At 64.9% G+C, this 89,724-nt stretch carries 94 protein-coding genes and 3 tRNA genes; 57 read left to right on the forward strand and 40 right to left on the reverse strand.

What is annotated here, in order from left to right:
* Both A3M7_RS50960 and A3M7_RS0140690 read left to right on the forward strand, forming a co-directional pair.
* Window positions 1-262: transposase (locus tag A3M7_RS50960; RefSeq protein ID WP_371090256.1), on the forward strand; the 262-nt coding region annotated here is incomplete at its 5' end.
* Between the two features lie 183 nt (window positions 263-445).
* Complete coding sequence (locus tag A3M7_RS0140690; protein WP_027549048.1) at window positions 446-2,908, forward strand: bifunctional diguanylate cyclase/phosphodiesterase; 2,463 nt, start codon at window positions 446-448, stop codon at window positions 2,906-2,908.
* Here A3M7_RS0140690 and A3M7_RS0140695 read toward each other — a convergent pair.
* From A3M7_RS0140695 to thrS, 3 genes are all read right to left on the reverse strand, one after another.
* Window positions 2,894-4,162 carry a serine hydrolase gene (locus A3M7_RS0140695; protein WP_027549049.1) on the reverse strand — a complete coding sequence of 423 codons (1,269 nt, stop codon included), beginning with the start codon at window positions 4,160-4,162 and terminating at the stop codon, window positions 2,894-2,896. The genes A3M7_RS0140690 and A3M7_RS0140695 overlap by 15 nt on opposite strands.
* Before the next feature lie 63 nt (window positions 4,163-4,225).
* Window positions 4,226-4,789 (reverse strand): nitroreductase, encoded by a 564-nt coding sequence (locus A3M7_RS0140700; protein WP_027549050.1) that lies wholly within the window; start codon window positions 4,787-4,789, stop codon window positions 4,226-4,228.
* Between the two features lie 93 nt (window positions 4,790-4,882).
* Window positions 4,883-6,925 (reverse strand): threonine--tRNA ligase, encoded by a 2,043-nt coding sequence (gene thrS / locus A3M7_RS0140705; protein WP_049824011.1) that lies wholly within the window; start codon window positions 6,923-6,925, stop codon window positions 4,883-4,885.
* A gap of 186 nt (window positions 6,926-7,111) precedes the next feature.
* On the opposite strand from thrS, the gene A3M7_RS0140710 reads away from it, so the two are divergent.
* On the forward strand, window positions 7,112-8,287 hold the full coding sequence (locus A3M7_RS0140710; protein WP_027549052.1) for an MFS transporter: 1,176 nt from the start codon (window positions 7,112-7,114) through the stop codon (window positions 8,285-8,287).
* A 90-nt stretch (window positions 8,288-8,377) separates the two neighbouring features.
* Window positions 8,378-8,767: a hypothetical protein gene (locus A3M7_RS0140715; protein ID WP_027549053.1), complete on the forward strand. Its 390-nt coding sequence runs from the start codon at window positions 8,378-8,380 to the stop codon at window positions 8,765-8,767.
* Between the two features lie 39 nt (window positions 8,768-8,806).
* Here the strand turns inward: A3M7_RS0140715 and A3M7_RS0140720 are convergent, their stop codons facing one another.
* Window positions 8,807-9,133, reverse strand: a complete 327-nt coding sequence (locus A3M7_RS0140720; protein WP_027549054.1) for a GrlR family regulatory protein — start codon at window positions 9,131-9,133, stop codon at window positions 8,807-8,809.
* 170 nt (window positions 9,134-9,303) lie between these two features.
* A complete protein-coding gene (locus A3M7_RS0140725; protein ID WP_027549055.1) occupies window positions 9,304-10,629 on the reverse strand; it encodes an alpha/beta hydrolase in 1,326 nt (441 codons plus the stop codon).
* A 304-nt stretch (window positions 10,630-10,933) separates the two neighbouring features.
* Between A3M7_RS0140725 and A3M7_RS0140730 the strand changes: the two genes are divergently transcribed.
* Both A3M7_RS0140730 and A3M7_RS0140735 read left to right on the forward strand, forming a co-directional pair.
* On the forward strand, window positions 10,934-12,301 hold the full coding sequence (locus A3M7_RS0140730; RefSeq protein WP_027549056.1) for an APC family permease: 1,368 nt from the start codon (window positions 10,934-10,936) through the stop codon (window positions 12,299-12,301).
* A gap of 2 nt (window positions 12,302-12,303) precedes the next feature.
* Window positions 12,304-13,512 (forward strand): hypothetical protein, encoded by a 1,209-nt coding sequence (locus A3M7_RS0140735; protein WP_027549057.1) that lies wholly within the window; start codon window positions 12,304-12,306, stop codon window positions 13,510-13,512.
* 21 nt (window positions 13,513-13,533) lie between these two features.
* Here A3M7_RS0140735 and A3M7_RS0140740 read toward each other — a convergent pair whose 3' ends face one another.
* A complete protein-coding gene (locus A3M7_RS0140740) occupies window positions 13,534-14,097 on the reverse strand; it encodes a helix-turn-helix domain-containing protein (RefSeq protein WP_027549058.1) in 564 nt (187 codons plus the stop codon).
* 356 nt (window positions 14,098-14,453) lie between these two features.
* On the opposite strand from A3M7_RS0140740, the gene A3M7_RS0140745 reads away from it, so the two are divergent.
* Genes A3M7_RS0140745 through A3M7_RS0140755 form a run of 3 tightly spaced genes read left to right on the forward strand, consistent with a single transcriptional unit; the run spans window position 14,454 to window position 17,296 of the window.
* Window positions 14,454-15,767 (forward strand): MFS transporter, encoded by a 1,314-nt coding sequence (locus A3M7_RS0140745; protein WP_027549059.1) that lies wholly within the window; start codon window positions 14,454-14,456, stop codon window positions 15,765-15,767.
* Window positions 15,768-15,821: 54 nt separating this feature from the next.
* Window positions 15,822-16,343 (forward strand): MOSC domain-containing protein, encoded by a 522-nt coding sequence (locus A3M7_RS0140750; protein ID WP_027549060.1) that lies wholly within the window; start codon window positions 15,822-15,824, stop codon window positions 16,341-16,343.
* Window positions 16,340-17,296, forward strand: coding sequence for a PDR/VanB family oxidoreductase (locus A3M7_RS0140755; RefSeq protein WP_027549061.1), 957 nt, complete (start codon window positions 16,340-16,342; stop codon window positions 17,294-17,296). Before A3M7_RS0140750 ends, A3M7_RS0140755 begins: the two co-directional genes overlap by 4 nt.
* Here the strand turns inward: A3M7_RS0140755 and A3M7_RS0140760 are convergent, their stop codons facing one another.
* Both A3M7_RS0140760 and yidD read right to left on the reverse strand, forming a co-directional pair.
* On the reverse strand, window positions 17,297-17,512 hold the full coding sequence (locus tag A3M7_RS0140760) for a hypothetical protein (protein ID WP_027549062.1): 216 nt from the start codon (window positions 17,510-17,512) through the stop codon (window positions 17,297-17,299).
* 91 nt (window positions 17,513-17,603) lie between these two features.
* Window positions 17,604-17,942, reverse strand: coding sequence for a membrane protein insertion efficiency factor YidD (gene yidD / locus A3M7_RS0140765; RefSeq protein WP_027549063.1), 339 nt, complete (start codon window positions 17,940-17,942; stop codon window positions 17,604-17,606).
* A 248-nt stretch (window positions 17,943-18,190) separates the two neighbouring features.
* Here yidD and A3M7_RS0140770 point away from each other — a divergent pair, with 248 nt between their 5' ends.
* On the forward strand, window positions 18,191-19,084 hold the full coding sequence (locus A3M7_RS0140770; RefSeq protein ID WP_027549064.1) for a hypothetical protein: 894 nt from the start codon (window positions 18,191-18,193) through the stop codon (window positions 19,082-19,084).
* A 116-nt stretch (window positions 19,085-19,200) separates the two neighbouring features.
* On the opposite strand, the gene A3M7_RS0140775 is transcribed toward A3M7_RS0140770, so the two are convergent.
* Window positions 19,201-19,656: an iron-sulfur cluster assembly scaffold protein gene (locus A3M7_RS0140775; protein WP_027549065.1), complete on the reverse strand. Its 456-nt coding sequence runs from the start codon at window positions 19,654-19,656 to the stop codon at window positions 19,201-19,203.
* A 242-nt stretch (window positions 19,657-19,898) separates the two neighbouring features.
* Between A3M7_RS0140775 and folE the strand changes: the two genes are divergently transcribed.
* The 4 genes from folE (at window position 19,899) to A3M7_RS0140795 (ending at window position 23,677) form a co-directional block, all read left to right on the forward strand.
* Window positions 19,899-20,588 (forward strand): GTP cyclohydrolase I FolE, encoded by a 690-nt coding sequence (folE, locus tag A3M7_RS0140780; protein ID WP_027549066.1) that lies wholly within the window; start codon window positions 19,899-19,901, stop codon window positions 20,586-20,588.
* Window positions 20,589-20,615: 27 nt separating this feature from the next.
* Window positions 20,616-21,038: a phosphoribosyl-AMP cyclohydrolase gene (gene hisI / locus A3M7_RS0140785; protein WP_027549067.1), complete on the forward strand. Its 423-nt coding sequence runs from the start codon at window positions 20,616-20,618 to the stop codon at window positions 21,036-21,038.
* A 185-nt stretch (window positions 21,039-21,223) separates the two neighbouring features.
* Entirely contained in the window at window positions 21,224-22,303 is a 1,080-nt protein-coding gene (locus A3M7_RS0140790) for a transglycosylase (RefSeq protein ID WP_027549068.1), read from the forward strand.
* Window positions 22,304-22,501: 198 nt separating this feature from the next.
* Window positions 22,502-23,677: a DUF2336 domain-containing protein gene (locus tag A3M7_RS0140795; RefSeq protein ID WP_027549069.1), complete on the forward strand. Its 1,176-nt coding sequence runs from the start codon at window positions 22,502-22,504 to the stop codon at window positions 23,675-23,677.
* Between the two features lie 208 nt (window positions 23,678-23,885).
* Here A3M7_RS0140795 and A3M7_RS0140800 read toward each other — a convergent pair whose 3' ends face one another.
* From A3M7_RS0140800 to A3M7_RS0140810, 3 genes are all read right to left on the reverse strand, one after another.
* Entirely contained in the window at window positions 23,886-24,464 is a 579-nt protein-coding gene (locus A3M7_RS0140800; protein WP_027549070.1) for an Hpt domain-containing protein, read from the reverse strand.
* A gap of 27 nt (window positions 24,465-24,491) precedes the next feature.
* On the reverse strand, window positions 24,492-25,037 hold the full coding sequence (locus tag A3M7_RS0140805; RefSeq protein ID WP_008549760.1) for a response regulator: 546 nt from the start codon (window positions 25,035-25,037) through the stop codon (window positions 24,492-24,494).
* A gap of 109 nt (window positions 25,038-25,146) precedes the next feature.
* A complete protein-coding gene (locus A3M7_RS0140810) occupies window positions 25,147-25,926 on the reverse strand; it encodes an NAD kinase (protein WP_027549071.1) in 780 nt (259 codons plus the stop codon).
* Window positions 25,927-26,173: 247 nt separating this feature from the next.
* Here A3M7_RS0140810 and A3M7_RS0140815 point away from each other — a divergent pair, with 247 nt between their 5' ends.
* Window positions 26,174-27,742 carry a S10 family peptidase gene (locus A3M7_RS0140815; RefSeq protein ID WP_027549072.1) on the forward strand — a complete coding sequence of 523 codons (1,569 nt, stop codon included), beginning with the start codon at window positions 26,174-26,176 and terminating at the stop codon, window positions 27,740-27,742.
* On the opposite strand, the gene A3M7_RS0140820 is transcribed toward A3M7_RS0140815, so the two are convergent.
* Both A3M7_RS0140820 and A3M7_RS0140825 read right to left on the reverse strand, forming a co-directional pair.
* On the reverse strand, window positions 27,732-29,117 hold the full coding sequence (locus tag A3M7_RS0140820; protein ID WP_027549073.1) for a serine hydrolase: 1,386 nt from the start codon (window positions 29,115-29,117) through the stop codon (window positions 27,732-27,734). The two genes, A3M7_RS0140815 and A3M7_RS0140820, sit on opposite strands and share 11 nt — an antisense overlap.
* A 108-nt stretch (window positions 29,118-29,225) precedes the next feature.
* The gene (locus A3M7_RS0140825) at window positions 29,226-29,768 is read right to left on the reverse strand and encodes a lipopolysaccharide assembly protein LapB (RefSeq protein WP_027549074.1); all 543 of its coding nucleotides are present in this window, start codon (window positions 29,766-29,768) and stop codon (window positions 29,226-29,228) included.
* Window positions 29,769-30,020: 252 nt separating this feature from the next.
* On the opposite strand from A3M7_RS0140825, the gene A3M7_RS50160 reads away from it, so the two are divergent.
* The 4 genes from A3M7_RS50160 (at window position 30,021) to A3M7_RS51465 (ending at window position 32,519) form a co-directional block, all read left to right on the forward strand.
* Entirely contained in the window at window positions 30,021-30,389 is a 369-nt protein-coding gene (locus A3M7_RS50160) for a His-rich protein BRANT (protein WP_027549075.1), read from the forward strand.
* A 197-nt stretch (window positions 30,390-30,586) separates the two neighbouring features.
* Window positions 30,587-31,021: a hypothetical protein gene (locus A3M7_RS0140835; protein WP_245284441.1), complete on the forward strand. Its 435-nt coding sequence runs from the start codon at window positions 30,587-30,589 to the stop codon at window positions 31,019-31,021.
* A gap of 278 nt (window positions 31,022-31,299) precedes the next feature.
* Window positions 31,300-32,007 (forward strand): outer membrane protein, encoded by a 708-nt coding sequence (locus A3M7_RS0140840; RefSeq protein ID WP_027549077.1) that lies wholly within the window; start codon window positions 31,300-31,302, stop codon window positions 32,005-32,007.
* 269 nt (window positions 32,008-32,276) lie between these two features.
* The gene (locus A3M7_RS51465) at window positions 32,277-32,519 is read left to right on the forward strand and encodes a DUF6719 family protein (protein ID WP_027549078.1); all 243 of its coding nucleotides are present in this window, start codon (window positions 32,277-32,279) and stop codon (window positions 32,517-32,519) included.
* A 22-nt stretch (window positions 32,520-32,541) separates the two neighbouring features.
* Here A3M7_RS51465 and A3M7_RS0140850 read toward each other — a convergent pair whose 3' ends face one another.
* The 3 genes from A3M7_RS0140850 to A3M7_RS50165 form a co-directional block, all read right to left on the reverse strand.
* Entirely contained in the window at window positions 32,542-32,796 is a 255-nt protein-coding gene (locus A3M7_RS0140850; protein ID WP_027549079.1) for a hypothetical protein, read from the reverse strand.
* Between the two features lie 302 nt (window positions 32,797-33,098).
* Window positions 33,099-33,491, reverse strand: a complete 393-nt coding sequence (locus tag A3M7_RS0140860; protein ID WP_027549080.1) for a hypothetical protein — start codon at window positions 33,489-33,491, stop codon at window positions 33,099-33,101.
* Window positions 33,492-33,777: 286 nt separating this feature from the next.
* Window positions 33,778-33,972 carry a hypothetical protein gene (locus tag A3M7_RS50165; protein WP_027549082.1) on the reverse strand — a complete coding sequence of 65 codons (195 nt, stop codon included), beginning with the start codon at window positions 33,970-33,972 and terminating at the stop codon, window positions 33,778-33,780.
* 250 nt (window positions 33,973-34,222) lie between these two features.
* On the opposite strand from A3M7_RS50165, the gene A3M7_RS0140875 reads away from it, so the two are divergent.
* The 4 genes from A3M7_RS0140875 to A3M7_RS0140895 all read left to right on the forward strand — a co-directional run bounded on the left by A3M7_RS0140875 (window position 34,223) and on the right by A3M7_RS0140895 (window position 39,416).
* Window positions 34,223-35,920 carry a methyl-accepting chemotaxis protein gene (locus tag A3M7_RS0140875; RefSeq protein ID WP_027549083.1) on the forward strand — a complete coding sequence of 566 codons (1,698 nt, stop codon included), beginning with the start codon at window positions 34,223-34,225 and terminating at the stop codon, window positions 35,918-35,920.
* 264 nt (window positions 35,921-36,184) lie between these two features.
* Window positions 36,185-36,898, forward strand: coding sequence for a class I SAM-dependent methyltransferase (locus A3M7_RS0140885; protein WP_027549084.1), 714 nt, complete (start codon window positions 36,185-36,187; stop codon window positions 36,896-36,898).
* Window positions 36,899-37,000: 102 nt separating this feature from the next.
* A complete protein-coding gene (locus A3M7_RS0140890) occupies window positions 37,001-38,839 on the forward strand; it encodes a PQQ-binding-like beta-propeller repeat protein (protein ID WP_027549085.1) in 1,839 nt (612 codons plus the stop codon).
* Window positions 38,840-39,002: 163 nt separating this feature from the next.
* Complete coding sequence (locus A3M7_RS0140895; protein WP_027549086.1) at window positions 39,003-39,416, forward strand: GFA family protein; 414 nt, start codon at window positions 39,003-39,005, stop codon at window positions 39,414-39,416.
* Window positions 39,417-39,435: 19 nt separating this feature from the next.
* On the opposite strand, the gene A3M7_RS0140900 is transcribed toward A3M7_RS0140895, so the two are convergent.
* Both A3M7_RS0140900 and A3M7_RS0140905 read right to left on the reverse strand, forming a co-directional pair.
* A tRNA-Thr gene (locus A3M7_RS0140900) sits at window positions 39,436-39,510 on the reverse strand.
* A gap of 169 nt (window positions 39,511-39,679) precedes the next feature.
* Window positions 39,680-40,132 carry a hypothetical protein gene (locus A3M7_RS0140905; RefSeq protein ID WP_027549087.1) on the reverse strand — a complete coding sequence of 151 codons (453 nt, stop codon included), beginning with the start codon at window positions 40,130-40,132 and terminating at the stop codon, window positions 39,680-39,682.
* A 306-nt stretch (window positions 40,133-40,438) separates the two neighbouring features.
* Between A3M7_RS0140905 and A3M7_RS0140910 the strand changes: the two genes are divergently transcribed.
* Window positions 40,439-40,924: a hypothetical protein gene (locus A3M7_RS0140910; RefSeq protein WP_027549088.1), complete on the forward strand. Its 486-nt coding sequence runs from the start codon at window positions 40,439-40,441 to the stop codon at window positions 40,922-40,924.
* A gap of 44 nt (window positions 40,925-40,968) precedes the next feature.
* A complete protein-coding gene (locus A3M7_RS0140915) occupies window positions 40,969-41,481 on the forward strand; it encodes a hypothetical protein (protein ID WP_027549089.1) in 513 nt (170 codons plus the stop codon).
* 126 nt (window positions 41,482-41,607) lie between these two features.
* Here A3M7_RS0140915 and rlmB read toward each other — a convergent pair whose 3' ends face one another.
* Window positions 41,608-42,438 carry a 23S rRNA (guanosine(2251)-2'-O)-methyltransferase RlmB gene (rlmB, locus tag A3M7_RS0140920; protein ID WP_027549090.1) on the reverse strand — a complete coding sequence of 277 codons (831 nt, stop codon included), beginning with the start codon at window positions 42,436-42,438 and terminating at the stop codon, window positions 41,608-41,610.
* Window positions 42,439-42,645: 207 nt separating this feature from the next.
* On the opposite strand from rlmB, the gene A3M7_RS0140925 reads away from it, so the two are divergent.
* Window positions 42,646-42,731, forward strand: a tRNA-Tyr gene (locus A3M7_RS0140925).
* A 132-nt stretch (window positions 42,732-42,863) separates the two neighbouring features.
* On the opposite strand, the gene A3M7_RS0140930 is transcribed toward A3M7_RS0140925, so the two are convergent.
* Together A3M7_RS0140930 and A3M7_RS0140935 are read right to left on the reverse strand one after the other, a co-directional pair.
* Window positions 42,864-43,895 carry an LLM class flavin-dependent oxidoreductase gene (locus A3M7_RS0140930; RefSeq protein WP_027549091.1) on the reverse strand — a complete coding sequence of 344 codons (1,032 nt, stop codon included), beginning with the start codon at window positions 43,893-43,895 and terminating at the stop codon, window positions 42,864-42,866.
* 135 nt (window positions 43,896-44,030) lie between these two features.
* The gene (locus A3M7_RS0140935; RefSeq protein ID WP_027549092.1) at window positions 44,031-44,954 is read right to left on the reverse strand and encodes a LysR family transcriptional regulator; all 924 of its coding nucleotides are present in this window, start codon (window positions 44,952-44,954) and stop codon (window positions 44,031-44,033) included.
* 114 nt (window positions 44,955-45,068) lie between these two features.
* Here A3M7_RS0140935 and A3M7_RS0140940 point away from each other — a divergent pair, with 114 nt between their 5' ends.
* From A3M7_RS0140940 to A3M7_RS0140950, 3 genes are read left to right on the forward strand one after another with little or no spacing between them, the layout of a single operon-like run.
* A complete protein-coding gene (locus A3M7_RS0140940) occupies window positions 45,069-46,427 on the forward strand; it encodes an MFS transporter (RefSeq protein ID WP_027549093.1) in 1,359 nt (452 codons plus the stop codon).
* A complete protein-coding gene (locus A3M7_RS0140945) occupies window positions 46,424-46,927 on the forward strand; it encodes a GAF domain-containing protein (protein WP_027549094.1) in 504 nt (167 codons plus the stop codon). The genes A3M7_RS0140940 and A3M7_RS0140945 overlap by 4 nt, the downstream gene beginning before the upstream one ends.
* Before the next feature lie 12 nt (window positions 46,928-46,939).
* Window positions 46,940-48,187: an amidohydrolase family protein gene (locus A3M7_RS0140950; RefSeq protein WP_027549095.1), complete on the forward strand. Its 1,248-nt coding sequence runs from the start codon at window positions 46,940-46,942 to the stop codon at window positions 48,185-48,187.
* Window positions 48,188-48,249: 62 nt separating this feature from the next.
* Here the strand turns inward: A3M7_RS0140950 and A3M7_RS0140955 are convergent, their stop codons facing one another.
* Window positions 48,250-50,307, reverse strand: a complete 2,058-nt coding sequence (locus tag A3M7_RS0140955) for an ATP-dependent helicase (protein WP_027549096.1) — start codon at window positions 50,305-50,307, stop codon at window positions 48,250-48,252.
* Between the two features lie 128 nt (window positions 50,308-50,435).
* Here A3M7_RS0140955 and A3M7_RS0140960 point away from each other — a divergent pair, with 128 nt between their 5' ends.
* The gene (locus A3M7_RS0140960) at window positions 50,436-51,026 is read left to right on the forward strand and encodes a TMEM175 family protein (RefSeq protein WP_027549097.1); all 591 of its coding nucleotides are present in this window, start codon (window positions 50,436-50,438) and stop codon (window positions 51,024-51,026) included.
* A 15-nt stretch (window positions 51,027-51,041) separates the two neighbouring features.
* Here A3M7_RS0140960 and A3M7_RS0140965 read toward each other — a convergent pair whose 3' ends face one another.
* Window positions 51,042-51,416, reverse strand: coding sequence for a YciI family protein (locus A3M7_RS0140965; RefSeq protein ID WP_027549098.1), 375 nt, complete (start codon window positions 51,414-51,416; stop codon window positions 51,042-51,044).
* A 200-nt stretch (window positions 51,417-51,616) separates the two neighbouring features.
* Here A3M7_RS0140965 and A3M7_RS0140970 point away from each other — a divergent pair, with 200 nt between their 5' ends.
* On the forward strand, window positions 51,617-51,802 hold the full coding sequence (locus A3M7_RS0140970; RefSeq protein ID WP_027549099.1) for a hypothetical protein: 186 nt from the start codon (window positions 51,617-51,619) through the stop codon (window positions 51,800-51,802).
* 39 nt (window positions 51,803-51,841) lie between these two features.
* Window positions 51,842-52,045, forward strand: a complete 204-nt coding sequence (locus tag A3M7_RS0140975) for a hypothetical protein (RefSeq protein ID WP_027549100.1) — start codon at window positions 51,842-51,844, stop codon at window positions 52,043-52,045.
* Window positions 52,046-52,054: 9 nt separating this feature from the next.
* Here A3M7_RS0140975 and A3M7_RS0140980 read toward each other — a convergent pair whose 3' ends face one another.
* On the reverse strand, window positions 52,055-52,768 hold the full coding sequence (locus A3M7_RS0140980; RefSeq protein ID WP_027549101.1) for an ABC transporter substrate-binding protein: 714 nt from the start codon (window positions 52,766-52,768) through the stop codon (window positions 52,055-52,057).
* Window positions 52,769-53,094: 326 nt separating this feature from the next.
* On the opposite strand from A3M7_RS0140980, the gene A3M7_RS0140985 reads away from it, so the two are divergent.
* Entirely contained in the window at window positions 53,095-55,503 is a 2,409-nt protein-coding gene (locus A3M7_RS0140985) for an ATP-binding protein (protein WP_027549102.1), read from the forward strand.
* A gap of 318 nt (window positions 55,504-55,821) precedes the next feature.
* A tRNA-Gly gene (locus tag A3M7_RS0140990) sits at window positions 55,822-55,895 on the forward strand.
* Window positions 55,896-56,041: 146 nt separating this feature from the next.
* Here A3M7_RS0140990 and A3M7_RS45720 read toward each other — a convergent pair.
* On the reverse strand, window positions 56,042-56,545 hold the full coding sequence (locus A3M7_RS45720; RefSeq protein ID WP_049824012.1) for a MarR family winged helix-turn-helix transcriptional regulator: 504 nt from the start codon (window positions 56,543-56,545) through the stop codon (window positions 56,042-56,044).
* Between the two features lie 161 nt (window positions 56,546-56,706).
* Here A3M7_RS45720 and A3M7_RS0141000 point away from each other — a divergent pair, with 161 nt between their 5' ends.
* The 6 genes from A3M7_RS0141000 to A3M7_RS0141025 are packed head-to-tail and all read left to right on the forward strand — an operon-like array spanning window position 56,707 to window position 63,296.
* Window positions 56,707-57,834, forward strand: a complete 1,128-nt coding sequence (locus A3M7_RS0141000) for an amidohydrolase family protein (protein ID WP_245284442.1) — start codon at window positions 56,707-56,709, stop codon at window positions 57,832-57,834.
* Window positions 57,831-58,934 (forward strand): amidohydrolase family protein, encoded by a 1,104-nt coding sequence (locus tag A3M7_RS0141005; RefSeq protein WP_027549104.1) that lies wholly within the window; start codon window positions 57,831-57,833, stop codon window positions 58,932-58,934. The genes A3M7_RS0141000 and A3M7_RS0141005 overlap by 4 nt, the downstream gene beginning before the upstream one ends.
* Window positions 58,934-59,347, forward strand: a complete 414-nt coding sequence (locus A3M7_RS0141010; RefSeq protein WP_027549105.1) for a Rieske (2Fe-2S) protein — start codon at window positions 58,934-58,936, stop codon at window positions 59,345-59,347. Before A3M7_RS0141005 ends, A3M7_RS0141010 begins: the two co-directional genes overlap by 1 nt.
* 58 nt (window positions 59,348-59,405) lie before the next feature.
* The gene (locus A3M7_RS0141015; protein ID WP_027549106.1) at window positions 59,406-60,416 is read left to right on the forward strand and encodes an extracellular solute-binding protein; all 1,011 of its coding nucleotides are present in this window, start codon (window positions 59,406-59,408) and stop codon (window positions 60,414-60,416) included.
* Between the two features lie 11 nt (window positions 60,417-60,427).
* The gene (locus tag A3M7_RS0141020) at window positions 60,428-62,188 is read left to right on the forward strand and encodes an iron ABC transporter permease (protein ID WP_027549107.1); all 1,761 of its coding nucleotides are present in this window, start codon (window positions 60,428-60,430) and stop codon (window positions 62,186-62,188) included.
* A 16-nt stretch (window positions 62,189-62,204) separates the two neighbouring features.
* Entirely contained in the window at window positions 62,205-63,296 is a 1,092-nt protein-coding gene (locus A3M7_RS0141025) for an ABC transporter ATP-binding protein (RefSeq protein ID WP_027549108.1), read from the forward strand.
* A gap of 6 nt (window positions 63,297-63,302) precedes the next feature.
* Here A3M7_RS0141025 and A3M7_RS0141030 read toward each other — a convergent pair whose 3' ends face one another.
* From A3M7_RS0141030 to mdcA, 7 genes are read right to left on the reverse strand one after another with little or no spacing between them, the layout of a single operon-like run.
* Entirely contained in the window at window positions 63,303-64,229 is a 927-nt protein-coding gene (locus tag A3M7_RS0141030; protein WP_049824013.1) for an acyltransferase domain-containing protein, read from the reverse strand.
* Window positions 64,229-65,077, reverse strand: a complete 849-nt coding sequence (gene mdcB, locus A3M7_RS0141035; protein WP_027549110.1) for a triphosphoribosyl-dephospho-CoA synthase MdcB — start codon at window positions 65,075-65,077, stop codon at window positions 64,229-64,231. Before mdcB ends, A3M7_RS0141030 begins: the two co-directional genes overlap by 1 nt.
* Entirely contained in the window at window positions 65,074-65,721 is a 648-nt protein-coding gene (mdcG, locus tag A3M7_RS0141040; RefSeq protein ID WP_027549111.1) for a malonate decarboxylase holo-[acyl-carrier-protein] synthase, read from the reverse strand. The genes mdcB and mdcG overlap by 4 nt, the downstream gene beginning before the upstream one ends.
* Window positions 65,714-66,454, reverse strand: coding sequence for a biotin-independent malonate decarboxylase subunit gamma (gene mdcE, locus A3M7_RS0141045; protein WP_027549112.1), 741 nt, complete (start codon window positions 66,452-66,454; stop codon window positions 65,714-65,716). Before mdcE ends, mdcG begins: the two co-directional genes overlap by 8 nt.
* Window positions 66,441-67,355: a biotin-independent malonate decarboxylase subunit beta gene (locus A3M7_RS0141050; RefSeq protein WP_027549113.1), complete on the reverse strand. Its 915-nt coding sequence runs from the start codon at window positions 67,353-67,355 to the stop codon at window positions 66,441-66,443. Before A3M7_RS0141050 ends, mdcE begins: the two co-directional genes overlap by 14 nt.
* Window positions 67,352-67,669, reverse strand: a complete 318-nt coding sequence (gene mdcC, locus A3M7_RS0141055; protein ID WP_027549114.1) for a malonate decarboxylase acyl carrier protein — start codon at window positions 67,667-67,669, stop codon at window positions 67,352-67,354. Before mdcC ends, A3M7_RS0141050 begins: the two co-directional genes overlap by 4 nt.
* Window positions 67,670-67,679: 10 nt before the next feature.
* Entirely contained in the window at window positions 67,680-69,326 is a 1,647-nt protein-coding gene (gene mdcA / locus A3M7_RS0141060; RefSeq protein WP_027549115.1) for a malonate decarboxylase subunit alpha, read from the reverse strand.
* 193 nt (window positions 69,327-69,519) lie between these two features.
* On the opposite strand from mdcA, the gene madL reads away from it, so the two are divergent.
* From madL to A3M7_RS48070, 4 genes are all read left to right on the forward strand, one after another.
* Window positions 69,520-69,954 (forward strand): malonate transporter subunit MadL, encoded by a 435-nt coding sequence (gene madL, locus A3M7_RS0141065; RefSeq protein ID WP_027549116.1) that lies wholly within the window; start codon window positions 69,520-69,522, stop codon window positions 69,952-69,954.
* Window positions 69,951-70,715: a malonate transporter subunit MadM gene (gene madM / locus A3M7_RS0141070; protein WP_027549117.1), complete on the forward strand. Its 765-nt coding sequence runs from the start codon at window positions 69,951-69,953 to the stop codon at window positions 70,713-70,715. The genes madL and madM overlap by 4 nt, the downstream gene beginning before the upstream one ends.
* A complete protein-coding gene (locus A3M7_RS0141075; RefSeq protein WP_049824014.1) occupies window positions 70,716-71,402 on the forward strand; it encodes a GntR family transcriptional regulator in 687 nt (228 codons plus the stop codon).
* A 261-nt stretch (window positions 71,403-71,663) separates the two neighbouring features.
* Window positions 71,664-71,876: a hypothetical protein gene (locus tag A3M7_RS48070; protein WP_084303011.1), complete on the forward strand. Its 213-nt coding sequence runs from the start codon at window positions 71,664-71,666 to the stop codon at window positions 71,874-71,876.
* Window positions 71,877-71,993: 117 nt separating this feature from the next.
* Here A3M7_RS48070 and A3M7_RS0141080 read toward each other — a convergent pair whose 3' ends face one another.
* On the reverse strand, window positions 71,994-72,227 hold the full coding sequence (locus tag A3M7_RS0141080) for a hypothetical protein (RefSeq protein WP_027549119.1): 234 nt from the start codon (window positions 72,225-72,227) through the stop codon (window positions 71,994-71,996).
* A 282-nt stretch (window positions 72,228-72,509) separates the two neighbouring features.
* On the opposite strand from A3M7_RS0141080, the gene A3M7_RS0141085 reads away from it, so the two are divergent.
* On the forward strand, window positions 72,510-73,802 hold the full coding sequence (locus A3M7_RS0141085) for a c-type cytochrome (protein ID WP_027549120.1): 1,293 nt from the start codon (window positions 72,510-72,512) through the stop codon (window positions 73,800-73,802).
* Window positions 73,803-73,861: 59 nt separating this feature from the next.
* Here A3M7_RS0141085 and A3M7_RS50975 read toward each other — a convergent pair whose 3' ends face one another.
* Window positions 73,862-74,263 carry a hypothetical protein gene (locus A3M7_RS50975; protein ID WP_245284444.1) on the reverse strand — a complete coding sequence of 134 codons (402 nt, stop codon included), beginning with the start codon at window positions 74,261-74,263 and terminating at the stop codon, window positions 73,862-73,864.
* A 4-nt stretch (window positions 74,264-74,267) separates the two neighbouring features.
* Entirely contained in the window at window positions 74,268-76,238 is a 1,971-nt protein-coding gene (locus A3M7_RS0141095; protein ID WP_027549122.1) for a 4Fe-4S binding protein, read from the reverse strand.
* 151 nt (window positions 76,239-76,389) lie between these two features.
* Here A3M7_RS0141095 and A3M7_RS0141100 point away from each other — a divergent pair, with 151 nt between their 5' ends.
* The 10 genes from A3M7_RS0141100 to A3M7_RS0141145 all read left to right on the forward strand — a co-directional run bounded on the left by A3M7_RS0141100 (window position 76,390) and on the right by A3M7_RS0141145 (window position 85,610).
* Window positions 76,390-77,145 carry a biotin/lipoate--protein ligase family protein gene (locus A3M7_RS0141100; RefSeq protein ID WP_245284445.1) on the forward strand — a complete coding sequence of 252 codons (756 nt, stop codon included), beginning with the start codon at window positions 76,390-76,392 and terminating at the stop codon, window positions 77,143-77,145.
* Complete coding sequence (locus A3M7_RS0141105) at window positions 77,142-77,681, forward strand: DUF6505 family protein (protein WP_027549124.1); 540 nt, start codon at window positions 77,142-77,144, stop codon at window positions 77,679-77,681. The genes A3M7_RS0141100 and A3M7_RS0141105 overlap by 4 nt, the downstream gene beginning before the upstream one ends.
* Window positions 77,678-78,685 carry a DUF6352 family protein gene (locus tag A3M7_RS0141110; RefSeq protein WP_027549125.1) on the forward strand — a complete coding sequence of 336 codons (1,008 nt, stop codon included), beginning with the start codon at window positions 77,678-77,680 and terminating at the stop codon, window positions 78,683-78,685. Before A3M7_RS0141105 ends, A3M7_RS0141110 begins: the two co-directional genes overlap by 4 nt.
* Window positions 78,682-79,200 (forward strand): DUF3305 domain-containing protein, encoded by a 519-nt coding sequence (locus A3M7_RS0141115; protein ID WP_027549126.1) that lies wholly within the window; start codon window positions 78,682-78,684, stop codon window positions 79,198-79,200. Before A3M7_RS0141110 ends, A3M7_RS0141115 begins: the two co-directional genes overlap by 4 nt.
* Window positions 79,197-79,838 (forward strand): DUF3306 domain-containing protein, encoded by a 642-nt coding sequence (locus A3M7_RS0141120; protein ID WP_027549127.1) that lies wholly within the window; start codon window positions 79,197-79,199, stop codon window positions 79,836-79,838. Before A3M7_RS0141115 ends, A3M7_RS0141120 begins: the two co-directional genes overlap by 4 nt.
* 133 nt (window positions 79,839-79,971) lie before the next feature.
* Window positions 79,972-80,751, forward strand: a complete 780-nt coding sequence (locus A3M7_RS0141125) for a molecular chaperone TorD family protein (protein ID WP_027549128.1) — start codon at window positions 79,972-79,974, stop codon at window positions 80,749-80,751.
* A gap of 29 nt (window positions 80,752-80,780) precedes the next feature.
* Window positions 80,781-80,999, forward strand: coding sequence for a twin-arginine translocation signal domain-containing protein (locus A3M7_RS0141130; protein ID WP_027549129.1), 219 nt, complete (start codon window positions 80,781-80,783; stop codon window positions 80,997-80,999).
* 2 nt (window positions 81,000-81,001) lie between these two features.
* On the forward strand, window positions 81,002-83,944 hold the full coding sequence (locus A3M7_RS49350; RefSeq protein ID WP_027549130.1) for a formate dehydrogenase subunit alpha: 2,943 nt from the start codon (window positions 81,002-81,004) through the stop codon (window positions 83,942-83,944).
* 12 nt (window positions 83,945-83,956) lie between these two features.
* Window positions 83,957-84,553 carry a formate dehydrogenase FDH3 subunit beta gene (gene fdh3B / locus A3M7_RS0141140; RefSeq protein ID WP_026192595.1) on the forward strand — a complete coding sequence of 199 codons (597 nt, stop codon included), beginning with the start codon at window positions 83,957-83,959 and terminating at the stop codon, window positions 84,551-84,553.
* Between the two features lie 43 nt (window positions 84,554-84,596).
* The gene (locus A3M7_RS0141145; protein ID WP_027549131.1) at window positions 84,597-85,610 is read left to right on the forward strand and encodes a formate dehydrogenase subunit gamma; all 1,014 of its coding nucleotides are present in this window, start codon (window positions 84,597-84,599) and stop codon (window positions 85,608-85,610) included.
* A 16-nt stretch (window positions 85,611-85,626) separates the two neighbouring features.
* On the opposite strand, the gene A3M7_RS51150 is transcribed toward A3M7_RS0141145, so the two are convergent.
* The 4 genes from A3M7_RS51150 to A3M7_RS51470 form a co-directional block, all read right to left on the reverse strand.
* The gene (locus tag A3M7_RS51150; protein WP_256374928.1) at window positions 85,627-85,749 is read right to left on the reverse strand and encodes a hypothetical protein; all 123 of its coding nucleotides are present in this window, start codon (window positions 85,747-85,749) and stop codon (window positions 85,627-85,629) included.
* An 82-nt stretch (window positions 85,750-85,831) separates the two neighbouring features.
* Window positions 85,832-86,152, reverse strand: coding sequence for a hypothetical protein (locus A3M7_RS0141155; RefSeq protein ID WP_198033912.1), 321 nt, complete (start codon window positions 86,150-86,152; stop codon window positions 85,832-85,834).
* Between the two features lie 527 nt (window positions 86,153-86,679).
* On the reverse strand, window positions 86,680-87,060 hold the full coding sequence (locus A3M7_RS50170) for a hypothetical protein (RefSeq protein WP_027549133.1): 381 nt from the start codon (window positions 87,058-87,060) through the stop codon (window positions 86,680-86,682).
* Between the two features lie 249 nt (window positions 87,061-87,309).
* A complete protein-coding gene (locus tag A3M7_RS51470) occupies window positions 87,310-87,498 on the reverse strand; it encodes a hypothetical protein (protein ID WP_084302980.1) in 189 nt (62 codons plus the stop codon).
* On the opposite strand from A3M7_RS51470, the gene A3M7_RS51475 reads away from it, so the two are divergent.
* Window positions 87,488-87,859, forward strand: a complete 372-nt coding sequence (locus tag A3M7_RS51475; protein ID WP_084302981.1) for a hypothetical protein — start codon at window positions 87,488-87,490, stop codon at window positions 87,857-87,859. The two genes, A3M7_RS51470 and A3M7_RS51475, sit on opposite strands and share 11 nt — an antisense overlap.
* 216 nt (window positions 87,860-88,075) lie before the next feature.
* On the forward strand, window positions 88,076-89,724 hold a 1,649-nt coding region (locus A3M7_RS45725), incomplete at its 3' end, for a DUF5801 repeats-in-toxin domain-containing protein (protein WP_245284446.1).

The raw sequence follows: 89,724 nt of genomic DNA on the forward strand, positions 1-89,724 counted from the left end.
GACCTTCTTCTGCGACCCCCACGCGCCGTGGCAAAAGGGCGGCATCGAGAACGCCATCGGCCGCTTGCGCCGCTTCATCCCCCGAAAGACCGACCTCGAAAAGCTCCCAACCAAGCGCTTCCGCCAGTCCGTTGCCACCTACAACAACACCCCGCGCAAATGCCTTGACTTCAGAACCCCGGCAGAGNCCTTCTCCTCTCAACTGTTGCACTTCGAGTGTGAATCCACCTCCTGGCTTTCGCCAGGACGACACCGAGAGTAGGCAACCGCGCGATGGCTTCGCGCAGCCCGCAAGAACAGAACCGTCATAGTCTCTAACGGCTACTAACCAACGCCTGACTTAAAACTGTCATAATCGCCGAATGCAACCCGCGCCCGCGCGCTCTTTACACGCCATTAAGTGCACCTGCATTGGATGCCCTCGGAAAGTGCGTTGGGGACTGCAATGAGTGCCGCGAAGAAGATGCCGGGAAAACCGGCCGCCGAAATGTTTGACGACATCCCGGTGCTTCAGCGCAAATGGCGCGCCGCGTTGAAGCCGGGCGAACGGCTGCCGCGTTACGAGGACGTGATGCTTGGCAGCCTCGGCCGGCTCGCCGACCATATCGCGCTGCTCAAGAACGACGGCACCCTCGAACTGTCGCGCAGCGGGCGCTACGTGCAGAAATGGCTCGGCGAGGAGCGCTGGGACATCCCCATCTCCGAGCTCTCGCCCGATTGCGCCACGGCACTGTCGGAAGCGGCGGCGAGCGCGCTTGCGAACGGACGGCCGCACCAGGCGAGCGCGCATTGCGTGCGTGACGGCATGGTCAGGACCTACGATGTGCTGGCGCTGCCGACCGCCTCGCGCTGGGGCGCGACGCTGGTCGGCGCCTATGTCAACGAGCGCGGCGCGCAATACAATCTGCTGGATGCGATTTTCGCCTCGACCGACGACGCGGTGATCTCGCTGGCGACGCTGCGCGATGCCGGCGGCAAGCCGTTCGATCTCCAGATCGTGCATCACAACCAGAGCGCCGCCACGCTGCTGAAGGTCGCAAGTGCCGGCCTGCTGTGGCGCCGGATCGGCGAGGGCAACACGTTGCTGGCTGCGCCCGACATCATGGAATTCCTGCTCAAGGCCGTCCGCGGCGGCCGCGGCGAACAGCTCGAGATCGAGCACGATGGCCGGCATCTCCGGCTCAGCGCCACCGCCTTCGCCGACGTGCTCTCGCTGACGATCTCCGACGTCACCGCGTTGAAACGGCGCGACGCCTCGTTCCGCCTGCTGTTCGACAACAACCCGATGCCGATGTGGGTGTTCGACGCCGAGACCAAGCAGTTCCTCGGCGTCAACGATGCCGCGGTCCAGCATTACGGCTACAGCCGCGCCGTCTTCCTGCGCATGAAGCTGCACGAGATCTGGCCGGAGGACGAGTGGGACAGCCACGCCGAAGCGCTCGATCGCGTCGGCGAGACCTACCACTCCTCGCGCAACTGGCGGCACCTGCGTGCCGACGGCAGCGAGATCGAGGTGCTCACCTTCGGCCGCCGCGTCGCCTTCGACGACCGCGACGGCTATCTGGTCGCGGTGGTCGACATCACCGAGCGGCGCAAGGCCGAGGCACGCATCGCCCACATGGCGCACCATGACGGGCTCACCGACCTGCCGAACCGCGAATATTTCCAGGAGCGTCTCAGGCAGGCGCTCGACCAGGCCGCAGGCAAGAGGGTCGGCGTGCTCTACATCGATCTCGACCTGTTCAAGAACATCAACGATTCCTTCGGTCATCCGGCGGGCGACTGCCTGTTGAAGGAGGTCGCCGAGCGCCTGACCACCGCGGTCCGCGGCGCCAATCTCGCAGCACGTCTCGGCGGCGACGAGTTCGCCGTGATCCTGGCGGCCGACGTCTCGCCGAACGAGGCCAGCGCCTGCGCGACCCTGCTGATCGACATGCTGAAGGCGCCCTACGAGATCGACGGCCAGGAGATGGTGATCGGCGCCAGCATCGGCATCGCGTTGTCGCCCGGCGACGGCGTGACGTCGGAGGAGTTGATGCGCAACGCCGACATGGCACTGTACCGCGCCAAATCCGACGGCGGCGGCGTGCACCATTTCTTCGAGCGCGAGATGGATCTCCAGGCGCAGAAGCGCCGCGACATGGAGCTCGATCTGCGCCGCGCCTTTGCCAATGGCGAGTTCGAGCTGCATTATCAGCCGCTGGTGTCGATCGCCTCCGATCGCATCTCCGGCTTCGAGTCGCTGCTGCGCTGGCGTCATCCCGACAAGGGCATGACCTCGCCGGCGGAGTTCATTCCGGTCGCCGAGGACATCGGCCTGATCACCCAGCTCGGCGAATGGGTGCTGCGCGAGGCCTGTGCCGAGGCGGTGAAATGGCCCGTCGACGTCAAGGTCGCGGTCAATCTGTCGCCGGCGCAATTCCGCAGCCGCAACCTGGTCCAGGTCGTGATCTCGGCGCTGGCCCAGTCTGGCCTGTCGCCGAAGCGGCTCGAACTGGAGATCACCGAGTCGATCTTCCTGGCCGAGACCGATGCCAATCTCGCGATCCTGCATCAGCTGCGCGAGCTCGGCGTCGGCATCTCCATGGACGATTTCGGCACCGGCTATTCCAGCCTCAGCTATCTCCGCAGCTTCCCCTTCGACAAGATCAAGATCGACCGCTCCTTCGTCAAGGACCTGGCGCAGCGGCCCGATTGCGTCGCGATCGTGCGCGCGATCTCCGGCCTCGGCCGCAGCCTCAACATCACCACGACCGCGGAAGGCGTCGAGACCGAGGACCAGCTCGACTGGCTGCGCGCCGAGGGCTGCAACGAGGTGCAGGGGTTTCTGTTTAGCGCGGCGCGGCCCGCCGCCGAGATCGCAAAGCTGCTGGCCGATTTCGGCCAGCGCGCCTCACGGGCGGCGTAGCTCCGGCGGAAAGGTGTCGTAGACCAGTTCCCTGAAGGCAGGCGTGATGCGGCTGCGCTCGTTCTGGGTCTGCTGCATCATCAGGTAGACCATGTCGAGCTTGGGATCGACGCCGAAATAGGTGCCGCTGCCACTGTCCCATTTCAACTCGCCGATCGAGCCCGGCGGCGGCGGCTTCGCATTGCCGGGATCGGTACGCACCGCAAGGCCGTAGCCATAACCGAAGCCGTCGCCCGGGAAATAGAAATAGTCGCGACCGACGCCGGAGCCGGGCCCGATGTGATCGGTCGTCATGGCCTTGAACGCGGCGGGGCTGAGGTAGCGCTTGCCCTCGAACTCGCCGCCGTTGAGCAGCATCTGCGAGAAGCGCTGATAGTCGGTGATGGTCGAGAGCAGGCCGCCGCCGCCGGACTGCCATTCGGGATGATCGAGGCGGTCACGCTCGGCGGCGAGCAGGATGACATCGTTCGGCAGCGGCCGCGCCATCCGCGCGAGCTCGTCCTCCGTCGCCAGCGCAAACTTGGTGCTGCTCATTCCGAGTGGGTCGAGGATGCGCTGCTTCAGGAACTCGTACAGGGTCTGGCCCGAGATGACCTCGATGATGGCGCCGAGCACGTCGGTGGAATGGCCATAGCGCCACAGCGTTCCCGGCTGCCGCGCCAGCGGCAGCTTCGCGATCCGGTCGGCAAATTCCCTGTTGTTGAATTGGCCGTCGAAGATGTTGGCGGCCTTGTAGGCCTGCTCGACCCATTTGCCGCCGATATAATCGTAGCTGATGCCCGAGGTGTGCCGCAGCAGATCCTCGATGTTGACAGGGCGGACCGGCGGCACGAGGTCGAGCTCCAGCTTGCCGTCCGGCTTGGTGACCTCGAGGCCCACCTTGGTGTCGGCAAAGAGCGGGATGTATTTCGACGCGGGGTCGGCGAGCGCAAGCTTGCCCTCGTCGATCAGCATCATCGCGCCAAGGCAGGTGATCGGCTTGGTCATCGAGTGGATGGCGAAGATCGTGTCCGGCGTCATGGCGAGGCCGGTCCGGACATCGCGCACGCCGAACGTCTTGAGGTAGACCGGCTTGCCGTGCTGCTGGACCAGGATGACCGCGCCCGGCAACCGGCCGCTTCCCACCTCGTTGTCAAAATACGCCGTGATGCGATCGAGTCCGTCGGGGGACGGGGCGGGGATGTCGGCAGCGCGGCCTCGCGCCATGGTGCCGGCCAGCAGCGCGGCCCCGACCAGAAATTCGCGACGCTTCATCCGGGCTTCCTCCCTCACCGGGATCAAAGCCGCAAGACATCGGAGGCGTCAACACGACATCGATTAAAATCGTGTCACGATTTCCGAAAGGAACGGTCGCGGACGGTCCTCGCTCGGCCTGGTCGGCGTGCCGATATGGATGAAGCCGGCGAGCTTTTCGTCCGGCTTGAGGCCGAGGCCGTCGAGCACGTCGCGGTCGAACGAGAACCAGCCGGTCAGCCAGCAGGCGCCGTAGCCGAGCGCGGTCGCAGCCGTGACGATGTTCATGGCGCTGGCGCCCGCCGACAATTCCTGCTCGAAGGCCGGTACCTTCGGATGCGGCCTGGTGAAGCTGACGATGCCGATCACGAGCGGGGCATCGGTGAGCCGTTTCCGCTCGATCTCGACATCGGCCGCCGGCGCGCCGGGATTCTTCCGCGCAAAGACCTTTGCGATCACCTCGCCGGCGCGCTGGCGCGCGTCGCCTTCGAAAATGATGAAGCGCCAGGGCGTGAGCTTGCCGTGGTCGGGCACGCGCGCGCCGATGGTGAGGATCGTCTCGAGCTCGGCCGCCGAAGGGCCGGGCCCGGTCATCTCGCGCGGCTTGACCGAGCGGCGGGTCTTCAGGAGTTCGATGGCGTCGGGCACTGCGATATCCTCTTCAGCTGGTCGTCGGGCGTGCCATGCGGAGATAAGCATGCACGCCCGCAACCGGAAGCGAATTTAGATCGATTTCAGGGATCAGGCCGCGCCCCGTGCCCGGACGACGTCCGGCGGGGTCGCTTCCTCGACCAGCGCGGCGATCGCCTCCGCCGTCGGCATCACCTTCTGGCCGTCGCTGCCGAGGCGGCGGACGGAGACCGAATGCGTCTCGGCCTCCTTCTTGCCGACCACGAGCAGTGCCGGGATCTTGGCCAGCGAGTGCTCGCGGACCTTGTAGTTGATCTTTTCGTTGCGCAGGTCGATCTCGACCCGAAGCCCCGCGCGCCGCGCCTGCTCCAGGACCTGCTTGGCGTACTCGTCGCCTTCCGAGGTGATGGTCGTCACCACGGCCTGCACCGGCGAGAGCCAGAGCGGGAAGTTGCCGGCATAGTGCTCGATCAGGATGCCGATATAGCGCTCCATCGAGCCGCAGATCGCGCGATGCACCATCACCGGCGGCTTCTTGCCGCCATCGTGGTCGATGTAGAACGCACCGAACCGCTCCGGCAGGTTGAAGTCCACCTGCGTGGTGCCGCATTGCCAGTCGCGGCCGATGGCATCGCGCAGCACATATTCGAACTTCGGCCCGTAGAAGGCACCTTCGCCCGGATTGATCTCGGTCTTGATGTGGTTGTTCTGCGTCTGGATCTCGCGCAGCACCGTCGCCATCACGCGCTCGGCGTGATCCCACATCGCGTCCGTGCCGACGCGCTTGTCGGGCCGGGTCGACAGTTTCACGGTGAGATCGCCGGTGAAGCCGAAGTCCGCGTAGGTCGACAGGATGAGATCGTTGATCTTCAGGCATTCGTCGGCGAGCTGGTCCTCGGTGCAGAAGATGTGCGCATCGTCCTGGGTGAAGCCGCGCACGCGCATCAGGCCGTGCATGGCGCCGGACGGCTCATAGCGATGCACCACGCCGAACTCGGCGAGCCGCAAGGGCAGGTCGCGGTAGCTCTTCAGGCCGTGCTTGAAGATCTGGACATGGCCCGGGCAGTTCATCGGCTTCAGCGCGAACCAGCGCTTGTCCTCGGCCTCGTCGCCGGCCGACTGTGCCGCGAACATGTTTTCGCGGTACCAGCCCCAATGGCCCGAGGTCTCCCACAAGGCCTTGTCGAGGATCTGCGGCGCGTTGACCTCGCTGTAGTCGCCGGTCAGGCGGCGGCGCATATAGGCGATCAGTTGCTGGAAGATGGTCCAGCCCTTCGGATGCCAGAACACGACGCCCGGACCTTCCTCCTGGAAGTGGAAGAGGTCGAGCTCGCGCCCGAGCTTGCGATGGTCGCGCTTTTCGGCCTCCTCGATCTGCTTGAGGTAGGCGTCGAGATCCTCCTGCTTGGCGAAGGCCGTGCCGTAGATGCGGGTCAGCATCGGATTGTTGGAATCGCCGCGCCAATAGGCGCCGGCCACCTTCATCAGCTTGAAGGCATTGCCGACCTTGCCGGTCGAGGTCATGTGCGGACCGCGGCACAGATCGAACCAGTCGCCCTGGTAGTAGATCTTGATCGGCTCGTTGCCGGGAATGGCGTCGACCAGCTCGACCTTGAAGGCCTCGCCCTTGTCGCGGAACACCTGCTTGGTCTTTTCGCGATCCCAAACCTCTTTCGTAAAGGGTTTGTCGCGCGCGATGATCTCGCGCATCTTCTTCTCGATCGCGGCAAAGTCTTCCGGCGTGAACGGCTCGTTGCGGAAGAAGTCGTAATAGAAGCCGTTCTCGATCACCGGGCCGATGGTGACCTGGGTGCCCGGCCACAGCGTCTGCACGGCTTCGGCGAGCACGTGCGCGCAGTCGTGGCGGATCAGCTCGAGCGCGCGCGGATCGTCGCGGTTGATCAGCTCGATCTTGGCATCGGCTTCGATGGGATCGTCGAGGTCGGCGACGACGCCGTCGAGCGCCATCGCGACCGTGCGCTTGGCCAGCGACGGCGAGATGCCCTTGGCGATCTCGAGCCCGGTGATGCTCTTGTCGTATTCGCGCCGGGCGCCGTCAGGGAAGGTGAGGGTGACTTTGGGCGCGGGGTTCACGGGCTTCAGATTGCTGAGGCTGTATTGGAAGCCGGATTCGGATTTGGGCTGGTCGGTCATTGCTTTTCTCCTGAGGCTCACTCCTGCGAACGAGCGCAGGTAAGCGGGAACGAGCGATATATCAGGCGATTCGGCCTGCGCAATCCGGCATTTCCAAGAAAGTGGCACGCAAAAGTTGCGACCCCGCACCAACTATTTCGAGCAACGGCCTTTAACGGGCGGCAATCCCGCTATACATGCACTTGCATGCAAAAATCCGCCGCCGCCGGCCGTTTCGCGCCAACCGCCCTGATGCTTGGCAATCTCGTCACCGGCTGTTCGGTGCTGGCGCCGGCGGGAATGCTGCCGGAATTGTCGGCCGGGCTCGGCATCAGCATCCACGCGGCCGGGCTCCTGATCACCTTCGGCGCGATCACGCTGTGCATCGGCTCGCCGCTGACGGCCTGGCTCACGAGCCGCATCGAACGGCGGAAGCTGCTTGCGACGACGCTGGCGGTGCTCGCCTTCGGCAATCTCGCCTCGGCGTTTGCGCCCGACTATGCGAGCCTCCTCGCCATCCGCCTGGTGATGCTCGCGGTCGGCGCGCTGTATACGCCGCAGGCGGCCGGCACGGCGGCGCTGATCGTACCGGTGGAGCGGCGCGGCAGCACCATTGCCTATATCTTTCTCGGCTGGTCGCTCGCCGCCGCCGTTGGCCTGCCGCTGATCACCTTCATTGCCAGCCGCTACGGCTGGCGCGCGGCCTATGGCGAGATCGGCGCGCTCGGCTGCATCAGCTTCCTGCTGTTGCTGCTGCGCCTGCCTGCCGGACTGAAGGGCACGCCGGTGGACCTGAAGACCTGGAGCGCGGTCGGCCGCAGCAGGACGGTTCTGCTGCTGCTCGCGATCACCATGCTGCAAATGTCCGGGCAGTTCGTGGTGTTCACCTTCATGGGCCCGCTGCTCAAGAAGCTGACCGGGGCGGGGCCGGACGCAATCGGTATGGTGTTCGGCATCTACGGCCTCTGCGGTTTCCTCGGCGTCGTGATCGCGACCCGCATCGTCGATACCTGGGGGCCCTATCGCACCTCGCTGCTGTTCACCTGCCTGCTGCTTGCGGGCGTCACGGGCTGGGCGCTCGGCGCCGGCACGCTCGTCCTGATGGCGGGTGCCGTCGCGATCTGGGGCCTCGGCTTTGCCTCGACCAATTCGATGCAGCAGGTGCGGCTGGTCGCGGCCGCGCCGCCACTTGCGTCCGCCACCGTCGCGCTCAACACCTCCGTCCTCTATATCGGCCAGGCGGTCGGCTCCGCCATCGGCGGATTGCTGTTCGCCCGCGAGCTCCTGCATCCGCTCGGCTTCGTTGCGGTCGGCTTCGTCGTGCTGGCGCTGGTCCTGGTGACCCTGACCCGGCCCCGGCCGGTTGCGGCCGCCGCGGCCTGATCCCGTGTCTTCGTGCGTGCAAGGTCCTTGGCAAACCGCGCGCGGGAGCGCTAGAACGCCGGTCATGGGGACCAAAGAGAGTTGACTGAGATGAGGATGATTCTGGCGGTTGCCGCGGTGCTCTATTCAGCCTCCGCGTTTGCGCAAGCCGACAAGCCACCGATGGTCGGGGACAAGCCGTTAGTGCAGGTCAAGCCGAAGGGGACCAAAGCGGGGACCAAGGAGGCCGCAGCGAAGCCGGCCGCGGCGCCGAAGGGCAAGCCGCAATCGATCGCCGCGCGGCTGCAGGCCTGCCTCGACCTCGACGACGGCACCAAGGACCGCCTCAATTGCTACGACGCCGTGATTCCGCCGGCGCCGAAGCCGAAGCCGGCGAAGGCCAAGGGCTACGCCGATTGCCGTTTCTTCAAGGAAGAGGACGAGCGGCTGGCCTGCTTCAACGGTTTTGCCGAGAGCATTCCGAAGCTGCCCAAAAGCTGAAGGTCAAGACCTGAAGCTCGCGACCTTGGAGCCGGGCGGCTAGTCGCTGATCCGGTTCAGCACGGCCCTGAAGGCAACGCCCGGCACTTGCAGCGCGCTGCCTTCGAATTCCGCTGCGTCGCCGTCCTCGCGGCCGGTGAGCGTCAGCGTGACGCGGTCGATGCCGAACAGCCCCTTGAAGGACGGGTCGTCGTTGTAGCGCTGGGTCGAGATCTTGACCTTGATCGTGTCGCCTTCGCCCGTATAGGTGCCCATGAAGGCGAAGGCGGAATTGCCGCCGCGCATTTTGCCATCCATCACATAGACGACGCCGCACCCGGTCCCGTGAACCGTGTGGAAGTCGACCCTGTACAGTCCCTGACGCACGACCTGTCCTCGCAGAAATTCCAATCCAACTTGGCGGCCAAACTATGATCGTTGCCAGCGGAAACAATCCGGTGGCGCCCGGGGATGCCGGCCATCAACATCAGATTTTGATCACGGCTTGAGAGAATTGCTGGCAGCGCACCGAAATACCGGCTGGCGCAATGTCGGGACTATCGGTTCGATGCCGATGGAGTGGTCGCCGCCACGCGCGTCAGCGCCAGCGCCGGCGTCGCCGACATCTTCACCAGCACGTCCTTGAGCGGATATTGCGTCCACGCGCGGTTCACGTAGTCGCGATGGGTGATGCCGTCGCCGGTCTCCACGAACACCACGCTGCCGGGACGCAAGGGGCCGTCCATGTCCTCGGAGACGCCGATGCCCTTCTGCCTGAGCATGCTCATCAGCTCGCGGTCACGCCGCGCGGTGTAGCGGGTGTAGGAGCTGACGAAGAAGCCGGAGCGGTGACTCTCGATCCAGGAGGCGAACTTGTCCATTTCGCCATAGACGGCGTCGAGCAGCACGACGCCGCGGACACGGTCGCTGATGCCGCCGACCTCGAGGCTCCAGGCCGTCGGCAGGAAGCCGCCGCTATAGCCGACGATGACGATCGGCATGTTGGCGAAGGCGCGCGCGCTGTTGGGATCGCCGGTGAGGCGGGCGAGGTGGCTCGCCGATTCATCCATGAAGCGCTTGAGGCCGCCCGCCTGCCAGAATTTTCCGGCGCTGGAATCGGCGGCATCGACGGCCATCTGCGGCGCAAGCAGGATGGCATTGGCGCCGGAATCGGTGATCTGCTGGGGCACCAGCTGCCGGTCGCGTACATCGCGCTCCAGCGTCGCGCCATTGCCGTGGAAGAACACCACGATCACGCCCGGCTTGCGGACGTCGAAATGCTCGGGCACGTGCACCAGCACGCGGCTGTCGCTGTAGGTCTCGTCCTGCCAGTAGACGCGCCCCGAATAGCTGCGGTGGCCGCGGCGGTCGCCCTTGGAGATGTTGAGGAACGGCGCGTCGGAGGCAGGGTTGTTGCCGAAATAGGGGAAGGCCGACGACTTCATGCTGACGAGCATCGTCAGGTCTTCGCGGGGCGGACGCTGGTAGGGCACCTGCGGTGCGAGCGAAGCGACCTTGTAGGGTGCCTGCTCCGGCCGCGGCTGCTGCTCAACGGCGCGCTTGGGCGAGAAGTCCGACATCTGCCGTTGCAGGAAGCTCTCACCGGCTGAAGGGAAGCGCTCCTTGAACTGCGGGGCGGGGAAGCGATCCTCGAACGTGTCGGCGCTCGCAACCTGCGAATTGGTTTTGGCGACGACCTGGACATTGGCCTGCGAGTTCGCCGCGAGCGCCGCCGGATTCGGCGCGTTGCCGCATTGAACCAGCGTGAGCGAGAGCGGCACCAAGGCTGAGATCAGGCCGATCCGGAGCGCACGACCGTGCCGATCGGACGGCGTCCGATCGGCACGAATGTCAGCTCTCGTTTTCGGAACGGCCCCGACCATCCACCCATGACCCCAAGTCATGACCACAAGCCCAGCGGCAATCTTGAGATAATTGAGCCGACTGGTGTTTAGGCGACGTTAAGTGTCCGGAGAAACTTCCCCACATCCGGAACGCTCAAAGGGACCATGCAATCGTGTCGTGATTGTGGGGATCGGAAACGGGATTCTCCGGTGTTTATCGTCCGGGACCATGCTTAAAAGGTGCGGGAATACCTATTTCACTTGCCTCATTTAACCCTTGTTAACCCTGCTTGAATTGACTGATGCTTCCCACGAGGCGTGAGGCCTGAGGTTAAGGACCCCGATGACGGCATCAGATGCGGGTACTGCGCCCTGGACTGGCCGGCTGACCGGAAGAGGGGCGGGCGTCTCCGTTCTGGTCGCAACCGCCATCGTCGTTGCCGACATGATCGGGGTCGGCGTCTTCACCAGTCTCGGCTTCCAGGTCAAGGACATCCCGTCCGGCTTCTCCATCCTGCTGCTGTGGAGCGTCGGCGGCGTCGTCGCGCTGTGCGGGGTGTTCTCCTACAGCGAGCTCGGGGCGATGTTCCCGCGCTCGAGCGGCGAATACAATTTCCTCGGCCGCGCCTACCATCCCGCCTTCGGCTTTCTGGCCGGATGGGTCTCGGCGACGGTCGGCTTTGCCGCGCCGGTCGCGCTCGCCGCGATGGCCTTCGGCGAATACGCCAAATCGGTCGTCCCAGACCTGCCGCCGATCCCGCTCGCCATCGGCGTGGTGTGGCTGGTCTCGCTCGTGCAACTGACCGGCGTCAGGCACTCCTCGACCTTCCAGTTGATCTCGACCGTCCTGAAGGTCGTGCTGATCGTCGCCTTCCTGGTCGCCGGCTTCATCATCGGCGTGCCGCAGCCGATCGCCTTCACGCCGCAGCCGGGCGACCTCGCGCACATCGTCAGCGCGCCCTTCGCGATCGGCCTCGTCTTCGTGATGTACTCGTTCTCGGGCTGGAATGCGGCGACCTATATCATCGGCGAGATGAACATGCCGCAGCAGAACCTGCCGCGCGCGCTGCTCGCGGGCACGCTGATCGTGCTCGTGCTTTATGTCGCACTGAACGCGGTGTTTCTCTACTCCACGCCGGTCGGCGCGCTCGCCGGCCAGCTCGATGTCGCCAGCGTCGCCGGCACCGCCATCTTCGGCAGCCTCGGCGGCCGGATCGTCGGTGCCATGATCTGCGTCGGCCTGATCTCCTCGATCAGCGCGATGATGTGGATCGGCCCGCGCGTGATGATGACGATGGGGGAGGACATTCCGGCGCTGCGCGTGTTCTCGAAACGATCGGTGAGCGGCGCGCCGGCCTATGCCATCCTGTTTCAGCTCGCGGTCGCGACCCTGCTGCTGTTCACGCGCAGCTTCGAGGCGGTGCTCGACTTCATCCAGTTCGCGCTTCTGTTCTGCTCGTTCTTCACGGTCGCGGGCGTCATCAAGCTGCGCATCACCGATCCTGACCTGCCACGGCCCTATCGCGCCTGGGGATACCCGTTCACCTCGCTCGTTTTCCTGCTCGTGACCGCGTTCATGATGTACTACCTCTTGACCGAGCGGCCGGTGCAGTCGCTGTCGGGGATGCTCCTCATGCTCTCGGGCCTGTTGATTTATGCTGTTTTCCGCAGGCGGCCGGTCGCCGCTGGCACGTCACACAATCGCGAATAGACATGTTTCGACCCTTGAGAATTGCGGCCGTCGCTCTTGCCCTCCTGGCTGCGGCCGTCTCGTCCGTACGTGCCGCTGAAGTCACCTTCGACGACACCGCGCGCTTCCTTGCGGGCATGCAGCCATCGGCGGACTCGCCGCTGGTGGCGCTCACCAAAGACCCATCCTGGCAGCATCACGCAAAATTCTTCGACGGTGCCTTTGCCCAGCTCGAGCAGCGGCAGCTCTCGAAGATCCGCACCTGGTCCGACGTCAACCTCGCCGCGCCACGGCCGACCATGTTCTACATGTTCAGCGGCCCGGACTTCCTCTACGCCAACGCCTTCTACTCCAAGGCTAGCACCTACGTGCTCGGTGCCCTGGAGCCGGTCGGCGCCGTTTCCGACCTGACGCGGCTGCCGCGCGGTTCGGTCGGCGCTACGCTCTACAATGTCGAGCGCTCGCTCGCCTCGATCCTGAGCTTCTCCTTCTTCATCACCAAGCAGATGAAGGTCGACCTGCACGCCAACCAGGTCAACGGCACCTTGCCGATCCTCTATGTCTTCCTCGCGCGCTCCGGCAAGACCATCCGCAACGTCGAGATGATCGCGCTCGACAACAAGGGCGGGATGCATACGGGCAACGACAATCCGGGGCCGAATGCGACGCGCGGCGTCCGCATCACCTTCGCAGGCCCCGATGGCGAAGCGCGCACGCTGTATTATTTCTCGACCGATCTCTCCAATCCCGGCGCACGTGCGACCGGCTTCCTGAAGTTCTGCGAGACGCTCGGGCCCGGCAACAGCCTGCTCAAGAGCGCGTCCTATCTCATGCACTCCGGCAACTTCACGACGGTACGCGACTGGCTGCTCGCCAACAGCGCCACCATCATCCAGGACGATTCCGGGATTCCGCTTGCGAACTACAATGCGCGGCAGTGGCGGTTCTTCCCGTTCGGCCGCTATCTCGGGCCGATCGACGAATTCCCCGGCCGCTACCAGGAGCGCTACGCCGAACTGTTCACGCGCGCCCAGCCGATCGATTTCGGCGTCGGCTATCGCTGGCGCACGCATGAATCGAACCTGCTGCTGTCGGTGAAAGTGCCGGGGACCGAGGCTGCACCTGCTGCGGAGACCACCTCATCGGCCGAGCCGCCTAAACCGCCGCGTCCGAAACGGCCGCGCCCGCCCGAATCCGTCACGCCTTTCGGACGTTCCTTCTGGTTCCGCTAGGCTATTTGCCGAAGTCCGGTGTTACGTCGTCGCGTTCTGGGCGACGACGACCAGCACTTCAGCCTTCTGCCGGCCGAGGCTCCGGACCTCGTGCGGCGTCTCGCCTGAGAAATACAGGCAGTCGCCCTTGCCGAGGACGAGCTCTTCGCCGTCGAGCTTGATCGCAATCTTCCCGTTGACGACGAAGAGCAGCTCCTCGCCGGCATGCGAGGCCCGCGTCGCCGATTTGTGCGGCGGGCTGAGGAGGAACGGCTCCATCATCTTGCGGGTGCGGCCGGTTGCCAGCGGGACCACGCCAAATGTGTCCTGAAACAGCGGGACATTGCCGCCTTCGCGGCGGAACAGCGTGTAGCGCGGCGCGGGCTCGGCGTTCGGGTCGAAGAAATTCGCGACATTGACCTCGAGGGCGGCGGCCATGCGCAGCAGCGCGGCGAGCGAGGGGATCTTGAGGTTGCGCTCGACCAGCGAAATGTAGCCGCGCGTAAGGTCGCTCTGCCTGGCAAGCTGGTCCAGCGTCAGGCCCTTGGCAATCCGCGCCTGGCGGATATTGGCCCCGACCGCTGTCGCTTTGCTGACGTCAAGCACGCATGAGTCTCCCGAACTGCCGATACCTCTTTTGCATCAGATGCCGCCGAACTGCCAGCCCGGTGGCGCGCACGGCCAGTTCCGGGGGGCGTGCAGGTGTATTCCAAAGGAAAACTATCGCGCAGAAATTTCGAGCAGCGCCGCGGATATTGTGGGCAGACGAGCTGGTATCTCACGAAAATCAGCTGAAAAATAGTGCAATAGCTGCACTCTGGCGCGATCGGCGGCATTTGCCGCGTTCCGTGGCGTTGATTTCCAATAGTAAACATGATCGATTTTACCGCCGCGGCTGCCGATGGGCTCCGCGGACAGAACCAACTGCTTTTCCCAGGCGCCGGTACCTTTTGGAGAGATCGATGACCGTAGCAGACGACGTAACCCTGAACGTAGCGCCGGACGAGGCGGCGAGCTTGCGACGGATCGTGTGGTCGAGCGTGATCGGCACCGCGGTCGAATGGTACGACTTCCTCATCTACGGCACGGCGACCGCGCTGGTGTTCAACAAGGTCTTCTTCGCGGCCGGCAATCCCACGCTCGCCACCATCGCCGCCTTCGGCACCTATGCGGTCGGTTTCCTGGCGCGGCCGCTGGGCGCTGCGATCTTCGGTCATTACGGCGACCGGGTCGGCCGCAAGGCGATGCTCGCGATTACGATCATGGTGATGGGCATCGGCACCTTCCTGATCGGCCTGCTTCCGACCTACCAGCAGATCGGCATCGCCGCACCGCTGCTCCTGATCGGCCTTCGTTTCCTCCAGGGCATCGGCCTCGGCGGCGAATGGGGCGGGGCGGTGCTGATGGTGGTGGAAAACTGTCCGACGCACCGCCGCGGCCTGCTCGGCAGCATGGTGCAGGTCGGCAATCCCATCGGCAATCTCGCCGCGATCGGCATGTTTGCGCTGGTGGCGAGCCTGCCGGAAAGCGACTTCATGACCTACGGCTGGCGCATTCCCTTCCTGATCTCGATCCTCCTGGTCGGCGTCGGTCTCTACATCCGCCTCAACATGGAAGAGACCGCGGCCTTCCGTCAGGTCCAGGCCAAGAAGGACGTCGCGAAGCTGCCGCTGGTCGAGATCTTCAGGCATCACCGCAGGCCGTTCTTCACCGCGGTTGGTCTGAAGATCTCCGAGATCGCCTATGCCAGCATCGGCGGCGTGTTCGTGATGTCCTATGCCACGGCCAATCTCGGTCTGTCGCGCACGGTGGTGCTGAATGGCGCGTTCGCCGCATCGCTGGTCGCGCTGCTCGCCATTCCCTTGTTCGGCTGGCTGTCCGACATCGTCGGCCGCAAGACGATGTTCTATGCGAGCTGCCTGTTCTCGGCGCTGTTTGCCTTCCCGCTGTTCTGGCTGCTCAATACCCGCGATCCCACCATCGTCATCTGCACCATCGTGGTCGCGATCACCTTCGGCCAGATGGTGATGTTCGGCATCGGCGCGCCCTGGTACTCCGAGCTGTTCACCGCGCGGCTGCGCTATAGCGGCGCCTCGCTCGGATTTCAGGTCGGTGCGGCCCTGAGCGGCGGGTTGACGCCGCTGGTCGCGGCGTCTCTGATGGCCTGGAGCGGCGGCGCAACCTGGCCGGTCTCGCTGCTGCTGATCGCCTGCGCGGCCATCACGGCAACGGCGACGACGTTCGCGCCGGAAATGGCGAACAAGGAACTGACCTGATCCCGTGGCGCGCCGCGTCTTGCGGCGCGCCATCGCTTCTCACAAGGATTTGTCATGCTCGACATCATCAGCGCCGGCTCGGCGCAGAAGACAGCGCAGCTCGGCTGGACCGGCGTGGTGCGCTTCCTCCATCTCGCCCCGCGTGCGTTCTTGCCGATGCGCGCAGCTGAAACGATCACCCTCGTCGCCGGCAAGGGGATCGAGGGCGACCGCTACATGATCGGCAACGAAGAGGGGTTCTATTCGCACAAGCCGGAAGAGGGCCGGCAGGTCACCCTGTTCGAACTCGAGACGCTGGTGGCGCTCAAGCGTGATGCCGGCATCGAGCTCGGCCCGGAGGAGCACCGGCGCAACGTCACGGTTGAAGGCGTGCCGCTGAATCATCTGGTCGGCCGCCGTTTCTGGCTCGGGGAAGCCCTGCTGGAGGCAACCCGTCTGTCGGTGCCGTGCCGGCATATCGAAGAGATCACCGGCAAGGCGATCTTCGATCCCCTGATCAATCGCTCCGGCCTGAACTGCAAGATCCTGCAAGGCGGCACCGTCAAGGTTGGCGATACCGTGCGGAACGCGGCATGAAGGTGCGTCCGATCACGACGATCAAGACGGTCGTCACCGGCATCGAGGAGGCGGGGGCAGGCATAAAACTGTTCACACTGGCCGATCCCGACCGTTGGGAGTTGCCGCCCTTCAAGCCCGGCGCGCATATCGACCTGCATCTGCCGAACGGACTCGTCCGCACCTATTCGCTGTGCAACGAGCCCGCCGACAATGCGCGCTATGTTGTAGCGGTCAAGCGTGAGGCTGATGGGCGTGGCGGTTCGCGCGCGCTTCACGACGAGGTTGCAATCGGCGACGTGATCGGCGTCTCGCTTCCGCGCGGCGGGCTCGATCCCGGTGCAGGCATTGCGCGCCATGTGTTCATCGCCGGTGGCATCGGCGTGACGCCGTTCCTGTCGATGGCGCGGCATCTTTCGCGAACTGGCGATGCCGACTTCGTGCTGCATCTGATCGTGCGCGAGGAGATGCCGCTCGCCGCGCATCTTGCGCCACTGATCGACGCGGGCCGTGTCGTCGTGCACTGCACCTCGCGGACCGGGCGTCCTGATCTCGCGGCACTCATCGGGGAGGGCGGGGCGGACACGCTGGTCGCCTGTTGCGGGCCGGAAGGCATGACTGAGGATTTCGAGCAGGCGATCGCAGCCTGGCCCGCCGCCAATGTCCATATCGAGCGCTTCGTCGCGCCGCCGCCGGTCATCGATCCCGACGCAAAGCCCTTCACGCTGTCACTGGCGCGCTCGGGCGCCGAGATCCAGGTGCGCGCCGGTCAGACCATGCTCGCCGCGTTGCAGGAAGGCGGCGTCGACATCGCGACCTCCTGCTGCGGGGGCATCTGCGGCGCCTGCAAGGTCGCTTGGATCGAGGGCAAGCCCGTGCACCGCGACCGCATCCTGTCGCCGTATGAGCGCGAGCGCTATCTCATGGTTTGCGTCGCCGGATCAGACGCGGAGCGCCTGGTGCTGGACCTCTAGCTACCAGTGCACGCTCTGGCTCGGCACGATGAACGCCGTGCTGCTGGGCGGTGTGGCCAAGCTCGTCGCCAGATACCAGCCGGAGCCGAGCACGAGCGCCAGCAGGCCGATCATGGCGAGCACGTCGATTGTCCTTGGATCGTGCCCCTTTGGATTGAACTTGGGATGCGGACCACGCCTGAAGTGAAGAAAAAGAGGGCTGATTTTCCAGCGCATTGTTGTTTCCTCCCGCGGGAGCATCAAAACAACGCGAGGAGAAAGTTCCGGTTCCACTCAGGGCAGCGATGCGCAAAGCACCGCAACAAACTTAGGAGGCGTTGACGCCGCGCCAGCGCGCGTAACGCCAGGGCAAATACCAACGTGCCCCGGGCGGCGCGGCGAGGGGCACGTTGTCGATGCCCGACGTGCCGTACGGATTGCAGCGAAGTAGGCGCGCGAGCGTCATCCAGCCACCGGCCCAGAGCCCGAAACGTTCGATCGCCTCGTCGCCGTAGGCGGAGCAGGTCGGAAGGTGCCGGCAGTTGTAGCCGACCAGCGGCGAGAGTGTATGGCGATAGAGCCAGATCAGCGCGCGACCGAATCTGCGTGGGAGGCGAAGCGCGCCTTCGACGGGATTGGAACAATGCTCGCAGGCTGAATGCTTCATGTGCGCTTTGCCGCGATCGTCGGCGAGGTGTTGCCCGGTTCCGGCGCAGGGAACAGCAAGCTGTTGTTTGCGCGCCATATTTTACGTGCTTTTTGGGAGCAGTGCAGCAAGTACCTATGGACGATCTGTATTCCCCCGGATACCATTTTTATGACGTCCGTGTGTAGAAGCATACTCGTGTATGATGGACTCAGAGGGCGCTACCGAGGATTGTCGGGGGACCTTTGGGGCTTGGGGAAGGAACCAGATTGAGACTTCTGAACTCCCTTGATCGTCGCGGCTGGTTGGTGCTTGGGGCTGCCGCACTCGGCATCGCGCTGTCCGGAGCTGTCGCTACGACCGGCACCAAGGCTCATGCCGCTGCTGCTCTCGAAGAGCGCAAGCTGCCGATGAAGTTCAGCTGGATCGCCTGCGAGCCGAACTGCCGCGGCTGGGTCAGCGCGGTTGGCATCATCACCGCCGATACACCCAGGGATTTCGAGGAGTTCTCGCGCGGGCGCCAGCTCGGCGGCGCCACCGTCGTGCTCGATTCCAGCGGCGGTTCCGTCAACGACGCGATCACGCTCGGCAGGCACTTCCGCAACCTCGGGCTTTTGACCACGGTCGGCATCAGCGTTCAGAACCGCGGCGGGCAGTCGGCCCGTCCGGCGGTCGCGCCTGAGGCCTATTGCGAATCCATGTGCGTGTTCCTGCTGCTGGCCGGCAAGAAGCGCTACGTGCCGGACGCCGCCCATGTCCGGGTCCATCAGATCTGGATGGGCGACCGTGCCGACGACGCCAAGGCGGCGAGCTACAGCGCGCAGGATCTGATGATCGTGGAACGCGACATCGGCCGGCTTGCCAAATACACTTTCGACATGGGCGGCGCCGGCGATCTTTTGTCGCTCGCGCTCAGCGTCCCGCCCTGGGAAGATCTGCACGAGCTGGACACCGGCGAGCTCAAGCTCACCAATCTCGTGACGACCGATCTGGTGGCCGACGTGCTGCCGCATGTGGACGTCACGGCGCCGGCCATGGCGGAGCTGACACCGAAGACGCAGGCCAGGTTTGGCGTGGAACCGGAGCAGGCGGCCAGGTCGACCAAGACGGCGGAAGCCTTGGTGCCGACCGGGACGGCGCCGAGCGCGGGCTCGCAGAAGTAGGATCTCAAATCTTGCAGTCATTCCGGGGCGCGCGCAGCGCGAACCCGGAATCTCGCGCTGTCATCTCGGGATTCCGGGTTCGTCGCTTTGCGACGCCCCGGAATGACGCGGGCGGTTCAGCCCTGCGCCGCAGCCGGCTGCTTCGCCTTCGCCTCGATCTGACCGATGGCATCGACCACCGCATCGAAGGTCAGGAGCGTCGAGGCGTGGCGCGCCTTGTAGTCGCGCACCGGCTCGAGGAACTTGATCTCTTCCCATTTGCCTTCAGGAGGCGCGCCGTTCTCCTTGAGCATCTTGCGAACGGTTTCGCGTAACTCACGGAGTTCGCTCGCAGTCGAGCCAACGACGTGACTTGCCATGATGGATGAAGAGGCCTGTCCCAGCGCGCAGGCCTTCACGTCATGGGCGAAGTCGGTGACGGTGTCTCCACTCATCTTGAGATCGACCTTCACGGTCGACCCGCACAGCTTGGAGTGGGCAGTCGCGGTGGCATCGGGGGCCGACAGCCGCCCGAGGCGCGGAATATTCCCGGCCAACTCGATGATCCGCTTGTTATAAATGTCGTTCAGCATGTGATGGAGTCCAACACTTCCGCACCGGATCGGCCTTGGCGGGCGCCGTCCACGGTCCTATATAGGGTCGGAACGGGTGGAAAAACAGTCCAGCGGCCCGGCGGCGGTGATCCAGGACCACGCGGGCCGACGTCAGAAATTGCGGACCTTTTTCGCCAAAACTGTAGTCTTCAGGCGTCCGGCGGCTTGCCGCCCCGTCTGCCGGTGACACTCCGGCCGCAAGGCCGTCGAACGGAGTCGATATGGACGCTACGATCAAATCCCTACGCCCCAACAAGCCCTCCGACCGGCAGCCCGAGAGCCGCCCGGCCGAGCTTGACCCTGCCGAATTCCTCGCGGCCGCCGTCCGCGCCGACCAGCCGCGCCCCGCGCGCGCAGAGGCGGAAGCGGCGGTGAAGACGCTGCTGGCCTATATCGGCGAGAACACCGCGCGCGAGGGCCTCCTGGACACGCCGCGCCGCGTGGTCGAGGCCTTCGACGAGCTCTATCAGGGCTATCACCAGTGTCCGGCCGAGGTGCTCGACCGCACCTTTGGCGAGACCGCCGGCTATGACGATTTCGTGCTGGTGCGCGACATCGAGTTCACCTCGCAGTGCGAGCACCACATGATGCCGTTCTACGGCAAGGCGCACATCGCCTATACGCCGGTGGAGCGCGTCGTCGGCCTGTCGAAGCTTGCCCGCCTGACCGACATCTTCGCCCGCCGGCTCCAGACCCAGGAGCATCTGACGGCGCAGATCGCCGCGGCGATCGACGAGGTCCTGAAGCCCCGCGGCGTTGCCGTGCTGATCGAGGCCGAGCATACCTGCATGTCGGTGCGCGGCGTCGCCAAGCATGGCGCCTCGACATTCACCAGCCGCTTTACCGGCATGTTCCGCGACAATCCGGCGGAGCAGGCCCGTTTCCTGTCCCTGGTGCGAGGCACGCGCTGACCTCGCGAGTTGACTGGCGAGGTTTCTGTGTCCGCTCACTCCCATGAGATCGAGGAAGGTCTGTCCTTCCAGCCCCGGTTCGATGCGGCCGGGCTCGTGACTTGCGTGGCGACCGATGTCGCCACTGGCGACGTGCTCATGGTCGCCCACATGAACGACGCGGCGCTGCGCAAGACGATCGCGACCGGCGAGGCCTGGTACTTCAGTCGCTCGCGCAATGCCTTGTGGCGAAAAGGTGAGACATCGGGTCAGACCCAGCGCGTGGTCGAGATGCGCACCGATTGCGACCAGGACGCGGTCTGGATTCGCGTCGAGCAGATCGGCGCCGCCTGCCACACCGGCCGCCGGTCCTGCTTCTACCGCAAGGTCGAGGCCGAGGGCGGGGGAGCCAAGCTCGTCTTCGTCGATGCCGAGCGGCTGTTCGATCCCAGCGACGTCTACAAGAAGTAGCCCCTCTGTCATTCCGGGGCGTGCGCAGCACGAGCCCGGAAGCCATCGTGCGGCATCACGCGCGGGTGGATGGATTCCGGGCTCATCGCTTCGCGATGCCCCGAAATGACTCGGGGATGGTTCGATCCCCGAATTAACCCCGCATTAACCATACCTGTCCCACGGTGAGACGACAGGGCGCCGAATTGCCGGCGTCGCTCAACGCCGCGCGGGGCGGGCACTCCATCATGTCGGTCGACAATTCCAGTGCCTCTCAGACGGCGGTTCTCGATCCGTCGCGGGCGCGCGTCGCCGGTGCGATCAAGCAGGCCTCGAACATCACGGGCGTCAGCTTCCAATACATGCTGACCACCGCAAAGATGGAATCGGATTTCGATCCGACGGCCGGGGCCACCACCTCGTCCGCGCACGGGCTCTACCAGTTCATCGACCAGACCTGGCTCGGCACGGTGAAGGAGGCGGGGACCCAGCTCGGCTACGGCAATTATTCCGACGCCATCACCAGGACGTCGTCGGGCAGCTACACCGTCGACGATCCCGTGATGAAGCGGTCGATCATGAAGCTGCGCGACGATCCGGAAGCCGCCTCCAGCATGGCCGCGGCGCTGACGCAGTCGAACAGTTTCAAGCTCACCGGTCTGCTCGGCCGCAGGCCGTCCGACAGCGAGCTCTACATGGCGCATTTCATGGGCGTCGGCGGAGCCGCAAAACTGATCGCCAATGCCGAGGACAATCCGCAAGCGGTCGGCGCGCGATTGTTCCCCAATGCGGCATCCGCCAACCGTTCGATCTTCTACGCCAGGGATGGCCGCGCCCGCAGCGTCTCCGAAGTCTATTCGGTGCTGGACGCGCGCTATGCGAGCGCGGCGAATTCGAAGACCACGCGCAGCGCGATGGCGATGTATGGCGGCACGCCGTCGACGACGCAGGTCGCAAGCGCAAATGCCGTGCTGCCCACCACGCGGGTGATCGACAATGCCGCTTATCTCCAGACCTTTCCGGATGCGCGCGGCTTGACGGCGGTCAGCGCTACATCGTCAGCCACGGTCGCGGACAATGCACCGAGCACGCCGATGTTTCGCTCGATCTATCAGCCCGGCGACACCACGCAGCCGGTCTCGACGACGGTGCAGAAATTGTGGGGCAACAACGCCTCGCTCACCTCGGTCGCGCCAGCGACCTCGGTCGCATCAGCGACGCCGGATGTGAGGCCGCCGCAGCCGCTCGATCTCTTCAGCGATCGCGGCGGCACGTTCTCGAGCTAACCCTCGCGCGCGTGTCCCGGACGCGCAGCGTTGCTGCGCAGGGCCGGGGTAGGGAAGCAGAGGCGGCTTGGTTCCCTTAACAAAACGTCAATAAAACCAGCCAGTTATGGTGAACGCTTTGTTAAGCGTCGTGGTTTATTTTGTGTTGCAGGTGACGAGCCGTCACCAATTTCGTTTGTTGTGTAAGCCGGAAGCAGCATGATTGTTCGGCAGTTCATCAATTGGATCAGGACGGCGTCCGCCGGCGAGCGGGCCGAGGCAACACGGGCATTGGCCCGGGCCTGGCTGATCTCGGACCTTTCCGCAGACGACCGCGTCGCCGCCGAAGGCGCGCTGCTGATGCTGCTCGACGATCCCTCGCCGCTGGTGCGGCAGGCGATGGCCGAGGCCTTTGCGCGCAGCACGGATGCCCCGGCGGCGATCGTGCGGGCGCTGTCGGCGGACCAGCCGACCGTCGCGCTGCCCGTGCTCGAACATTCGCCGCTGCTGATCGATGCCGATCTCGTCGACATCGTCGCAACCGGCAATGACGAGGTGCAGTGCGCGGTCGCGCGCCGCATCGCGCTGCCGGTGTCGGTCTGCGCCGCCATCGCCGAAGTCGGCTGCGCAGCGGCAGCGCTCGAGCTGATCGAAAATCCGCATGCCGAGCTCGCGCCGTTCTCCTGGAACCGTATCGTCGAACGCCACGGCCATCTCGCCGCGATCCGCGAAGCGATGCTGGTGCTGGAGGATCTGCCGGCCGCAACGCGCGCGGCGCTGGTGGCCAAGCTGTCGGAGACGCTGGCGCAATTCGTCGTGGCACGGAACTGGCTGAGTGCCGATCGCGCCGACCGCATCACCATCGAGGCGCGCGACCGCTCCACGATGAACATCGCGGCGCGCTCGCGCGGCGAGGATATGCAGGGCCTGGTGCATCATTTGCGCGTCACCGGCCAGCTGACCGCGGGCCTGATCCTGCGCGCATTGTTGTCCAGCAATCTCGATCTGTTCGATGCCGCGCTGGCTGAACTCGCCGATCTGCCGCTGGCGCGCGTCACCGCGCTGCTGCACGATCGCGGCGGCAACAGCCTGCACGCGCTGCTGCGCCGCGCCGGGCTTCCCGAGGCGACGTTTGCGGCGTTCCAGGTGGCGCTCGACGCCTGCCACGAGCAGGGCTTCGTCGATAGCGACGACGGTGCGGTGCGGCTGCGCCGGCGCATGGTCGAGCGCGTGCTCACCCATTGCGAGACCGACCGTGGTGCCACCGAACCGCTGATGGTCCTGCTCCGCCGCTTCGCCACCGAGTCCGCGCGCGAAGAGGCAAGGCTGTTCTGCGACGAGCTGGTCGCGGACGACACGGTCGATCCGGTTTACGACGATCTGATCGCGGCGTAACGAGACGCCGTAGGGTGGGCAAAGGCGCGTAGCGCCGTGCCCACCATCTCTCCACGCAGCTCATGCTGATTGGTGGGCACGCTTCGCTTTGCCCACCCTACGATTCTGGTCGTGTCGATGGAGTAGCCTGAAACTCCGTCATTGCGAGCCAACGGGTCCGCGCAAAGCGCGGCCCCGTTGGCTCGCAACGAATGGAGGAGAGAGGCCCTTACTCCGCCGGCACGATGCTCGGCGCCAGGATCACCTCGAGATGCTCGGGGCGATCGCGGTTGACGTCGGCGAGGTAGTCGTCGGCGACCTTGCGCAGGCGCCGGCTGAGCTCGGCGGAGACGCTGATGCTGTCGAGCTTGGTGTTCTCGTGCACGATGGCCAGGATGGCGTTGATGTGGTGCGTGAACAGTTCGGCCGGCACCCGTTCGAGATCGGGCGCGTGCTCGATGACGCGGCACAGGCTCTCGGCGATTCCCGCCGCGGCCGGATAGCCGAATGTCGCAGCGTCGCCCTTGATGTCGTGCGCGGCGCGGAACAGCTCGTCGCGCCTGTCCTTGGTGAAGCCGTCATTGCGGATGGCGACGTAGGCGGCGGACAGGCGGTTGACCTCGGTCGTCATCCAGTCCTTGAACTCACCGGCGAGACCGGCGAGCGCCTGCTCGGCGCGGCTGACCGGATCGTCCATGTCCTTGTCTTCGACACGGCGCAGAACCTTGCGCAGCGGATTGGGCTGCGTGATGATTTGATGCGTGGCGAAGGCCGTGACCTCGATGTCCTTTGCGCTGTTCTTCGCCATGATACCTGCCTCGCGTGAGACGTTGCGCTAGATGGAGGAGCGGGCCTTGTCGAGCAGCGAGGGCTGCTGGAGCACCTCGTGCTTTTCGCCGACGCGGCGCTCGGGGCCCATATAGGCGGAGTTGGTGTTGCGGCGCCGGTCCGGACCGAAATAGGTCTTGGTCTTGATGAAGGGCCGGGGATTGGCGACCACGTTGAGGATGCGCTGATAGAGACCCTTGGCCGAGATCGGCTTGGCCAGGAATTCGGTGACGCCGGCATCGCGCGCGACCGTGACGCGGCGCTTCTCGGAATGGCCGGTCAGCATGATGATCGGCGCGTAAGGGTTGCCCTTGGATTCCGGCTGCCGGATCATCTGCGCGAGCTCGAGCCCGTCGAAGATCGGCATCGCCCAGTCGGTGATGACGATGTCGGGCACGTAATGGCTGTACATTTCCAGCGCCGTGGCGCCGTCCTCGGCCTCGTACACTTCGCGCGCGCCGAAGGAATGCAGCAGCGTCCGCAGGATGCGGCGCATGTGCGGATTGTCGTCGCAGACGAGGAAGCGCAGCTTGTTGAAATCGATGCGGAACATGACGCCTGGGCCAGAGCGGTCAACCTTCGTTAACCATATCGTGGCGGGGGTTAACGAAGGGTTGCGACTGGGCGTCCCAAAGCGCCGGTCAGGGCGCCGGGCGGTGGGCTCAGTACCCGAACTGCTCGCGCAAGATGCGTTCTTCCAGGCTGTGGCCGGGGTCGAACAGCATGCGCATCGAGATGGTCTTGTCGGACAGCACCTCGACGCGGCGGACGTCGCGCACCTCGTCGTGGTCGGCGACCGCGGCGACGGGGCGCTTGTCGCCCTCCAGCACCTCGATGACGACATAGGCCGTGTTGGGCAGCAGCGCGCCGCGCCAGCGGCGGGGGCGGAAGGCGCTGATCGGGGTCAGCGCCAGCAGCGCGGCGTTGATCGGAAGGATCGGCCCCTGGGCAGACAGGTTGTAGGCGGTCGAGCCTGCCGGCGTCGCCACCATGATGCCGTCGGCGATCAGCTCGGGCATGCGCTCGCGCTCGTCGATCAGGATCCGCAGGCGCGCCGCCTGGTAGGTCTGACGGAACAGAGCGACCTCGTTGATGGCGTGGTGCAGGTGGACGTGGTCGTTGACGTCGGTCGCGCGCATCAGCAGCGGATTGATCTCGGACTCATGGGCCGCCTCGAGCCGCGCGCGCAGATCGTGCGTCGAGTATTCGTTCATCAGGAAGCCGACCGTGCCGCGGTGCATGCCGTAGATCGGCTTTCCCGTGTGCATGTGCTGATGCAGCGTCTGGAGCATCAGCCCGTCGCCGCCGAGCGCGACCACGACGTCGGCCTCGTTCGGGTCGCAATTGCCATAGTCCCTGGTGAGCTGCCCGAAGGCGGTCTGCGCCTCGCTGCTCGGGCTGGCGACGAAGGCGATCCGGTCGTAGCGCGCTGTCTTGGTCATGGCTTCCGGGCAGGGCCGCTGGCTCGAGAAAGTTCCGCCGGGCTCGTCTATACACCCGGACCTGCATTGTCGAGGATGACCGCCCTTCAAGCAAACGGACGGCCGGCGGGTCCGGGACGAATCCGGGGCATTTCCAGCCCGATCGGCCTCCTTGGGCGCCGTCGGACCCATGATCCCCCAAACCGTCGCAATTCCGCGCTAGCCTATCGGCCTCACCGGCTGCCACAGCCGGGCAGGGAGAACGATCATGGTCACGAGTTTGCAGGAGGTCCGCCGTGTGACCCTGGTGCTGGCGGTGTCCGCGGTCGCGTTCGCGGGATTTGCCCGTGCAGACGATCCGCCCCAGCCGCGCGCCGAGACGGCGGCCCCAGCCGGACAGAAGGGCGGGCGTGGCAGTGGCGCGCAAAGCGCGCCGCAGAATCCATCATCAGCCGCCGAGCTGCACCGTCTCCCGTCGGATTCGACCACGAAGCAGACCCTCGATCTGCCTGGCCGCACGCTCAACTTCGCCGCAACCGCCGGCTCGATCCGCGTGTTCGATGGCAAGGGCGAGCCGCTGGCCGACATCGCCTACTCGTCCTACCAACTCGAAGGTGCCGACCGCGCCACGCGCCCCGTGACGTTCCTGTTCAACGGCGGACCCGGCGCGTCCTCGGCATGGCTGCAGTTCGGCGCTGCGGGCCCGTGGCGGCTGCCGCTCGATGGCGAAGCCCTCTCGCCGTCGGCCTCGCCCGAGGTGAAGCCGAACGCGGAGACCTGGCTCGACTTCACCGATCTCGTCTTCATCGATCCCGTCAGCACCGGCTACAGCCGGTTCGTTGCGACGGGCGAGGACGCGCGCAAGTCCTTCTATTCCGTCGACGGTGACGTCAACGCGATCGCGCTGGTGATCCGCCGCTGGCTCGAGAAGCACGACCGGCTGGTCTCGCCGAAATACGTTGCAGGCGAGAGTTATGGCGGCATCCGCGGGCCGAAGGTCGTGCGCCAGTTGCAGATCCAGCACGGCGTCGGCGTCAGGGGATTGATCCTGGTGTCGCCGCTGCTCGACTTCCGCGAGTTCACCGGCACCAGCCTCCTGCAATATGTCGCGACGCTGCCGAGCTATGTGGCGGTGGCGCGCGAGACCAAAGGACCGGTCAAGCGCGCCGATCTCGCCGACGTCGAGGCTTACGCGCGCGGCGAATTCCTGGCCGACCTCGTCAAGGGCGAAGCCGACAAGGAGGCCACCAATCGCCTGGCCGACAAGGTCGCCGAGCTCACCGGCATCGATCAGGCGGTGAGCCGCAGGCTCGCCGGCCGTTTCGACGTCGGTGAATTCCGCCGCGAATTCGATCGCAAGAACGGCAAGGTGACGGGACGCTACGATGCCTCCGTGCGCGGCTTCGATCCCTATCCGGATTCCAGCAGCACGCGCTTCGGGGATCCCTCGGGCGACGCGCTCCAGGCGCCGCTGACGAGCGCCGCGGTCGACGTGTTGACCCGCAAGCTCAACTGGCGACCCGATGGCTCCTACGAAGTCCTGAACGGCGCCGTCGAGGGGCAGTGGGATTTCGGCCGCGGCATCAACCCGCCGCAGTCAGTGTCCGAGCTGCGCCAGATCCTCGCGACAGATGCGAAGCTGAACGTCCTGGTCGCACACGGCCTGTTTGATCTCGCCACGCCCTATTTCGGAACGAAGCGGGCGCTCGACCAGTTGCCGGCGTTCGCGACCCAGCGGATCAAGTTCGTCGTCTATCCCGGCGGCCACATGTTCTATTCGCGCGACGGCTCGCGGCAGGCGTTTCGGGGCGAGGTCGAGGGATTGATCAGGGAGTAGGCCGACGTTTGCGCGGCGGATATCTCCGCGCGATCTCGCGCGCCACGACACGCTCCGGCTTGATATTGGCGCCTGCGACCCAGATGTCGCTGACCTTGCCACGCTTGTCGCGGACACGACGCACCGGCTCGCCGTGGCTGGAATAGCCGGCGGCCCAGGAGAGCTTGCCGGCATCACGGCCGGTGACCTCGATCTCGGCGGCATCCATGAACGGATTGTTGAACTGCGGATTGGCGATCAGCACGCGGTTGCCCATCGGCACCAGATCGGCCGCGCCCCACATCGTCCACCAGCGGCCGGTCCAGTCGCGCAGGCGCCGGTCGGGCGCGCCGCGGGTCTTGAAGACGCGCAGGATCTGCATCGCGCCGTCCATCCAGAGCGGCGCCGCGCCGTCGACGGAGTTGCTGAGGATGCTGATCGCGAGCTCGCAAGCGGGGAGGGAGCAGGTCCGCGAGATGTAGCCCTGGAAACCGCCGCCATGGCCGAACCAGTCCCAGCCGTCGGTCTTGCCGGCGTTGACGCCGAGGCCGTAATAGCCCTCGAAACTCTGCGGGATGCGCCAATGGTGCCGCGTCATCTCGCGCCGGCTCGCGACCGACAGCACGCTCTTTCTTGCGTTGGGTGCAAGCTGCGCGAAGAAGCGGGCGGTGTCGCCGGCGGTGGCGACGAAGCCCGCGGCCGACGCCATCGCGTGCGCTGGATTGTCGCCGGGGATCACGCATCGCTCGCCGAACGGCAGCGTTCGGGTATGGCCGCGCGCGAACGCCGCCCCCTTGGGAAGCGGTACGTTTGGCTCGGTCTCGCGCAGGCCCGCAGGTTCGATGATCTCGCGCCTGATCCAGACCGGGTAGGGCTCTTTCGTGATCGCTTCGATCACGAGACCAATCAGCCCAAAGCCATGATTGGAATATTTGAAGCGCGTGCCGGGCTCGATCGCGGTCGGCAGTTTCAGCTCCGCGAGCAGCTCCCTGGCGTTGAGATAGGGGCGGCTGTCGATGAACTGGCCGGAATCGGCGCCGTCGCGCGTCAGCCCCGCGCTGTGCGAGAGCACCTGTGCAATCGTCGTCTCGGCGACGCGCGGATGCAGGCCGGCGACATATTGGCCGACCGTGTCGTCGAGCCGGATCTTGCGCTGCTCGCGCAGCTTCATGATTCCGGCGGAGGTAAAGCTCTTCGAGTGCGAGGCGATGCGGAAGCGGTGGCGCGGGGTGAGCTTCTCGCCGGTGTCGAGATTGGCAAGGCCAAATGCGTGCTCGGCGACGACCTCGCCGCGATGGGCGAATGCGATGATGACGCCCGGCTGTTGGATTGTCGTCTGTTGGAATTCGACCCAGGAGCCGATGTAGTCGATCGCGGATCGCAGCCAACTGTCCATTACGCACCGAATTGCGAGGGAAGGATTGGTGCGGGAGGCTAGCCGAGAAAGCAGAACCGGCACAACCCCGAGGTTGTGCCGGTTCGCGTCGTTCGGAAACCAGATGGCTTAGTAGACGAGCGTCGCGCCGGTCGGCTTGTCGAGCGCCGCGGCCAGCGAGCGATACTCGGAGCTGTCGGTGCCGGCGAGCGAGGCGATCTTGTTCAGGTGATATTGCGCCTGCTCGCGGTTGCCCTGCTCGAGCTGCCAGAGGCCGTAATACTGCCAGGTGCGGACGTGGTTCGGATCGTCCTTCAGCGCCAGTTCGTAATAGACCTTGGACGACTGGTAGTCGCCGAGCTTGCGATAGGAATAGCCGATCAGATTGGCGACGTCGGCGACGTCGTCGCGCTTGAGCGACTTCAACTGATCGATCGCGCCCGTGTAGTTATGGTCGTCGTAGATCGTGGTGTAGGCGGTGCGATAGGCAGCAAGGAATTTCGGATCGCTGACGGAGGAGCTCTTCTTCTTGCCCTTCTTGGTCGACGTGTCCGACTTCGGCGGCGACGAGGGATCGTCTCCGCCCGCGGCATAGGCGCCGGTCATTACCGGCCCGGCTGCGAGCGTCATCGAAACGAGTCCCGGCAGCAGAAGCATTGAGAGTTTGCGCATCTAAGTTCTCCCGTATGAAGCGTGGCGATCCTACACGATTGCCTGAAGACCGGAACACCCGCCGGGCAAAAACATTCCCGGCTGCCCCGGCCCCTTCGCCCTGCCGCAGATGACAAACTTGTCATCCAGATGAACGGAAGCCTGCAACCGGCTTCAGACTGGGTTCAGCGCGCGAGGCCTAGGCTCCCACCTACGATCGAAGGGGTGGCGAGAGGGCGCCCGCCTCAAGATCCTTCCAAGAGGAGACCAACCATGTTGAAGACCATTTCCGCAGCCTTGCTCGCAGCTTCCGTGATCGCAGCTCCGGCCTTCGCGGCCGAGGCCGGCAAGACCACCACGACCGCCCCGGTGATCAAGGCGGACCAGAGCCAGACCAAGACGTCGAACACCGCCGTGAAACCGGACACCGGCGTCAAGGCCGACACCAAGGCCGCCGACGTCAAGGCGGATGCCAAGGTCGACGCCAAGTCGAAGACGATGAATGCGAACGCCGCGGTCACGCCCGACGAGCACAAGACCGTGCGGACGCATCGCCATCACCACAAGCATCTGTCGGCCAAGAAGTCGCTGAAGGCGCAGCCCGACGTCACCAAGCCGGTGACGACCGAGAAGCGCAGCTAACGACTGATCCCGCGCGGCGGCATCCCTGGCATTGCCCTGCTGGCGCGTGCGGAATTCAGGCCCGGTCCGTTGTCCCGGCGTCTTGCGCGAAAGCGCAAGGCACCGGCGGCGGGCCGGTGCGCCTGCAAGCGAATTCCCTTCGCGCAACCTTGGGGCTAGAACATCTCCCTGATCTGAGCGAGCGGAGAGCGTGACCTGTGGGGCGATTGGCGAAACGTGCGGCGAGCCTGCTATTGATCCTGGCATTGCCGCTGGCGCTCGCGGGGTGTTTCGGCAGCGACGGTGACCGTCCGACCCTGATGGCCGGGACCCAGGCTGGAGGTCCTCAGCCTTTTCCCGACAATTTCCGCGGTGACACGCTCGCCTTGATGCGCGCCTATCTGAACAATCCGGTCGGCGTGCGCGAGGCCGGCATGGCCGAGCCGGAGCTGCGCGAGGTCGGCGGCCGACAGTTCTACGTGAGCTGCCTGCGCTTCATGCCCCGCGAGACCGACGGCAGCTACAAGGTCATGCGCGAGCGCGCCGTCGTCTTCGTCAACGGACGGGCCGACCGCGTCCTCGATCGCGCCAGCGAGTTCTGTACTGGCGCGGTTTACGCACCCTTTCCGGAACTGGAAAAGATGACGCGGTAGCGCAAAGCCCGCCTTCATCGGCTGGTGCTAGGACAGAAGCCGCCGGATCACATTTTGGCGAGCTTTGAACGGGGCGGATTAGCCTTGCGACAGATCGTTACGGCAAGCCTTGCGCGGGTGGCAGAAACAGCCGGTGCAAGGCAACGTGACGGAACAAAATCGCGATGTTGCCACCCCGTCACAGTATCGAAAGATCAACGTTCCGGCATCGCCGCGAAGCAACCAAATTCACGCCACGTTGTTTGCTGAGGGTCGATTTTGAAAGAACGGGGATGGATATGAAAACGATTTTGCTGGGCGCAGTCGCTCTGCTTGCGCTAGCCGCGCCGGCCGCAGCGGCCGACATGCAGCCGCGCCCTTACACCAAGGCACCGGCCTATACGCCGCCGCAGGTGATTTATAATTGGACCGGCTTCTACATCGGCGGCCATGTCGGCGGCGCGTTCGCCGGCGACAGCAGCTTCCAGTCGAGCGACGCCCGCTTCCTGGGCGGCGTGCAGGGCGGCTTCGACTACCAGTTCGCGCCCAATTGGGTCGTGGGTGTCGAGGCCCAGTATTCCTGGCTGCCGACCAACAACAACGGTGTCACGTTCCCGCTGGGAACGCAGGTGACGTCCAACACGGACCAGCTCGGGTCGGTGACTGGCCGGATCGGCTACACCTGGGGTCCGACGCTGCTCTACGCCAAGGGTGGTTACGCTTGGCGCAATGGCGGCCTTGGCGTCAACGTCGCCGGCGTGCCGCAGACCTTCACCGCCACCGGTAACAACAAGGACGGCTACACCGTCGGCGCCGGCCTCGAATACATGTTCGCGCCGAGCTGGTCGGCCAAGGCCGAGTACCAGTACTACAATTTCGGCAGCACCACGTTCACCTCCGGGCCGGCCGACATCGTCGGCGTCCGCGGCCGGGAGGACGAGCATACCGTCAAGGTCGGTGTGAACTACCGCTTCGGCTGGGGCGGTCCGTCAGCCTCGCGCTACTGACCCGCCAGGAGCCGTCCCAGATCTGACAAAGGCCGGCTCGCGCCGGCCTTTCGTTTGCCCACCCGTCCGTTTGCCCACCCGTCGTTCGCCAGCCCGTTGTTTGCTTGGCGTGAACCATCTGGCGCGTCATTTGCAAGCAAACATTCCGGCGCGCGCGTTCCCACGCGTGTCATGGGGCCGGCGTAAAGCAAAAATAATCTTTGCCGCTTACGGAACTCGCGCTCCGGAACGCGTTATATGAGAATTACAGGGCTGGTGGGACGACGGTCATGCGTATCTTGGTGTCGGCAGCAGTGCTCTCGTGCTTGGTCGCCGTGCCATGCGCTGCCCAAACAATCCTCAAATCCGAGCCTCTGATGCTGGCACCCTATGAGGTGGCCTTCGTCAAGGACGCCTCCTGTCCGTCCGGCAAGGTGTTGAAGGTCACCGGCGCGATCCGCGGGCTGCACCGCCGCAAGGCCTGCGTGGCGCTGGCCGGCGAGCAGGCATCGCTGGCGACCGCAACGCCCTGAACCCCCGGCTTCCGGCCCGACCTCACAAATTCAGCTGAAGCTCAATCCTGGACTCGCGCTCGGCCTCGGCTTTGTTCGTGGCGGGGTCCTCGCCCTGCGCTGCCCGGCAGGGCTTGATCTCGTAGTCGTTGTCGAGCACCCGGCGCGGCCCGGCACGCTCGTCGTCGGCGCTGATATCCACGACGAGACCGCTCCGCTGCGCCAATTTCCAGACGTCGGACTCATCAGGATAGGCCTTGCTGATCTGGGCGTCGTTGCAGAACAAGGCGTAGGGCATTCTTCCCGCTCCCGGAAAGCGCATTAACGACTTCACCGGCGCGGGGTTCCGGCAGACGGGCAATCACGGGGGCGTGATCGGAGCGCCCAAGGCCTTGAGTCGTAAACGAGTCCTGAATCCCCAAAAAAAGAATCCCTGGGACTCTCCGGCCGGAATCAGCGGATGTTTTTGGCCATGACGAGCGACCTGAAAACCTCCTGCGGGCACATGCTCCTGCCGTTGACGTTGGCGCTGCTCGGCGCCTGCGCAGCCAATCTCTGGCTGGTTTGGTCCTGGCTGTAGGTCCCTGAGGCCTGCCTGCCCTACTTGGCGGCCGGCGGAGGAGGGGCGGCGTCGCGGATGGCGGCGCGGACTTTTGTCAGGGTCGCCGCGCAATATTCCTCGCGCTCGCGCTCGAACCGCTCCTGATGCTTGCGGAAACTGGCGATCCTGGCCTGCATCTCGGTGCGGAAATCGCCACCCGTGCGGGGCGGCGGGACCTGGACGGGCCGAGCCTCGGGAGCGGGGGGAGATACCGCCGGTGGCGGGTCGGTTTCGGCCGCAATGGCCTGCACGGTCACGATCTCCGTGGTCACCACCGCGAACGCAGCAGGCGGGCTTTCCGGCGGACGGAGGTCGTCCTTCTTGCCGGTTACCGATTGGACGAAGGCCAGTGTCTGCGCGATCAGTGCGTCGCGCTCCGTGATCCACTTCATGGGCCACCCCTGTTAGTGCCATTCCACCAAAGCTCGAGGGGCGAATCAAGAAGGTATCCTGCAAGGGATTGCATATTTTTCCCGGGCGCCCGACAGTGGGCGGATGGATGCCGGAAAAGAGAAGTCGGACGAAGTCGAGGGCTTGAGGCTTGTTCGCGCGTTCCTGTCGCTGACGCCCGACAAGCGGGCGGAGGTGATCGCGTTCGTCGAGGAATTGGCGCGTGCCCATGGACGACCCGGGGAGGGCGAGGGCACATCTCCGAAGGGCACATCCCCGAGGTGAGCGCTATCGCTGGCGCGGATTGACGTTGGGCACGAAGGGCGCCCCGACCACCCGGACCGCCGCCGGGGCCGCGGCATCGACCGGCCTGCTGTTGTCGGCGACCCGCCGCTCCGGAGCCTGTCCAAAGACCGGCTCGTACAGCGCAAGCGTGCCGGCGACGACGACGCAGCAGAGCGTCACCGCCCCCAGCAAGAACATGTTTCGATGGTCTGTCCAGATCCGCATGGGGCAAGAACGGGCCACGCACGCGCTTGGTTCCGCGCCGGCGATACGGGAGCAGGCATCCTGAAAAAGGCGGCCGAAGCTTACGCCAAGCTTACGGCAGGACTCCAAAGAGTTATTTTTCGGTAAGAGTACCGGTATCATTTGGTATTAAATTTTAACGACCGCCGGCTCCAATGCACGTTGCTGGGATTACGCCCTCGACTGGACATCATTGGATCTTGCGATGAGCTTTTTGAACAATTTGAAGATCGTGTGGAAGGTCGCGCTGATCGTGGCCGTGATGGGCTGTGCGATGGTTGGCGTCGCCACCTTTGGCACGCGCGAACTCTCTGCGACCGTCGACGGGTTTGCCGAGCTCTCCGCGACGCAGTCGTCGGCGCTCAACCTCACCCGCGCCCAGCGCCGCGCCGAGACCTATCACGCGGCGCTCTATGCCGTCTTCACCGAGGCGACAGAGGCCGGCAACGCCAACCGTCTCAAGATCGCGACCCAGAACCGCGACGAAATCCGCCAATATCTGGACGCGGCGGAGCAGGACGACCCAACGCGCGCGAGCCAGATCAGGAGCATCGGTGACCAGTTGAAGGCCGTGTTCGCCGGCTGCGATCCGGTTTTGAAGGCTGGCTCGCAGGCCAGCACCACGGAAGACAATGCCAAGGCCGCAGACCGGGCGCACAAGGAGTGCGACCCGGTGATGGATGCGGCCCTGGCCCGCATCGCCCAGTTCGTGACCGAGACCGCGCAGGCGGTTGCCAAGCGCAAGGAAGCCATCAACCGCGACGCCCGCTCCGCGACCTGGACCGTGATGGGCGTCAGCGCCGGGGGCCTGATCCTCGGCATCGCGATCGCGCTGTTCATCGGCCTCAATGCGATGTCCCGGCCGATCGCCCGGCTCAAGCTCGCCATGGAAGGCCTTGCCCGCAACGATCTCAAGACCGAGGTGCCCGAGAAGGATCGCCGCGACGAGATCGGCGACATGGCAAGGACCGTCGAAGTGTTCAAGACCAACGGGCTCGAAGTGGAGCGGCTCAAGGCGGCGCAGGCGGAAGCCGAGAAGCAGGCCGCAGAGCAGCGCCGCCGCGACATGGTCAACCTGGCCGACGGCTTCGAACGTGCGGTCGGCGAGATCATCGAAACAGTCGGGTCCGCGTCCACCGAGCTTGAGGCGTCGTCCTCGACCTTGGCCACCACCGCGCAGCGCGCGCAGGAGCTGACCTCGGTCGTCGTGGCCGCTTCGGGCGAAGCCACCGGCAACGTGCAGTCGGTAGCGACCGCCACGGAAGAGCTGTCCTCCTCGGTCAACGAGATCAGCCGGCAGGTGCAGGAATCGGCGCGGATGGCGGGCGAAGCCGTCAACCAGGCGCGCACCACCACCGAGCGCGTCAGCGAGCTTTCGGTCGCGGCCACGCGGATCGGCGACGTCGTCGAGCTGATCAACACCATTGCCGGCCAGACCAATCTGCTGGCGCTGAACGCCACGATCGAAGCCGCGCGCGCCGGCGAGGCCGGCCGCGGCTTCGCGGTCGTCGCCTCCGAGGTGAAGACGCTGGCCGAGCAGACCGCGAAGGCGACCGGCGAGATCAGCCAGCAGATTTCCGGCATCCAGACCGCGACCCAGGAATCCGTTAACGCGATCCGCGACATCTCCGCGACGATCGAGCGGCTCTCGGAAGTGTCGTCGACCATCGCCGCGGCCGTCGAGGAGCAGGGGGCCGCGACCCAGGAGATCTCGCGCAACGTGCAGCAGGCCGCTCACGGCACCCAGCAGGTCTCCTCGAACATCACCGACGTGCAGCGCGGCGCGGCGGAGACCGGCTCGGCGTCCTCGCAGGTGCTCTCGACCGCAAAGATGCTGGCGACCGACAGCAACCGGCTGAAGGACGAAGTCGGAAAATTCCTCCGGACGGTGCGCGCCGCCTGAGTCCGCGCGGCGGCATCCGTCCGCCGCGCCGATAGCGCCTATTGTGGCAGCAGAAATGCAAGCACGATGACGAACAGCACGGCCGTCATGATGACGGCCGTAGCTGCACCGGCGACCATTTTGGCCTTCTCTCGTGCGGTGGTGGGGCGCATGAAAATTCCAACGAGCGGATGAGGTGAGCGGGTTCGCTTGCGGACCATTTCGGACAGCAGGCTCTCCTTGTATAGTGCGTTTGCGCCGGAATCTCGATTCGCGTGCTCTCTGATGATCCCCAATCGTCCGCCCGTGCTCGCCCACGAACGCTTCGTTGCCGACCGCGACGGTTTCGCGGGCCTCGATCTCGCCGCGCGGTTCGAGCGGATCGAGCGGACGAACCTGTGGGGCGCAGCCAGCTCGGTCTCGGGCCTCGGCTCGGAGGATCCCGCCACGGCCGCGATCCGGGACGCGCTTCCTGCGCTGCTGCAACGGCTCGGCGCGCGCTCGCTGCTCGATGCGCCCTGCGGCGATGCGGGCTGGATCGGCCGCATGAAGCTCGATCTCGACTACATCGGCATCGATATCGTGCCGTCGCTGATCGAGGCCAATAGCGCGCGCGCGGCACGAGGTGAACTGGCCGGTCGTTTCCGCGTTGCGGACATCACGCGCGACGCGCTGCCGGCTGCCGACTTGATCCTGTGCCGTGACTGCCTGGTTCATTTGAGCTTCGACAACATCGTCCGCGCCGTCACGAACTTTCGTGCGAGCGGCGCGCGCTTCCTGATGGTCACGACGTTTCCCCAATGGGATGCAAATCGCGACTGCGAGGACGGCGACTGGCGCGCGCTGAACATGGAGACGGCGCCGTTCAACTGGCCGGCGCCGCGCGAACTGATCGACGAGCGCTGCGAGGAGGGCGGCGGTGGCTGGCGCGACAAGAGCCTCGGGCTCTGGCGGCTGGATGAATTGCCCGATCGCGTCCGCATTGCCACGGGGATGTGACGGACCCAGCCGGAACGTCCGTTGCCTCAGTGATTGCCGTCGCGCTACATTTCGGGTTGCATGAAGCCGTCTCGCGTTGCGGTGACGATGCCGGAGCACGCCATGAGACCAAGCCTAGTGGTCGTCGCCATGCTGATCTGGTGCTGCGCGCCGGCGATGGCGCAGCAGGAGGGCGCTGCGCTCTACGCGAGCCACTGCGCGCAATGTCACGATGCCGGCAGTGCCCAAAGCCGTGTGCCGGGCCGCAGCGCCATGCAGGGAATGTCGTTCGATCATGTGCTGGGGACACTGACCTCCGGCAGCATGGCGGCGATGGCGAAGGAGCGCAGCGACGAGGAACGCCGCGCGATTGCTGCCTTCGTCACCGGCAAGACTGCGGCTGGCGACGCTGCGATCGACGCGCAGGGGCGCTGCGCGCAGCAGGTCAGTGCCTTTCCAGAGCCGCTCGACGGGCCACGCTGGAACGGGTGGGGCGTCGACGCTGGCAACAGCCGCTTCCAGCCGGCCGATATGGCCGGGCTGACCGCGGAAGAGGTGCCGCGCCTGCGGCTGAAATGGGCTTACGCCTTTCCCGGCGCCTCGGTGTCGTTTGCGCCGCCGACGATCGTCGGCGGCCTGCTGTTCATCGGCGGTACCGACCGCAAGGTGCACGCGCTCGATGCGCGAAGCGGCTGCACGCTGTGGACGTTGCCGACCGATGCCGCGGTGCGCGCCGCGATCAGCTTCGCGCCGCTTCCCGGTACCGATCAGTTCGCGATCTTCTTCGGTGACTTGCGCGCCAATGCCTATGCCGTGAACGCGCTGACCGGGACGCTGATCTGGAAGACGAAGGTCGAGGAGCATCCGGCCGCGCGCATCACCGGCGCGCCGACGCTGCATTCCGGCGTGCTCTACGTGCCGGTGTCCTCGCTCGAGGAGGCCGCCGGCTCGCAAGCCAGTTACGAATGCTGCACTTTCCGCGGCAGCGTGGTGGCGCTGGAGGCGGTGACCGGCAAGCCGGTGTGGCAGGCCTACACGATCCCGGAAGTGCCGCATCCGACCAGCAAGAATACGAGAGGCACGCAGCTGTTCGGCCCGTCCGGCGCCGCGGTGTGGTCGGCGCCGACGATCGATCCGAAGCGCAACGCCGTCTACGTCGCGACCAGCAACTCCTATTCGAATCCGCCGGCCGCAACCGCCGATGCGATCCTCGCGTTCGAGCTTGCGACCGGAAAGCTGCTCTGGAAGCAACAGGCGACCCCGAAGGACGCCTTCATCGTGGCGTGCTACGGCGCGGACAGGACCAATTGTCCTGACGAGCACGGCCCCGATCACGATTTCGGCCAGTCGCCGATCCTCGTGACCTTGCGCGACGGCAGGCGTGTTCTTGCCATCGCGCAGAAGTCCGGCGTCGTGCACGCGCTCGACCCTGATGATGGCGGCAAGATCCTGTGGCAGACGCGGGTCGGCAAGGGCGGTGCGCTCGGCGGCAGCGAATGGGGCTCGGCCGCCGACCAGGACCGCATCTACGTCGCGAACTCCGACGTGCGTTTCCTGCACGATGGCACGCGGCGGCTCGATTCCACCCAAGGCGGCGGCCTGTTCGGCCTCGATCTCGCCAGCGGGAAGATTGCGATGGAAGTGTCTCCCGTCGCCTGCGGCGATCGTCTCCAATGCAGCCCCGCGCTGTCGGCGGCGGTGAGCCTGATCCCCGGTGTCGTGTTCTCCGGCGGCGTCAGCGGCTTCCTGCGCGCCTACGCCACAGCCGACGGCAAGCTGCTGTGGGAGTTCGATACCGCGCGAGATTATACGGCCGTGAACGGCGTCCCCGCCCATGGCGGCGCGATCGACGGCCCCGGGCCGGTCATCGCCGGCGGCATGCTCTACACCAATTCCGGCTACGGCCAGTGGAGCGGCGTCGCCGGCAACGTGCTGCTGGCGTTCGAGGTTGGGAAGGAGTGAGGGCGAGCATAGGTGCATTGCTCCACCAACTCGTCATTGCGGGCGTAGCGAAGCAATCCAGAATCTTCTCGCGACGACAGTATGCGGGAACACCGTGCCGGATTGCGCTCCGCTCCATCCGGGCCGCGGGACCCGTCGGCCGACCAAGGAGGAAGGAATTTCGATGATCGACGCCCGATGTCATTGCGGCGCTCTTGCGCTGTCGCTTCCGGGGCCATCAAGCCTCGTCGCTGCCTGCCATTGCATTGACTGCCAGCGGCGAACAGGCGCGCCGTTCGGTGTCGGTGCCTTCTATCCGGCAGAGGCCGTCACGATCTCAGGCGCGTCGAAGGAATACGTCCGCACGGCCGCGAGCGGCGGCAAGGTCCGCAGCCATTTTTGTCCCGACTGCGGTTCAACGGTGTACTGGAAAGCGGACAATCTGCCTGCGATGATCGGCGTCGCCGTCGGTGCCATCGCGGATCCGAATTTTCCGGCCCCGGTCAGATCGGTTTTCGAGCAGTCGAAACATGTCTGGGTGGAGATCGCCGGCGCCCAGCATTTCCAGCAGAGCAGCCTGCAGAAGAATTCGGACTGAGTGCTCCCGCGTCGAGCGCTGGTGCCGGCTGAGGGGATTGAACCCCCGACCTTCGGTTTACAAAACCGCTGCTCTACCGCTGAGCTAAGCCGGCGACGCTGGAGATGCGGGGCGGGGCTCGGCATGTGCCCTGTCCGTCCGCTCGGGCGTCGCAATATCAGACTTGGGTGGAAAGTGCCAGAACCCGAAGGCGGCGTCTCGCCGGCATAAAACAGGCGGCCCGTTGGGCCGCCTGAAACCGTTCGACCCGATGGAAAAAGGCCTCACTGGCAGAGGTGCCGCCGGCCGTCTTCGCCCTTGATCCAGGTGCCGGGCTTGCAGACGATGCCGTTGCGGGCTGCATAGGCGTCCCAATTGCCGGACCAGCCGGGGCCGCTGCGGTCGTAGCTCGCGTAGGAATTACCCCAGCCCTGGAACGGTGCGGCGGCGACCGTTGCCGCGGTTCCGACGGCAGCGCCAGCCACTGCGCCCGCCGTATCGAGCGGCCAGAAGCCGGATTGCTGTCCATCATTCGGATTCACTTGGTTGCGGGCCATGTGGCGGCGGCGATAGGCGCGGTCGGCGGTTGCATTGCCGGGACCGAGATTCTGGCAATTGGCATCCTGGAATAGCCCCGTGCAGCGGCCCGAATTGTCGACTGTCGCTTGCGCGAAGGCCGGTGTTGCCAGCGTGGACGCGACGATCGCGGCCAAGCCAAGAAGCCTTGGGCTCGTCATGGCATTTTCTCCATGTTGTTGAGACCTGTGCTAAGTGCGACCTCCAGCAGTCGTTCCGCGGATTCTCGCATGCAGGGTCACATCGACGTGAGCCCGCCCAGGATGTGCAGTTTATGCCACGCAACCTTTCGCGCTCTAGCACCTGCGGCGAGTTTGCTCCCCGTTAACGCTTCGCTAGCGCAGCTTGCGGCATTTGAGCGGCCCGCATCGCTTGCGCGTTAGGCTTACCGGCATTTGGTGAGCGGGCCTTAACCCTCTGTGGGCCGTGATCGGTTAGGTTGTGTTCCAGACAACCGGGATCCCACCATGCGCGCTCTGGCGCTCGCAGCCTTTTTGATCGGACTGCCCGCGACGGCGTTTGCCGGCGGCGGCTTCGATATCGTCGTGCCCGGCCGCCCCGGCGTGCCGATCATCATCAATGGCATCGACGCGTCCTATAGCGTCGTCGAAGGTGTCTGGGGCCTGGGCAAGAACGTCCAGGTGCAGCCGACGATCTATGGCGGACGCTATGTCGCCGAGCGGCAGCCGGAGGACGTCGGCCATTATTATCCGACACTGGGCCTGCGGCCCGGCTACGGCCGGCTCGAGGTCGAGCCGCCAGCGAACCGCAAATTGCCGAAGCCGGCCGAGAGCTACCATCAGAGCTGGGGCGCGCAATCGGCGCCGCTGCCGCCGCAGATGGATGTGCCGGCCGATCCGCCGCCGGTGATCCTGGCGCCTGAGATCAATGTGAATCCGCAGCATCGTCGGCCCCGGCCGCGTGCCGAGGTGCCCGGCAAGCCGCCGGGTTAAGAAACGACAAAAATCCGAAATACGGAAATCAACAGGAGAGAGTAATGCGTCAGATGATTTCGGGACTGGTCGCGGCGGCTGCCGTGATGTTCGTCGGGGCCACGCCGGCCGCGGCCTGCGGCTTCAATCCGTGCCAGCCGGTTGCGCCGGTCTATAGCGGCTGCAACACGGGTTGCGGTAGCTGGGGTTATGGCCAGGGTTATGGCGGATGGGGCTTTGAGCACCTCGCCGAGCCGACCACGCAGTATTACTACGTCAACCAGGGCCCGACCTACACCGGCCCCGGCGCCTTCGCGCCGTACCCGACCTATCGTGAGGACGCGGTCGTTGCACCCGCCAATTACGGCTACGGCCGTGGTTATGGCTACGGCAACGGCTATGGCTATCGTGCCGCCGCCTATCCCTATCAGCGCCCGTACTACCGTCCGTATCGCTACGGCTATGGCCCGCGGCACGGCTATCTGCCGCGCACGCACTACGGCTACGGTCCGCGCTACGGCTACGCCCACCGCGCGCCGTATTACGGCGGCCACCGCGTGCTGCGCCGCTATTACTGATCGTTTGATTGGTTGAGTTGAAGAAGCGCCCGTCCGCGCGATGCGGATGGGCGTTTTGTTTTTTTGGATTCTTAGTTTGACGCGTTTTCTTTACGCGAACCGGTATCCACTTCGCTCGAAAACGCTCTACCGCTTCATCAGCCCGAGCCGGCTCGCGCCGACATAGAGCGAGAGTGCGGCGGCGTTGGAGACGTTGAGGCTCTTGATCTCGCCGGGCATGTCGAGCCGCGCCACGACGCTGCATGTTTCGCGCGTCAATTGCCGCAGGCCCTTGCCTTCGGCACCAAGCACCAGCGCGAGCGGCTCGCGCAGTGCGACGTCCGAGAGGTCCTCGCTGCCTTCGCTGTCGAGGCCAACCGTCTGGAAGCCGCGCTCGTTCAGCGCGGTGAGGGCGCGGGCGAGGTTTTGCACCGTCACCATCGGTACCAGTTCCAGCGCGCCTGAGGCGGCCTTGGCCAGCACGCCGGTTGCCTCGGGGCTGTGGCGCGCCGTGGTGATGATCGCCTTCACCGCGAACGCTGCTGCTGAGCGCAGGATGGCGCCGACATTGTGCGGATCGGTGATCTGGTCGAGCACCAGCACCATGCCTTCCTGCTCCAGGGTCTCGATGTCGGGCGAGGGCAAGGCGTCGGCCTCGGCGAGCAGGCCTTGGTGGACAGCGTCGGGCGACAGCAGCCGGTCGATCTCCTGGGGACGGACGATCTCGGGCGTGACGCGGGTCTCGATGTTCTCGTCCGCGAGCCGCCTTGCGGCGTTCTCCGTCAGCGTCAGCTTCCGGATCTGCCGCGCAGGATTGGCCAGCGCCATGGTGACGGTGTGCCAGCCATAGAGGATAACTGGCCCGTCAGGGTGCGAATCGCGGTCGCGCCAGGCCGGCCGACCGGCCGATTTCCCGGGCCTGTTGAAGGGCTTAGCCCCGCTGCGGGGCCCCCTCGGGGTGAATTTTCGATCCTTCATGGGCTCGCTTGTGTCACGGGTCCCGGAATATGGCAATTTGGGCGCCCAAGGTGACGATTTTAGCTGTTCGCCTCGGTTGACTTTGCCCCACCGCATCGCCCATAAACGCGCCCGGTCGCGCCCCCATCCGGGCTGTCGCGGCCTTCACGTTCCATGGCCGTCTTCGGTCCGCCGGCAAGGTCCGGCCCGATTGTGCTGCCGTCGAGCGGGGGAGTGTCCCGAGTGGCAAAGGGAGCTGACTGTAAATCAGCCGCCTCATGGCTTCGCAGGTTCGAGTCCTGCCTCCCCCACCAGCCTTCGCTCGCTTCGCGAGCTTCGGCTAGGCAAGCCAGCCCAAATCATCGTGACGCGAAGCTAGCGAAGGCTGTCGCGCCGTAGCCCGAAGGGCGTAGGCGGACTGTCGAACGGATACGACCGCCGCTGCCTCACCCCATCATCTCTCGCACCATCGGCACCACCTTGCGCCCATAGAGCTCGATGCTCTTCATCAGCTTCTCGTGCGGCAGGGGACCGGCCGAATACTTCAGCTGGAAACGCGAGATGCCAAGCGCCTTTGCGGTCTTCGCGATCTTGCGCGCCACGGTTTCCGGCGAGCCGACATAGAGCGAGCCGTGCTCGGCTTCGCTTACGAACTCGTCGCGGCCCATGGGTGGCCAGCCGCGTTCCTTGCCGATGCGGTCGCGCATGGCCTTGTAGTCGCCCCACAGCTCTTCGCGCGCCTGCGCATCCGTTTCCGCGACATAGCCGGGCGAGTGCACGCCGATCGGCTGTGCCGGGCGGCCGAACTCCCTGAAGGCACGGTGATAGAGATCGACGTAAGGCGCAAAGCGCGCAGGATCGCCGCCGATGATCGCGAGCATCAGGGGCAGGTCGTAATGCGCTGCGCGCACCACCGATTGCGGACTGCCGCCGACGCCGATCCAGGTTTTCAGCGTGCCGTTCTCGACCGGCGGATAGACGAGCTGCTCTTTCAGCGGCGGGCGCAGCTTGCCTTCCCAGGTCACGGGCTTCTGCGACAGCAGAGCGGCGAACAGATCGAGCTTCTCCTCGAACAGCGCTTCGTAAGAACGCAGGTCGAAGCCGAACAGCGGAAAGGATTCGGTGAAGGAGCCGCGGCCGAGGATCACCTCGGCGCGCCCGTTGGAGAGCGCATCGAGCGTGGCAAAGCGCTGGAAGACGCGGATCGGATCGTCCGAGCTCAGCACCGTCACGGCCGAGCCGAGATGGATGCGCCTGGTGCGCGACGCGATCGCGGCGAGCACGGTCTCGGGCGAGGAGATCGCGAAGTCGGCACGGTGGTGCTCGCCGAGGCCGATGAAGTCGAGGCCGAGCTCGTCGGCCAGCACGGCTTCGTCGACGACGTTGCGGATCACCTGCGCGTGCGCGAGCGTCTTGCCTGTGCCGTCCTTGGTGACGTCGCCAAAGGTATCCAGTCCGAATTGAAGCGGAGAGGTCATCGATCAGGTCTCTGCGGGGGTGGGGGCGCGAGCGGCGCCCGCATGTGGGAAATTGTTTGCTGTGCAGCTAGGGTGCGGAGACCGCATCGGCAATGCTGCTGCGGGAAAGGCTGAGTTTCCGGTTTTTCACCGGGATCAATCGGACTTGGCGAACATCTCGACCAGGGTCTCGCGCAGCCAGCGCTGCGCCGGCACGGTGTCGTTGCGCTGGTGCCAGAACAGGCTGACGATGCGCGGTGGTGCCTTGAGTGGCAGCGGCATGGCGTGCAGCAACGGCGCGTGCCGGGATTGCGAGCGCAGATCGCTCGGCAGCACGGCGATCAGGTCGGACTGGCGCACGACCTCGTAGGCGGCGCTGTAATGATTGACGGTCGCAACCAGATTGCGCGACAGCCCGCGCGAGGCAAGGAAGAGATCGTAGGACGGCAAGGTCTTGCCCGCGAGACTCACATCGACGTGTCCCGCGTTGAGGAAAGTGCGCGTGCTCAGCCGCTTCATCGCCGCGAGCGGATGGCCGCGCCGCATGAAGCAGGCATAGTCGACGGTCCACAGCGAGCGTGAGCGAATGGCGGCCGGCTGCTGCGCCTCGTTGACATAGACGCTCAGCACGCAGTCGACCCGGTTGTCCTCGAGCTGGTCAGCGATCTCGATGACGGTGTTGGGCACGGTGTGGACGCGTGCCTTGGGCGCGACCTTGCCGAGATGACCGAGGAGGTCCGGCATCACCAGCGAGGAGACGTAGTCCGACATCGACAGGCTGAACTCGGTCTGCGCGCGGCCGGGATCGAACACCTGCTCGTCGAGCGCACCACGCACGCTTTCCAGGGCCTCGCCGATCGGCTCCCACAGCACCACGGCGCGCTGGGTCGGCCGGATCCCGGTGCCGGATCTCACGAACAGGGGATCGCCGAGCGCGTCGCGCAGCCGCGCCAGCGCGTTGCTGACCGCGGGCTGGGTCATCGTCAGCGCGCTCGCGGCGCGCGTGACGCTGCCCTCGGTCATCAGCGCCTCGAAGACTTTCAGGAGGTTGAGGTCGAGCGCACGGAACGACACGAACATTCACCGCAGTGATATATTAGATCATGATTATAAATTATGACGATAATGTCACTTTGTCTATGGTCCCCTGAGGGACACGCGGAGCGCCGGGCCGCCAAGACTGAGGGGACTTTCATGTCGATGATATCGGCGCGCATCGAGCGCCTTCCGTTCGCACGCTTCCACAAGCATCTGCTGCTGATGGGCGGGCTTGGCTACATGTTCGACGCGATGGACGCGGCGGTGCTGGCCTTCATCCTGCCGGTGCTGCGCACGGCGTGGAATCTGTCGAGCGTGCAGATCGGCGTGCTCGGCAGCAGCACCTATATCGGCTTCCTGTTCGGCGCGTTGCTGGCAGGCACGCTGGGCGATTTGATCGGCCGCCGCGCGGTGATGATGTCCGCGCTTGCGCTATATTGCGCGGCGTCCATCGTGAGCGCGATGGTCGATGCATGGCCGTCCTTCTTCGCCGCACGAATCGTCGCCGGCATGGGCACGGGCGCCGAGAGCGCGATCATCGCGCCCTATCTCGCGGAGTTCGTCGCGCGGCGTTACCGCGGCAGCTTCACCGGCGCGCTGGCCGGCTTCTTCTCCTTTGGCTTCGTTGCCGCGGCGCTGCTCGGCTACTTCATCGTGCCCGCCTATGAGAACGGCTGGCGCATGGTGCTGGTTATCACGGCGGTGCCGGTCGTCATGCTGTTGTGGTGGCGTAAGTCGCTGCCGGAATCGCCGCGCTGGCTCGAAAGCCGGGGCAGGGAGAAGGAAGCCGAAGCCGTGCTGGACAGGATCGAGACAGAGTTTGCGCGCCGGGGCCATGTCCTGCCGCAACCCGTCGTCGAAGCCGCCGCGCCGCAGGGAGCAACCGGAACGCTGCTCGCCAATTTCGCCGCGCTCCTCGCAGGCCGGCAGGCGCGCATTACCATCATGACCTGGATCATGTGGCTGGCGATCACCTTCAGCTATTATTCCTTCTTCGTCTGGATCCCCGGTCTGCTGGTCCAGAACGGCATGAGCATCACCAAGAGCTTCGCCTATTCGATCGCGATCTATTGCGCGCAAATTCCCGGCTATTTCAGCGCCGCGTATTTCAACGAGCGTATCGGCCGGCAGGCGACGATTGCGACCTACATGGTGCTCGGCGGCGCCAGCGCGCTCGGGCTCGCCTTCGCGCAGAGCGACCAGCAGATCATGGCGGCGGGAATTTTCCTGTCCTTCTTCATGAACGGCACCTATGCGGGCGTCTATGCCTATACGGCCGAGGTGTTCCCGACGCCGGTCAGGACCACCGGGGCCGGGCTTGCCTCCGCGATCGGCCGCATCGGCGCGATCGTCTCGCCGATCCTGGTCGGCTATCTCTATCCCAATTTCGGCTTCGCCGGCGTGTTCGGCATCACCACCACCGTGCTGCTGCTCGGGGCGGTCACCGTCGTGCTGATGGGCGTGCCGACCCGCGGCCGTTCGCTGGAGGAGATTGCGGCGGGTGAAGTTGCATGACGCGGACCAAACGCCAGGCCGATCCGCTGCTCTGTGCCGTCGCGGCGGCGCAGGGCAGGGTAGATCAGCCGGATGCGCTGTTCGCGGCGCTGGACGAAGCCATGAAGTCGGCGATCGGGCACAAGCTGTTCACGATCCTGACCTATGACGGCGACAGCGGTGAAGCGGCGCGGGTCTATTCCAATCTCCCCGGCCCGTATCCGACCGGCGGCCGCAAGCGCCTGGCACCGGGCCCGTGGACCGAGGCCGTTCTCGATCGCGGCGAGGCCTATATCGGCCGCACGCAGGCCGATCTGCGCGTGGTGTTCTCCGACCATGAGCTGATCGCCTCGCTCGGCTGCGAGAGCGTGCTCAACATGCCCGTGCGCTGGCGCGGGCGTACGCTCGGCTCGCTCAATCTGCTTCATGAGGCAGGCTGGTACGACGAGGACGATGTCGCCGCGTGCCTTCCCTTTGCCCAACTCACCTTGCCGGCACTGCTCGCGCCGGCCCACTTCTGACAGGACGCCGCGATGCCCAGCATCCTCTTCAAGAACGCCGCTCTGCTCGATCCGCTCCAGCCGGACCTGCTGGAGGGACATCACGTGCTGGTCGAAGACAATTTGATCAAGGAGGTCTCGGACCGGCCGCTCCAGGCCACCGCCGACCGGACCATCGATCTGAAGGGCAAGACGCTGATGCCCGGCCTGATCGACCTGCATGTGCATGCGGTGGCGGTCGAGCTCAATCTGGCGCAGCAGGTGCACATGCCGAATGTGCTGGTGACGCTGCGCTCGACGCTGCTGCTGCGCGGCATGCTGCGGCGTGGCTTCACCACGGTCCGCGATGCCGGCGGCGCCGGCCATGCACTGAAGCAGGCGATAGAGACCGGTCTGACCGACGGCCCGCGGCTGTTCGTCTCGGGCCGGGCGCTGAGCCAGACCGGCGGCCACGGCGACATGCGGGCGTGCTCGGATTATCTCGCGAGCGACGCACCGTGTCCCTGCTGCGTGCGGGTCGGCGCGCTGGCGCGCGTTGCCGACGGCGTCGACGGCGTGCGCAGGGCGGCGCGCGAGGAACTCCAGATGGGGGCCGACCAGATCAAGATCATGGCGTCCGGCGGCGTTGCCTCGCCGACCGATCCGGTCGGCGCCTTCGGCTACTCCGAGGACGAGATCCGCGCCATCGTCGAGGAGGCGCGCGGGCGCCAGACCTATGTGCTCGCCCACGCCTACACCGCTGCCGCCATCGCGCGCGCGGTTCGCTGCGGCGTGCGCACCATCGAGCATGGCAATCTCGTGGATGAGCCGACCGCGCGCCTGATGGCCGAGAAGGGGGCCTATGTGGTGCCGACGCTCGTCACCTACGAAGCGCTGGCCAACGAGGGTGCCCAATATGGCCTGCCGCCGGAGAGCGTCGCCAAGATCGCCGATGTCCGCGACGCCGGCCTCCGTTCGCTCGCGATCTACCGCGACGCCGGCGTGAAGATGGGGTTTGGCAGCGATTTGCTCGGGCCGTCCCAGCGTCTCCAGAGCGACGAATTCCGCATCCGCGCCGAGATTCTCGGCCCGCGCGCGGTTATCGCCAGCGCCACGGTGGTCGGCGCCGAAGTGCTCGGCATGGAGGGTAGGCTCGGCCGGATTGCGCCCGAGGCTCTCGCAGACCTGCTGGTGGTCGACGGCAACCCGCTACGCGATGTTGCCTGCCTGCTCGGCCAGGGTGAGCACATCCCGATGGTGATGAAGGCAGGCAAGGTCCAGTTCGACCGGCTGAACGCGTAAAGCGTTTTCGAGCGAAGTGGATACCGGTTCGCGTAAAGAAAACGCGTCAAAACAAGACGCTGCTACCGCCACATCCCGCGCATCCGCGCGCCGATGTCGATCTTGGGCCCTTGCGCCGCGGTGCGTGCCGCGCCTGCGGCCGCCTTCGGCCAGGCCGTGCGCTCGAACAGATAGACCAGCTGCTCCGGGATGAAGCGGGTGCGCGAGGCGTAGACGTGGCGGTCGCCCTTGGCGGCCTGGCCGTGGGTGAAGAAGCGCTGCGGCACGACGAGGTGGAGATCGTCCTTGGCGCGCGTCATCGCGACATAGAGCAGGCGGCGTTCCTCCTCGATCTCGGCGCTGGTGCCGGCGCCGAGGTCGGAGGGCATGCAGCCGTCGACGACATTGAGCACGAACACCGATTTCCACTCCTGGCCCTTGGCGGAGTGGATGGTGGAGAGGATCAGATAGTCCTCGTCGCGCAAGGGAGGCCCGGATTTGTCGCTGGTCGCGTCCGGCGGATCGAGCGTGAGCTCGGTCAGGAACTTCTCGCGCGAGGCGTAGCCGCTCGCGATCTGCTCGAGCTGCATCAGATCGGCGCGGCGCGTCTCGGACTCCTCGTGGATGCGGTCGAGATGCGGCTCGTACCAGAGCCGCACGCGCTCCAGATCCGCCGGCCATTCCGAATAGCGCAGGTTCGCGACGGTGCGGACGAAATCGGTCCAGTCCGCGCCGGTGCGCGGCGGCACCGGTAACTGGCCGAGTGAAGCAAGCGGATCGGTGCTCTCCGCCATCTGGTCCAGCACGCGCTGCGCGGTTGCGGGGCCGATGCCGGGCAACAGATGCAGGATGCGGAAGCCCGCAACGCGGTCGCGCGGGTTTTCGGCGAAGCGCAGCAGCGCCAGCACGTCCTTGACGTGGGCGGCGTCGAGGAATTTCAGGCCGCCGAATTTCACGAACGGGATGTTGCGGCGGGTCAGCTCGATCTCAAGCGGACCCGAATGCGAGGACGTCCGGAACAGCACCGCCTGGTGCTTCAGAAGCGCGCCTTGCTCGCGGTTGGCCAGCACCTCTTCGACGATGTAGCGGGCCTGGTCGGCCTCGTCGCGCACGGTGACGAGTTGCGGCTTTTGCGCGGAGGTGCGGTCGGTCCAGAGGTTCTTGGTGAAGCGCTCGCGCGCGAGGCCGATGACGCCGTTGGCCGCCGCCAGCACGGCCTGCGTCGAGCGGTAATTGCGGTCGAGCGTGATCATCTCGGCGCTGGGCGAGAAGCTTTGCGGAAAGTCCAGGATGTTGCGCACGGTGGCGGCGCGGAACGAATAGATCGACTGCGCGTCGTCGCCGACCACGGTGAGGCCGCGTCCATCGGGCTTCAGCGCCAAGAGGATCGAGGATTGCAGGCGGTTGGTGTCCTGGTATTCGTCGACGAGAACGTGATCGAAGCGTCCGCCGATCTCTTCGGCGATCAGCGCATCGCTCATCATCTGCGACCAGTAGAGCAGCAGGTCGTCGTAATCGAGCACGTGCTGGGCCTGCTTGGCCTCGACATAGGCCGCGAACAGGCCCTTCAGCTCGGCCGCCCAGCCCGCGCACCAGGGGTAGTGCGCCCCTAGCACCTTCTCGATCTCCATCTCGGCGTTGACGCAGCGGGAGTAGATCGACAGGCACGTGCTCTTGGCGGGAAAGCGGCTCTCGGTCTTGGACAGGCCGCGCTCGTGCCGGACCAGATTCATCAGGTCGGCGGAATCCTCGCGGTCGTGGATGGTGAAGGCAGGGTCGACGCCGATCCGCTCGGCATATTCGCGCAGCAGCCGCGCGCCGATGCCGTGGAAGGTGCCGGCCCAGGTCAGCGCATCGCGCATGATCGCGGCGTTGTTCTCCCCGAGCACCTTTCGGGCGATGCGCTCGACCCGGCTGGCCATCTCGGCCGCCGCGCGCCGCGAAAACGTCATCAGCAGGATCCGGCGCGGATCGGCCCCCGCAACGATCAGATGGGCGACGCGATGGGCCAGCGTGTTGGTCTTGCCGGAGCCGGCACCGGCGATGACGAGCAGAGGGGCGCCCACGGTCGTGCCGTCGGCCACACCATGCTCGACGGCGCGGCGCTGCTCCGCATTGAGCGTGTCCAGATATGCTGCCACGAATCGCCCCGGTGAAACCGTGAGATTCGGCGATCTCCTCGCGAATCGCAATGCGGCTGGACGGAATCGGATTTAACACCTAGGGAAAAGACGGCCCTAGGTTCCAGTCCGAGAAGAGCGCGCCCGGCATGACCGAGCTCAAGCCCGACCAGTTCGAGATGCGGCGGCTGGAGTCGCTCAGCAACACCATTTTCGGCGTCGCCATGACGCTTCTGGCCTACGATCTGCCCAAGGCCGCGGTGTTCACCAGCGCCCCCGGCTGGAGCGATCTCGCCCATGTCTATTCCGGCAAGCTCGCCGGCTTCGCGCTCAGCTTCATCATCGCGGGTGTGTTCTGGATCAGCCATCACCGCCGGCTGGCGCGCCAGCCGGTGGGCAGTCGCGGCGCGGTGATCCTCAACCTGTTCTTCCTGCTCTCGATCGTGCTGCTGCCGGTCACCAACGGCCTCTACACCAACTATGCCATGAGCAGCGCTGTCGCCGTGCTCTACGGCCTGAATCTGACCGCGATCGCCGGCCTCAACGCCTGGCTGTGGTGGCTGATCCTGGGCGGCTGGCGCCATGAGATCATGGCCTCGCTGTTTCCGCTGCTCGTGTTCATCCCGGGCACGATCGTGGCGGCGTTTGCGCCGAACGTCGCGCCCTTCGTGTGGTTCATCGCTTTCGGCGGCCTGCTGATCCAGCGCTTCTACAGAGCGCAAACCGAACCGGATGCGTAAGGCGGTAGCTCGCCCTTATGTCGCGCCGAACCCGTCGGACGGCACGTAAAGCTTGACCGGGCGGATTTCGTAGACCGCAGTCGGATTGACCTGACGCAGCCTCCGCGCCGCCGCGATGGCCTCATCGTCCGTGTCGTATTCCACGAGGTGGAAGCCCAGAAGCTGCTCCTTGGTCTCGGCAAACGGGCCGTCCAGCACCACGCCCGCGCCGGGGCCACGCAAGGTGCGGGCCTTTCGGGTCTCGTCCAGACGGGCGGCCGGCCCGAAATGTCCGCTTGCCCTCAAGGGCGCCTGAGCCTCGATGACCTTGGCCACGACTGCCGCGTCCTCCTCGGGTGTCCAGGACAAAATCTCGTCTTCCACGTGATAGGCCAGGATGGCGTAGAGCATCGTCACCTCGTTTTTTTGCTGCGCGCGTCCAAAGGACTTATCACCGCGGCCCGCCCCGACAATCCCCAAGCACAAAATAATGCGTCGTGCGGGCTCGACGAAACCGTCCTGAAACCCGATTGCCACCTTGCGGGGTGAACGCTGCCCAAAGCCGAGGCGACTGATGGCCACAAGATCGCGAAAGGTCATCGGAGGCGGCAATGTCGGGTCACACCATCAAGATCATCTGCGACGCTCGGCGGGCGGCACAATCGGAGCCTGCCGATTTGCACGACCAGAGCGGACATCACCGCTATTACGGCAGCTCGGCCGAGAACGGCGGCGAACGCATCGTCGAGAGCCGCCGGGGAAAACGCCCGCGCGCGGTCAATGTCTGCGGCTTCTGAAGCCTTTTCCAAAGCTTTGGGCGAGACCGGTCTTCGCTGATGGGTGTCCTGCAAATATCGATCGCCGCGCTGCCGTTCCTGGTCGCGTTGGCGAGCCGGAGCAGCAAGGCGATCGCGCCGTGCCTGCTCACCAGCATCTTCACAGTGCTGCTCGGCGAGGAGCCCCACCGGGCGGTCATGGCCTGGTGCGTTGGCGTGCTGATCGCCGCGGTGGCGTTACGCGAACGGCTTCGCGCGACCTGAGCGACGCCGTCACGGCGCGTTGAGGACCCGCTTGACGAGGGCCTCCCGCAGCGCCGCCAGTTCGCCGCTCGCCTCCATCTGCGCGATCACCTTGCCGACCTTCGGCACCAGATCGCGATGACGTTCGTGCAGGTAGTGGTAGATGTGGATGCGCTCGAGCGGCGGGGAGAGCGGGTAGATCCTGGCCTGCAGATTGAGCTTCCTCACCGCGACGAGTCCGCTGAAGAGGTCGGTGACCATCACGTCGAAACGGTCGGCGTCGAGCATCTTGACCATGTTCTCGAGGCTGGTGGTCGCCGTGACGCGAGCCATGTCGCGGGTGCCGGCCTCCGAGGAGCCGACGCCGCGGACGATGCCGATGCTGTAGTCCCTGATCGAATTCCAGCCGGCGACGTCGAAACGCAGTTTCGTCGTGAACACCGCGGGCTCGATGTAGTTGATCGCCGGCGTGACCTGGATCAGCGTGGGGTAGTCTCGCGAGAGCGTTCCGATCCGCTGGATCTCGCCATCGACCTCGCCTGCGCTCGACAGCGCGAGGGCCCGCTTGCCGGGGACGTCCTCGAATTCGAGCCTGATGTTGAGCTTGGCGTAGACGGCCCGCAGCATCTCGCCGCCGACATATTGATCGGGGATGTCGGCGATGCGCGCCAGCCGGATCTGCTCCTGCGCCTGCGTCGGACCGGCTGCAATCAACGACAGGCAGGCGATGGCCATCCGCCACATCACGCGTCTCCTTGGTCGTGCATTGCTACCACTGGATTCGGAGGCTTGCGCGATCTACCGGGAGTGGCGCGCGCCGGCTGCAACGGCCATAACTCGCCCGCCATGCAGGCAACTCCGGACTTTAACCGATGTCATTCTAGCACCCGAGGTGATAGTTTGCGCGAGAATCCTGTTGCTGGGCGCAATATATGACCCCGCCGACCTCAAGCCGCCCACGGGCCGACAGGATCACCACGCAGGTCGCGTGAAGGGAAAGTCTCAACGAACGAATTGCTCGCGGCCGCGACCGGCCGGAGCAGGATGCTGCCATTCCGGGGACGTGGTGCATGGGCAACGCAGGCGACGAGGACTCCAAGCTCAGCCGCGCCGTTGCCCCGGCGGCCGCGAAGCAGGATTTTGGCGGGATCGGCGCTGCGCTTGCGCCGGCGATCGGAGCGTTGCTGTCGCGGATCTTCAACTGGTCGCGCAGCGGCGTCGGGCCGCGCCTCCTGGCCGCCGTGCTGCTGTTCTCCTCGATCGTGACGCTGATGCTGACCGCGCTTCAGCTCTATCTCGACTACGACCGCGAGGTCGGCGTCATCGAGACGCGGCTCGATGAGATCGGCCGCAGCACCACCGGCAGCCTCGGCGAGAGCCTGTGGAATCTCGACCAGAACCAGATCAAGCTCCAGCTCGGCGGCATCCTGCGGCTGCCCGACATCCGCGCCGCCGAGGTGCGCGAGATCGCCGATCGTCCCAATCCGATCCGTGTCGCGGTCGGCGAGCCGAACACCCGTTCGATCGTGACGCGCGACTACCCGCTGAACTACTCCGTGCAGGGGGCCGCGCGCACGATCGGCGTGCTCCATGTCGAGGCGACGCTGAGCGAGGTCTATCGGCAATTGCTGAACCGGGCCCTGGTTATCCTGGCAAGCCAGGCGGCGAAGACGTTCCTCGTCTCGCTGTTCATCATCTACATGTTCCATCTCCTGGTGACGCGGCACCTGGTCGCCATCGCCGACTTCGTCAGCAAGTACAGCCTGGCGCGGCCGCCGCCGCCTTTGCACCTGGAACGCCGGCCGCCCTACGATCCGGACGAACTGGACAAGGTGATCGACGCCTTCAACGCCATGTGCGCCAATCTCGAGCGGGCCTATGGCGAGTTGCGCGAGGCCAATGCGAATCTCGAGCGCGACCTGAAGATCCGCCAGCGCACGGAAGACGACGCGCGCGCGAGCGAGCAGCGCTTCCGCGACTATGCCGAGACCGCGTCCGACTGGTTCTGGGAGACCGGGCCGGATCATCGGTTCACCTACATATCCGAGCGGGCCGGGGCCTTCGGCATGGACCACAAGGCGCTGATCGGCAAGCGCCGCACCGATGCCGCGTTCGACCACGACGCCGAGCCGGAGAAATGGCACGCGCACTTGGCGGTGCTGGACCGCCACGAGCCGTTCCGGAAGTTCGAGTATCGCGGCCGCGACATGACCGGACGCGTGCGCCATTTCAGCGTCAACGGCCAGCCGGTCTTCGCGGCCGACGGACGCTTCATGGGTTATCGCGGCTCCGCCACCGATCTCACCGAGCAGCACGAGACCGAGGAGCGGCTTCGCCAATCCCAGAAGATGGACGCGATCGGCCAGCTCACCGGCGGCGTCGCGCACGACTTCAACAACGTGCTAACCGTCATCACCGGCACCATCGAGATCATCCAGGAAGGGCTTGCGGACCGGCCCCAGTTCGCCGCGATCGCGCAGCTGATCGACGATGCGGCCGCGCGCGGCGCCGAGATCACCTCGCAGCTGCTGACCTTCGCGCGCCGCCAGCCGCTGGAGCCGCGCGAGATCGACGTCAACGCCCTCGTGATTGAGACGGCGAAGCTGCTGAAGCCGATCCTTGGCGAGCACATCGAGATCGTGACCCGGCTCGCGGACGACGCCTGGTCCGCGATGGCGGATCCGTCGCAGCTCTCCTCCGCGATCGTCAATCTCGCCGTCAATGCGCGTGACGCGATGCCGGACGGCGGCAGGCTCACGCTCGAGACCGCGAACCGGGAGCTTGACGGCGTGCTTAGCACCGCCGACGGCGACGTCATGCGCGGCGCCTTCGTGATGATTGCGGTGGCCGATACCGGTCACGGCATTCCGGCCGACATCCGCGAGCGCGTGTTCGAGCCGTTCTTCACCACCAAGGGGGTCGGCCGCGGCACCGGGCTCGGACTGAGCATGGTCTACGGCTTTGCCCGCCAGACCGGCGGCACCGTCGCGATCGAGAGCGAGGAGGGGCAAGGCACGGTGATGCGGCTGTTCCTGCCGCGATCGGAGGGCGAGGCGGCAACCAGGACGGCACCGGCTCAGGCGCCCGCGGCGGCGCGCGGGCACGAGACGATCCTCGTGGTCGAGGACGATCCGCTGGTGCAGGGCTATGTCATCGCCCAGCTCGGCGGCCTCGGCTATCGCACGCTCGTGGCCGGCGACGGCGCAGCCGCCCTCGCGCTGGTCGACCAGGGCGCCAGTTTCGATCTGCTGTTCACGGATATCATCATGCCCGGCGGCATGAACGGGCGGGAGCTGGCCGAAGCCGTCCGGCTTCGGCGGCCGGGGGCGAGGGTGCTCTACACCTCCGGCTATACCGACGACACCATCGTCCACGAAGGACACCTCGATCCCGGCGTGGCGCTGCTTCAGAAGCCATACCGGAAGTCGGAGCTGTCGCAGAAGATTCGCGAGGTGCTCGCGGGCGAGTCGGCCGCGTGAGCGGCATTCGCCCACGAAAAAGGCGCGGCGGGGAGACCCCGTCGCGCCCGATTTCTTGCTCGCTGGTCCAGGGCTGAGAGCGCCCCGATGCCAAGCCTTGTTCAGAGCTTAGCGGGCGATCCCAGCGAGGTGACAGCGCTTGAGATAAGACACTGGATCACCTCCTTTCGTTGGTTTCGGGAGACTCAATATAGGGCGAAATCCCTTCGCCGTTAAGGGGCGGGGCCGGAGGCCGGGAACAAGTCCGCTCGCGAGGCGGGAAAGACCGATCCGGGCCAGTTGAGACCGCCGCTCGGCCGTGTTAGGTGATCGCGAGATGCGGGTGTAGCTCAATGGTAGAGCAGCAGCCTTCCAAGCTGAATACGAGGGTTCGATTCCCTTCACCCGCTCCAAACAATTTCAGTAATTTAGTGCGAATCTTCGGATTTCGTTCCGACAAACCATCCTGAAAACACCGCTGACGGCCGATTTGAATCCGCCCGTTTTCAGTCCGGCGTCGCGATGGATTGGAGCGGACGAAGTCGCGACTGGTCGTGAACTAGCGATCCCAATCGACGCCGGCCAAGGCCTGCGACAACTGCTGAAGCAGCGCTTTCAAATGCTCCCGGTCGGCAGGGCTGAAGCTCTTCAATAGCCGCGTCTCGCGCTCACGCGAGATCTCCAGCAATTTTTCGGACAGCTTCCGTCCTTCGGCCGTCAGCTTGGCGAACGCGGCGCGGCCACGGGTTCGCGTCTGCTCGACCGAAATCAGTTTGCGTTCCTCGAGCAAGACGAGGCTGCGGCTCACGGCCGCCTTGTCCAGATCGGCCGCCCCCGACAACTCACCGACATTGAGCGACTGGGTGCTGTTGAGCACCATCAGTATGCGCCATTCCGTCAGGCTCAGGTCAAAGGCGCTGCGATAATAGGCCGTGGTGCCGCGGAGCAGCCGCGCGCCGATATTTGATACCAGCATTGCAACGTGCTCCTGCGCCAGGATGCCGTAGTGCTGCGGACGTTTCGGCGCCGCATCGTTGACCGTCAGTTGCTTGGTCGAAGGCATCGATGGATTCTCCCGGCAACTCGGCCAACCTAAAATGCCGCGGTTCCCGCCGCATTGATCTACCTCAAATTGCTTGACATGTCATTTATTGATGCATCAACATAAAACCGACGCCGGCACAAGAGCTGACCAAGAACCGGCGACGCATCAGGGTGGTATTCATGGCAGACGGCGAGATGGCCAATGCAAAGGCCCCGGGCAGGTACGCGGGTGCGATCGACTGCGATCTTCATCCGGCCGTGCCTGGCATGAATGTGCTGCTGCCGTATCTCGACGAATATTGGCGCGAAATGGTGTCCGTTCGCGCGCTTGATCGGCTCAATCTCGCTCTCACCAGTTATCCGCAGAACGCGCCGTTGTCGTGCCGTCCCGACTGGAAGCTCGCGGATGGCGAGAAGCCGGGTGCCTCGCTGCAGGCGATGCAGGACCATGTGCTGGACCGCTACCAGCAGCGGTTTGGAATCCTCAACTGCCTCTACGGCGCCCAGGTCATGCATAGCGAGGACATGGCGGCGGTGTTCTGCCGGGCGACCAACGACTGGATTCGCGATGAATGGCTGAGCCGCGATCCCCGGTTGCGCGCTTCCATCGTGATTGCGGCTCATAGCACCGAACACGCCGTCGCCGAGATCGAACGCCGCGCGGACGACATGCGGTTCGTGCAGGTGCTGATGCTGGTATCGGGCGAGGTGACGCTTGGCCGGCGGCAATTGTGGCCGATCTATCGTCTGGCAGAGAAGCTTGGCCTGCCGGTCGGAATTCACGCCGGCAGCGCCTACCGCTATGCGCCGACCGCGGTTGGATGGCCGTCCTATTTCGTCGAAGACTATGTGTCGCAATCGGCCGCCTTCGAGAATCAGTTGCAGAGCATGATCTCCGAAGGCGTGTTCGCCAAATTCCCCGGACTCAAGGTGGTCGCGATCGAATCCGGACTGACCTGGCTGAGCGGCTTTGCCTGGCGCGCCGACAAGACCTGGAAAGGGGTTCGCGCCGAAGTTCCCTGGGTGACGCGCGCGCCATCGGAGATCGTCCGCGAGCACGTTCGCTTCACGGTCCAGCCGATCGACGCAACCGACGAGGCGGCGGCGATCCTGCGACTGATCGATCACCTGCGATCGGACGAGCTGTTCCTGTTCTCGACGGATTATCCGCACTGGCAGTTCGACGGCGATGCGGCGTTACCGGATGGGCTTTCCGCAAGCCTGTTGCGCAAGATCGTCAGTGACAATGCGCTTGCGACCTACCCGCGGCTGGTGAAGGCCGATCGAGCCATGGAGATTGCCGTATGAGCATCGTCGAACTCGAGCGAAGCAGCGCCGCCAGATCCAGGCTTCGGATCATCGATTGCGATATCCATCCGGCGATGACCTCCTGGACCGAGGTTCATCCGTATCTCGCCAAACAATGGATCGACCACCTCTCGGTCTATGGCAGCCATTTGCGCCACGCGTTTTCCGAGGCGCTGTCGCATCCGCGGATGTCGCCGGATGCGGCGCGGGTCGATGCCTATCCCGAGGAGGGCGGTCCGCCGGGCTCAAGCCTCGAGCTGATGCGCGCGCAGCATCTCGATCCCAACGGGGTCGAGACCGGCATGTTGATCCCGCTGCGCTGGAACCCCGGCAGCCAGCGCAATCTGGATTTCGGCGTGGCGCTGACGCAGGCCATGAACACCTGGCAGGTCGAACGCTGGGTGAAGAACGAGCCGCGTCTGCGGGCATCGGTCTTGATCGCGCAGGAGGACACCGGCGCTTCGGTCGCCGAGATCGACGCGCGGGCCGGCGATCCGAACTTCACCCAGATTCTGGTATTGCCGAAGACCGACGAACCCTTCGGCCGCCGCCGCTACTGGCCGATTTTCGAGGCGGCGGTGCGCAGCAATCTGCCGATCGCCATCCATGTCGGCGGCACCAATGGCCATCCTTCCACCGGCGGAGGCTGGGCGTCCTACTACATGGAAGAGCACAATTCGGTGGCGGAAACCATGCAGGCGATCCTGACCAGCCTGGTGTTCGAAGGCGTGTTCGAACGCTTTCCGCAGCTCCGCGTCGTGATCATGGAAGGCGGGCTCGGCTGGATCCCCTCGCTGACCGCGCGCATGGACAAGCACTGGTCGCGCCTGCGCAGCGAGGTGCCGCACCTGACGCGGCCGCCGTCGGAATACATTCGCCGGCAGGTGTGGTTCACGACCCAGCCGATGGAAGAGCCGGGAACTGCCGCGCAACTGCTCGATCTGTTCGACCGGATCGGCTGGGATCGCCTGCTGTTCTCGACCGACTACCCGCATTGGGACTTTGACGATCCGCGCTACGCCTTTCGCGCCAACCTCAGCGAAGCGCAGCGCGACCAGATTCTCTATGGGAACGCGCAGGCGTTCTACGGGCTGCCGTGATGGCGCGGCACGTCGTTGCAACCGTCGATGACATTCCTCCCGGCCAGCGCATGCTGGTGAACGTGGGAGGGCGGGAAATTGGCATCTTCAATGTCGGCGGGGAGTATTTCGCGGTCAGCAACCGGTGTCCGCACGAGGGCGCATCCCTGTGCAAGGGGCGCATCGTCGGCCTGGTGGAATCCAGCGAGCCAGGGTCCTACCAGTTCAGCCGGCGCGGCGAACTGTTACGCTGCCCCTGGCACGGCTGGGAGTTCGACTTAAGGACCGGAAAATCCTGGTGCGAGCCCGATCGCACCAAGGTTCGCAGCTACGACCTCAAGGTGGAACCGGGCGGGGCCCTCGTCGAAGGCGAGCTTCAGGCCGAAACGTTCCCGGTCGTGATCGAGAAGCAATATGTGGTGATCGAAGTCTGACACCTGATCGATGCGGTCGATCGGCAAAATAAGAAACCGCGTGGAGGATGAAGTGTTCTTGAAGCTGAAGAGAATTGCCCTCGCTGCCCTGGCGGCCGGTTTCGCATTGCCGGCATCGGCTCAGGATGCATCCTGGGATTCTGTCGTCGCCGCGGCCAAGAAGGAAGGCAAGGTCGTCGTCTACAACATGGCGCTCGGCGCGCCTTACTTCACAGCGGTCGTCAAATCGTTCGAAAAGGAATATGGCATCGCCGTCGAGAGCCTCGATTTGCGCGCCAGCGAACTGGTCGAACGCATCCGGACCGAGCAATCGGCGGGACGGTATCTTGGCGATGTCGAAATGGTCACCACGACCATGATCGAGGAGCAGCTCAAGAACGGCGACTTCATCCAGAAACTGCCGCCGGTCCCGAATGCCGCGAACCTCCGGCCGCCGTTCAAGGCCACCGAACACAGCGTTCCCGCCTACGTCCAGCCGATGGGAATTTTGATCAACACACGGCTTGTCAAGGGCGACGACGTTCCCAAGAGCTGGAACGATCTGAATTCGCCGAAGTGGAAGGGCAAGCTGCTTTCCGACGACATGCGTCCGCTCGGCAGCGGCAACACCTTGTTCGCGGTGCTCCAGAACAACATGGGCGCCGAGTTCAACGAAAAGCTGGCCGAGCAGAAACCCGTCTTCAGCCGCGATATGCGCAACGACGCTCGCCGCGTCGCCCGGGGGGAATATCCGATCTACATCACGCAGGTGTTCGCCTTTGCCTCCGATCTCAAGGGCCTGCCGGTGAAGGTGATCGTGCCGCAGGAGGGAGCGCCCTATGCCCAGATGGATCTCGCGATCCTGAAGAACGCCCCGCATGCCAATGCGGCACGCCTCTTCATGCAGCATTTCCTCAACCTCGACTCCCAGGCGCTTTACGCCAACGCCTGGATGCTTCCGGTCGTGAAGGGCGCGGCCGAGCGCGCCGATCCTGACGCGCAGCCTTATGCCAACGCCAGGCTGATGGGCATGGCGAAATTGTCCGAACGGCCGGACATGATGTCGCTGGCCAAGAAACTTTACCCCTGAGGCGCTGGCAGATGGCTCTTTCGGCCGACGACCGCATAGCCGATATCGTAACAGCGCGGTCGCGGCTACCTCACGCGCGGCGATTCCTGAACGGCGCGCCGGCCAGCCGCGTCGTCGGGCTGATGCTGCTTGCGCTCGTTCTCGCCTTTCTGTCGGTCTACCCGCTGTCGATGCTGCTCTATGGCAGCCTGCATTCGACGCCGCCGGGCGTTGCCGGCGTCTTCACGCTCGACGGCTACCGCGACATCGTTTCGCAGCAAAATCTGCTCACGCTGCTCAATACCGTCGGCATCGCGCTGGCCAAGACGATCCCGTCGCTGATCCTGGCCGTCCTGCTCGCCTGGATTCTGGCGAGGACTGACACGCCGTTTCGCGGAACGCTGGAGGTACTGGTCACGCTGCCGTTCTTCATTCCGCCGATCCTCACCGCGATGGCCTGGGGCATGCTGGGCAATCCGCAGGTCGGACTGTTGAACCAGCTCTACCAGTGGATCACCGGATCGACCGCGTCGCCGATCAACGTCTATTCCTATGGCGGCGTCGTCTGGCACATGATGCAATATTCGGTGCCGTTTCTCTTCCTGCTGATCGTCGACGCCTTTCGGGCGATGGACCCGAGCCTTGAGGAAGCCGCGCGGATGTGCGGCGCCTCCCGATTGCGGACCTTCTACACCGTCACGCTTCAACTGATGCTGCCGGCGCTGACCGGGGCCGCGATCCTCAGCTTCATCAGGGGAATCGAGAATTTCGAATCACCGCTGTTCTTCGGCTCGCCTGCCGGCATCCACGTCATCACGACGGATATCTACGACTCCATCAACCAGCGCTCGCCACCGCAATACCAATATGCCACCGCGATAAGCTTCGTGATCATGGCGCTGATGTTCCTGATCATCTTGATGCAGTGGCGCATCCTGCGCGGCCGCAGTTTCCAGACCGTGACGGGGAAGGGCTATTCGCCCGCGGTCATGAAGCTCGGCAGATGGCGCTGGGCGACGTTCGCCTTTTGCGCGCTGTTCTTCGCCGTCACGGTGGTGCTGCCGGTGAGCCAGCTCCTGATCGGATCCTTCTTCAAATTCTTCGGCTTCTACGAATGGGAGATGCTGACGCTCGAGCATTATCAGGCGGTCGCTGGCAGCAGTGAGTTCTGGCGGGCCTTTGGCAATACCATGCTGTTGGGTTTTGTCGGCGCTACGCTGACCATGCTGCTCGGCGGTATCGTCGCCTATGTCTCGGTCAGGACCAAATGGCGCGGACGTCGTCTGATCGACGCAATGGCGTGGTTGCCCTGGATGATGCCGGGCATTGTGCTGGGCGTGGGCTTCCTGTGGGGATTCGCGCTGCTGCCTCATGCCATTCCGATCTATGGGACGATCTGGGCACTGCTGCTCGCCTACATCTCGCTGGGAACGCCGCTCTCGGTGCGCGTCATGTCCAGCGCCTACGGTCAGCTGTCCTACGACCTCGAGGAATGCTCGCGCGTGCACGGGGCGGGCTGGCTGCAGACGATGTGGCGCATCATGATCGCGCTGGTCTGGCCCTCCTTTGCGGTGGGCTGGGTCCTGATCTTCTTCGGAATCATGCGCGAGTTGAGCGCCTCGGTGTTGCTCTACTCCGTTGGCTCGGAAGTTCTGTCGGTCGTGCTCCTGAAACTCTGGGCCAACGGCAGCGCGGAACAGGTGAGCGTGATCGGTCTCATCATGATGGCCATGGTGATCGTTTTCAGATGGGTGCAGCTCCGCGTCATCAAGCGATGGATTGGCGCCTTGTGACTGGATTGGGTGTCTGATGTCAAATGTCGTCCTGGAGAAAGTCAGCCGGAAGTTCGGCGAGTTCGCGGCCGTGAACGAGATCGATCTTCGCGTCGCTGAAGGCGAGTTCGTGACGCTGCTCGGGCCGTCCGGCTGCGGCAAGACAACCACTTTGCGGATGGTCGCAGGCCTTGAACAGAATACCAGTGGCCGGATCAGCCTCGGGAACGAGGTGGTCAGCGATGCGGCTTCGGGCGTGTTCGTTCCATCGGAGCGGCGACGCCTCGGTATGGTTTTCCAGTCCTACGCGATCTGGCCGCATATGACGGTTTTCGAGAACGTTGCATATCCATTGCGGGTGCGCCGTCGTCCCTTGGCCGAAATCCGGGATCTGGTTTCAAAGGCGCTGCGTCTCGTCGAAATGGAAGGCTTCTCCGAGCGCCCTGCGCCGGCTCTGTCGGGCGGTCAGCAGCAACGCGTAGCCATTGCGCGGGCGCTGGTGTTCGAGCCGAAGGTGCTTCTTCTCGACGAGCCGCTGAGTAATCTCGACGCCAAGTTGCGGTTGCAGATGGGCGACGAGTTCCGTGCGATCCAGCGACGGCTCGGCATGACGACCCTGTATGTCACGCATGATCAGTCGGAGGCGATGGCGCTGTCTGACCGCGTGGTCGTGATGGATCGGGGACGAATCCAGCAGGTTGGTGCCCCCGAGGACATTTATCGCTACCCGGCCAATCGCACGGTCGCTGGATTCTTCGGCAACCCGAATCTCCTTGACGCCAGTGTGGAGGCATGCGCGCGCCTGGAGGGCGGTCGGGTTCAGCTTGATGTCGTCGGGCACGGTTGGCAGGGCCGATGCGAGGCTGCAACCGAAGTGCCGCCGGGACATACCGTCACGGTCATGGTGCGTCCGGAAGACATCAGGATTGCGCCCGCCGGCACCGACAAGGATGGGCTGCGATGGTCGGGCCGGATCGCCCACACGATCTTCCGTGGCCCGACAAGGTCGATCGTGGTGGAGATCGAGGACGGTCGCCTCAATGTCGATGCTCCCGCCTTTGGCGGCTATTCGGTCGGCGACAATGTGACGGTGGTCGTTCCTCGACACGCGGCTTGGGCCGTCGGGTAATCATGTTCAAGACGGGCGCGATTTTAACCAATCTCGCAAACCACCTATCGTGCGAAATCCGTCCGCCGCGTAGCAGCGGACGGAGGGAAGGAAAGCCTGCATCATCTCGGCGAGGGCGTGTCCTGGACCGAGATCCAGCACCCTGCTGACGCCGAGTTCGGCAAGCGCTTCCAGCGTTGCCGACCAGTCGATCGGGCGCGCCACCTGGCAGGCGAGCTTTGCTGTTGCATTGCTGGCAGAGAAGATGCGCTCGCCGTCGCCTCCGGCGAGCAAGACTCGCTGATTTGCAATAGCGGAGCGTGTGCTGGCGTCGAGCGCCAGTTGAAAGGGGCGGCAGGCCTGTTCGAGCTGCCGCGTGTGCGACGCGATCCTCACGGCGAGAAGACCTGTGCGCGTGGCGCCTTGTCCGGTCGCTTCCTGGCAGAGGTCGATCACGTCCTGCTCGGCACCTCCGACGACAACGAGACGATCGGGGTTCCTGATTGCGATCTCGCAGCGATGCTTTCCGAGCAGGCGTTCGAGCGCAGCCGGCTCGAGCCCGCGGACATAGCCGAGCCGGCCGTCGGGTCCGGCGACGCTGTCCATCAGGCGCGCGCGAACAGCCGTCAGTCGCAAGGCTTCATCGGCGGGCCATATCCCTGCAATGCTCCAGGCGGTCATCTCGCCGACGCTGTAGCCGGTGACGGCCGTAGGTTCGGTCAGGAGATCGGCAATGCAGGCATGGATCGCGAGCGTCGATGTGACGGTCAGGATCTGGCTGACATGGTTGGCGGACAGCTCGTCTGCGCTGTGCGTCCGGACGAACTCCCGTGGATCCTCGCCGAGACACGCGGTCGCCGCGGTGAAAACGGACTCTGCGGCAGGCTGATCGGCGGCCAGATCGAAGATCTTGTCCGAGAGGGTGCCTTGTCCACCGCAGAGCAGGGCGAGCATCAGGGGTCCAGCCGATCGACGAAGAGGGCCATGGCCAGCAGATCCGCCGAACCGCCGGGACTGAGATTGCGCGCCACGAATGCTTGATGAATCTCGATGGCTCGCTCGCGCCAGCCGCGACCTCCGACGCCTCCGGCGGCAAGAAATGCGGATGCGCTGGCCTGCGCGAAGTGCAATCCATCCTCTCCGCCGCGATGCAGGAGGTTGGTGTCGGTGACATCAGCGATGAGCGTCATGCAGGTCTGAACGCGGACTGCTTCCTCATCGCAAGGCGCGAGCTTTCGTGCAGCATGCAGGGCGTGCAGGGCGATCTCGTAGACCGATGGGAAGCCGCACGCCGCTTCCGCCCTGGCGCCGCCGGCACCGTAACGCCGCGAGGCCATGGCGCCGTGGCTGCGCAAGGAAATGGGACCCGACAGGATGTCTTCGCCCCAGCGCTGCGACACCAGATCGCCGAGCGATTTGCGAATGCCGAGCGCACCGCGATATCCGGCCGCGGCGCAGAGCAGACCCAGTCCGAAGATCGCGCCGCGATGCGTGTTGACGCCTCCGGTTTCCGCGAGCATGGCGCGCTCTGCGGCGACCCCGATCGCGCGCAGGCGGCTCATGCCGGCGCCCTCGGCTCCGGCAAGCGCCAGATCGCGGAGGAATGGCCTCAAGGTGTCGGCGCTGCGGCACAAGAGCTCGGCGTCCATGTCGCTGTGCGCGCCATTGTCGACATGGCTGACGAGCCCCGGTTTCGGATGGGTTTCGACTTCGAGCTTCAGGCAAAGCGATGCCAGATCACCGAGCTGCTCCGCATCGAGCGCGTTGGCAGGTGTCGATTGCCATCTCAGCGCGACGTTCACGACAGATTCCCCGACAGAAATGCGGCGCGCGTCGTGCTGATGACGCCGGCGGGGCCTTTCACGAGGACTTCATCCTCGTCAGCTCCGATGAGCTCGCGCCATTGGACCCCTCCCGCGCGACCAACGATCTCGCCGTCCAGCCGCATCGGCGCCTGCTTCGCGATCCGGCCGATGTCCGACGGCAGAGTGCCGGCGTGCCTTGCCGGCGACAGCGGCCAGAGCAGATCGAGGTCCGAACTGTCGGAAAGATAGGGCAGGCCGGTGAGGTGCTGCCAGGCCAGGCTGCCGAAGGTGCGGGTCTCCGGCAGAAGCTGGAGCAGCAGGCCGATCGTCTCCTGCCAGTGTGCAGGCGCCGCGGCGGCCGCATCGGCCAAGGTTGGCGGCGCAGCGGATGCGATGATGTCGGCGGGCGCGAGCGCGAGCGCGATGCGCCGCTTGCCGTGGCTGGGCGGCAGCGGCAGGCCGAGCGGAATCATGCCGGCGGCATCGCTGCACGCCGGCCGGCGAACGATGAGGGGGCGGTCGGCGCGCGCCCAGCCGTCGATGATCGGTTCGCGGGCGAGTTCGGGATGGCGGCTCATCACGACAGCCCATCCGGCTGCTGAAGCCTTCACCATGGTGTGACGTGCGAGCGCTTCAGCCATGTTGCGCTCCCTGCTGCGCGACTGCGGCGAGCGCGACGACCCGATCGGCGATCTCGGCCGCCTTCCGGCGTCCGCCACGCTCTGCACCTAGCCGGCCACGATCATCCTGTCCTGCAGGCCGCTCCAGCACGGCCGCAAGCTGCGGCGCCAGGGGCGAGGTTTCATCCCAGACGACGTGAATGCCGCCGGTCTGCACCATGTTGTCGAGCCCGGGCGCGAAAACGGGCGTCGCTTCCGCCTTGGCCTTCAGCACGTCGATCGAAAGCTTGGTGACCCGCGCCATCGACGGCAGATCCATCACGGCGGGATGCGCGCCGGGGAGTGCCACCAGCGTGCCGGTGGCAAGAGCGGTGGCGATGAACGCGCCGGCCGCGCTGCCGCCATAGAGCAGGCCGACGGTGCGATGTCCCTCGGCTTCCGCCAGCAGCAGGGCTTTGGCGAGATGCGACAGATACTCGTTGAGGCCCAGCAGCTCGTCGCGCTTGCTCATGCGCTGGCTGGCGGAATCCACCAGGACCAGGATCGGCGCACGATCGCCTGACTTGACGATATCGATCACGCGCCCCGCGAGCACAATGGCTTCGTTCGCGCCGAGAGGCCGTCCTCGCGTGATGCCGAGTAGGTGGATCAGTCCTCCGTCAGGCAGGGTCGCCCTTCCCGCAACTATTGAGCCGATGGCCTCGATGTCGTGGCCGTTCGGGAACAGGCCGGCCAGAATGTCATCGAGCGTCATCGGCGTTCTCCCTTGTCTTTGCCGCGCGCAGAAACGCGTCGGTCGGAAGCGCGGGGATCTCGGTCGGCGCGTCGATACCAAGCGTCTGCCAGATATCGACAGCGTCCTCGGCTTCGCCGAAACGCTGCAGCCGGCGCTCCAGGCGATTCTGCTCGGCTTCGAGAACGGTGGTATCGCAGCCACGCTTGATCTTGAGCGCGTCGATCGCCGCCTGGCGAAACGCCAGCGCCTCGTCGTCGACGAACATGTCGGCGCCGCCGATGAGATAGCGGTGCTTGCCGCCCATGGTGCGCCACACCAGCGCGCGGTCGCGCGAGTCGAACTCCTCGATGCCTCTGTTGGTCTCGATCACCTCGGGGCCGCTGACGCTGATCCGCCCCTGCTCGGACACGATCAGGCGCGAGCAGGTGCCTGCGATCAGGCTGCCGCCGCCGTAGCATCCGGCGCGGCCGCCGATCAGTCCGACGACGCTGACGCCCGCACGCCGCACCTCGATCACCGCGCGCATGATTTCTGCGATCGCGAGCTCGCCGGCATTGGCTTCCTGAAGCCGCACGCCGCCGGTGTCGAACAGGATCAGCACGTCCTGATGATGCGCACGAGCCGCGAGCAACAGTCCCGTGAGCTTGGCGCCGTGGACTTCACCGAAGGCGCCGCCCATGAAGCGCCCCTCCTGGGCGGCGATGAACACCGGCGTGCCGTCCAGGCGGCCATGCCCGATGACGATGCCGTCGTCGAACTGTTCCGGCAGGTCGAAGATCGAAAGATGCGGGCTGATCTCGCGCAGTTCGGGGCCGATGTATTCGCAAAAGCTGCCGGCATCGACCAGCGCGTCGATGCGTTGCCGGGCGCTCGCCTCGTACCAGCTCAGCGAAGCCGTGTTGGCTGCCACCTGTGTCATCGTTCCGGCTCCTCGATCTTGCGGACGCCTTGCGCAAGACGCAGCGCGACCGTGTCCGGGCGGGCTCCGCCGTCATTGATGGAGATGCGCAGGCCGCCGGCAGGGCGGCGGGCGACGAAGTCGCGGACCACGGCGTCCCACACTGCGCCGAAGCCGTGGGCTGCGGTTGCGATCTCGATCGTGCATGTGTCGGCTGGCGAGGTGCGTTCCAGCAGGACCTCGAGATTGCCGGAGGCGACGACACCGACGATCGCCTGCGTGCGGGAGCCGCCGGCGGATCTGGCTGCGGTCAGTCTGAAGCTGAGCTTTTCCATGCAAAACTCCTCACCAGTTGCGGAAGCGGCTGGGCGGACGATAGAGGCCGCCGGAGGCCAGCATGAGGTCCTTGATCGAGCGTGCCGCCAGCAGGCGGCGGTCGGCATCGAGCGGATCGATGCCGAGATCCTCGGGACGCCGGATCACGCCGCGTTGCCTGAGCTGCTCGACCAGCTTAGCATCGCGCGCGCGCCCGATGTCGGTGTAACCGGCGACGCCGCGGATCGCCTGCTCGCGCTCGTCCTTGCTGCGGCACATCAGGAGGTTGGCGATGCCTTCCTCGGTGACGATGTGGGTCACGTCGTCCGAGTAGACCATTACCGGCGCGAGATCGAGCTTGAGCTCGCGCGCCAGCTCGAGCGCATCCAGCCGCTCGACGAAGAGCGGAGCATTGCGCTCGCCGAAGGTCTCGCCGATCTGCACCACGAGCTTGCGGCCGCGGCGCAGGGCGGGGGCGGCATCGGGCGCTGCCTCGGCACCGGCCTTGAGCCAGGGTTCGCTCGGGTGGCGGCGGCCGCGCGGATCGGATCCCATGTTGGGCGCGCCGCCGAACCCCGCGATGCGGCTCGTCGTCACCGTCGAGCTGTGGCCCTCGAGATCGATCTGGAGTGTCGATCCGATGAACATGTCGCAGGCATAGAGGCCGGCCGTCTGGCAGAAGGCGCGATTGGACCGCAGCGAGCCGTCGGGCCCCGTGAAGAAGATGTCGGAGCGCGCGGCGACATAGTCCTCCATGCCGACCTCCGAGCCGAAGCAATGGATCTGGTCGACCCAGCCGGATTCGATCGCCGGAATCAGCGTCGGATGCGGATTGAGCGCGAAATGCGTGCAGACCTTGCCCTTGAGGCCGAGCTTCTCGCCATAGGTCGGCAGCAACAGCTCGATCGCGGCGGTGTTGAAGCCGATGCCGTGATTGAGCCGGCGCACGCCATAGGGCGCATAGATGCCCTTGATGGCGAGCATCGCCGTCAGGATCTGGGTCTCGGTGATGGCGGCGGGGTCGCGGGTGAAGAGCGGTTCGACATAGAAGGGACGGCCGGCTTCGACCACGAAATGCACGAGGTCGCCGGGAATATCGACGCGCGGCACCTTGTCGACGATCTCGGTGACCTGCGCCACGACGAGGCCGTTCTTGTAACTCGTCGCCTCGACGACGGTCGGCGTGTCTTCGGTGTTCGGGCCTGTATAGAGATTGCCGTCCTTGTCGGCACTCACTGCGGCGATCAGGGCGACGTTCGGCGTGAGATCGATGAAGTAGCGGGCGAACAGCTCGAGATAGGTATGGACCGCGCCGAGCTCGATCTTGCGGCCAAACAGCATGCGCGCAATGCGCGCCGATTGCGGGCCCGAATAGGAGAAGTCGAGCCGCCGCGCGATGCCTTTCTCGAAGATGTCGAGATGGGCGGGCAGGACCACGCCGGACTGGACCATGTGCAGGTCGCTGATCTCAGCGGGGTCGAGGTTGGCGAGCGCCGCGGCGAGGAGGTCGGCCTGCTTCTGATTGTCGCCCTCGAGGCACACCCGGTCGCCTGATCGGATCACGGCCGCGAGAAACGCGGGCAGGCTCGGGAGCGGAACGATCTTCCCCTTCGCGTGCCGCCGGCCGGCCGTCAGGCGCTCTCCCAGAGCGGCCTTTTGCATACCCCAATTACTCATCTCGGCTCCTTGGCATGCGAGGTTGCCTTCATTGGCGTCGAATGTATGCGTATTGCGCCTGAATGTCAATTAGTGTATACGCCAATCCATAAGCGATGGATATTCGCATACACAGGAGGAGATTCATGATGCGAATGCATACAAATTGGCTAAGTCGCGTGACCGGAGATCCATTCGCGCAGGGGAGGCGCCCGTGACCGTTTCCGGCGTCGCGCTGCTCTCCATCTGCACCTTGCTGGGGGTCTTCCTGGGAGACCTGCTCGGCATCGCCCTCGGCGTTAAGGCCAATGTCGGCGGTGTCGGCATTGCGATGATGTTTCTGATCGCCGCACGGCTCTGGCTGGTGCGGCGCGGCCTGCTCAGCCACGGTCTCAAGACCGGCGTGGAGTTCTGGGGCAGCTTCTACATTCCCATCGTGGTCGCCATGGCGGCGCAGCAGAACGTCGTTGCTGCGGCCAAAGGCGGTCCCATCGTCGTCATCGCGGGGATCGGCGCGGTCGCCGTGTGTTTCGCGATGGTGGCCCTGATCGGCCGGCTCAGCGGCCGCGTCGAGACCATGGACGAGATCGAGGCGCGAGAGGCGCTCGAGGCGACTGTGCCCCACTTCAAGTCCGGGAGGATCGGATGACGATGATATCGCACATTCTTGCTGCAAACTCGCTGCTCACCGCTTTTGCGGCGGTGGGGATCCTGATGTGGGTCTCCGGGGCGATCTCGAAATACCTCACCTTCGGACGCATCCACGGTTCGGCGATCGCGATCATGCTGGGGCTCGTGCTGGCCTTTTTCGGCGGCATCGCCACTGGCGGCGAAAAGGGGGGCGCCGACCTGCCGGCGCTGACCGGGATCGGCCTGATGGGCGGAGCGATGTTGCGGGATTTCGCCATCGTCGCCACCGCCTTCGAGGTCGACGTCGTTCATGCGCGCAAGGCCGGGGCGATCGGTGCGGTCGCGCTCGGGCTGGGGACTGTCGTCCCGTTCATTTTGGGCGTCTTCGTTGCCGCCGCGTTCGGCTACACCGATGCCATCTCGATGACGACGATCGGTGCCGGCGCGGTCACCTACATCGTCGGGCCGGTGACGGGGGCTGCGATCGGCGCATCTTCGCCGGTTATTGCGCTCTCGATCGCGACCGGTGTATTCAAGGCGGTGATCGTCATGATCGGAACGCCCTTCGTGGCGAAGATGATCGGCCTCAACAATCCGCGCAGTGCAATGGTGTTTGGCGGCTTGATGGGAACGGTCAGCGGCGTGTCCGGAGGGCTGGCGGCGACGGACCGGCGTCTGGTGCCCTACGGTGCGTTGACGGCGACATTTCACACCGGGCTCGGGTGCCTGGTCGCCCCCTCGATCCTTTACTTCGCGGTGCGTGCGATCACGGGAGGCTGAATGGCAGAAGTACTGAAGGTCGCAGTCGGCGCGGAAGACGATGGCGGGCTGCTCTCCGATCGTATCCGCAACGCGCTCACTGACGAGATCGCCTCAGGCGCACTCGTCGCCGGTTCCGCCCTGGAAGAGCAGCAGCTTGCCGATCGCTTTGGAGCTTCCCGCACGCCGGTGCGCGAGGCGCTTCGTCAGCTCGTGGTCAGCGGCCTCGTCGAGGTGCGCGGCCGCCGCGGCCTCGTCGTTGCGCGGATGACGCCGGAGCGCATCATGGACATGTTCGAGACCAGCGCCGAGGTCGAGGCGATGTGCGTCCGGCTTGCGACCTACCGCATGACCCCGCTCGAACGCAGCCACCTGATCGAGCTTCACGAAGGCTCGCTCGCGATGGTCGAGGCGAACGACGTTGATGCCTATGACGCGTTCAACCGGGAATTCCACGAATGCATCTACCGGGCAACGCACAACTCGTTTCTCGCCGAACAGGCGCAGGACGTGCGTTCGCGGCTCAGCGCCTTCCGCCGCACCCAATTGCGGCAGGGCGATCGCATTCGCAAGTCCCGCGACGAGCATGATGCCATCATGCAGGCGATCGCAGAAGGTGACGGAGAGACCGCAGCGCGCCGAATGCGTGCGCACATGCTGAATGCCGCGTCCGCGCTCAGGCGCTACATCGATGATCGCCTCGGCTGAGTCGCCTGATCGAACGATCGGGCCGATAGCTTGACCGCATCCGGCGGCCGCAGGCCTGGACTATTTGCAAGGTCCCGTACCCATTCTGCCTGATTGAGCGCGCCGCGCTCGCATCGCGCCGAGCGTGATGTCCCATGCTGCCCGGGGCAACCGCCCAAGCGATGATCAAGAGAACGAGAGATGTGGGGCATCTCACACGGGAACTTCAAGTCTTGCACTACTCAGAGCTTCGACTCTCTCAGAACCAACGGAGGTTCTCGCATGAAGCTCCTGATGATCTCTGGCCTGGCGGCGCTCGCGGTTTTCGTGGCCGCGACGAATATGCAGCGATCGCATCCACTATCGGTGAGTCGCGCATCGGTAGCAGGGATGCCCCCGGTGCAGGAGATGCAAAGACAGGCGCAACAAAGCAAACTTCCGGTTGAAGATTTCGTAGATCGATCTCTTGTGTTTCCAAGGGGAACACAGGAGTAGAGAGAATACTGCCGTCGCGTCTCAACCAATAGCGGTCGAGCTGGATGGCTTCGAACCGCTCGATGCGTCAAGCCGGCTGGTCGGGTCGCGAGTGCAGCAATTGTCGCAAGCGCTGTCTCAAGGACCCATGAAAATCGGGTTGATCCCGTCGCCGAGCAGTCCCAGGGATTGAAGCTGCGCGCTGTGAATGTCGACTTCAAGGACAGCCAGCAGTAGCGCTAACACGACCGCGATGTAGACGAGCAGTGGCGACGCGCCCTGGCTGCCGGGATCGCGGTTTCGCGGCGGCGACGCGCAAAAGTGCCACAACCGCGAGATGAGCTGCAGGTAGGTTTTCGGGTGAACTTGCATGTCCAGCCTCGATCCATGAGGCGTCCTTGGCAAGACTGCGACCACGTCGATCGCCAATCAAGGCGCCGCTTGTCGCACCTGGAACCGAATACGAGCTACCCCCGTTGAGCTGGATCAAATGGGTGCGTTTTTACCCAGAGGACAGGCCCGTCGGCCACGGACGCGCCACGGAAGATATCCGCAGACCGATCGCCGGACGTCACGGGACGGCATTTGGCCGTGGTGCAAATGCCGGGCAGAATGGCACGGTGGGTGCTTCGCTGTGCGTGTCTCCGACGGCCAATGGATTTGACCTTGCGTCTCGCCATCGCCCTCCTGACGGCATCGCTGCTTCTCCCGCTGCGGCCCGCGCAGGCGCAGTTGGCGGGGCACGGCGGGCCTGTCCGCGCAATCGCCGTTTCGGTCGATGGCAAGACAGTTTTGTCGGGGAGCTTCGACACTGCGGCGATCCGGTGGTCCCTGGCAACCGAGTCCGCCGAGCAGGTCCTTCGCTTCCATTCGGGTGCGGTGAACGCAGCTGCCTTCCTCGGAGACGGACGAATGGCAACGGCTGGTGCGGACGGCCAGATTGCTGTCTGGACGCCGGGCCGGCTGCAACCAGACCAGGTTATCGAAGGTCATACGGGACCCATTGTCGGACTCGCCGTCTCGCCCGATACATCGAAGCTCGCATCGGCCTCGTGGGACCACACCGTGCGGATTTCATCCTTGTCCGACGGTGGGACACGCGTGCTGCAAGGTCACTCGCAAAGCGTGAACGGCGTGGCCTTTGCCCCCGACGGAAAATCGCTGGTGAGCGTTGGTTACGATCTGACGGTATGGATCTGGCCCCTGCCGGGCGGCAGCCCCGAGATCGTTGTGATGCCGGCGCCGCTGAATGCCGTAGCCATCTCGCCTGATGGCGAAATCGTCACCGGCGCGGCAGACGGGAAGCTGCGCATGATGACCGCCGATGGCAAGGAGAATGGCGAGGTCATGGCTGGCGCCCGGCCGATCGTGGCCCTGGCGATCTCGCAAGACGGTGCCTTGATCGCCACGGGGGCAATTGACGGCACCGTTGCGATCGTCGATCGCAGGGCGCGCAGCGTGATGCGCACGCTCGCCGGGTTCGGCGCGCCGGTCTGGTCGGTCGCGTTCCTGCCCGATGGCGCGACACTCCTGACTGGCGGTGCTGACGGCAAGATCAGGCGCTGGAATGCACTGACCGGCGCGGCGATCGGGTCGAACGTACTGGGCACGCCGGCGGATCCGCTCGCCGCCTATGTCGGCGATCACGGCGCCGAAATGTTCAGGGCCTGCGTCGCATGCCATACATTGTCGGAGACTGAGGTACAGCGTGCCGGGCCGACGCTTGCGGGACTCTTCGGCCGGAAAATCGCCTCGCTGCCGGGCTACCGCTTCACCGACGCGCTCAAGGCGATGGATATCGTCTGGACGCCGGAGACCGTCTCAAAACTGTTCGAGATCGGGCCGAACGCCTACACGCCCGGCACCAAGATGCCGGAGCAGCGGATCGGCTCGGCCGAGGATCGCCGCGCGCTCACGGACTTTCTGGCCCGTGCGACGTCGAAGTAGCTGGCAGCAACGCCTTGCGCGTCCTCAAGCGAAGGCGGCGAGATACCAATGTCAACGCCCTAATACCCCGGCCATCGCTCCACGGGAATATTCGTTAGCTCCGGGTTCTCCTCGATCATGCGAGCCACGTCGATGCTGGGACGCTCCTTGAGCGCCGTCACGACACACTGATTGACGTATGTCCGGCGTGACAGCCACTTGATCTTCTTGCCCTTTGCCTCGGCCTTGCAGGCGACGATCGCCTGTTTGAGCGCGACCTTTTCCACCTTGGTGAGGGCGGCGGCCTCGACGGCTGCGCCGGCGAGACCGACCTTTTCCACCTTGGTGAGGGCGGCGGCCTCGACGGCTGCGCCGGCGAGACCGACCTTTTCCACCTTGGTGAGGGCGGCGGCCTCGACGGCTGCGCCGGCGAGACTCGTGATGACGAGGCATGTCGAAAGAACCGTCATGAAACGAGGCATGCGGCTATTCCTTGTTCCCGCGTTGACGCAGATAGTCATCCGTCGTCCGTGGTGGCGCGCGCTCCGGAACGCCCTGAATCGGATCGAATTGCTGCTCGCTCATGACAATGACGCGGCAATCGGCGCACATCCGCAAGGCCTCGGTGCGGCGGTCCCCGGTGGGATACATCCAATGGTGCCCCTCGAGCTTCGTCGCGATCCGATCGATCGTGCTCTTCACGCCGAAGGGCGTGCCGCAGCGGACGCACAGGGCCGGTTCTTCTTCCTTGATCACTTGCGCCGGCGCGCGCCGTGCCCGGAAGTCGATCTGCGGGGTGAGCGTAATGACCTTCTCAGGACAGGTGCTCTGGCACAAACCGCACTGCACGCAGGCGTCCTCCACGAATTTGAGGACGGGACGCTCGGGATCGGCGCGAAGTGCGCCGGTCGGGCAGACTGAAACACAGGACAGGCACAGCGTGCAACCGCCGGTGTCAACGGTGATCGCACCGATCGGTGCGCCCTCGGGCAAGGCGATCACGTCGACCGGTTTGGGCGCGAGGCGATGCAATTCACTGAGGCCAAAGCGAAGCAGATCGCCGCGCTTGCCGACCGTCCGGAAAGTCGCAGGAATGTCGAGGCCGGCGAGGGGACCAATCCCCGTCAGTTGGTCAGCCAGCGTGTCGGGATCGTCGGTTTCGATCGTGGTCACGCGGCTGCCCTCAAATCCCAGCCCGGCGAGAATGGTCTCGGCCATGACGATCGTCTGCAGCAATCCGGTCACGCCGTGTCGCGGCTTGGCGCGCAGAAGAAACCGGACGGCCGCCGCGCCATACGCGAATGCGCCGATAACGGCCTCCAGGCCGACCTGCGTCAACTCGTTGACGGCGAGCGGCAGCACGTTGGCCGGCAAGCCGTCGCCATGACGGGCGAGCGCATCGATCAGCGGCGTGCCGTGCCGGCCGTCGTGCAACAGTAGCACCGGATGCGTGCCGCCAGCCTCGCGATAGGCGAGCAATAGGGCGCGAAGGATCTGCAACTGGGTGTCGGCGGGCGGTAGCGCGTAGGATGCAGCTCCTGTGGGGCAGGCGGCCGCGCATTGCCCACAACCTGCGCAGACTTCTGCGTTGACAGCGACATGGTCGCCGTCCGGCGTAATTGCACCGGTCGGGCAAAGATCCAGGCAGCGATGGCATCCGATCAGCTTCGAGCGCGAATGCGCGCAGAGGCTGGGCGTGAAGTCGACATATCTCGGCTTGTCGAAACTTCCGACGAGATCGCGAGCGGCAAGCACCGCGCGCAGCACCGCCGCCGGATCTCTCGGATCGGCGCGGAGATAGCCGTCCCGCAGGTCGTGCGCCGGAAACAGCGGTGGCTCGCCGGAGAGGTCGAGCACCAGATCGCAGCGCGAGGTCGCCCCGTTGCGCGGGGTCCCGAACACGAAGCGGTCGCGCGAAGAGGGGTGGGGTTGCGCGTAGTCGTCGATCGTGAGCTCGAAGGCACCAAAATGTCCCCGCGCGTTGCGGATCGTGCCCTTTACGATCGGAAACAATGCCGCGGCAGGCGGCGTAACGTCGGTCGGCTGCTTGAGCATGACCGTGACATCGAGATGGTCTGCGAGCAACCGTCCGGCTTCGATCGCGGCCTCGTCTCGCCCATAGATCAGGATGATGCCGTCACTCGACAATGTGACCAGCGGAAAGTCCGGTGCGGGAATTGCCGCCGCCGCAAGCAGTGCCGCCATCTTCGCGCCTGCATTCGCACCGTCGCGCGACCAGCCCGCCGTCTCGCGGATGTTGACGAAGGTGATCCCGCCGGGGCGATCGCCAACCTCATCGGTGAATTGCGCAGCCTGCTGCGTGCAGGCGACTGTCAGCGGGCCATCCGCCTTTGCCGCGTTGCGGAAATGATCGAGCTCTGCGCCGCAGAGATGGTGAAAGCTTCTGATCTCGCAGTTGGGGCACCCACGCCGGATCGCGGCCGTGTCGAGGCGCATCGTGTCTTCACACGAGCAGATCAGGACGGTCTTCGCTGGCTGCTCCAGGTGAATCCCTCCGCCAGTGCGGCGCCGACTTACGGACTCGCGCCATTCTTGCACCTCGTATAGATTTTCACTATCGGGAAGAAAAGGAAAGTGGAGGACGGCCTTGCGGTCGACCCCAACCAGCCACGTTTCCCTGGTGGAGCCGATCCAACTGCCGCCGCCCTTCACGCTGGTCCGGTTGCGGGAGAGCGGAGACGCCTTTGCCCACGCTTGCGGCATTGCACCCAAGCGCGGCGCCGGCACGTTGGTGTGCGTCGGGCGGTTCGATCTCGCCGAATTCGCCGTGGTGCTCGAGCCAGGCGAGCTCTTGAGCACCGCGCGGCGCGCCTTCTACGCCGGCATGGTCGCGCTCACCGACGCTCTTCGCGCCTATGCGCCGCCCAACAAGACGGTTGCGATCGGCTGGCCCGGCTCCGTCGAGATCGACGGCGGGCTGGTCGGCGGGGGGCGGATGGGATGGCCATCGTCGGCGCGCGAGGATGAGCCGCCCGCCTGGCTGGTGTTTGGCGCCATGATCCGGACGGTCGCAATGGCGGATCGCGGGCCCGGCGTTCAGGTGCTCGCGTCCGCGTTGGACGAGGAGGGGTTCGGCGAGGCAGGCGCTGCGCAGGTGACCGAGAGTTTTGCACGGCACCTGATGCGGGTGATCGATCGTTGGCAGGTCGATGGTTTTGACAGCGTCGCACGCGATTATCTCAGCCGGGTTCCCCGTGAGCGGCGAACCGTCCTGAGCATCGACGAGAGCGGCGATCTCCTCACGCGCCGCGTCGGTACCGGCAAGGTCGAGCGGAGCGAGCTCGTCAAGGCGCTCGCCAAGCCATCCTGGCTCGATCCGGAGCTCGGAGGGCCGCGACTGTGAAATTGCTCCGCACTATCGCGCTCGATCCCTCCGACACCTTCGTGTTCGATGCGGCGGCAGAGCCCGGCGAATGGGCCGTCTCCGGCGCGTTCCGCTTCTGCGACCAGGATCCGGCGGCGTTGAGCGGCAAGGCGCGCGCGGCGTTCCGCAGCGGCTTCCTCGGGGTGCAGTCCTGGGGCTGGTCGACGCTGGCGCAGATTGTGCCGGCGACGGAGAGCGATTGCCGGGCGCTGATCGAGCTCCTCGCCCGGCAACTCATCGATCGTTTCGGCGCGCCGGATCCGGCAACCGCGCGGACGGCCGCCGAAGAGGAGGTTGCCTTTGTGCGGTCGCTCTGTACGCATCCGATCAGTTCGCTCATTGCCGTCCACCGCTCGGCGCGCGACGGCGAAGTCCGCGAATCCTTCCGCAGGCTGCAGCTGCGGCCAGGGCAGGGGCACAGCAAGGCGTTCTCGTTCATGGAAGCCGAGGATGATGTCGAACCCGACAGCAATGTCAGGCTTGCCGATATGAGCCAGGAGCCGCAGCGTCGATGAATGATTTCTGGATCGCATGTGGCCACCATCTGCTCGATCGCGAGGCGGGCGGGGGGCTTTGCGTCACCGACGAGTTCCTGAAGGTCTATTTCGTCCGGCCCGAGCTGATTCCGCCGGACGAAGCATGCCCGGTCGAGCGGCGGCTGCACCGCGAGCTGCTTGCCGCTCCCCGCCGGGCGGTCAGTGCGGACGAGATCGCAGCGATTGTCGATGCGGATGCCCGGGAGAACTGGCGGCTCGTACTTGCCGTTCGCGATCTCCTGGTGCGGCATCCGACTCTGGAGGCCGCCTATCTTGCAACCGTCCGGTCGGGGGAAAACGGACTGCCGCCGCTGTTCGTCAATCAACTCGTGCATGTCATCCTGCGCAATGCGCTGGATGGCTGCGATGACCCGTTCGTGCTGCGCGCCGCCGAGCTGTTCTTCCGCCCGCAGCGCATCCTGCCGCATGAGCGGGCCTTGCTGCTCGGCGATGAGGAGGTCGTCGGTGGGCAGAGCCCGACCCCCGTGCTCTCGCTGATGTCGATGCTGGGGGCCGTGACCGATGCCGAGCTGGACGTCTTGAGCGAGGGCAACGCCGACGACTATTGGCACCGAAGCGACCATTTCGACATGGCTTTCGATCTCACCGCGGGCGGGCGCGGGCCAAGGGCGCTGGCGCAGGCGATGGCGCGCTGGATCTCCCATCTGCTCGGGATCGACGTCTGTATTGAGCCGCTGCGCGAACTGCGTGATGCGCGGCTCACCTGGTATGTCGGGCTCGACGCCGATGCGACCAGGCTCGGCGACCGTCTCTGGCATGGCGAGCAACTCGACGACCGCAGCGCCGGCCGCGTGCTTTCATTGTTCCGCCTGACGTTTGCAGACCCGAATACGGCCGCAGACGAGATCCAGGGCGAGCCGGTCTATCTCTTCCTGTCGATGAACTCCGATCAAAAGCTCCGGATGAAGCCGCAGAATTTGCTGACGGGGCTGCCGATCAAACACCTGGAGAGGGTGACATGAGCCCGGCTGCGCTGCCGCTTGTGCGCATTCCCGTCGGTATCGTGGTCGGGCGGTACAAGGCGGACTCGCCGTGGACCGACTTTGTCTGGCGCGCTGTCGCCGTGCTGCCGGACGGGCCGGACACGAAGTCCTGGACGGTGCTCCGTGACGAGGGCGGTGGGACGACGCTGTTCTATGCCGGCAGCACGACGGTCGATCTCTACAGTTCCGAGACGGCGCGCTATCGCGACAATCTTGCTACGGGTCGTCCGAGCATCTGGATAGTGTTGTCGCCTGCGGAAGGCACCTGGCCCTATTCGGTGGCCGCCGCCACCGCCGATCCTGCGGAAGGCGAGGCGTTCACGGAGGCCGGTGCGAATCTGGTCGAGGCCGTCCCTATGCCGGAAGTGCTGCGTGAGCAGATTGAAAGCTTCGTTGCCGAGCACCACGTCGAACGGGAGTTCTTCAAACGCAAGCGGCGGCAGGCCGATCCGGAGGCGCTGGCGCGCCGGCAGCATGAAGGCGGACACGAATGAGTGAGGACAGGTTCCTGGCGCGCTGGTCCCGTCGCAAGCAGGAGGCAAAGGCGAACCCGACGCAATCGGATCCGGCGATGCGCGGTGACATGCAGTCGGCGCTGCCGCCCGCCGCGAAGGACGACGAAGCGGAGTTCGACCTCTCGAGCCTGCCTTCGATCGACCTGATCACGTCAGCGACCGACATCAAGGCGTTCTTGCGCAAAGGGATTCCGCAGGAGCTGACGCGTGCGGCGCTTCGTCGCGCCTGGAGCGCTGATCCCGCCATTCGCGACTTCGTGGGGCTTGCAGAAAACGCGTGGGACTTCAACGATCCGACCGCGATGCCGGGCTTTGGTCCGCTGGATTGTTCGGAAGCAGAACTGGCCGCGTTCGTGGACAGAATCGTCGGCGGCCTCAGCAAGTCAGCCGAGACGCTGTCTGAGACGCCGGTTGAAGTCACGGATTCTTCGCGGGAATTGCGCCAGGTCGAGAGATCGAATGTCGAGATCGTCGCCGAAGAAGCCGCGCCTACCGAGTCCGCACCTGTTCCTGCTGCAGCGCACCTAACGGTCGCTGAAAGCACTGAAGCTGAAAGCACTGAAAGCGAACACCTGTCGCTTCCCCGCCGCACGCATGGCGGCGCGCTGCCCCGCTAGGGCTCTCCGACGAAAGGCCATAGCCTCGGACTATGGGAGGCGATTGACCCTCCGTTGGGCCGGGACTACGCTTCGTCTAGCGCTTTGTAGCAAAAGCAAAATCAGCACCTGGGACTTGGATGGGAGGGTCCACGTGCGTGATGATGGCCTTGAGCGAGCCATTTGCGCCGCCGGCGGCGTTGCTGGCCTTGCGCGCAAAATCGGCATTAGCCAACCCTCCGTTTCGAACTGGAACCAGGTGCCCGCACAACGGGTGATTGCGGTCGAAGCGGCGACCGGCGTATCGCGCAAAGACTTGCGGCCTGATCTGTACGGCGAGCCGCTTCTGTCCGAAGGGCTGGTTGAACCCGTCGATGCGGCGCGTGCGCAGGAATATCTGCTGCTCGCGACGCTCTTGTCCGCAGCACCGTCAAGAAGGTTGCTCGATCAACTGGCCGCATTGATCGGTGATGCGACGCCGCTCGGGCGCGCGCATGCTGAACTGGCCGCGGCCGCCGCCAATGCAGTCGCAGCGCAGGCCGAACGCGAATATTTCGATCTGTTCGTCGGTCTCGGCCGCGGCGAGCTCTTGCCCTATGCCTCCTACTATCTGACGGGATTTCTCAACGAGCGGCCGCTGTCGCGCCTGCGCGCCGATCTCGCCGCGTCCGGGATCGAGCGCGCCGCGAATAATTCGGAGCCGGAAGATCACGCCGCCGTCCTGTGCGAGATCATGGCAGGTTTGGCGGGAGGCCGCTTCCCTGCGTCGTTCGAGGCGCAGCGCGCATTCTTCGACAAACACGTCGGGCCCTGGATCGGGCGGCTGTTCGCCGACATCGAGGGCGCGGAGAGCGCCGTCTTCTATCGTGCGGTCGGCGCGCTCGGTCGCGCCTTTATCGAGATCGAGACGGAAGCATTCACGTTCGCCAACTGACCTGCACCGGCGGGTCCAGGAGAGATGCGATGAGTGAAGAGAGGAAAGCCACAGTCGGGCGCCGCGATTTCCTGCGCAAGGTCGGCGTCGGCACGATGGGCGCCGGCGCGACGCTCGCGACACCGCTGGTCGGGTCCGCGCAGGCTGATAGCGAAACCAACGATGAGAAGCGAAAGGCGCGCTACAAGGAAACCGATCACGTCAAGGCCTTCTATCGCGTCAATCGTTATCCGGCCAAGGGAGGTTGACCGTGCTGATCAAGCGAGCAAACCACCGTTCCCTGCGCCATGGTTCCGTTGCCGAGTCCCTTGCGGGGCAGGCCGGCGGTCTCGACCGCCGCAGCTTCTTGCGCAAATCCGGTCTCGCCGGCGGCGCGCTCGCCGCGCTCGGCACGCTGCCGATCGGCGGCGTGCGCAAGGCGGAGGCGGCGATGGCCGGTCCGCTCACCGCAGGTGCGAGCGTCCGCAAGAGCATCTGCACGCATTGCTCGGTTGGGTGCACGGTGACGGCCGAGGTCCTGAACGGGGTATGGATCGGCCAGGAACCGAGCTGGGATTCTCCGATCAATCGCGGCTCGCATTGTGCCAAGGGCGCATCCGTGCGCGAACTCGTGCACAGCGAGCGACGGCTGCGCTATCCGATGAAGCTCGTCGGCGGCCAGTGGACCCGCGTGTCCTGGGATAGCGCAATCAACGAGATCGGCGACAAACTTCAAACCGTACGTGAGAAGTCGGGCCCCGATTCCGTCTATTGGCTTGGCTCGGCCAAGATGACCAATGAAGGCGCCTACCTGTTCCGCAAGCTTGGCGCATTCTGGGGAACCAACAACACCGATCACCAGGCCCGCATCTGCCATTCGACCACCGTCACCGGCGTCGCCAACACCTGGGGCTACGGCGCGATGACCAACAGCTACAATGATATCCGCAATGCGAAGACGCAGGTCATCCTGGGCGGCAATCCGGCAGAGGCGCATCCGGTCTCGCTGCAGCACCTGCTCGAGGGCAAGGAACTGCAAAAGGCCAACTTCGTCGTCATCGACCCGCGCCTGACGCGCACCGCCGCGCACGCGACGGAATATGTGCGGATGCGGCCGGGCACCGACATCCCCGTGCTTTACGGCATGATGTGGCACATCCTGCAGAACGGCTGGGAGGACAAGGAGTTCATCCGGCAGCGGGTCTACGGGTTCGACGATCTCCGCAAGGAAGTGGAAAAGTGGAATCCGGAAGAAGTCGAGCGCGTCACCGGCATTCCCGGCGAGCAGCTCAAGCGCGTCGCCAAGATGTTTGCCACCGAAAAGCCGGCCACGCTGATCTGGGCCATGGGCCAGACCCAGAAGACCGTCGGCACCGCCAACGTGCGTGCCAGTTGCATCCTGCTGCTGATGACCGGCAATGTCGGCGGCGCGGGCATGGGCGCCAACATTTTCCGCGGCCACGACAACGTGCAGGGCGCGACCGACGTCGGGCTCGATATCGTCACGCTGCCGTTCTACTACGGCCTCGCCGAGGGCGCCTGGAAGCATTGGTCGCGGGTTTGGGAGGTCGACTATGACTTCCTGAAGTCGCGGTTCGATTCCAAGCAGATCATGGAAACTCCCGGCATTCCGCTGACCCGCTGGTTCGAGGCGGTGACGCTGCCGAAGGATCAGGTCGCGCAGAAGGACAGCGTGAAGGCGGTGTTCGTGCAGGGACACGCCTCCAACAGCATCACCCGTATCCCTGAATCCCTCAATGGCCTGAAGGCGCTGGAGCTGCTCGTCATCGCCGATCCGCATCCGACCACCTGGGCCTCGCTCGCAGTCGAGGCGGGGCGCAAGGATGGCATCTACATTCTCCCGGTCGCCACCCAATTCGAGTGCAAGGGCTCACGGGTCGCTTCCAACCGCTCGCTGCAATGGGGCGAGCAGATCGTGAAGCCGGTGTTCGAGTCGAAGGATGATCTCGAGATCATCTACCGCCTGGCCAAGAAGTTCGGCTTCGCCGACCAGATGTTCAAGAATATCAAGGTCGAGAACAATCTTCCTGAAGCAGAGGATGTCCTTCGCGAGATGAACCGCGGCAGCTGGTCGACCGGCTATTGCGGGCAATCGCCCGAACGCCTCAAGGCGCACATGAAGAATCAGGCGAAGTTCGACATGCTGACCATGCGGGCGCCGAAGGACGATCCCGAGGTCGGTGGCGATTATTACGGCCTGCCCTGGCCATGCTGGGGATCACCGGAGGTCAAGCATCCCGGAACGCCGCTGCTCTACAATACCAATCTGCATGTGATGGATGGCGGCGGCACGTTCCGGCCGCGGTTCGGCATCGAGCGCGAGGAGAAGCTGCCGGACGGCACGACGCGCAAGGTGAGCCTGCTCGCGGACGGCTCATACTCGCTGGGGTCGGGCATCCAGGATGGCTATCCGGAATTCACCCTCGCGAGCTTGAAGAAGCTCGGCTGGGACACCGATCTCACCGAAGCGGAAATGGCCGTGATCAACAAGGTCAACCCCGCCACTCCGGACGCGGTGTCGTGGTCGCTCGACCTGTCGGGCGGCATCCAGCGCGTCGCGCTGGCGCATGGCTGCGTTCCCTATGGCAACGGCAAGGCGCGCATGAATGCCTTCGGCTTGCCCGATCCCATCCCGGTTCACCGCGAGCCGATCTACACGCCGCGCGTCGATCTCGTCGCCAAATACCCGACGGCGCCCGACGCCAAGCAGTTCCGGATGCCCAATATCGGCTTCTCCGTGCAGAAGGCTGCGGTGGAGAAGGGAATTGCAAAGCAGTTCCCGCTCATCCTGTCGTCCGGCCGCCTGGTCGAATATGAGGGCGGCGGCGAGGAGACCCGGACCAACCCGTGGCTCGCCGAATTGCAGCAGGACATGTTCATCGAGATCAATCCCGCCGACGCCGCCGAGCGCGGCGTCAAGGACGGCGGCTGGGTCTGGGTCATGGGGGCCGAGAACAATTCCCGGGCGAGGATGAAGGCGCTCGTCACCGAGCGCGTCGGCAAGGGGGTCGCCTGGATGCCCTTCCACTTCGGTGGCTGGCTTGCGGGCAAGGATCTCCGCGGCAACTACCCGAAGGGCACCGACCCGATCGTGCTCGGCGAAAGCGCCAACACGATCACCACCTACGGATACGATCCCGCGACGAATATGCAGGAGGCCAAGGTCACTCTCTGCCAGATCGCGGCGGCATAAGGAGCAACGACGATGGCACGTATGAAGTTTCTCTGCGACGCCGACCGTTGCATCGAGTGCAACGCCTGCGTCACGGCCTGCAAGAACGAGCACGAGGTCCCCTGGGGTATCAACCGCCGCAGGGTCGTCACCATCGCCGATGGCAAGCCGGGCGAACGATCGGTCTCGATGGCTTGCATGCACTGCACGGATGCGCCGTGCGCGGCCGTGTGCCCGGTGAACTGCTTCTATACTACCGCCGATGGCGTGGTCCTGCACTCCAAGGATCTCTGCATCGGCTGCGGCTACTGCTTCTACGCCTGTCCGTTTGGCGCGCCGCAATATCCGAAGGTCGGCAATTTCGGCTCGCGCGGAAAAATGGACAAATGTACCTATTGCGCCGGCGGCCCCGAGGCCGATGGCAGCAAGGAGGAATACGAGAAATACGGTGCGAACCGCCTGGCCGAGGGCAAGCTGCCGCTGTGTGCCGAGATGTGCTCGACCAAGTCGCTGCTCGCCGGCGACGGCGAGATCATCGCCCAGATCTACAGGGAGCGCGTGCTGAAGCGCGGCTACGGCTCAGGAGCGTGGGGCTGGAAGACCGCCTATCGCGAGACGATCGAGTCCTGAAGCAGGCCGCGGGCGACGCGGCACAAATGCCGGGGAGGAGTCCATGTCCTCATTTGCAAGGTTCATTCGACCAGCCATCGGCGCGTGGGCGTTGCTTCTGTTGATCATGGCAGCTCCGGCACCGTCGCTGGCCCAGCAGATCAATCCGACCGCGAGCTCGGTCAACGAGCGCCAGTTGCTGCAGGAGATGGACCGGATCCAGGGACGCGTCAGCATCCCCGACCAGCGCTCCAGCGTGCTGATACAACCTGCTGGCCGCGAGTGGCGTGAATTCCGCAACGTCGTGCTGCGGTGGATCGGCGGCGTTGCTGTGCTCGGCATGCTGGCGGTGCTGGTGATCTTCTATTTGACACGTGGGATGATCCGCCTCGAAAGCGGTCGATCCGGCCGCACCATCGTACGGTTCAACACGTTTGAGCGCTTCGTGCACTGGATGACTGCGACCTGCTTCGTGATCCTGGCGATCTCGGGGCTGAACATCACGTTCGGGCGGCCGCTGCTGCTTCCGCTGATCGGATTTGACGCCTTCTCCGAATGGTCGCAATGGGCGAAATTCGCGCACAATTACCTGAGCTTTCCCTTCACGATTGGCGTCGTGCTGATCTTTCTGATGTGGATCGGCGGCAATATCCCCAACAAGCTGGATCTGGAGTGGATCAAGCGCGGAGGCGGCCTGATCGGTCACGATCATCCGCCGGCTCGCCGCTTCAACGCGGGGCAAAAGGGGATCTACTGGATTGTTGTGATCGGCGGTGGCCTCGTCGCCGCGACCGGGTATCAGCTCATGTTCCCATTCTACGCGACGGGAATCGAGGGCATGCAGATTGCCCAGATCGTTCACTCCGTCGTGGCCGTGCTGTTTGTCGCCGCGATGCTCGCGCACATCTACATCGGCACAATCGGGATGGAGGGGGCTTTCGAGGCGATGGGATCAGGTGAGGTTGATGTCAACTGGGCGCGCGAGCACCATAGCCTGTGGCTCGAGCAGGAGTTGGCACGGAGCGACCCGAACGATTCTCAGCCGCGGCCTCGCCATGCTGCGTCCGCAGCCGAATAGAGCTGACGAGCATTGCTTAAAGACGCACGCCCGTCGTCGCAAAGGCTTCTGCGACGGGTTGCTGTATGCTGTCGAGCACGGCAACTCCAGCCACCGTGATGACGATCGTCGCAACACAGGCAAGGATGAAAGCCTTCATCGCGATCCCTCCTCGCGAGCGTTATACAGGACTTCTGGCCGCGAATAAACGCTGCGCTTGGGCAGGTCGACGCGGGCCGCAGCTAGATGCTGGATGCGAAGCCGGTGTTTCGGCTCTCCGCAGCTCGTTCGAGATCCCATGCCCGCTGCAGGCGCTCGGTGCTTGTCGACTTCAATATGCCGGCCCAGGCGTTACCGAGTGTCTTGATGCCTTCGTGCAGACTGGAAGCATTCCCGACCGACCAATCAGGCAAGCCCATGGGGACGCTGATCGACCAGGCCCAGCTGTCTCCGGACCGATGGACGTTGCCGATCACATGCCCCTCATAGATGACGACGTAGTGGTCCTTGACGTCCGGCCACCGAAGCTTCGCATTGAGGGAAATAGATTGTTTCATGAACAATGCTTGTGTCGTAGGGCTAGCGGGTCAATCACTTCGAATGCAATGCTCTGAACGCTCGCGATCGGCGCGTCCGGTCGACAACTTCCAAAAGAGGCCCGGGCGCCAGGCGAATGGCCTTGTGGCCGGCCGCCGGCCGAGGAGGGGAGTGCCGGGACGACCGAGCTTGATCCCAACCTATCGGTTTGACACTATGCCGACATATTCGGAGAAAGTCATGTACAAGTCATGTCTTGTTGCGATCGCAACTGCCGTCTGTTTGTACGCATCGCCCGCCAGCGCTCAGGTGAGGCCGTACCCTTTCGGCGATGAACCGTATCGCCTGAACTGGTATCCCGATCCCGAGATCGAGGCCGGCTGCTGGAAATGGAATTGGCAGCAATACCAGTGGGACAATTATTGTCCGGTCTACGTCCGTCCCAAGGCTTACATGTACCCGCGAGCGCGAGCGGTGGTCGTTCGCGCGAAGGGATGACGGACGAGGGCCGATGCGCGGCGCGCCTTGCGGAGGCGCCGCCCGGTCCTATCGATCAGTAGTTCTCGATCGTGCAGGCGATCTGGCTGTGCTTGCCGAAATTGAGCAAGGCATTGCCGCGGAAACCGTCGACCCAGACGCCGGGACCGGCATAGCGATATCCGACTCCCATCGGGACCAGGCGCACACGCACGCCGCCGGAGTGGCCCGTATGCAGCGATGCCGTCACAACCTCACCGGCAACGGACACCGCGATCGGGCACAGGGGGTACTGCCTGCCGTTCTCGCAGCTGAAGACGAGTTCCGAGCAGCTGCCGATCGAGCCTGGTGAAGCCCGCAGCGCCATGTCGGCGGCGGTGGCTGCGCCGGGATTGCCGGCCAGGCCGCCTCCCATAACAATGGCTGCCGCGAGACCCTTGGCCATCAAATTGCGCATCGTTGCCCCCAATGGATTCTTAAAATCACCGGCTAGCAGAGCAAAAATCACCAACAGCGTCAAACCGCAATGAATGGCAATATGGCCGACGGCTTGATCAGCATCGCTCGGCTGACCGGCAATCCGTTCGCTTCAAGCACGGACCTTCATTTGGTGTAGACCGGCGCCAACTGGGCCTGCTCCCTGTGGCAGGCCCAGCGCCGTTCGTCCAGGAACGCTCCCATCGGCCCCCGTGAAGAGGCTGCGCGCCTAGATCTTCTGCTGCGCTCCGGGGCCTACAACGTTGACCGTGATCTTCTGAATTTCCGTCCGGCCGCCGGCATATTTGACCTCGATCGTCAGAACGTCGTCGCCGATGAAGTCGGGCTGCGACTTGTAGAACGCGACATAGGCCGGCACTTCCAGCGCGAGGCATGACTTGTAGTTCGTGGCTTTCACCTTCGCCGACTTGACCGTCACCTTCCCGGATGCGGGCGCATTGACCAGGCGGATCGTCGGCAGGGGACCCGACGTGCAATCGGGTAGTACGTTGATGAAGACGCCGACTCGTGTGTCCTTATTGGGGGCGGATTTGACCGTTCGCTCGACGGGAGACAATGCGTCCTCGGCCAAAGCTGGGGCGGCGAACCCAGACAACATTACGATGGCCGCGGACAATAATACCCGCATTGGTGGTCTCCCGCTCGCCGCGTTTTCCCGGTCAATTCGTTGCAAGATGCTCAATTTAAATGCTTTTTCGACGCTGTGTGTACCGATTAGCCAATTTACCACGGCGCACCAAAAACCCTTCGTTAACTAGTTGATTTCGTTGACCCCCGCCTCGGTTAACAATAGCTTAATAGCGAAATTTTTCGAATTGCTTTCTACAGACTTGATTTGAACTGCACAGTGTTTCGGCAGGGGCAGATTTATGAACGCACAATTTCAGGTAGCGCAGGCTACCGGCGCAGCTATTCCGACCAACACAACTCCAGTTCGAACATTCACTCTGGCAAAGCCGCTAACAGATCAGGCGGTGGTCGTACATCTCGGATTTGATCAGAAGGTCAAGCTCGATTTCTCCGCGATAGCCAACGAAAAGATCACGCTCGTTCATGTCGGCGAGAAGCTGATCATTCTGTTCGACAACAAATCGACGATCACGGTCGATCCGGTCTTCGATTCCCGTCACGACGATCAGCACCTGCTCTCCATCGAGCTGGCGCCCGGGCGCGACGTCAACGTGCAGGAATTCGCGAGCCTCTTCCCGATCACCACCGACCAGTCCGTGCTTCCTGCGGCCGGTGATGGCAACGGCAACGCCCAGGGCAGCGGCGCCAACTTCTCCAATGCTGCGGTCGATCCGTTGAACGCCGGCAATCCGTTGGACCTGCTCGGGCAGGAACAGCTCGGCAATTTGGTCCTCAATCCGGAGACTTTCGCCGGACTGCCCGCAACGACTGCGCCGAGCGCAGCCTTTACGCTCTCCGGTACGGTCGTCATCCACGATGAAACCGTCGATGTCCAGATTCTGAACGGTGCGAACGATCAGCCCAATGCTGGGCTGCCCGCAGTCTTCTCCGCCGTCGGACTGATCGGATGGGCCCAAAGCGCCGTTTCGGAGATCGCGTCGTCGAGCGCCGGCTTCGGCAGCGGCGGGACCGGAACGATCGTCTATGCGCTGACGACCTCTACCGGCGCGGCATTCGCCGGCGCCGATTCCGGTCTGCAGGCCACGGTCACCGGCAATGAAATCTTCCTGTTCACCGAGGGCAGTCTGGTCGTCGGACGTGAGGGCGCCGGCGGCGTGGCCGATCCGAACGGTGCAGTCGCCTTCCAGCTCTACCTCGATCCGGCGACGCTGAAGCTTGACGTGGCCCAGTATGAAGCCATCAAGCACGGCACCGCGTCCGAGCCTGACACGAGCGAAGGCGCGCAGCTTGGCGATGTCGTTTTCGTGCAGCAGACGGTGACCGACGGCTCCGGCAACACCGCGACTGCGGTGTCGACCGGCTCGCTCGGCGTGTCATTTCTCGACGATGGTCCGACGATCCTGGTGACGGTGGCCGACGGAAGCGAAGGCCCCACGCGCCTTGCAACCTTGTCGCTGGACGAATCGATCGGCGGTGACCGCGGCGCGAACGGCTTCCCGGACGGAACATTCGACGACGTCTCGGGCAATACGAGTCCGGATCCGACCGGCACCCATCCGATCGGCACGATGAAGACCGATGTCGGCAATGTCGAAAGCCCGGGCGATCTGGCGGCTCTGTTCAATGTCGTCAAGGATGGTGGCACGGACACCGAGAAGTCGACCGATTATGCCTATTCGTTCGCGCTCTCGGGCGCCAAGGAAACGGAGAGCGGCGGCATCGCCACCACGTTGAAGGTGACGGATCCGAACCACACCTACTCCGACGACACGATCTATCTGTTCAAGGTCAGCGACACCGAGATCGTGGGCCATGTCGGCGCCGATCCGAACGGCCCGATCGCGATCCGCATCACGCTGGACAACGCAGGCAGCCTTTCGGCAGGCCAGCTCGTCGTCGACCAGTACATGGCGATCGACCACGGCGCGGACCTCAACAATTTCGATTCGACGCAGTTCCTCAACCTGGTCGGTGAGGGCGCGAGCCTCGGCATTACACTGACCGCGACCATCACCGACGGCGACAATGACAC

The sequence above is a fragment of the Bradyrhizobium sp. WSM2254 genome (genome assembly GCF_000472645.1).
In the GTDB taxonomy this organism is placed as follows: domain Bacteria; phylum Pseudomonadota; class Alphaproteobacteria; order Rhizobiales; family Xanthobacteraceae; genus Bradyrhizobium; species Bradyrhizobium niftali.

Coding starts and splice junctions, on each gene's coding strand:
- A3M7_RS0140755 (WP_027549061.1), top strand. CDS start 16,340: ATGAAGGTGCGTCCGATCACGACGATCAAGACGGTCGTCACCGGCATC.
- A3M7_RS0141085 (WP_027549120.1), top strand. CDS start 72,510: ATGGATTTGACCTTGCGTCTCGCCATCGCCCTCCTGACGGCATCGCTG.
- A3M7_RS51150 (WP_256374928.1), bottom strand. CDS start 85,749: ATGAAGGCTTTCATCCTTGCCTGTGTTGCGACGATCGTCATCACGGTG.
- A3M7_RS0140750 (WP_027549060.1), top strand. CDS start 15,822: ATGCTCGACATCATCAGCGCCGGCTCGGCGCAGAAGACAGCGCAGCTC.
- A3M7_RS0140745 (WP_027549059.1), top strand. CDS start 14,454: ATGACCGTAGCAGACGACGTAACCCTGAACGTAGCGCCGGACGAGGCG.
- A3M7_RS0140980 (WP_027549101.1), bottom strand. CDS start 52,768: ATGTGGCGGATGGCCATCGCCTGCCTGTCGTTGATTGCAGCCGGTCCG.
- A3M7_RS0141010 (WP_027549105.1), top strand. CDS start 58,934: ATGGCGCGGCACGTCGTTGCAACCGTCGATGACATTCCTCCCGGCCAG.
- A3M7_RS0140910 (WP_027549088.1), top strand. CDS start 40,439: ATGCGCGCTCTGGCGCTCGCAGCCTTTTTGATCGGACTGCCCGCGACG.
- A3M7_RS0140965 (WP_027549098.1), bottom strand. CDS start 51,416: ATGCTCTACGCCATCCTGGCCTATCACGTGGAAGACGAGATTTTGTCC.
- rlmB (WP_027549090.1), bottom strand. CDS start 42,438: ATGAAGGATCGAAAATTCACCCCGAGGGGGCCCCGCAGCGGGGCTAAG.
- A3M7_RS50165 (WP_027549082.1), bottom strand. CDS start 33,972: ATGTTCTTGCTGGGGGCGGTGACGCTCTGCTGCGTCGTCGTCGCCGGC.
- A3M7_RS0141005 (WP_027549104.1), top strand. CDS start 57,831: ATGAGCATCGTCGAACTCGAGCGAAGCAGCGCCGCCAGATCCAGGCTT.
- mdcC (WP_027549114.1), bottom strand. CDS start 67,669: ATGGAAAAGCTCAGCTTCAGACTGACCGCAGCCAGATCCGCCGGCGGC.
- A3M7_RS0140905 (WP_027549087.1), bottom strand. CDS start 40,132: ATGACGAGCCCAAGGCTTCTTGGCTTGGCCGCGATCGTCGCGTCCACG.
- A3M7_RS0140695 (WP_027549049.1), bottom strand. CDS start 4,162: ATGAAGCGTCGCGAATTTCTGGTCGGGGCCGCGCTGCTGGCCGGCACC.
- A3M7_RS50170 (WP_027549133.1), bottom strand. CDS start 87,060: ATGCGCAATTTGATGGCCAAGGGTCTCGCGGCAGCCATTGTTATGGGA.
- A3M7_RS0141130 (WP_027549129.1), top strand. CDS start 80,781: ATGAGTGAAGAGAGGAAAGCCACAGTCGGGCGCCGCGATTTCCTGCGC.
- yidD (WP_027549063.1), bottom strand. CDS start 17,942: ATGAAGCATTCAGCCTGCGAGCATTGTTCCAATCCCGTCGAAGGCGCG.
- A3M7_RS0140735 (WP_027549057.1), top strand. CDS start 12,304: ATGTTTCGACCCTTGAGAATTGCGGCCGTCGCTCTTGCCCTCCTGGCT.
- A3M7_RS0141120 (WP_027549127.1), top strand. CDS start 79,197: ATGAGTGAGGACAGGTTCCTGGCGCGCTGGTCCCGTCGCAAGCAGGAG.
- A3M7_RS0140725 (WP_027549055.1), bottom strand. CDS start 10,629: ATGGTCGGGGCCGTTCCGAAAACGAGAGCTGACATTCGTGCCGATCGG.
- A3M7_RS0140975 (WP_027549100.1), top strand. CDS start 51,842: ATGGGTGTCCTGCAAATATCGATCGCCGCGCTGCCGTTCCTGGTCGCG.
- A3M7_RS0140840 (WP_027549077.1), top strand. CDS start 31,300: ATGAAAACGATTTTGCTGGGCGCAGTCGCTCTGCTTGCGCTAGCCGCG.
- A3M7_RS0140985 (WP_027549102.1), top strand. CDS start 53,095: ATGGGCAACGCAGGCGACGAGGACTCCAAGCTCAGCCGCGCCGTTGCC.
- A3M7_RS0140950 (WP_027549095.1), top strand. CDS start 46,940: ATGCCCAGCATCCTCTTCAAGAACGCCGCTCTGCTCGATCCGCTCCAG.
- A3M7_RS0140690 (WP_027549048.1), top strand. CDS start 446: ATGAGTGCCGCGAAGAAGATGCCGGGAAAACCGGCCGCCGAAATGTTT.
- A3M7_RS0141030 (WP_049824013.1), bottom strand. CDS start 64,229: ATGCTCGCCCTGCTCTGCGGTGGACAAGGCACCCTCTCGGACAAGATC.
- A3M7_RS0141000 (WP_245284442.1), top strand. CDS start 56,707: ATGGCAGACGGCGAGATGGCCAATGCAAAGGCCCCGGGCAGGTACGCG.
- A3M7_RS0141115 (WP_027549126.1), top strand. CDS start 78,682: ATGAGCCCGGCTGCGCTGCCGCTTGTGCGCATTCCCGTCGGTATCGTG.
- A3M7_RS0140810 (WP_027549071.1), bottom strand. CDS start 25,926: ATGACCAAGACAGCGCGCTACGACCGGATCGCCTTCGTCGCCAGCCCG.
- A3M7_RS0141050 (WP_027549113.1), bottom strand. CDS start 67,355: ATGACACAGGTGGCAGCCAACACGGCTTCGCTGAGCTGGTACGAGGCG.
- A3M7_RS0140885 (WP_027549084.1), top strand. CDS start 36,185: ATGATCCCCAATCGTCCGCCCGTGCTCGCCCACGAACGCTTCGTTGCC.
- A3M7_RS0140970 (WP_027549099.1), top strand. CDS start 51,617: ATGTCGGGTCACACCATCAAGATCATCTGCGACGCTCGGCGGGCGGCA.
- A3M7_RS0140945 (WP_027549094.1), top strand. CDS start 46,424: ATGACGCGGACCAAACGCCAGGCCGATCCGCTGCTCTGTGCCGTCGCG.
- A3M7_RS0140875 (WP_027549083.1), top strand. CDS start 34,223: ATGAGCTTTTTGAACAATTTGAAGATCGTGTGGAAGGTCGCGCTGATC.
- fdh3B (WP_026192595.1), top strand. CDS start 83,957: ATGGCACGTATGAAGTTTCTCTGCGACGCCGACCGTTGCATCGAGTGC.
- madM (WP_027549117.1), top strand. CDS start 69,951: ATGACGATGATATCGCACATTCTTGCTGCAAACTCGCTGCTCACCGCT.
- A3M7_RS0140915 (WP_027549089.1), top strand. CDS start 40,969: ATGCGTCAGATGATTTCGGGACTGGTCGCGGCGGCTGCCGTGATGTTC.
- A3M7_RS0141110 (WP_027549125.1), top strand. CDS start 77,678: ATGAATGATTTCTGGATCGCATGTGGCCACCATCTGCTCGATCGCGAG.
- A3M7_RS0140930 (WP_027549091.1), bottom strand. CDS start 43,895: ATGACCTCTCCGCTTCAATTCGGACTGGATACCTTTGGCGACGTCACC.
- A3M7_RS0140820 (WP_027549073.1), bottom strand. CDS start 29,117: ATGGACAGTTGGCTGCGATCCGCGATCGACTACATCGGCTCCTGGGTC.
- A3M7_RS0140775 (WP_027549065.1), bottom strand. CDS start 19,656: ATGCTGAACGACATTTATAACAAGCGGATCATCGAGTTGGCCGGGAAT.
- A3M7_RS45720 (WP_049824012.1), bottom strand. CDS start 56,545: ATGCCTTCGACCAAGCAACTGACGGTCAACGATGCGGCGCCGAAACGT.
- mdcA (WP_027549115.1), bottom strand. CDS start 69,326: ATGAGTAATTGGGGTATGCAAAAGGCCGCTCTGGGAGAGCGCCTGACG.
- folE (WP_027549066.1), top strand. CDS start 19,899: ATGGACGCTACGATCAAATCCCTACGCCCCAACAAGCCCTCCGACCGG.
- A3M7_RS0140940 (WP_027549093.1), top strand. CDS start 45,069: ATGTCGATGATATCGGCGCGCATCGAGCGCCTTCCGTTCGCACGCTTC.
- A3M7_RS0141080 (WP_027549119.1), bottom strand. CDS start 72,227: ATGCAAGTTCACCCGAAAACCTACCTGCAGCTCATCTCGCGGTTGTGG.
- A3M7_RS0141075 (WP_049824014.1), top strand. CDS start 70,716: ATGGCAGAAGTACTGAAGGTCGCAGTCGGCGCGGAAGACGATGGCGGG.
- A3M7_RS0140890 (WP_027549085.1), top strand. CDS start 37,001: ATGAGACCAAGCCTAGTGGTCGTCGCCATGCTGATCTGGTGCTGCGCG.
- A3M7_RS0140850 (WP_027549079.1), bottom strand. CDS start 32,796: ATGCCCTACGCCTTGTTCTGCAACGACGCCCAGATCAGCAAGGCCTAT.
- A3M7_RS0140960 (WP_027549097.1), top strand. CDS start 50,436: ATGACCGAGCTCAAGCCCGACCAGTTCGAGATGCGGCGGCTGGAGTCG.
- A3M7_RS0140800 (WP_027549070.1), bottom strand. CDS start 24,464: ATGGCGAAGAACAGCGCAAAGGACATCGAGGTCACGGCCTTCGCCACG.
- A3M7_RS0140715 (WP_027549053.1), top strand. CDS start 8,378: ATGAGGATGATTCTGGCGGTTGCCGCGGTGCTCTATTCAGCCTCCGCG.
- A3M7_RS0140760 (WP_027549062.1), bottom strand. CDS start 17,512: ATGCGCTGGAAAATCAGCCCTCTTTTTCTTCACTTCAGGCGTGGTCCG.
- A3M7_RS0140935 (WP_027549092.1), bottom strand. CDS start 44,954: ATGTTCGTGTCGTTCCGTGCGCTCGACCTCAACCTCCTGAAAGTCTTC.
- mdcE (WP_027549112.1), bottom strand. CDS start 66,454: ATGACGCTCGATGACATTCTGGCCGGCCTGTTCCCGAACGGCCACGAC.
- A3M7_RS0140895 (WP_027549086.1), top strand. CDS start 39,003: ATGATCGACGCCCGATGTCATTGCGGCGCTCTTGCGCTGTCGCTTCCG.
- A3M7_RS0140795 (WP_027549069.1), top strand. CDS start 22,502: ATGATTGTTCGGCAGTTCATCAATTGGATCAGGACGGCGTCCGCCGGC.
- A3M7_RS0140730 (WP_027549056.1), top strand. CDS start 10,934: ATGACGGCATCAGATGCGGGTACTGCGCCCTGGACTGGCCGGCTGACC.
- A3M7_RS48070 (WP_084303011.1), top strand. CDS start 71,664: ATGAAGCTCCTGATGATCTCTGGCCTGGCGGCGCTCGCGGTTTTCGTG.
- A3M7_RS0140860 (WP_027549080.1), bottom strand. CDS start 33,491: ATGAAGTGGATCACGGAGCGCGACGCACTGATCGCGCAGACACTGGCC.
- mdcG (WP_027549111.1), bottom strand. CDS start 65,721: ATGGCTGAAGCGCTCGCACGTCACACCATGGTGAAGGCTTCAGCAGCC.
- A3M7_RS50975 (WP_245284444.1), bottom strand. CDS start 74,263: ATGCCTCGTTTCATGACGGTTCTTTCGACATGCCTCGTCATCACGAGT.
- A3M7_RS0140815 (WP_027549072.1), top strand. CDS start 26,174: ATGGTCACGAGTTTGCAGGAGGTCCGCCGTGTGACCCTGGTGCTGGCG.
- A3M7_RS0141025 (WP_027549108.1), top strand. CDS start 62,205: ATGTCAAATGTCGTCCTGGAGAAAGTCAGCCGGAAGTTCGGCGAGTTC.
- A3M7_RS0140710 (WP_027549052.1), top strand. CDS start 7,112: ATGCAAAAATCCGCCGCCGCCGGCCGTTTCGCGCCAACCGCCCTGATG.
- A3M7_RS0141145 (WP_027549131.1), top strand. CDS start 84,597: ATGTCCTCATTTGCAAGGTTCATTCGACCAGCCATCGGCGCGTGGGCG.
- A3M7_RS0140825 (WP_027549074.1), bottom strand. CDS start 29,768: ATGCGCAAACTCTCAATGCTTCTGCTGCCGGGACTCGTTTCGATGACG.
- A3M7_RS50160 (WP_027549075.1), top strand. CDS start 30,021: ATGTTGAAGACCATTTCCGCAGCCTTGCTCGCAGCTTCCGTGATCGCA.
- A3M7_RS0141020 (WP_027549107.1), top strand. CDS start 60,428: ATGGCTCTTTCGGCCGACGACCGCATAGCCGATATCGTAACAGCGCGG.
- A3M7_RS51465 (WP_027549078.1), top strand. CDS start 32,277: ATGCGTATCTTGGTGTCGGCAGCAGTGCTCTCGTGCTTGGTCGCCGTG.
- thrS (WP_049824011.1), bottom strand. CDS start 6,925: ATGACCGACCAGCCCAAATCCGAATCCGGCTTCCAATACAGCCTCAGC.
- A3M7_RS0140805 (WP_008549760.1), bottom strand. CDS start 25,037: ATGTTCCGCATCGATTTCAACAAGCTGCGCTTCCTCGTCTGCGACGAC.
- A3M7_RS0141095 (WP_027549122.1), bottom strand. CDS start 76,238: ATGCGCCTCGACACGGCCGCGATCCGGCGTGGGTGCCCCAACTGCGAG.